Annotated in this window: 102 protein-coding genes and 6 pseudogenes (2 of these 108 cut by a window edge); 32 read left to right on the top strand and 76 right to left on the bottom strand. The window is 60.0% G+C overall.

Translation table 11 applies throughout. The annotated features are described in order from the left end of the window. The 11 genes and pseudogenes from paaK to paaA all read right to left on the bottom strand — a co-directional run. Positions 1-305: the 5' portion of a phenylacetate--CoA ligase PaaK gene (gene paaK, locus D7I37_RS24005; protein WP_129544494.1), read on the bottom strand. It extends 1,003 nt beyond the left edge of the window; only the first 305 of its 1,308 coding nucleotides appear in the window; it begins with the start codon at positions 303-305; its stop codon lies beyond the left edge, outside the window. Positions 306-319: 14 nt separating this feature from the next. After that, positions 320-1,525 (bottom strand): 3-oxoadipyl-CoA thiolase, encoded by a 1,206-nt coding sequence (pcaF, locus tag D7I37_RS24000; protein ID WP_129544493.1) that lies wholly within the window; start codon positions 1,523-1,525, stop codon positions 320-322. Further along, a complete protein-coding gene (paaI, locus tag D7I37_RS23995) occupies positions 1,522-1,962 on the bottom strand; it encodes a hydroxyphenylacetyl-CoA thioesterase PaaI (protein WP_095098183.1) in 441 nt (146 codons plus the stop codon). Before paaI ends, pcaF (D7I37_RS24000) begins: the two co-directional genes overlap by 4 nt. Continuing rightward, positions 1,959-3,494 (bottom strand): 3-hydroxyacyl-CoA dehydrogenase, encoded by a 1,536-nt coding sequence (locus D7I37_RS23990; RefSeq protein ID WP_129544492.1) that lies wholly within the window; start codon positions 3,492-3,494, stop codon positions 1,959-1,961. The genes paaI and D7I37_RS23990 overlap by 4 nt, the downstream gene beginning before the upstream one ends. Positions 3,495-3,496: 2 nt before the next feature. Beyond that, a complete protein-coding gene (gene paaG / locus D7I37_RS23985) occupies positions 3,497-4,288 on the bottom strand; it encodes a 2-(1,2-epoxy-1,2-dihydrophenyl)acetyl-CoA isomerase PaaG (protein WP_061797387.1) in 792 nt (263 codons plus the stop codon). Between the two features lie 3 nt (positions 4,289-4,291). After that, positions 4,292-5,065: a 2,3-dehydroadipyl-CoA hydratase PaaF gene (paaF, locus tag D7I37_RS23980; protein WP_061797385.1), complete on the bottom strand. Its 774-nt coding sequence runs from the start codon at positions 5,063-5,065 to the stop codon at positions 4,292-4,294. A 10-nt stretch (positions 5,066-5,075) separates the two neighbouring features. Next, entirely contained in the window at positions 5,076-6,134 is a 1,059-nt protein-coding gene (gene paaE / locus D7I37_RS23975; RefSeq protein ID WP_061797384.1) for a 1,2-phenylacetyl-CoA epoxidase subunit PaaE, read from the bottom strand. A gap of 13 nt (positions 6,135-6,147) precedes the next feature. Then, on the bottom strand, positions 6,148-6,645 hold the full coding sequence (gene paaD / locus D7I37_RS23970) for a 1,2-phenylacetyl-CoA epoxidase subunit PaaD (RefSeq protein ID WP_061797383.1): 498 nt from the start codon (positions 6,643-6,645) through the stop codon (positions 6,148-6,150). Positions 6,646-6,656: 11 nt separating this feature from the next. After that, a pseudogene (gene paaC / locus D7I37_RS23965) lies at positions 6,657-7,414 on the bottom strand (1,2-phenylacetyl-CoA epoxidase subunit PaaC). An 8-nt stretch (positions 7,415-7,422) separates the two neighbouring features. Continuing rightward, positions 7,423-7,710: a 1,2-phenylacetyl-CoA epoxidase subunit PaaB gene (gene paaB, locus D7I37_RS23960; protein ID WP_061797554.1), complete on the bottom strand. Its 288-nt coding sequence runs from the start codon at positions 7,708-7,710 to the stop codon at positions 7,423-7,425. A gap of 19 nt (positions 7,711-7,729) precedes the next feature. Continuing rightward, entirely contained in the window at positions 7,730-8,668 is a 939-nt protein-coding gene (paaA, locus tag D7I37_RS23955; protein WP_061797553.1) for a 1,2-phenylacetyl-CoA epoxidase subunit PaaA, read from the bottom strand. 318 nt (positions 8,669-8,986) lie between these two features. Here paaA and paaZ point away from each other — a divergent pair, with 318 nt between their 5' ends. Continuing rightward, entirely contained in the window at positions 8,987-11,053 is a 2,067-nt protein-coding gene (gene paaZ, locus D7I37_RS23950) for a phenylacetic acid degradation bifunctional protein PaaZ (RefSeq protein WP_129544489.1), read from the top strand. A 60-nt stretch (positions 11,054-11,113) separates the two neighbouring features. On the opposite strand, the gene D7I37_RS23945 is transcribed toward paaZ, so the two are convergent. Further along, positions 11,114-12,700, bottom strand: coding sequence for a sensor domain-containing diguanylate cyclase (locus D7I37_RS23945; RefSeq protein WP_129544488.1), 1,587 nt, complete (start codon positions 12,698-12,700; stop codon positions 11,114-11,116). A gap of 171 nt (positions 12,701-12,871) precedes the next feature. Between D7I37_RS23945 and D7I37_RS23940 the strand changes: the two genes are divergently transcribed. Further along, positions 12,872-13,066 (top strand): hypothetical protein, encoded by a 195-nt coding sequence (locus D7I37_RS23940; protein ID WP_061797376.1) that lies wholly within the window; start codon positions 12,872-12,874, stop codon positions 13,064-13,066. An 18-nt stretch (positions 13,067-13,084) separates the two neighbouring features. Here D7I37_RS23940 and D7I37_RS23935 read toward each other — a convergent pair whose 3' ends face one another. After that, entirely contained in the window at positions 13,085-13,504 is a 420-nt protein-coding gene (locus D7I37_RS23935) for a VOC family protein (protein WP_129544487.1), read from the bottom strand. 255 nt (positions 13,505-13,759) lie between these two features. Between D7I37_RS23935 and D7I37_RS23930 the strand changes: the two genes are divergently transcribed. From D7I37_RS23930 to D7I37_RS23910, 5 genes are all read left to right on the top strand, one after another. Continuing rightward, positions 13,760-14,533, top strand: a complete 774-nt coding sequence (locus D7I37_RS23930) for an SDR family oxidoreductase (RefSeq protein WP_061797373.1) — start codon at positions 13,760-13,762, stop codon at positions 14,531-14,533. Between the two features lie 53 nt (positions 14,534-14,586). Continuing rightward, positions 14,587-15,489, top strand: coding sequence for a LysR family transcriptional regulator (locus tag D7I37_RS23925; protein ID WP_095098171.1), 903 nt, complete (start codon positions 14,587-14,589; stop codon positions 15,487-15,489). A 362-nt stretch (positions 15,490-15,851) separates the two neighbouring features. Then, entirely contained in the window at positions 15,852-16,073 is a 222-nt protein-coding gene (locus D7I37_RS23920; protein ID WP_306307671.1) for a hypothetical protein, read from the top strand. 12 nt (positions 16,074-16,085) lie between these two features. Continuing rightward, positions 16,086-16,334, top strand: coding sequence for a GlsB/YeaQ/YmgE family stress response membrane protein (locus D7I37_RS23915; protein ID WP_061797371.1), 249 nt, complete (start codon positions 16,086-16,088; stop codon positions 16,332-16,334). Between the two features lie 94 nt (positions 16,335-16,428). Beyond that, complete coding sequence (locus D7I37_RS23910) at positions 16,429-16,818, top strand: YidB family protein (protein WP_061797369.1); 390 nt, start codon at positions 16,429-16,431, stop codon at positions 16,816-16,818. Between the two features lie 2 nt (positions 16,819-16,820). Here D7I37_RS23910 and D7I37_RS23905 read toward each other — a convergent pair whose 3' ends face one another. Beyond that, positions 16,821-17,753, bottom strand: a complete 933-nt coding sequence (locus D7I37_RS23905; protein WP_061797368.1) for a LysR family transcriptional regulator — start codon at positions 17,751-17,753, stop codon at positions 16,821-16,823. A gap of 111 nt (positions 17,754-17,864) precedes the next feature. Here D7I37_RS23905 and D7I37_RS23900 point away from each other — a divergent pair, with 111 nt between their 5' ends. Continuing rightward, a complete protein-coding gene (locus D7I37_RS23900; protein ID WP_095098168.1) occupies positions 17,865-18,917 on the top strand; it encodes an SDR family oxidoreductase in 1,053 nt (350 codons plus the stop codon). A 103-nt stretch (positions 18,918-19,020) separates the two neighbouring features. Then, positions 19,021-20,103 carry an endonuclease/exonuclease/phosphatase family protein gene (locus tag D7I37_RS23895; protein WP_129544486.1) on the top strand — a complete coding sequence of 361 codons (1,083 nt, stop codon included), beginning with the start codon at positions 19,021-19,023 and terminating at the stop codon, positions 20,101-20,103. Positions 20,104-20,138: 35 nt separating this feature from the next. Here D7I37_RS23895 and D7I37_RS23890 read toward each other — a convergent pair whose 3' ends face one another. After that, entirely contained in the window at positions 20,139-21,146 is a 1,008-nt protein-coding gene (locus tag D7I37_RS23890) for an NAD(P)H-quinone oxidoreductase (protein ID WP_129544485.1), read from the bottom strand. Positions 21,147-21,307: 161 nt separating this feature from the next. Beyond that, a complete protein-coding gene (locus tag D7I37_RS23885) occupies positions 21,308-21,517 on the bottom strand; it encodes a hypothetical protein (protein WP_061797363.1) in 210 nt (69 codons plus the stop codon). Positions 21,518-22,405: 888 nt separating this feature from the next. Here D7I37_RS23885 and cspE point away from each other — a divergent pair. Then, positions 22,406-22,618 (top strand): transcription antiterminator/RNA stability regulator CspE, encoded by a 213-nt coding sequence (gene cspE / locus D7I37_RS23880; protein WP_004946278.1) that lies wholly within the window; start codon positions 22,406-22,408, stop codon positions 22,616-22,618. Between the two features lie 352 nt (positions 22,619-22,970). Continuing rightward, on the top strand, positions 22,971-23,171 hold the full coding sequence (dsrB, locus tag D7I37_RS23875) for a protein DsrB (RefSeq protein WP_061797361.1): 201 nt from the start codon (positions 22,971-22,973) through the stop codon (positions 23,169-23,171). 222 nt (positions 23,172-23,393) lie between these two features. Here the strand turns inward: dsrB and rcsA are convergent, their stop codons facing one another. After that, on the bottom strand, positions 23,394-24,023 hold the full coding sequence (gene rcsA / locus D7I37_RS23870; RefSeq protein WP_061797360.1) for a transcriptional regulator RcsA: 630 nt from the start codon (positions 24,021-24,023) through the stop codon (positions 23,394-23,396). Positions 24,024-24,756: 733 nt separating this feature from the next. Between rcsA and D7I37_RS23865 the strand changes: the two genes are divergently transcribed. Next, a complete protein-coding gene (locus D7I37_RS23865) occupies positions 24,757-25,461 on the top strand; it encodes a GNAT family N-acetyltransferase (protein ID WP_129544484.1) in 705 nt (234 codons plus the stop codon). 19 nt (positions 25,462-25,480) lie between these two features. Here the strand turns inward: D7I37_RS23865 and D7I37_RS23860 are convergent, their stop codons facing one another. Further along, positions 25,481-26,896, bottom strand: coding sequence for a pyridoxal-dependent decarboxylase (locus D7I37_RS23860; protein WP_129544810.1), 1,416 nt, complete (start codon positions 26,894-26,896; stop codon positions 25,481-25,483). Positions 26,897-26,998: 102 nt separating this feature from the next. On the opposite strand from D7I37_RS23860, the gene D7I37_RS23855 reads away from it, so the two are divergent. Next, on the top strand, positions 26,999-27,877 hold the full coding sequence (locus D7I37_RS23855; RefSeq protein WP_095100188.1) for a LysR substrate-binding domain-containing protein: 879 nt from the start codon (positions 26,999-27,001) through the stop codon (positions 27,875-27,877). Here D7I37_RS23855 and D7I37_RS23850 read toward each other — a convergent pair. Further along, entirely contained in the window at positions 27,874-29,259 is a 1,386-nt protein-coding gene (locus D7I37_RS23850; RefSeq protein ID WP_129544483.1) for a CoA transferase, read from the bottom strand. The genes D7I37_RS23855 and D7I37_RS23850 overlap by 4 nt on opposite strands. A gap of 511 nt (positions 29,260-29,770) precedes the next feature. Between D7I37_RS23850 and D7I37_RS23845 the strand changes: the two genes are divergently transcribed. Then, entirely contained in the window at positions 29,771-30,469 is a 699-nt protein-coding gene (locus D7I37_RS23845; RefSeq protein ID WP_061797357.1) for an MgtC family protein, read from the top strand. Between the two features lie 153 nt (positions 30,470-30,622). Beyond that, positions 30,623-33,373, top strand: coding sequence for a magnesium-translocating P-type ATPase (mgtA, locus tag D7I37_RS23840; protein ID WP_256369336.1), 2,751 nt, complete (start codon positions 30,623-30,625; stop codon positions 33,371-33,373). 32 nt (positions 33,374-33,405) lie between these two features. Here mgtA and D7I37_RS23835 read toward each other — a convergent pair whose 3' ends face one another. The 4 genes from D7I37_RS23835 to D7I37_RS23820 all read right to left on the bottom strand — a co-directional run bounded on the left by D7I37_RS23835 (position 33,406) and on the right by D7I37_RS23820 (position 35,816). Then, entirely contained in the window at positions 33,406-34,179 is a 774-nt protein-coding gene (locus D7I37_RS23835) for a DUF3307 domain-containing protein (RefSeq protein WP_061797354.1), read from the bottom strand. Positions 34,180-34,181: 2 nt separating this feature from the next. Next, positions 34,182-34,778 (bottom strand): hypothetical protein, encoded by a 597-nt coding sequence (locus D7I37_RS23830; RefSeq protein WP_061797550.1) that lies wholly within the window; start codon positions 34,776-34,778, stop codon positions 34,182-34,184. A 113-nt stretch (positions 34,779-34,891) separates the two neighbouring features. Further along, positions 34,892-35,353, bottom strand: a complete 462-nt coding sequence (locus D7I37_RS23825) for a DMT family transporter (protein WP_061797352.1) — start codon at positions 35,351-35,353, stop codon at positions 34,892-34,894. A 4-nt stretch (positions 35,354-35,357) separates the two neighbouring features. Further along, positions 35,358-35,816 (bottom strand): DMT family transporter, encoded by a 459-nt coding sequence (locus D7I37_RS23820; RefSeq protein WP_061797350.1) that lies wholly within the window; start codon positions 35,814-35,816, stop codon positions 35,358-35,360. A 103-nt stretch (positions 35,817-35,919) separates the two neighbouring features. Between D7I37_RS23820 and D7I37_RS23815 the strand changes: the two genes are divergently transcribed. After that, complete coding sequence (locus D7I37_RS23815) at positions 35,920-36,840, top strand: LysR family transcriptional regulator (RefSeq protein WP_061797349.1); 921 nt, start codon at positions 35,920-35,922, stop codon at positions 36,838-36,840. Positions 36,841-36,906: 66 nt separating this feature from the next. On the opposite strand, the gene D7I37_RS23810 is transcribed toward D7I37_RS23815, so the two are convergent. The 13 genes and pseudogenes from D7I37_RS23810 to D7I37_RS23750 all read right to left on the bottom strand — a co-directional run bounded on the left by D7I37_RS23810 (position 36,907) and on the right by D7I37_RS23750 (position 47,954). Next, positions 36,907-37,086 (bottom strand): hypothetical protein, encoded by a 180-nt coding sequence (locus tag D7I37_RS23810; RefSeq protein WP_061797347.1) that lies wholly within the window; start codon positions 37,084-37,086, stop codon positions 36,907-36,909. A gap of 93 nt (positions 37,087-37,179) precedes the next feature. Next, on the bottom strand, positions 37,180-38,289 hold the full coding sequence (locus D7I37_RS23805) for a YbdK family carboxylate-amine ligase (protein ID WP_129544481.1): 1,110 nt from the start codon (positions 38,287-38,289) through the stop codon (positions 37,180-37,182). A 108-nt stretch (positions 38,290-38,397) separates the two neighbouring features. Next, entirely contained in the window at positions 38,398-39,180 is a 783-nt protein-coding gene (gene benD, locus D7I37_RS23800) for a benzoate diol dehydrogenase BenD (protein WP_129544480.1), read from the bottom strand. An 11-nt stretch (positions 39,181-39,191) separates the two neighbouring features. Continuing rightward, positions 39,192-40,207, bottom strand: a pseudogene (benC, locus tag D7I37_RS23795) (benzoate 1,2-dioxygenase electron transfer component BenC). A gap of 14 nt (positions 40,208-40,221) precedes the next feature. Continuing rightward, positions 40,222-40,719, bottom strand: coding sequence for a benzoate 1,2-dioxygenase small subunit (benB, locus tag D7I37_RS23790; RefSeq protein WP_061797343.1), 498 nt, complete (start codon positions 40,717-40,719; stop codon positions 40,222-40,224). Then, positions 40,716-42,080 (bottom strand): Rieske 2Fe-2S domain-containing protein, encoded by a 1,365-nt coding sequence (locus tag D7I37_RS23785; RefSeq protein ID WP_370671117.1) that lies wholly within the window; start codon positions 42,078-42,080, stop codon positions 40,716-40,718. The genes benB and D7I37_RS23785 overlap by 4 nt, the downstream gene beginning before the upstream one ends. A 110-nt stretch (positions 42,081-42,190) precedes the next feature. Beyond that, positions 42,191-43,120: a catechol 1,2-dioxygenase gene (gene catA, locus D7I37_RS23780; protein WP_061797340.1), complete on the bottom strand. Its 930-nt coding sequence runs from the start codon at positions 43,118-43,120 to the stop codon at positions 42,191-42,193. Positions 43,121-43,198: 78 nt separating this feature from the next. Beyond that, on the bottom strand, positions 43,199-43,489 hold the full coding sequence (catC, locus tag D7I37_RS23775) for a muconolactone Delta-isomerase (RefSeq protein ID WP_061797338.1): 291 nt from the start codon (positions 43,487-43,489) through the stop codon (positions 43,199-43,201). A gap of 19 nt (positions 43,490-43,508) precedes the next feature. Next, positions 43,509-44,623 (bottom strand): annotated as a pseudogene (locus D7I37_RS23770) (muconate cycloisomerase family protein). Positions 44,624-44,626: 3 nt separating this feature from the next. Then, a complete protein-coding gene (gene pcaD, locus D7I37_RS23765; RefSeq protein ID WP_083950363.1) occupies positions 44,627-45,388 on the bottom strand; it encodes a 3-oxoadipate enol-lactonase in 762 nt (253 codons plus the stop codon). A gap of 8 nt (positions 45,389-45,396) precedes the next feature. Further along, positions 45,397-46,599 carry a 3-oxoadipyl-CoA thiolase gene (gene pcaF, locus D7I37_RS23760; protein WP_129544479.1) on the bottom strand — a complete coding sequence of 401 codons (1,203 nt, stop codon included), beginning with the start codon at positions 46,597-46,599 and terminating at the stop codon, positions 45,397-45,399. Beyond that, positions 46,577-47,257 carry a 3-oxoacid CoA-transferase subunit B gene (locus D7I37_RS23755; RefSeq protein WP_061797333.1) on the bottom strand — a complete coding sequence of 227 codons (681 nt, stop codon included), beginning with the start codon at positions 47,255-47,257 and terminating at the stop codon, positions 46,577-46,579. Before D7I37_RS23755 ends, pcaF (D7I37_RS23760) begins: the two co-directional genes overlap by 23 nt. Positions 47,258-47,267: 10 nt before the next feature. Continuing rightward, a complete protein-coding gene (locus tag D7I37_RS23750; protein WP_061797332.1) occupies positions 47,268-47,954 on the bottom strand; it encodes a 3-oxoacid CoA-transferase subunit A in 687 nt (228 codons plus the stop codon). Between the two features lie 241 nt (positions 47,955-48,195). Here D7I37_RS23750 and D7I37_RS23745 point away from each other — a divergent pair, with 241 nt between their 5' ends. After that, on the top strand, positions 48,196-49,029 hold the full coding sequence (locus tag D7I37_RS23745) for an IclR family transcriptional regulator C-terminal domain-containing protein (RefSeq protein WP_061797331.1): 834 nt from the start codon (positions 48,196-48,198) through the stop codon (positions 49,027-49,029). Between the two features lie 100 nt (positions 49,030-49,129). Here D7I37_RS23745 and D7I37_RS23740 read toward each other — a convergent pair whose 3' ends face one another. Beyond that, positions 49,130-51,409 (bottom strand): FdhF/YdeP family oxidoreductase, encoded by a 2,280-nt coding sequence (locus D7I37_RS23740; RefSeq protein ID WP_129544478.1) that lies wholly within the window; start codon positions 51,407-51,409, stop codon positions 49,130-49,132. 917 nt (positions 51,410-52,326) lie between these two features. Here D7I37_RS23740 and D7I37_RS23735 point away from each other — a divergent pair. The 6 genes from D7I37_RS23735 to moaD all read left to right on the top strand — a co-directional run bounded on the left by D7I37_RS23735 (position 52,327) and on the right by moaD (position 58,711). Continuing rightward, positions 52,327-54,639 (top strand): FdhF/YdeP family oxidoreductase, encoded by a 2,313-nt coding sequence (locus D7I37_RS23735; protein ID WP_129544477.1) that lies wholly within the window; start codon positions 52,327-52,329, stop codon positions 54,637-54,639. A gap of 133 nt (positions 54,640-54,772) precedes the next feature. Next, positions 54,773-56,182: a cytochrome ubiquinol oxidase subunit I gene (locus D7I37_RS23730; RefSeq protein WP_095098148.1), complete on the top strand. Its 1,410-nt coding sequence runs from the start codon at positions 54,773-54,775 to the stop codon at positions 56,180-56,182. A 1-nt stretch (position 56,183) separates the two neighbouring features. After that, positions 56,184-57,191, top strand: coding sequence for a cytochrome d ubiquinol oxidase subunit II (gene cydB, locus D7I37_RS23725; protein WP_095098145.1), 1,008 nt, complete (start codon positions 56,184-56,186; stop codon positions 57,189-57,191). A gap of 17 nt (positions 57,192-57,208) precedes the next feature. Then, positions 57,209-57,355 carry a DUF2474 domain-containing protein gene (locus D7I37_RS23720; protein WP_073970403.1) on the top strand — a complete coding sequence of 49 codons (147 nt, stop codon included), beginning with the start codon at positions 57,209-57,211 and terminating at the stop codon, positions 57,353-57,355. A 64-nt stretch (positions 57,356-57,419) separates the two neighbouring features. Beyond that, complete coding sequence (gene moaA / locus D7I37_RS23715) at positions 57,420-58,406, top strand: GTP 3',8-cyclase MoaA (protein WP_061800644.1); 987 nt, start codon at positions 57,420-57,422, stop codon at positions 58,404-58,406. A 59-nt stretch (positions 58,407-58,465) separates the two neighbouring features. Continuing rightward, positions 58,466-58,711 carry a molybdopterin synthase sulfur carrier subunit gene (gene moaD, locus D7I37_RS23710; protein WP_129544476.1) on the top strand — a complete coding sequence of 82 codons (246 nt, stop codon included), beginning with the start codon at positions 58,466-58,468 and terminating at the stop codon, positions 58,709-58,711. A gap of 67 nt (positions 58,712-58,778) precedes the next feature. Here moaD and D7I37_RS23705 read toward each other — a convergent pair whose 3' ends face one another. Together D7I37_RS23705 and fdhD are read right to left on the bottom strand one after the other, a co-directional pair. Next, on the bottom strand, positions 58,779-59,696 hold the full coding sequence (locus tag D7I37_RS23705) for a bestrophin family protein (RefSeq protein ID WP_061800650.1): 918 nt from the start codon (positions 59,694-59,696) through the stop codon (positions 58,779-58,781). 66 nt (positions 59,697-59,762) lie between these two features. Continuing rightward, positions 59,763-60,596 carry a formate dehydrogenase accessory sulfurtransferase FdhD gene (fdhD, locus tag D7I37_RS23700; protein WP_095098142.1) on the bottom strand — a complete coding sequence of 278 codons (834 nt, stop codon included), beginning with the start codon at positions 60,594-60,596 and terminating at the stop codon, positions 59,763-59,765. 475 nt (positions 60,597-61,071) lie between these two features. Here fdhD and D7I37_RS23695 point away from each other — a divergent pair, with 475 nt between their 5' ends. Continuing rightward, positions 61,072-62,046: a Dyp-type peroxidase gene (locus D7I37_RS23695; RefSeq protein WP_197701092.1), complete on the top strand. Its 975-nt coding sequence runs from the start codon at positions 61,072-61,074 to the stop codon at positions 62,044-62,046. A gap of 131 nt (positions 62,047-62,177) precedes the next feature. Here the strand turns inward: D7I37_RS23695 and D7I37_RS23690 are convergent, their stop codons facing one another. The 3 genes from D7I37_RS23690 to D7I37_RS23680 are packed head-to-tail and all read right to left on the bottom strand — an operon-like array spanning position 62,178 to position 64,785. Next, positions 62,178-62,324, bottom strand: a complete 147-nt coding sequence (locus tag D7I37_RS23690; RefSeq protein WP_073970402.1) for a DUF2474 domain-containing protein — start codon at positions 62,322-62,324, stop codon at positions 62,178-62,180. 27 nt (positions 62,325-62,351) lie between these two features. Further along, positions 62,352-63,359 (bottom strand): cytochrome d ubiquinol oxidase subunit II, encoded by a 1,008-nt coding sequence (gene cydB / locus D7I37_RS23685; protein WP_095098140.1) that lies wholly within the window; start codon positions 63,357-63,359, stop codon positions 62,352-62,354. A 1-nt stretch (position 63,360) separates the two neighbouring features. Then, positions 63,361-64,785, bottom strand: a complete 1,425-nt coding sequence (locus D7I37_RS23680) for a cytochrome ubiquinol oxidase subunit I (RefSeq protein ID WP_129544475.1) — start codon at positions 64,783-64,785, stop codon at positions 63,361-63,363. 158 nt (positions 64,786-64,943) lie between these two features. Between D7I37_RS23680 and D7I37_RS23675 the strand changes: the two are divergent. Further along, a pseudogene (locus D7I37_RS23675) lies at positions 64,944-65,204 on the top strand (S24 family peptidase); the annotation flags it as partial. Positions 65,205-65,984: 780 nt separating this feature from the next. Then, positions 65,985-68,197: pseudogene (gene fhuE / locus D7I37_RS23670) on the top strand (ferric-rhodotorulic acid/ferric-coprogen receptor FhuE). Between the two features lie 395 nt (positions 68,198-68,592). Here the strand turns inward: fhuE and D7I37_RS23660 are convergent. After that, on the bottom strand, positions 68,593-69,162 hold the full coding sequence (locus D7I37_RS23660; protein WP_129544474.1) for an NmrA family NAD(P)-binding protein: 570 nt from the start codon (positions 69,160-69,162) through the stop codon (positions 68,593-68,595). Between the two features lie 211 nt (positions 69,163-69,373). Next, positions 69,374-70,282 carry a LysR family transcriptional regulator gene (locus tag D7I37_RS23655; RefSeq protein WP_129544473.1) on the bottom strand — a complete coding sequence of 303 codons (909 nt, stop codon included), beginning with the start codon at positions 70,280-70,282 and terminating at the stop codon, positions 69,374-69,376. A 128-nt stretch (positions 70,283-70,410) separates the two neighbouring features. On the opposite strand from D7I37_RS23655, the gene D7I37_RS23650 reads away from it, so the two are divergent. The 4 genes from D7I37_RS23650 (at position 70,411) to D7I37_RS23630 (ending at position 75,069) form a co-directional block, all read left to right on the top strand. Beyond that, the gene (locus D7I37_RS23650; protein ID WP_129544472.1) at positions 70,411-71,721 is read left to right on the top strand and encodes an MFS transporter; all 1,311 of its coding nucleotides are present in this window, start codon (positions 70,411-70,413) and stop codon (positions 71,719-71,721) included. An 18-nt stretch (positions 71,722-71,739) separates the two neighbouring features. Beyond that, on the top strand, positions 71,740-72,828 hold the full coding sequence (locus D7I37_RS23645; RefSeq protein WP_129544471.1) for a tartrate dehydrogenase: 1,089 nt from the start codon (positions 71,740-71,742) through the stop codon (positions 72,826-72,828). A 2-nt stretch (positions 72,829-72,830) separates the two neighbouring features. After that, the gene (locus D7I37_RS23640) at positions 72,831-74,090 is read left to right on the top strand and encodes a glycerate kinase (protein WP_129544470.1); all 1,260 of its coding nucleotides are present in this window, start codon (positions 72,831-72,833) and stop codon (positions 74,088-74,090) included. 673 nt (positions 74,091-74,763) lie between these two features. Beyond that, positions 74,764-75,069, top strand: a complete 306-nt coding sequence (locus D7I37_RS23630) for a MerR family DNA-binding protein (RefSeq protein WP_129544469.1) — start codon at positions 74,764-74,766, stop codon at positions 75,067-75,069. A gap of 16 nt (positions 75,070-75,085) precedes the next feature. On the opposite strand, the gene D7I37_RS23625 is transcribed toward D7I37_RS23630, so the two are convergent. The 4 genes from D7I37_RS23625 to D7I37_RS23610 all read right to left on the bottom strand — a co-directional run bounded on the left by D7I37_RS23625 (position 75,086) and on the right by D7I37_RS23610 (position 78,941). Next, entirely contained in the window at positions 75,086-75,502 is a 417-nt protein-coding gene (locus D7I37_RS23625; protein ID WP_061794752.1) for an RbsD/FucU domain-containing protein, read from the bottom strand. Between the two features lie 48 nt (positions 75,503-75,550). Beyond that, positions 75,551-76,315: an SDR family NAD(P)-dependent oxidoreductase gene (locus D7I37_RS23620; RefSeq protein ID WP_061794751.1), complete on the bottom strand. Its 765-nt coding sequence runs from the start codon at positions 76,313-76,315 to the stop codon at positions 75,551-75,553. Positions 76,316-76,353: 38 nt separating this feature from the next. Continuing rightward, complete coding sequence (locus D7I37_RS23615; protein WP_371415237.1) at positions 76,354-77,589, bottom strand: MFS transporter; 1,236 nt, start codon at positions 77,587-77,589, stop codon at positions 76,354-76,356. A 305-nt stretch (positions 77,590-77,894) separates the two neighbouring features. Next, the gene (locus tag D7I37_RS23610) at positions 77,895-78,941 is read right to left on the bottom strand and encodes a LacI family DNA-binding transcriptional regulator (RefSeq protein WP_129544467.1); all 1,047 of its coding nucleotides are present in this window, start codon (positions 78,939-78,941) and stop codon (positions 77,895-77,897) included. A gap of 288 nt (positions 78,942-79,229) precedes the next feature. On the opposite strand from D7I37_RS23610, the gene kynA reads away from it, so the two are divergent. Then, entirely contained in the window at positions 79,230-80,072 is an 843-nt protein-coding gene (gene kynA / locus D7I37_RS23605) for a tryptophan 2,3-dioxygenase (RefSeq protein ID WP_095098106.1), read from the top strand. A 43-nt stretch (positions 80,073-80,115) separates the two neighbouring features. Continuing rightward, positions 80,116-80,583, top strand: coding sequence for a DNA gyrase inhibitor SbmC (gene sbmC / locus D7I37_RS23600; RefSeq protein WP_061794747.1), 468 nt, complete (start codon positions 80,116-80,118; stop codon positions 80,581-80,583). 229 nt (positions 80,584-80,812) lie between these two features. Here the strand turns inward: sbmC and D7I37_RS23595 are convergent, their stop codons facing one another. The 28 genes and pseudogenes from D7I37_RS23595 to D7I37_RS23455 all read right to left on the bottom strand — a co-directional run. Beyond that, complete coding sequence (locus tag D7I37_RS23595) at positions 80,813-81,709, bottom strand: PhzF family phenazine biosynthesis protein (protein WP_095098103.1); 897 nt, start codon at positions 81,707-81,709, stop codon at positions 80,813-80,815. Positions 81,710-82,359: 650 nt separating this feature from the next. Beyond that, entirely contained in the window at positions 82,360-82,734 is a 375-nt protein-coding gene (locus tag D7I37_RS23590) for a hypothetical protein (protein ID WP_129544466.1), read from the bottom strand. 75 nt (positions 82,735-82,809) lie between these two features. Beyond that, a complete protein-coding gene (locus D7I37_RS23585) occupies positions 82,810-83,088 on the bottom strand; it encodes a hypothetical protein (RefSeq protein WP_129544465.1) in 279 nt (92 codons plus the stop codon). Then, positions 83,088-83,786 (bottom strand): hypothetical protein, encoded by a 699-nt coding sequence (locus tag D7I37_RS23580; RefSeq protein WP_095098094.1) that lies wholly within the window; start codon positions 83,784-83,786, stop codon positions 83,088-83,090. Before D7I37_RS23580 ends, D7I37_RS23585 begins: the two co-directional genes overlap by 1 nt. A gap of 9 nt (positions 83,787-83,795) precedes the next feature. After that, positions 83,796-88,220: an RHS repeat-associated core domain-containing protein gene (locus tag D7I37_RS23575; RefSeq protein ID WP_242502733.1), complete on the bottom strand. Its 4,425-nt coding sequence runs from the start codon at positions 88,218-88,220 to the stop codon at positions 83,796-83,798. A gap of 2 nt (positions 88,221-88,222) precedes the next feature. Then, positions 88,223-88,663, bottom strand: a complete 441-nt coding sequence (locus D7I37_RS23570; protein ID WP_061794744.1) for a DcrB-related protein — start codon at positions 88,661-88,663, stop codon at positions 88,223-88,225. Between the two features lie 58 nt (positions 88,664-88,721). Beyond that, positions 88,722-90,650, bottom strand: coding sequence for a type VI secretion system Vgr family protein (locus D7I37_RS23565; RefSeq protein ID WP_061794743.1), 1,929 nt, complete (start codon positions 90,648-90,650; stop codon positions 88,722-88,724). Positions 90,651-90,755: 105 nt separating this feature from the next. After that, the gene (locus D7I37_RS23560; RefSeq protein WP_129544464.1) at positions 90,756-92,195 is read right to left on the bottom strand and encodes a protein kinase; all 1,440 of its coding nucleotides are present in this window, start codon (positions 92,193-92,195) and stop codon (positions 90,756-90,758) included. A gap of 49 nt (positions 92,196-92,244) precedes the next feature. Continuing rightward, the gene (gene tssH / locus D7I37_RS23555; protein WP_129544463.1) at positions 92,245-94,911 is read right to left on the bottom strand and encodes a type VI secretion system ATPase TssH; all 2,667 of its coding nucleotides are present in this window, start codon (positions 94,909-94,911) and stop codon (positions 92,245-92,247) included. A gap of 57 nt (positions 94,912-94,968) precedes the next feature. Continuing rightward, the gene (gene tssG / locus D7I37_RS23550; RefSeq protein ID WP_129544462.1) at positions 94,969-96,042 is read right to left on the bottom strand and encodes a type VI secretion system baseplate subunit TssG; all 1,074 of its coding nucleotides are present in this window, start codon (positions 96,040-96,042) and stop codon (positions 94,969-94,971) included. Next, entirely contained in the window at positions 96,039-97,925 is a 1,887-nt protein-coding gene (gene tssF / locus D7I37_RS23545; protein ID WP_129544461.1) for a type VI secretion system baseplate subunit TssF, read from the bottom strand. Before tssF ends, tssG begins: the two co-directional genes overlap by 4 nt. A 4-nt stretch (positions 97,926-97,929) precedes the next feature. Next, positions 97,930-98,505, bottom strand: a complete 576-nt coding sequence (locus D7I37_RS23540; RefSeq protein ID WP_095098079.1) for a type VI secretion system baseplate subunit TssE — start codon at positions 98,503-98,505, stop codon at positions 97,930-97,932. A gap of 2 nt (positions 98,506-98,507) precedes the next feature. Then, positions 98,508-99,329, bottom strand: coding sequence for a type VI secretion system accessory protein TagJ (locus D7I37_RS23535; RefSeq protein WP_269458451.1), 822 nt, complete (start codon positions 99,327-99,329; stop codon positions 98,508-98,510). 16 nt (positions 99,330-99,345) lie between these two features. After that, positions 99,346-100,332 (bottom strand): type VI secretion system-associated protein, encoded by a 987-nt coding sequence (locus D7I37_RS23530; protein ID WP_129544460.1) that lies wholly within the window; start codon positions 100,330-100,332, stop codon positions 99,346-99,348. A 30-nt stretch (positions 100,333-100,362) separates the two neighbouring features. Beyond that, the gene (locus D7I37_RS23525; protein WP_061794735.1) at positions 100,363-101,136 is read right to left on the bottom strand and encodes a PP2C family serine/threonine-protein phosphatase; all 774 of its coding nucleotides are present in this window, start codon (positions 101,134-101,136) and stop codon (positions 100,363-100,365) included. Continuing rightward, entirely contained in the window at positions 101,136-102,899 is a 1,764-nt protein-coding gene (gene tagH / locus D7I37_RS23520) for a type VI secretion system-associated FHA domain protein TagH (protein WP_129544459.1), read from the bottom strand. Before tagH ends, D7I37_RS23525 begins: the two co-directional genes overlap by 1 nt. Before the next feature lie 557 nt (positions 102,900-103,456). Continuing rightward, positions 103,457-103,576, bottom strand: a pseudogene (locus D7I37_RS23510) (type VI secretion protein); the annotation flags it as partial. A 34-nt stretch (positions 103,577-103,610) separates the two neighbouring features. Continuing rightward, positions 103,611-104,420 carry a lysozyme inhibitor LprI family protein gene (locus D7I37_RS23505; protein WP_231922058.1) on the bottom strand — a complete coding sequence of 270 codons (810 nt, stop codon included), beginning with the start codon at positions 104,418-104,420 and terminating at the stop codon, positions 103,611-103,613. A gap of 112 nt (positions 104,421-104,532) precedes the next feature. After that, a complete protein-coding gene (locus D7I37_RS23500; protein ID WP_129544458.1) occupies positions 104,533-104,991 on the bottom strand; it encodes a T6SS amidase immunity protein Tai4 family protein in 459 nt (152 codons plus the stop codon). Positions 104,992-105,040: 49 nt separating this feature from the next. Next, a complete protein-coding gene (locus D7I37_RS23495; RefSeq protein WP_129544457.1) occupies positions 105,041-105,403 on the bottom strand; it encodes a T6SS amidase immunity protein Tai4 family protein in 363 nt (120 codons plus the stop codon). Continuing rightward, positions 105,400-105,885 carry a type VI secretion system amidase effector protein Tae4 gene (locus D7I37_RS23490; protein ID WP_129544456.1) on the bottom strand — a complete coding sequence of 162 codons (486 nt, stop codon included), beginning with the start codon at positions 105,883-105,885 and terminating at the stop codon, positions 105,400-105,402. The genes D7I37_RS23495 and D7I37_RS23490 overlap by 4 nt, the downstream gene beginning before the upstream one ends. Positions 105,886-105,941: 56 nt before the next feature. Then, positions 105,942-106,424 (bottom strand): type VI secretion system tube protein Hcp, encoded by a 483-nt coding sequence (locus D7I37_RS23485; RefSeq protein ID WP_061794732.1) that lies wholly within the window; start codon positions 106,422-106,424, stop codon positions 105,942-105,944. A gap of 291 nt (positions 106,425-106,715) precedes the next feature. Beyond that, entirely contained in the window at positions 106,716-108,221 is a 1,506-nt protein-coding gene (gene tssC, locus D7I37_RS23480) for a type VI secretion system contractile sheath large subunit (protein ID WP_061794776.1), read from the bottom strand. A gap of 3 nt (positions 108,222-108,224) precedes the next feature. Next, the gene (tssB, locus tag D7I37_RS23475; RefSeq protein ID WP_061794731.1) at positions 108,225-108,761 is read right to left on the bottom strand and encodes a type VI secretion system contractile sheath small subunit; all 537 of its coding nucleotides are present in this window, start codon (positions 108,759-108,761) and stop codon (positions 108,225-108,227) included. Positions 108,762-108,886: 125 nt separating this feature from the next. Then, complete coding sequence (gene tssA / locus D7I37_RS23470; RefSeq protein ID WP_061794730.1) at positions 108,887-109,915, bottom strand: type VI secretion system protein TssA; 1,029 nt, start codon at positions 109,913-109,915, stop codon at positions 108,887-108,889. Positions 109,916-109,937: 22 nt separating this feature from the next. After that, on the bottom strand, positions 109,938-110,657 hold the full coding sequence (tagF, locus tag D7I37_RS23465) for a type VI secretion system-associated protein TagF (protein WP_061794775.1): 720 nt from the start codon (positions 110,655-110,657) through the stop codon (positions 109,938-109,940). 18 nt (positions 110,658-110,675) lie between these two features. Beyond that, on the bottom strand, positions 110,676-114,314 hold the full coding sequence (gene tssM / locus D7I37_RS23460; protein WP_129544455.1) for a type VI secretion system membrane subunit TssM: 3,639 nt from the start codon (positions 114,312-114,314) through the stop codon (positions 110,676-110,678). Next, positions 114,314-114,961, bottom strand: partial view of a DotU family type VI secretion system protein gene (locus D7I37_RS23455; RefSeq protein WP_083950325.1) — the 3' portion only. 555 nt of this gene lie beyond the right edge of the window; the window shows 648 of its 1,203 coding nt (coding positions 556-1,203); its start codon lies beyond the right edge, outside the window — the gene reads right to left on this strand; the stop codon is at positions 114,314-114,316. Before D7I37_RS23455 ends, tssM begins: the two co-directional genes overlap by 1 nt.

Raw genomic sequence — 114,961 nt, 5'->3', positions numbered from 1 at the left:
GTCGGCCGGCCGGTGGTGCCCGACGAGGCGTGGATGCGCACCACCTGTTCCATCGGCACCGCGAAGGTGTCGAACGGGTAGTTGTCGCGCAGGTCCTGCTTGGTGGTGTAGGGGAAACGCGCCAGGTCGCTCAACTGCCGCAGATCGTCCGGGTGCACCCCGGCCTGATCGAACTTGCGGCGGTACATCGGCACGTTGTTATAGGCATGGCGCAGCGTCCATTTCAGACGCGCCAGCTGCAGCGCTTCAATCTCGTCGCGCGAGGCGAATTCGACTGCATCGAGTGGCTGTGGATTTATTGTCATAATTAGCCTCGGGGTCAGACACGCTCAATGATCATGGCGATGCCTTGGCCGACGCCGATGCACATGGTGCACAGCGCGTAGCGGCCGGCTCGCCGTTCCAGTTCAAACAGGGCGGCCAGCGCCAGGCGCGCGCCGCTCATGCCCAGCGGATGGCCCAAGGCGATGGCGCCGCCGTTGGGGTTCACCTGCGGGGCGTCGTCCGGCAGGCCGAGCTGGCGCAACACCGCCAGCGCCTGGGCGGCGAACGCTTCATTCAGCTCAATCACGTCCATCTGCGCCAGGCTCAGCCCGGCGATTTCCAATACCTTGCGGGTGGCCGGCAGCGGGCCGATGCCCATCAGCCGCGGCTCGACGCCGCAGGTGGCGGTGGCGACGATGCGCGCGCGCGGCGTCAGCCCCTGACGCGCCGCCATCGCTTCGGAGGCGACGATCAGGGCGGCCGCGCCGTCGTTCAGCCCGGAGGCGTTGCCGGCGGTGACGCTGCCGGGCTGGCGGAACGGGGTTTTCAGCGCCTGCAACTGTTCAAGTTGGGTATCGGCGCGCGGGTGTTCGTCCCGGCTGAACTGCGTGACCGCGCCTTTTTTACCGCTGAGGCCGACCGGCACGATCTCCTGCGCCAGGTATCCCAGATCCTGCGCGCGGGCGGTGCGCCGCTGGCTGCGCAGCGCAAAGGCGTCCTGATCGGCGCGGCTGATGTTGAACTGCGCCGCCACGTTTTCGGCGGTTTCCGGCATCGAGTCGGTGCCGAAGCCGGCCTGCATCCGCGGGTTGACGAAGCGCCAGCCGAGGGTGGTGTCATACAGCTGCGCCTGGCGGCTGAAGGCGCTGTCGGCCTTGCCCATCACCAGCGGCGCGCGAGTCATCGATTCCGCGCCGCCGGCCAGCACCAGCCCGGCTTCACCGGCCTTGATGCTGCGCGCCGCCATCGCCAGCGCATCCAGCCCCGAGCCGCACAGGCGGTTGAGGGTGGTACCGGAAACGCCGGTCGGCAGGCCGGCCAGCAGCAGCGCCATGCGCGCCAGGTTGCGGTTGTCTTCCCCGGCCTGATTGGCGCAGCCGAGGATCACGTCGTCGGTCTGCGCCCAATCCACCTGCGGGTGGCGCTCCAGCAGCGCGCGCAGCGGCAGGGCGGCCAGATCGTCGGCGCGCACGTTGGCCAACGCGCCGCCATAGCGGCCGATCGGGGTGCGCACGCCGTCGCAGATAAACGCCTGACTCATGCTTGCTCTCCTAAGATGCTGTGGCCGAGACGGTGCGCGCGGCCGCGGAACCAGGCGACGGTCTTGCCCAGTTGGTTGACTATCTCGACGTCGTACAGCCCGGTGGTTTTGCCCTGATGGCGCAGCTCGGCGCTGGCGACGAGGCGATCGCCGGCCCGGGCCGGCCGAATGAAGTCGATGCTGCAGCCGGAGGCCACCGCCGCCAACCCCTGGCTGTTGCAGGCGTAGGCGAAGGCGGTGTCCGCCAGGCTGAACAGCTGGCCGCCGTGGCAGGTCTGATGGCCGTTGAGCATCTGCGGCCCGACGGTCATGCTCACCTGGGCGAAACCGGCGTCGACCGCCTCGATGCGCATCCCCATGGCCTGGGCGCAGGTATCCTGCCGGAACATCTGTTCGGCGCAGCGCTGGGCCAGCGCGCGCGGCGTATTGGCGTTCATCGTTCGGCTCCTGAGCTTGGGGCGGTTGAAGGGGCGGCATAGCGGCGCAGCAGCGGCATCGGGCGATAGCGCGCCTCGCCGTAGAACTGCTGCAGGTTTTCCAGCGTGGCCAGGATATGCCGCCAGCCGAGGGCCGCGCTCCAGCCCAGCGGGCCGCGCGGGTAGTTGACGCCGTGCAGCATCGCCAAATCGGTATCGGCGGCGCTGGCGACGCCTTTGTTGACCACGTCGAGCGCTTCGTTGGCCAGCATGGCCAGGGTACGCATCACCAGCAGGCCGGGGTAGTCCGGCAGCAGGATCACCCGCTTGCCGAGCGACTGCAGCAGGCGGATCGCTTTGGCGTTGTGCCTCGCCTCGTTCTGCGCCGCGCAGCTGATGGCGACGGCGGGGGCTGGCGCATAGTTGGCGGACAGATCAAACAGCACCACGGGGGTTCCGGTTTCATCGGCAATCTGGCTGGCAGCTTTACCATTTGTTAACATAAATGTAACTTCATCGAGGGTGGCGAAGGCGCTGGTCTGGCCAGGTTGTTTGACCGCCGCCGCATTTCTCACCAACAGTTCGGCGAAATCGGCCAGCGGCGACCAGTCGCCATGCAGGGTCACGCGCTGCGGCGCTTCGCCCTGTTCCGCCGGCGCATACCGGGCGGCGGGGGCCGGCAGCTCGGCGCCGTAGCGATAAAAACCGCGGCCGCTTTTGCGGCCAAGGTGCCCGGCGGTCACCAGTTCCTGCTGCACCAGTGAAGGGGTAAAGCGCGGGTCCTGGAAGAAGGCCTGGAATACCGATTCGGTAACGGCGTAGTTGATGTCCTGGCCAATCAGATCGGTCAGCTGCAGCGGCCCCATGGCGAAGCCGCCGGCGTCGCGCAGCACCGCGTCCAGCGTGGCGGCGTCCGCCACCCGTTCCTCCAGCGCGCGCAGGGTTTCGGCGTAGAACGGCCGCGCCACGCGGTTGACGATAAAGCCGGGCGTCGAGCGGCACTGCACGCTCTGCTTGCCCCAGCGGTCCGCCAGCGCCCGCAGGGCGTTCAGGGTAGCCGCGCTGGTTTCCAGGCCGCCGACGATCTCCACCAATTTCATCAGCGGCGCCGGGTTGAAGAAGTGCAGCCCGGCCATGCGCTGCGGGTGCTGCAGCGCGCCGGCGATGGCGGTGATCGACAGCGAAGAGGTGTTGCTGGCGAACAGCGCGGCGGGTGAGCACAGGGCCTCCAGATCGCGGAACAGGCTTTGCTTGACCGCCAGGCTCTCCGCTACCGCCTCGATCACCAGGGCGCTGTCGGCCAGTTGGTCGAGTGAATCGGCGCGGCGGATGCGCGCCAGCAGCGCTTCGGTAGCCGCAGAGTCGGCCTTGCCGGCCGCCACCCGTTGGCGCAGCCGTTGAGCCAGCCCGTCGAGCGCGCGCTGGGCGGCGGGGGCGGAGATGTCGAACAATCGCACCGGGTGCCCGGCGGCGGCGGCCACCTGGGCGATGCCGATGCCCATGGTGCCGGCGCCAATCACCGCCACCGGTCCGTTGAGTGTGGGCGTGTTCATGGTCATTTCCCGCTGAAGTTGGGCGCGCGTTTGGCGAAGAAGGCGCTGACGCCTTCACGGTAGTCGTCGCTGCGCCCGCCCAGGCGCTGCAGATCGCGCTCCAGATCGAGCTGCTGGTCGAGGCTGTTGGTGGCTGAGCCGTAGAGCGCCTTTTTAATCAGCCCCAGGCCGTAGGTCGGCTGGGTAGCCAGATGGCGCGCCAGCGTTTGCGTGCGGTCGGCCAGTTCATCCGCCGCCACCACCTGCCAGATCATCCCCCAGTCCAGCGCCTGCTGCGCGCTGATTTTGTCGCCCAGCAGCGCCATGCCCATGGCGCGAGCGTGGCCGGCCAACCGCGGCAGGAACCAGCTGCCGCCGGAATCCGGCACCAGCCCCAGGCGGCAGAACGACTGAATAAAGCTGGCGTTGTCGGCGGCGATGACGATGTCGCAGGCCAGCGCCAGCGCGGCGCCCGCGCCGGCCGCCACGCCGTTGACCGCGCAAACCACCGGTTTGGGCAACGCGGTCAGGCGGCGGATCAGCGGGTTGTAAAAACGCTCCACCGACAGCCCGAGGTCCGGCGCCTGCTGGTCGGCGCTGACGTTGCGATCGTTGAGATCCTGTCCGGCGCAGAAACCGCGGCCGGCGCCGGCGATCAGCAGGCAGCGCACGTTGTCGTCGCGTTCGGCCTGGGTCAGCGCTTCGCTTAGCTGGCGGTGCATCTCGTCGTTGAAGCTGTTGAGCCGATCCGGCCGGTTGAGCGTCAGGGTCAGGACCCCGGATTCGAGATGGCTGAGAATCAATGCGTTTTCCATAAATCAGCGCCCCTGATAGTTTGGCGTGCGTTTTTCGAAGAAGGCGGCGATGCCTTCGCGGCGATCGTCGGTGGCGGCCAGGGTGACGAACTGCTGGCGTTCGATCGCCAACCCCTGGCTGAGGCCGGTCTCGTCGGCCTGTTTCAGCGCCTGTTTGGCGGCGCGCAGCGCCAGCGGCGCCTGGCGGCTGATGCGTTCGGCAAGCTGCTGCGCGCGCTCCAGCGTCAGCGCGTCGAGGCAGACCTCGCTGACCAGCCCGGCCTGCAGCGCGCTGCGGGCGTCGATGGCTTCGCCGGTCAGCACCATCTGGCTGGCGCGCGATTTGCCGACGCAGCGGATCAAGCGCTGGGTGCCGCCGGCGCCCGGCATCAGGCCGAGGGTGATCTCCGGCAGGCCGAAGCGTGCGCTTTCGCCGCAAATAATGATGTCGCAGGCCAGCGCCAGCTCACAGCCGGCGCCGAGCGCATAGCCGTTCACCGCCGCCAGCAGCGGTTTGCTGACTTGCGCCAGCCGCTGCCACAGCCGTGGGCGGTTGTCCGCCAGCGCGGCGGGCAGGTCTTGCCGCTGCAGTTCGCGCAGGTCGGCGCCGGCGGCGAAGCAGCGCGGCGCGCCGGCAATCACCACGGCGCCGACGCCGTCGTCGGCCTCGGCCTGCTCCAGCCGATAAACCAGCTGCTCCAGGCAGGGGGTGCTCAGCGCGTTACGCACTTCAGGGCGATGCAGCGTCAGCGTGACGACGCGTTGCTGCTGGTCGCGCAGGATCCAGGGGGTGTCCATCGGCGGCTCCTTATACGTCAAAGTCCAACACCACGCCGTCGCCGCTCGGCCACGACTGGCAGCTCAATACGTAGCCCGCCGCCAGCTGATCCGGCTCCAGGCTGTAATTGACGCCCATCTCCACCCGGCCGGCCTTCAGCCGGCATTTGCAGGTGGCGCAGACGCCGCCTTTGCAGGCATAGGGCAGATCGGCGCCCTGGCGCAGCGCCGCATCCAGAATGCTGTCGTCTTGCTCTCCGACCTCGATATCCAGCCGGCGCCCGTCGAGCAGAATTTCCACCCGGGTGGCGTTGCGGTTGCCGAGGTTGGCCGGGCGGGCGACGCCGCCGCCGGTATTGAAGCGTTCGCTGTGGATGCGCCCGGCGGGCATGCCGGCCTGTTCCAGCACGGTTTGCGCGTCGTCCATCATCGCTTCCGGCCCGCAGATGAAGGCGTGGTCATAGTCGCGGTAGTCCAGCAGCGCGCCGCCGATCGCCGTCAGCCGATCGCGGTCGATGCGGCCGCTGAGCAGCGGGCTGTCGAGGCTTTCCTGGCTGAACAGGTACAGCGGCTGAAAGCGTTGCGGATAGCGGTTTTTCAGGTCGGACAGCGCCTCTTTGAACATCACCGAGCGGCTGCTGCGGTTGCCGTAGATCAACGTAAAGCCGCTGTGCGGCTCGAGCTGCAGCGTGGCCTTGATGATCGACAGCATCGGCGTGATGCCGGAGCCGGCGGCGATCGCCAGATAGTTGCCGTGGCTTTCCGCCGTGGGCTGATAGCCGAAACGCCCCTGCGGCACCATCACCTCCAGCGCATCGCCCACCTTGAGCATGTGGTTGACGAACGAGGAAAAACGGCCCTGATGAATCGCCTTTACGCCGATCTGCAGCAGCCCTTCCTGCGGCGAGCTGCAGATCGAATAACAGCGGCGCAGCTCCTCACCGTTGACCTGCGCCTTCAGCGTCAGGTGCTGGCCGGGGGTATAGCGGTAGTGGGTTTTCAGCTCTTCGGGCACCCGCAGGGTGATCGCAACCGCGTCCGGCGTTTCGCGCTCGATGGCGGCGACGTTCAGGCGATGAAAGACCGTCATGATGTCAGCGCTCCTATATGCATTTGAAATAGTCGAAGGGTTCTCGGCACTCGCGGCAGCGATACAGCGCTTTGCAGGCGGTGGAACCGAACTCGCTGATTTTCTCGCTGCGGGTGCTGCCGCAGCGCGGGCAGGGCACCGGGCCGTGGGCGTGCGGCCGATCGCAGGTGTGGCCCTGCGGCGGCGCCACGCCGTATTGGCGCAGGCGTTCGCGCGCCGCCGCGTTCATCCAGTCGGTGGTCCAGGCCGGGCTGAGGCGAATATCCACCTGCACCGGACTGAAACCGGCCTCGGTCAGCCGCTGCTCGATGGCGCTGAGCAGAAATTCGGTAGCGGGGCAGCCGGAGTAAGTGGGGGTGAAGATCACTCGCCAACCGTCGCCGTCGCGCTCGACGTCGCGCACCATGCCCAGATCGGTAATCGACAGCACCGGCAGCTCCGGATCGCTGATTTGCTGCAGGCAGTGCCAGATTTGCGGGATTTCCGCGGGCTGCAGCCGGGTAACGTTCATGGCGTCTCCTTTTACCAGCTGCTGCGCGGGTAGGCGCGCTGCAGAAACTGCATTTCCGCCAGCAGCGGGCCGAGATGTTCGCTGTGCCGCCCCTGTTTGCCGCCGCGGCGGAATGCCCGTTCCTCCGGCAGCGAAAGGGTAGCCAGGCGCAGGGTGCCGTCCACCGCCGCCTGCCACGGCGCCTGCAGCAGGCGCGGGTCCACGGCGATGCCCTGTTCCGCCAGCTCCAGCTCGAGGTCGTCGGCGTGGAACAGTTCGGCGGTGAAACGCCACAGGTTATCCAACGCCTGTTGGATCTTCTGGCGGCTGAGATCGCTGCCGTCGCCCAGGCGAATCATCCAGCCGCGGCTGAAGCGCAGGTGGTAATCCGCCTCCTTCAGCGATTTGGCGGCGATGGCGGCAATTTGCGGGTCGCGGCTGCGGCTTAATGCCCGGTGCAGCTGCACGTGGTAGGCATCGAGCAGAAACTGACGCACCAGCGTGTCGTTGAAGCCGCCGTTCGGCTGCTCCGCCAGCAGCAGGTTATGAAACTGGCGCTCGTCGCGCTCGAAGGCGAGACGGTCTTCGCTGTAGTCCGCGCCGGCCAGCTCGGCGGCGTAGCCGAGAAAGTTGCGCGCCTGGCCGAGCAGATCGAGGCCGACGTTGGCCAGCGCCAGGTCGATTTCCAGCTCGGGCGCATGCCCGCACCAGGCGCACAGGCGCTGCGCCAGGATCAGGGGCGTATCCCCTGGCGCAGTAAATAGCTGATTCGCGGATCGTTAAGGGTCATGGCCGCCTCTACATGTTCTTGATGCCGTCGGGGATGGTGTAAAACGTCGGATGACGGTAGATCTTGTCGTCGGACGGATCGAAGAAAGCTTCGCGATCTTCCGGCTGCGAGGCGATCAGATGGCAGGATCGCACCACCCAGATCGAGCAACCCTCGTTGCGGCGCGTATAGGCGTCGCGGGCGTTTTCCAGCGCCATTTGGTCATCGGCGGCATGCAGGCTGCCGACGTGGCGATGCGCCAGCCCTTGTTTGCTGCGAATAAACACTTCGTACAGCGGCCATTCAGCGTGAGTCATCATCGGTTCCTTATCTATGCTATGCGGCGGTTGAGGCGCGTTTCGACGCGTGAGCCAGCGCGCCGTCGCGCACCCAGGCGCCGTCTTCCCAGGCGCGGCGCTTGGCCTGCAGGCGCTCGTGATTGCATGGCCCGCGGCCCTTGATCACCTCGTGCAGCTCACGCCAGTCAATTTCGCCGAAGCGGTAATGGCCGCTGGCCGCGTCCCAGGCCAGGCTGGCGTCCGGTGCGCTCATGCCCAGCGCTTCCAGCTGCGGCACGGTGTTGTCGACGAATTTCTGCCGCAGCTCGTCGTTGCTGTGGCGTTTGATCTTCCAGGCCATGCTCTGGGCGCTGTGCGGCGAGTCGTTATCGCTGGGGCCGAACATCATCAGCACCGGCCACCAGAAGCGGTTGATGGCGTCCTGCAGCATGGCCTTTTGCTCATCGCTGCCGTTGGCCATCGCCATCACCGCCTCGTAGCCCTGGCGCTGGTGGAAGCTTTCCTCTTTGCAAATTTTCACCATCGCCCGCGCATAGGGGCCGTAGGAAGCGCGGCACAGCGCCACCTGATTGACGATGGCCGCGCCGTCGACCAGCCAGCCGATCACCCCGATATCCGCCCAGTTGAGCGTCGGGTAATTGAAGATCGAGGAGTACTTCATCTTGCCGTCGAGCATCTTCTGGTAGATGTCCTGCCGCGAGCAGCCGAGGGTTTCGGCGGCGCTGTACAGGTACAGGCCATGGCCGGCTTCGTCCTGCACCTTGGCCAACAGCACCGCCTTGCGGCGCAGGGTCGGGGCGCGCGTCAGCCAATTGGCCTCCGGCAACATGCCGACCACTTCGGAATGGGCGTGCTGGCCGATCTGGCGGATCAGGTTCTGGCGATAGGCGTCCGGCATCCAATCCTTGGCTTCGATGGCGGTGTCCGCCGCGATTTTGTCGTCGAAATGCTGCTGATGTTGCGCGTCAGTTGTCATGCTTGCCTCTTGGTGATTCGTATTTTTCATATAAACCATAAAAATGTGAATCATATAATCCAACCCTAAGGCTACAAACTGATAACAAAAAGATCAAACGAGATTAATGTGGTTTTGCGATGCCACTCACAGGCTGATATGTTAACTTGTTGTTGTTAATGGGTATTTAAATGGTTTTTTTGCCGAAAATAACCGTTCAGGAGAGCGAAAATTAACCGGTTGTTCGTTTTTTGTTAATTTTAACCCTGGCGTTGACTGGAAAATATGTGATACGTAATTAAGCTGTATGGTGTTGATTTTTGAATTCCGGAGGAGTCGATGCAGCAGTTACACAGTTATCTTTCTGGCGGCTGGGTGTATGGCCAGGGGAAAGCCCGCGAGATCCGACACGCCGTCAGCGGTGAAACGCTGTACCAGGTATGCTCCGACGGGCTGCCGCTGGCTGCCAGCCTGGAGTATGCGCGCCGCTTCGGCGGCCGTGCGCTGGCGCAGATGACCTTTCAGCAGCGCGCGCAAATGATGAAGGCGGTGGCGAAACACCTGCTGGCGCATAAAGAGGCGCTGTACCGGATTTCTTATCAGACCGGCGCCACGCGCAGCGACGGCTGGGTGGATATCGAAGGCGGCATCGCCACGCTGTTCGCCTATGCCGGGCTGGCCGGCCGCGAATTGCCGGACGACACGCTGTGGCCGGAAGACGAAACGATCCCGTTGTCGAAGCAGTCGCAGTTCGCCGCGCGTCACGTACTGACGTCCCGGCCGGGGGTGGCGCTGCACATCAACGCCTTCAACTTCCCCTGCTGGGGCATGCTGGAAAAGCTGGCGCCGACCTGGCTGGCGGGCATGCCGGCGATCGTCAAACCGGCCACCGCCACCGCGCAGCTGACCCAGGCGATGGTCAGGCTGATCGTCGACAGCGGGCTGGTGCCGGAGGGGGCGCTGCAGCTGGTGTGCGGCGGCATCGGCGATATGTTCGACCATTTGGATTATCAGGATGCGGTGACCTTTACCGGCTCGGCGCAAACCGGCCAGCGGCTGCGGGCGCATCCGCGGCTGCTGGAGAAATCGATCGCCTTCACCATGGAGGCCGACTCGCTCAACTGCTGCGTGCTGGCCAAGGACGTGACGCCGGACATGCCGGAATTCGCGCTGTTCATCAAAGAGGTGTGCCGCGAAATGACCGCCAAGGCCGGGCAGAAGTGCACCGCCATTCGGCGCATCATCGTGCCGGCGGCGCAGGTGGCGGCGGTGCGCCAGGCGCTGTTGCAGCGCCTGGCCGGCGTAACGGTAGGCGACCCCCAGCTGGAACAGGTGCGCATGGGGGCGCTGGTGAGCCATGAGCAGCGCGACGACGTGCAGCAGAAGGTCGATTTCCTGCTGCGCAACGGCTGTGAACCGCTGTGCGGCGGGGCGCTGGCTAAGCTGAAGGTGGCAGGCGAAGGGGCGCAAAACGGCGCTTTCTACCCGCCGACCTTGCTGTACTGCGCCGATCCCTTTAGCCATCAGGCGGTGCATGGCACCGAAGCCTTTGGCCCGGTGGCGACCCTGATGCCTTACGCCGATAGCGAACAGGCGATCGCACTGGCGCTGCTGGGACAGGGCAGCCTGGCGGGTTCTTTGGTGACCGCCGATCCGGCGCTGGCCACGCGCTTTATTCGTGCGGCCGCCTGCGCGCACGGCCGCATGCTGATCCTCGACCAGCAGGCGGCGGCGGAGTCTACCGGCCACGGTTCGCCGCTGCCGATGCTGGTGCACGGCGGGCCGGGGCGCGCGGGCGGCGGTGAGGAGCTGGGCGGGCTGCGCGCGGTGAAGCACTACATGCAGCGCACGGCGATCCAGGGCAGCCCGGCGATGCTGGCGGCGATCGGCGGCGAATGGGTGCGCGGCGCACCGGTCAACGAACATCCGGTGCATCCGTTCCGTAAATATTTTGAACAGCTGGCGCTGGGCGACAGCCTGCTGACCGCGCGCCGCACCGTCACCGAGGCGGATATCGTCAACTTCGCCTGCCTGAGCGGCGACCATTTTTACGCCCACATGGACAAGCTCGGCGCAGCGGAGTCGCTGTTCGGCGAGCGGGTGGCGCACGGCTATTTTGTGGTGTCCGCCGCCGCCGGTTTGTTTGTCGATCCCGGCGTGGGGCCGGTGATCGCCAACTACGGCATGGAAAACCTGCGCTTTATCGAACCGGTGAAAATCGGCGATACCATTCAGGTGCGGCTGACCTGCAAAAAGAAAATTCGCAAGCCGCAGAAAACCGCCGAGGATCGCCCGCACGGCGTGGTGGTGTGGGATGTGCAGGTGTTGAATCAGCAGCAGCAGGCGGTGGCGCTGTACAGCATCCTGACGCTGGTGGCGCGGCAGCGGGGCGATTTTGACGCCTGACGGAGGGCATCGGCCAGGATGGTGCGCGCCTTCCCGGCAACGCCGCAACGCGCCGCTATTTCAGGGCGTTTCTCCGGCCGGCGGAAGGGTGCAGTTTTCGCAGGCAATACGGTTTTTCCCCTCTTTTTTCGCCAGGTAAAGCGCGTTGTCGGCCTCGTTGATAAAGCCGATCGGCGTATCGTTATACATGTGCGGCACCTTGGCGCAGATGCCGATGCTGATGGTGACGATGCCGTGCGGGTTGCCCTGATGCGGGATCTTCAGCTCGCGCACCGCGTTGATGACGCGCTCGGCGAAAATCAGCGCGCCCTGGGCGTCGGTGTCCGGCAGAATAATGCCCAGTTCTTCGCCGCCATAGCGCGCCATGATGTCGTTGCTGCGGCGCGCCAGGCCCTTCAGCGTCTGGCCAATCTGCTGCAGGCACTGGTCGCCGGCCACGTGGCCATAGATATCGTTGTACTGTTTGAAATAATCGATATCCAGCATCAGCAGCGCCACGCTGCGGTAGTTGCGCGAAGCGCGCGTCAGCTCGTTTTTCAGCGCGATATCGAACTGGCGGCGGTTGGCCAGGCCGGTCAGGCCGTCCAGCAGCGCCAGTTCTTCGAGCATTTGATTGATGGTGGTCAGCTGATCGCGGGTGCGAACCAGCTCGGCTTCGGTTTGCACGCTGTGCTTGATTTGCCGCAGCAGCACCAGCCCCAGCGCCAACAAAATCACCAGCAGCGAGAGCCCGCCGACGGCGAACAGGCTGGCGTCGTTGCGCCAATCGGCCAGAGCGTCGCGTTTTGACATGCCGGCGGCGATCACCAGCGGATAACGGTTCACCCGCGAGTAACCGTAAATGCGCTCGACTTTGTCATACAGCGAAGTGATGGTGGCGTTGCCGAACTCCGAGTGCGGCAGGATCTCGCGGAACAGCACCCCCTGGGAGATATTCTTGCCGATCGAGGCCGCGACGTAAGGCCGGCGGTAAAGGATGGTGCCGTCCGCCAGCAGCAGGCTCAGCGAGGCGTCGGTGTTGAGCGCAAAGCTGTCGTAAAACTGGCGGAAGTAGTCGACGTACAACGCCGCCAGCACGACGCCGGCGAAGCTGCCGTCCGGGTAGTTGAAGCGGCGTGAAATCGGAATGATCAAATCGCCGGTGGAGCGGCTGCGGATCACCTTGCCGATATACAGCCCTTTGCCATCGGCATCTTGATGGTATTTGAAGTATTCGCGATCGGCGTTGTTGGCGTTGGCGACGAACTTGCCCGACGAGGTGGCCAGCCAGCGGCCGTGCGAGTCGTAAATGAACATGCCGTGCAGCTGCGGCAGATTGCCGACCTGAGCCTGCATCACCCGCTGCAGCCGCAGCAGCTGCGGCTGGCCGAGGCCGTCGGTTTGGATGCGTTCGGTCAGATCGAGCAGGTTGCCGTCGACCTGCATGAAGGTGTCGTCGGCGTGTTGCGCCAGTGAACGGGCCAGGTTGGCGGATTCGTGTTCGGCGCTGCGAAGATCGCGTTGGTGGGCGTTCCAGATTTGCCAGCTGTTAAACAAGATCAGAGTGACGGCCACGATGAGGATAAATACGCCGGCCTGAAATAATAGCGGGGAGCTTTTAGCGGTGCGCGCCTGTTTTGCTTCCTGCGTGGGTTGCTGCTGAGTCATGTCACCCTTGTTATACAATCAATACGACAAATCGAGTTAAGAACAATCTTACATCTTATTCGTTAATCCTGCCGATCACTACCCCTCAAAGAGGTAGATGTTGGCGGCGGGTGGTATAATACGCGCCAAAAATTGCGGGCGAATGTGATGGACGTTGAGGCGAGCGATTAAATGTCGGACTACATTATTATCGGTTTATTGACGCTGGCGGTGTATTACCCGTTCACCCTGGGGGCGCTGGCGCTGATGATGTTCTTTGCCTGGCGGCGGCGCAAATCGCCGTATTGGCGCCTGGCGCTGGGGATATTGGCGCTGCTGTTCGCGTTGTTCGCCAAAGCGGCCTACGACTGGCACCGCTATCGCTAGCGGCGCCGCATTTCATCGTTATTCGACGTTGATCATCCAGTTGATGCCGAACTTGTCGGTCAGCATGCCGAATCCTTTGGCCCAGAAGGTGGGTTGATAGGGCATGGTGACCTGGCCACCCTGCGCCAGCTTTTCAAACAGCGCTCGGCCCTGTTCGGCGTCGGCGGGATTGAGCGACAGGGAGAATCCCTTGTGCGACGCGCTCTCGCCCTCATCCTGCGGGCAGCCGTCGGACGCCATCAGCACGCCGTCGCCAATCAGCAGGCGGGCATGCATGATCGATTCGGGGTTGGCGTCCGGCTGCCCTTCCTGTTTGGCTTCCTCCGGTAAATCCTTATAGCGCATGACCATTTCAATTTTGGCGCCCAACTGCTGTGCATAGAAATTAATCGCCTGCTCACAATTGCCGCTGAAAAATAAATAGGGTTGTACCAGCATGACATTGACCTCGGTTGTGGCCCGTCAGACGGCGTATCGGCCCGCGGGCGGGGAAGATAGTCACGGACGGCGATGATTGCCGCCGGTGACTTATTAGTGTAGCCCCAAAGAGGCGGAATGCCCGTCGGGCGATCACAGAACGGCGGGACGCCGTATTAACCGAAAAATCGGGATAGTCCATCCCATTTTGAGCAGATTATCCGCGCGATAACCTTTCCTATACTCATCGCACCTTCCACTAACGGAGTCATTGCTATGAGTAATCAATCTTTGCAGGGAAAAGTGGTGTTGATCGCCGGCGGCGCAAAAAATCTGGGCGGCCTGGTGGCGCGCGATCTGGCTGCCGGCGGCGCGGCGGCGGTGGTAGTGCACTACAACAGCGACGCCACCCGCGCGGCGGCCGAGGAAACGCTGGCGGCGGTGAAAGCGGCGGGCGCGCAGGCGATTGCGGTGCAGGGCGATCTGACCAGGCCGGCCAACGTGGCGCGGCTGTTCGACGAGGCGGTCAAGGCCTTCGGCAAGGTGGATATCGCCATCAATACCGCCGGCCTGGTGATTAAAAAACCGATCGCCGAGGTGACGGAAGCGGATTACGACACCAGCTTCGACGTCAACGCCAAAGCGGCGTTCTTCTTTATCCAGCAGGCGGGCAAGCACCTGGCGGACAACGGGCGCATCGTGACCATCGTCAGCTCGCTGCTGGCGGCCTATACGCCGTTTTACGCGGTTTACCCGGGCAGCAAGGCGCCGGTGGAGCATTTCACCCGCGCGGCGTCGAAGGAGTTCGGCGAGCGCGGCATCAGCGTGAACGCCATCGGCCCGGGCCCGATGGACACGCCGTTCTTCTACGGCCAGGAAAGCAAGGAAGCGGTGGACTACCACAGCAGCGCCGCCGCGCTGAGCAAGTTCTCGAAAACCGGCCTGACCGACATCGAGGATATTGCGCCGATCGTCAAATTCCTGGTCACCGACGGCTGGTGGATCACCGGCCAGACGCTGTTCGCCAACGGCGGCTATACTACCCGTTAACTTCAACGCCGCTGCGGCTGGTGCCGCAGCCTCTTATTCAGGATGGACTGCCGGTGGATAAAATAGGGAGATTGCGGGTTTTTATCCAGGTTGCCGAGGTCGGCAGTTTCATTCGCGCTTCACAAATTCTGTTGATGCCGAAAACCACCGTCTCGGCGGCGATCCTGCAGCTGGAAAACGAGATGGGCGCCCGGCTGTTTCATCGCACCACGCGGCGGGTTCAATTGACCAGCGACGGCGAACGGCTGCTGGACAAGGCCCGCAGCCTGCTGCAGGAGGTCAACGCGCTGGATGAGCTGTTTTCACCGCGGGACGGGCCGATCGGCGGCCGGCTGACCGTGGACGTGCCCAGCCGCATCGCCCGGCGCATGATTGTGCCGGCGCTGCCTGACTTTCTGCAACGCTACCCTGACATTCAGCTGTTTCTCAGCGCCGGCGATCGTTCCATCGATCTGATTCAGGAGGGCGTGGACTGCGTGGTGCGGGTCGGCAGCCTCAGCGACAGCAGCCTGGTCAGCCAGCCGCTGGGCAGGCTCGGCATGATCAACTGCGCCAGCCCGGACTATCTGCGCCGCCACGGCACGCCACGGCATCCCGAGCAACTGACGGATCACTGGGGCATTGGCTATGCGCAGCCCAACCTGCTGGAGGCCGACAGCTGGCAATGGATGCAGGGCGCGCAGCGCATGGAAAAAATGCTGCGCAGCCGGGTGACGGTCAATAATGCGGAGAACTATATCGGCTGCTGCCTGGCGGGGTTGGGGATGATCCAGATCCCGCGTTTCGACATTCAGCACCACCTGGACGGCGGCGAGCTGATCGAGGTGCTGCCCGATTTCAGGCCGCCGGCGATGGGCATCGCTCTGCTTTACCCGCACCGCCGCCAGCGCTCGGCGCGTTTCAGCGTTTTCGCCGACTGGTTCGGCCAACTGATTGCGCCTTTTTGCGAAAGCTAACCTACGGTTTTGATGGGATTTTTACCCAATACACCGGTATTTTTCGGTGTGATATCAATCGGCTGGCGGCGCTGAAAGATCACCACACAATTAAGCCGCTCGTAAAAGTGACAATCGCTGTGTAACCTTATAAAAATCCTCCGGCGGCTGAATGAACGAGGTTATTTTTCTTTCGACCAAATTCAGACGGACGGAAATGGGTAAACCGCTGATTTTTTACTATAGTCATAGTGTGAAGATGCGCGTTTACCGCAGATCACCCTGTAGTGAGCGGCCGGCAACGGCTAGCCCAGGGAAACATTAGTGTGAAAGTATCGCTCAGGCTGGGCCAGACGCGGAACTCGCTGTGAACTTTTCAGGCTATGTTAACGGAAGGATTTGAAATGTCGGTAAAAAATGACGTTACAGAGGGTGTGGGGCAACTGAGTGACTGCGCCAAAACCGCCGCGTGCGAAGTGCGGGCCGGGTTGAAACAGGCGGCAGGGCATTCATGTGCCTACATTAAGGATAACCCTTGGGCAGGGGTTGGCGCCGGTGCCGTCGCAGGCCTGGTGATAGGATTTCTTTTAGGCAAAAAGTCATAGGGAGAGTAAAAAATGGGCATCATTTCCTGGATCATTTTTGGTTTAATCGCCGGTATTCTGGCTAAGTGGATCATGCCGGGCAAAGACGGCGGCGGTTTTATCGTCACCGTTATCCTGGGCGTTATCGGTGCGGTTGTCGGCGGCTATATCAGTACCTTCTTCGGAATGGGACGCGTCGACGGCTTCAACCTGGGCAGCTTCGTTGTGGCTGTGATCGGTGCCCTGGTGGTGCTTTTTGTCTACAGAAAGATCAAAGGCTAAGCCGTCATTGATCGACAGGGTCGCCGCGGCGGCCCTTTTTCGTGAATTTAACCTGGCCGCGCGGCAGCGTCGCGCGGCCTGAAAGGGGATTACCATGGGTCTGTTTGATAGCGTATTGGGCAACATTCTGGGCGGCGGCGCCAACGGCAAGGGCATCGACTATGTCGCCATCATGCAATGGGTCGAACAACAGGGTGGCCTGCAGGCGATTCTGGACAAGTTCCGCCAGGGGCAATTCGGCGATGTGGTCGGTTCGTGGCTCGGCAACGGCGAAAACCAGCAAATTTCCGGCGATCACGTGCAGCAGGCGCTGGGCAGCGACGCCATCAATCAGCTGGCCGAAAAACTGGGGATCGATCCGGCCCAGGCGTCCAGCACCATTGCGCAGTTCTTGCCAACGGTCGCTGACGCCGCCTCGCCGAACGGCGAAGTGCAGCAGAACAGCAACGAACTGGGCGACATGGTCGGCAAGCTGTTCAAATAACGTCATGCCCCCGGTGACTTGCCGGGGGCATTCATCACCTTAATCCCTTCGATCTCCTCCAGCGCTTCCAGCAGATAATCCACCCAGGCCCGCACCTTGCCGGGGATAAAACGCGCCGCAGGGTAGACGGCGTGCAGCACCATTGGCGGGTAACGGTAATCTTCCAGCACCGGCACCAGCGTGCCGGCCGCCAACTGCGCGCCGATCAGCGGCAACTGCGCGCCGCCGATCCCCAGCCCCGCCTCGATGGCCGCCAGCAGCGAGAAGCCGTTGTTGGCGCGAAATACCGGCCGCAGCGTCACCATTTCAGTCCCCCGCGGGCCGATCAGCGTCAGCGTGTCGCCGTCGCTCAGGCCGCTGTAGCGCACGTGCGCATGCGCCGTCAGCTCAGCCAGCGTTCCCGGCGCGCCATGACGCGCCAGATAGGCCGGCGACGCCACCAGTATGCGCCGCATCTCTCCCAGCCGACGCGCCACCGTGCCGGGCGCGCTCAACTCGCCAAAGCGGATCGCCACGTCGATGCCTTCGCCGATCACGTCGGCCCGCCGGTCATCCAGCAGCAGCTCGATGTTCAGTTCGGGATTGCGCTGTTGAAAGGCGATGGCCAACGGCGCCAGATGGCGCTGGCCGAAGCCGGTGGGCGCATGGATGCGCAGATTGCCCTGCAGCTGCCGGGTTCCCCCTTGCAGCGTTTCTTCCGCCTCGGCCACCGCCGCCAGAATGGATTTGACCTGGCGATAATAGCGGCCGCCGGCGTCGGTCAGGGTGACCGCCCGGGTGCTGCGATACAGCAATTGGGCGCCCAGCTGCTGCTCCAGAGCGGCAATCTGCTGGCTGACGGCCGGCTGCGTCAGGCCCAGTTCGCGGGCGGCGGCCGACAGGCTGCCCAATTCAGCCACCCGCAGGAAGGTACTCATCGCATTCAGCTTGTCCATGGCCATTCCATATATAGATATTTCTTATAAGTATTAGTAGCAAGGCGCCTCTACCGCAAGCTTTGCTAATCAATGACACTGTCGCTATCGACACTGAGCGGGAGAAAAGTCATGAAAAATCGCAACCAGGCATTGGTGGTCGGCGCCAACGGCGTTATCGGCCGCCGGCTGATAGACGAGCTGGAACAGCAGGGATGGACGGTGGTTGGCCTGTCGCGCCGCGGGGGAGAGGACCGGCCGCAGGTGCGTTATCTGGCGGTCGATCTGCTGGACGCCACGGCGACGCGCGCCGCGCTGCAGCCGCTGACGGGGATCACGCACCTGTTCTACGCCGCCTATCAGGACGCGGCGGATTGGGCCGGGCTGGTGGCGCCTAACCTGCTGATGCTGCAAAACGTGGTGGAGGGGCTGGAGCCGGCGGCGCCCGGTTTACGGCACATCAGCCTGATGCAGGGCTACAAGGTGTACGGCGCGCATTTGGGGCCGTTCAAGACGCCGGCGCGGGAGAGCGATGCCGGGCATATGCCGCCGGAGTTCAACGTGGAACAGCAAAACTACCTTGAACGCCGTCAGCGGGGGAAAGAGTGGCGCTGGAGCGCGATCCGCCCCAGCGTGGTGGGCGGTTTCTCGCTCGGCAACCCGATGAACCTGGCGCTGAGCATTGCGGTTTATGCCTCAATCAGCAAGGCGCTGGGGCTGCCGCTGCGTTTTCCCGGCCGGCCGGGGGCTTACCACAGCCTGCTGGAAATGACCGACGCCGGCCTGTTGGCGCGCGCAACGCTGTGGGCGGCCACCGACCCGGCCGCCGCCAATCAGGCGTTCAACATCAATAATGGCGACCTGTTCCGCTGGAGCGAAATGTGGCCGAAAATCGCCGATTATTTCGAGCTGGAAACCGCGCCGCCGTTGCCGATGCCGCTGGAGCAGATGATGGCCGACAAGGCCGGGCTTTGGCAGGCGTTGGCGCAGCGGCATCGGTTGAGCGAGCCGAATTATCAGGCCGTGGCCGGCTGGCGCTTCGCCGACTTCGTCTTTTCCTGGGATTACGATATGTTCGCCGACGGCAGCAAGGCGCGACGTTTTGGTTTTCATCAGTACGTCGAGACCGAGGCGATGTTCTTCGCCTTGTTCGATGAATTCCGCCGCCGCCGGATTATTCCGTAACCTCGGCTGGCGAGGCGGGCGGTTTTTGTGGCAAGCTTTGGCTGCCGCAGGGCATGAGAGGCTGCCACCCCGGCAGCCTGAACCGAACGAGAAGGAAACAACCGTGACAGGGATTACCGTCATACTGACGTTGCTATTGGCTCTGATGACGTTGGCGCCGATTTCTACGCACCCGGCCTGGTGGATCAGGGTATGGGATTTTCCCCGTCTGCAAATATTGGCGCTTGCGCTGTTGACGCTGCTGCTCAATCTGCTGTTTGTTCCGCTGTCATCGCCGTTGAACTGGGGCATGATGGCGGTGGATCTGGCCTGCGCGATTTACCAGGCGGTGTGGATTTTCCCCTATACCCGGCTGGCCAAACCGCAGGTGGTGGATTTTACCGGCTATCGCCAGCGGCCGCGCATCCGCATTCTGGTCTCCAACGTGCTGACGACCAACCGCCGCGCCGACAAGCTGTTGGCATTGGTGGCGGCGGAACGGCCGGATGTGCTGGTGGCGGTGGAAACCGATCGCTGGTGGGAAGATCAACTGGCGGTGCTGGAGCAGGACTATCCTTACACGCTGAAATGTCCGCAGGATAATTTGTACGGCATGCACGTTTACTCGCGCTTTCGGATCGGCGACGCGGAAATCCAGTATCTGGTGGATGAGACGATCCCGTCGATGCATATGATGGTTCATTTGCCGCAGGGGCCGCAGGTGCGGCTGCATTGCGTGCATCCGATGCCGCCCAGCCCAACCGAAAACGATGAGTCGGAAGATCGCGACGCCGAGCTGGTCATGGTGGGGAAAAGCGTGGCCAAATCCGAGTACCCGGTGATCGTGACCGGCGATCTGAACGATGTGGCGTGGTCGACCACCACCCGACTTTTTCTCAAGGTCAGCGGCCTGCTGGATCCGCGACGCGGCCGCGGCATGTTCAGCACCTTCCACGCCGGCTATCCTTTCCTGCGCTGGCCGCTGGATCACGTGTTTCACAGCGATGATTTCGTGCTGGGCAGCCTGCGCCGTTTGACCGACGTCGGCTCCGACCATTTCCCGATCATGGTGGAGCTGGTGTATGCGCCCAGGCAGGGTGAGCAACAGGAAAGCCTGGAAAAACACCGAGAAGACGAGGCGCTGGCGCAGGAAAAACTCGGTGCCACCGATTCCACCCCGGAAGAGGTGCATACGCCGGGAAGCTAAAACGTTCCCCGCGGCCGGCGCCGCGGGGAGCCTCCTCAGTGCGTCAACATAATTTTGCCGATGTGCTCGCTGGACTCCATCAGGGCATGCGCCTCTGCGGCCTGTTCCAGGCGGAATGTTTTGAAAATTTGCGGTTTTAACACCCCGCGCTCCAGCAGCGGCCAGACTTTTTCCAGCAGTTCGGCGGCGATTTGCCCCTTGTCCTCGACGCTGCGCGAACGCAGGGTTGAACCGGTATGGGTCAGCCGCTTGAGCAGCAGCGGCATCAGGTTAAGCTCCTTCACCACGCCGTTCTGGGTGCCAATCTGCACGATACGCCCTTCCATCGCCGCCGCCTGGTAGTTCTTGGCCAGGTAGTCGCCGGCGATCAGATCGACAATCACGTCGGCGCCTTTGCCATCGGTGGCGCTTTTGGTGCGTTCGACGAAATCCTCGCTGCGGTAGTTAATCGCCACATCGGCGCCCAACGCCAGGCTGGCCTGGCGCTTGTCTTCAGAGCCGACGGTGGTGATCACATGGGCGCAAAAGGCCTTCGCCAGCATGGTGGCGACGGTGCCGATGCCGGAGGTGCCGCCGTGGATCAGCACGGTTTCGCTGGCCTTGAGATGGCCGCGCTGGAAGACGTTGACCCAGACGGTAAAGAAGGTTTCCGGAATGGCGGCGGCCTCGACCATGCTGAACCCGACGGGTACCGGCAGCGCATTGCTTTCATGCACTTTGCAGTACTCGGCGTAACCGCCGCCGGCAATCAGGGCGCACACCTTATCGCCGAGGGCATAGCGCTGCACCCCTTCGCCGAGCGCGACCACTTCACCGGCGATCTCCAGGCCGGGAATATCCGAGGCGCCCGGCGGCGGCGCATAGTTTCCGCGACGCTGCAACACGTCTGGGCGGTTTACGCCGGCGGCGGCGACCTTCACCAGTATTTCACCCGCTTGCGGGGTTGGCAGCGGGCGCTCGGTGACGACCAATACCTCGGGTTCGCCCGGCTGGCTGATTTCAATCGCTTTCATGCTGCCGGGCAGTGATGGATGTGCTGACATTGCCTTTTCTCCAGATAGGGGCAGGCGTGATCAAAGGTCCACGCGGACCCACGCCTGCAATAAAGCCTGAGGTTATCTTAGCGAAATGCGGGCGAGGGGTATGTAGAAGATAGAGCGGTTTTACCGGAGGAGGGGGCGCCGCCGCGGAGGGCGGCAGGGTATCAGTCGTTGGGCGGGATGCGAAAACCCTTTAGCGAGACGATAAAGTGTTCTTTTCCTTTGGAAATTTTGGCGCCTTTATCACACCACAGGCTAGCGAGCTGAAAAAAGTCGTCGCTGTCGATGTCATAAGCCAATTCGATTTTTTTTGCCGTTCCGGAGCGGATCAGCTTTTCTGCTTCTTGGTGGTTTGCCGCTTTTATTGTGGTCATTAGCGAAATCCTTGGTGTTGAGCCAATACGGATAATCGCGGACCATCATATGGCCGTATTGTGACAATTTTGTGATGAAAACATGACAATCGGCAAATGTGCGGCCTGAAACCGGCCGCACATTTCAGGCTGAACGTTGCGCTTAACGGTCGTGTGGATACACCAGGGTGCTTTTCTTCTGTGACTTGAAATGCCTGTACAACGCATAGCCTGCAATGCCGGCCAAAGCGGCCAGGAGTGCCAGATATTCTGTCGCCATCAGATTTACCTCCAACAAGAATGGCAAGGAGGCGTATTTGTGACATCCATCACGTACTGAAGCAATAAGACCATTCCGTAACCGCGTAATTTATTGATATCGAAAATAAAAAAAAGCGCCTATAGGGAGGCGCATAAAATTTACAACACAGCTTGTAGCGTTCATCACCAGGAGGAGCGATGAACTTCGGCTATTGTAGGCATCCCCCACAGCGGCAGATATAGGGATAACTCTTAAAGCGGAGCTGCCACCGGTACCGGCCTGGATGCCGAGACCGTTGGCGATTTCGTTGTGCCGTTCGGGCATTTAGGCCGATGCCGTTGGGCAACTTACTGAAATATCGCTGTAAAAATAACCGCCGCGGCTCAAATCCTGTGCATTTGGCGCGCCTTTCCCGCGCGTTGCGACAAAAAGAGTTGCTATTAGGGCCCGGTCATGAGTTAATGATTCCCGGCCTGTGGTACAGACCTATTTATGCACGACATTTTGAGTAAAGTAGTTCAAATTTAAAGCGTTATCCTAGATAGCTCTTCTCTGACGAATTTCCTTTCTAGTGCCTCCATAAGTAACTGATGACCGGCTATAACATGCCCATGGTGGCTTACATTTATTATTTAAGGAAATTAGACATGTCTAACATGATCAAAGGTCAAGTGAAGTGGTTCAACGAGTCTAAAGGTTTTGGTTTCATCACTCCGGCAGACGGCAGCAAAGACGTGTTCGTACACTTCTCTGCAATCCAGGATCAAGGCTTCAAGACCCTGGCAGAAGGCCAGAACGTACAGTTCTCTATCGAGAACGGTGCTAAAGGTCCATCAGCGGCTAACGTTACCGCTATCTAATCGGCTTCCGCTGATTAATAAAAACCCGCCAAGGCGGGTTTTTTTGTGCCTGTCGTTTGACCACGGCCAAAAAAAAGCCCGCAAGTCTGCGGGCAAAAGTTCCTTGTTACTTCTTCATTTGCAGGCACCTCTCTGGGGGGAAGCGCCTGGATACAGACTACCTGTCGGCCGCGCAAGATTCTGCGGACAAAGCGTTAAGAAAGTGAAAAACTCCGCTGGCCGCTGGCCGCTGGCCGCTGGCCGCTGGGCGTTAGGGGCCGGGCTGGTCACGCGAATTTACTGCGACCGCGCGGTGTTTTTCTCACTTCATTTTGTAATACACTGACCTCAATGACGAATGATGGGGAATAGCATGAACGTGAACGATCGGGTAACGGTGAAAACGGACGGCGGGCCGCGACGCGAAGGCGTGATCCTGGCGGTCGAGGAATTCAACGAAGGCATCATGTATCTGGTTTCTCTTGAGGATTATCCTGCCGGCGTCTGGTTCTTTAATGAGATCGACAGCCGTGACGGCACCTTTGTTGAACCGCGTCAGACCTCGGAAAAATAATCCGATCGGCCGGGGATAAATGATTCGGGCTCATTAGTTTACTTATGAAATTTTCCATAATGTAATTGTCCCTGCCGGGTAGGAGTTTTTATTAAAGACGACGGAAAACCCGCGGCGCCGGAGAATATCGTCGCGAGTCTTTTGTTGTCTTAGCCCAAAGTTTATATCGCCACGATTGGCGAACAAATATTTAAGACCCGGGCAGAGCGCCCTGAAGGGGTGTCACCGACTATTGACGAATATTCCACTGGTCAGATTGTCGGTTAAACGGACAACATGGTAAATGATTTGCTTGTTGTGCGTTTTTATTTTGCGCTTGATGTTTCCCTTGTGGGAAGAAACGGTCTTGGCTTTTATCTGCATCTGGTCGGATATCTGGATAGTGCCCTGGCCGGACATCCACATGCGCAGCATGTTTGACTCGGTTTGGCTCAGCGTCACCGGCGTTTGGTCCAGGGAACCCTTTTCCGTTCGCGGCGCTTTTTTCTCAAGATAGTGACTAAGTAGTTGATTCATAGTCTCTGGCTTGATGGATTTTGACGAAATGATGACATTCTTACGAACATATAAATAATCGTCAAAATGTACGTTGGTGATGGCCATGAAGATGAAGAATAACGTATCCGGATGCAGTGAGATCACCCGCTTTATTCGCTCGGTCGCATTCGCTTCATGTATGAAGCAATCTTCGTTAATAAATACCAGACTAGGCTTAAGTTTGCTGCATTTTTCATGCAGTCCGTCAATATCGTCGATGGCGTTAATATGGCGTTTTTTTACGCCGTGCGCCGTAAGATAGTCAGTTAGACCCAATCTGGTATAGCTACATGAATCCATGATAATTGTTGGCATATCGCACCCCCACTTAAATCCGTTTTACCGCGGTAATATGAGAAAAAGCCTGAAGCCTAAAGGCAAAAAATGGATCAATATTTCACTTATAGCGAGTGTTCTATCAATAAACGCGACGCCGCTCAACGATATTTTCATACTAAACTTATTAACCACGTGAATCTATAAGTTTAGCTTAAGTCAGCGTAATGCGCTGGCGTTCGGATGAGCGCCAGACAATCTCAACGCGCGCTTGAGCCCTGTACCTGTCGGTATCTTCCGCGTTGATTCTGTTCATCATGTCACGAAATGAAATTTTAGATTGTTAGGAAAATTCTTAAAAAAAATTCATGTGTTGTTTTTTTAACTTTTTTTCGCCTGTTTTGCGACCACTTTATGCGTGTTTGATCGCGCTGATAAGAAAATTGGTATTGATAATCAATTGGTTGCAGTTGAACTAATTGTATTTGGTAATGATAATCCCTTCTTTTTTTATCACAAAACTAATCAATTTGTTACATTACGGAAACATAAATTGCGCGAACCGTTAAAAAATAGCGCAACATAACAATGGCTTATGACGAATCTTTTTACATTAGAAATCAGTATGAAGAATATTATTACGTGATTAATTGGTTTTTCTGAACTATCTTTGCCTGCTGCGAGGGTATGGAGATGTCGGCAGGTCGGACTTGTATCGGTCAGCATCCGGCCTTAATTTGCTGAGAGTCTGCATAACAATTCAGGAGCAGGGATGAGGCACAATCAATACGGCCAGCCAATTGGCGACGCGTTAGACCACTGGCAGACGGCGGGCGAACCCGGCAATAAAGTGCTGCAAGGGCGTTTTTGCCGTTTGGAACCGTTGCAGGCGGACCGCCGGGCCGATGAGCTTTATCAGGCTTATCAACTGGCGGAAGATGGCCGCGACTGGACCTATCTGTTTTGCGAGCGGCCGGAAACGCCGAGCGAATTTCGCGATTATCTTCAGGCTCAGGCCAGCAATGCCGACAGGAAAACCATGGCGGTTATCGATCAGATCAGCGGTAAAGCGATCGGCAGCTGCGCTTTTTTGCGCATTGACCCGATCAACGGCGCGATCGAGCTGGGGACGATCAACTGGTCGCCGCTGATGAAACGCCGGGCGGTCGGCAGCGAAGCCATCTTCCTGATGTTGCAACACCTGTTCGACGATCTGGGCTACCGCCGCTGCGAATGGAAATGCGACAGCCTTAATCTGCCGTCGCGTCAGGCCGCCGAGCGGTTTGGTTTCAGCTTCGAAGGCACCTTCCGCCAGGCGGTCGTCGTCAAAGGCCGCAATCGCGACACCGACTGGCTGTCGATGATCGACAGCCAGTGGCCGGCGGTGCGCGCGGCGTTCAGCGCCTGGCTGTCGGCGGACAACATCAGCGATGACGGGCAGCAGAAACAGCGGCTGCAGGCGTTCCAGCCAGGTTGACCCGTGCCGCCCCACGCCTTCATTCCTCTTCCGGCAGGCAGTCGCGCATTGACGCCAGCGCCTGTCGAATATCCTCTTCCTCCGTCATCCAATTGACCAGCGCCGCGCGAATGCCCGGTTGACCGTTATAACGGGTTGGCGTACAGCGGACTACCGCTTGCCGATCCAGCCGGGCGAGGAAGCGATCGCGCGCCGCGTCGGCATCGCCTGTGGGTTGGCTCAGGGCAAAGCACACCACGTTGAGGTTGACCGGCGCCAGCAGGCGGAACCCTTCGCTGGCGGACAGTTCCGCCCCCAACAGGCGCGCCAGCCTGACGTTGCGTTCCACGATATCGCGCATGCCGCTGCTGCCGTAGGCTTTTAGCGCCAGCCACAGCGGCAGGGCGCGAAAACGCCGTGAGTTTTCCGGCGTCAGATGCAGATAGTTGTCCGGCCTGAGGCTGGGCGCCTCCAGATAAGCAGAATGGTTTTGAAACACCTGCATCTGCAAATCCAGGTGGCGGGTGAACTGGATGGCGCTGTCATAAGGCACGTTCAGCCATTTATGCGCGTCAACGGTAATGGAATCCGCCTGCTGCCAGCCGGCCAACAGCGGCGCGTAGTGCGGCGAGCAGGCCGCCACGCCGCCGAAGGCCGCGTCGACGTGCAGCCAGAACGGGTAGCGCTCGCGCAGCGCCAGCAGGCGCGGCAGGTCGTCAAAGACCACGGTATTGACCGTGCCGGCGCTGGCCAGCACCAGCGTCGGCATGCCCTCGGTCGCGGCCAGGTGGCGTTCCAGCGCCTGCGTATCTATGGCCTCGCAGCCCGGCTGGCTGGCGATGGTTATCAGCGCGTCACGGCCGATGCCCAGCATGCTGAGCGCCTTCACGCTGCTGGCGTGCGGGTTCGCCGCCAGCACCTGAATGTCGCCCAGCGCGGCGAGCCCCTGCTGCGCGATATCGATGCCGCGCTGGCGGCCCAACCATTGGCGGCCGATGGCCAGGCCGGCGAAGTTGGCCATGGTGGCGCCGCTGACGAAGCTGCCGGTGAACGTCTCAGGCAGGCCAAGCAGCGATTTGAGCTGTTCAACCGCGGCGAGTTCGATCGCCGCCGCCATGGTGTCGTGGCTAAGTTGACTGTTTTGGTCGATAACGCTAACCAGCCAGTCCGCCGCCACCGCCGCCGGGGTGCTGCCGCCGGTGACGAAACCGAAATAACGCGGGCCGGCGCTGGCGGAGACGCCGGCCTCATAGCGCCGCCAGAAATCCGCCAGCGCGGCCAGCGCGCCCGCGCCGTCCTCCACCAGCCGATCGTCGCCCGGCTGCAGCTGTTGCTGTTCCGGCGGCGGGCACACCGGCCGCCGTTTCAGCCCGCCCAGGAAATCCGCCGCGATTTGACGCGTGTGTTCGAGTATCTGTGGAAACTGCTCAAGATCTTGCTGCAAACGTGGGTGCATCATGACTCCATAAGAAAAAGGGGGAATGCGTTCAACATAGACCATTTGCTTTGGCGTCGAAATCGATGAAAAATGTTCTTTTTGGATGTCATGGCTAACCAGATGGTCAATGAACGCATTCCTTTGCATATTCTGCCTACCTTCGTGATTGCCGCGCAGTTGGAAAACCTGCGGGCGACGGCCCAGCGGGTGCATCTGACCCACGGTGCAGTCAGCCAGCAAATTCAGCAGCTCGAACAGGCTATCGGTTGCCCGCTGTTTGAGCGCCGTGGCCGCGGGCTGCGGTTGAATGCGGCCGGGCGTGAACTGCTGGCGGTGGCGGAGCCGGCGTTGTTGGCGCTGCAGCGCGGCGTCGGCCGCGTCAGGCGCATTGCGGCAAGCCGCGCGCTGCGCATCAGCGTGCTGCCCTCTTTTGCGCATTACTGGCTGCTGCCGCGTTTACCGGCCTTTCGCGACGCCTGCGCCGACATTGCGCTGGACATCGACGCCTCGCTGGCGGTGCAGGATCTGTCGCTGAAGGGGTTTGACGCGGCGATCCGCATCGGCAACGGGCGCTGGGCGGGGCTGCATGCGCAGCGCATCGCCTCCGGGGAAGCGATGCCGGTGGCATCGCCGGCGCTGGCGCAGCGGTGGCGGACGGCGTTCGAACAAGGCTCGCCGCTTACGCCGCTGCTGGAACACGACGTTACGCCGTGGCGCACTTGGTTTCAGGCGCAGCGGCAGCCGGAGTCTGGCCGGCAGTTAGCGCTGTTCAACGATGCCGGACTATTGATCCGCGCGGCGGAGCAGGGGTTCGGCGTTGCGCTGGTGAAAACGCTGCTGACGCGCGACGCCATCGCCGAAGGGAGGCTGGCGGCGATGGCCGGCCCGCGGCGGCTGAGCGAGGACGATTTTTATCTGGTTTGGCCGCAGGCCGCCGGGCTGACGCCGGTGGTCGCAGAACTGCTGGGCTGGCTGCAGCAGCAGCTGCCGGGCGCTTAGCGCCGCAGCCATGCCGGCTGAGCGCTGCCTAACGCGGTGGCCGGCAGCGCCCACTGCAATGCGGTGCCGGTCAGGCTCAAGGGGGCGTTCAGACGTTGTGCCGGGCCCCAGTGCGTCAACTCGCACGCCGGGTTTTCATCGGCGGCGGTTACCGGCGCCAATGGCCGCTGCAGGTGGTGCTGCGGATAAGGATGCGCCAGCAGCAGCTGAGCGGTGCGTGCCAGCGACAAGCGCGCGCAGTAGCCGGTGCCGCGGGTCAGGCGCTGTTTCATGCCCTGCAGCACCGCCGCCGCCATCAGATAGCCGGTGGCGTGGTCCAGCGCCTGTACCGGCAGCGGCACCGGCAGGCTGGCGCCTTGTCGGCGCATGCCGGTCGCCGCCAACCCGCAGCTCATCTGCACCAGGCTGTCGAAGCCGCGGCGCGCGCGCCATGGGCCGCTCCAGCCATAGGCGTTGAGGCAGACGTCGATCAGTCCCGGCGCCAGCGCCCGCCTTTCTTCGGGGCCATAACCCAGCTTCTCCAGTGCGCCGGCGCGATAGCCGTGAACGATAACGTCGGCGCTTTTCAGCAATTGCTCAAAGGTATGGCGATCGTGCGCATTGGTCAGGCTGAGTCGCGCGCAGCGCTTGCCCACTATCACTTCATGTTCGACGCCGGGCTCATCCCAGCCGTAGGGATCGATGCGCAACACGTCGGCGCCCAGCCCGGCGAGAAAGCGGGTGGCGACCGGGCCGGCGATAATGCGCGTCAGGTCCAGCACCCGCACGCCTTGCAGCGGCCGGGCCGTGGGAAGCGGCCAGCCAGGGCGCGGCGCCTCGGGCTGCAGCGAGGCGTGGATCAGCGGCTCGAGCGCCACGCTTTTGCCCTGAACATGCGTTTGCCATTCTTCCGCCGTGCGCATCTCCGCCGCGCAACCGCCGGCTTCAATCACCGCCTGCTCCAGCTCGGTTTTCTTCCAGCTCAGTACCTTTTCGGCCAGCGTTCCCTTATCCCGCACCGGCCCCAGCAGCCGTTCCACCGCCTGGCGATGATGCGGCGCATTGGTATGCAGCCGTATCCAGCCGTCGGCGGTGGCGTAGTCGCCGGCCAGCGCATCCCAGGCGCCGGGCAGGGTCCAGCCCAGCGGGCGTAAGGTCCAGCCGAACCACAGCGAGGCCAGCCGTCGATCGACCCACACCTGCGGCGCGGAGCCGCCGTCCCGGTTAAGCAGCTCGGCGCAGGCCAACCCGGCGGCGGCCCAGGCGGCGGTCGCCAGCTCGGTGACCGGAAACGCCGAGGTCAGCGCGCCGTCGCCGCCGACGGTAAGTTGATCGGCCGGAGTGGCGCGGTGCCCCAGGCTTTGCCAGATCGCGTCAAGCAGGGTATGGGTGAGGGGATTCATAACGGCTCCTTGGTGAGTCGGCGGGACATGTGCCTAGCGTAGTCCACCGCCGCCGGAGTTGCTAAGCGCAATGGCGCGCGATAATGGCCAGAGGCGGAAAATGAGGGTTATTTCCGGTTTAATTTACGTTTAATAAATTGACCTTTACATCATAACCTCGCGTCATTATACTCAGCCAAAATTTCAAAGGAGAAACCCAATTGGACAGTTGTAGTTGCAGTGAAATAAACAAGGCAAGCTGACCAATCCTCTTTTGATTTGTCGCTTGCCGAACACGGCGGGCGGCACTCCTCTCTGATTATTCCGAGCTGTGCATACCCGAATATAACTGCGTTACCTGATGCCGGTTGGCTTCAGGCTAATTGAGTTGGACGTCATTATGGTATTTTGCAGCCACAGCCTTTTCCCTCCAGGCACCGATACGCTGATTTGCTGATTTATTTTCAGCGCGATTTCGCGTGTGCTAAACAGCACATGATTTTATCTCCTGCGGTTAATTAAGGGGAAAGTCATGGCTATGACTCCTTTTGTTTTAAATTTATTACTGGCGATGTGCCTGGGGGCGGTTATTGGCGCCGAGCGCCAATGGCGCCAGCGTATGGCCGGCCTGCGCACCAATGCGCTGGTGGCGACCGGCGCGGCGGTATTCATTCTTAGCTCAATGTCCACCGATCCTTCCAGCGCCGGGCGGGTCGCCGCGCAGATTGTCTCCGGCATCGGCTTTCTCGGCGCCGGGGTGATCATGCGCGAAGGCCTGAATATTCGCGGTCTCAACACCGCCGCCACGCTGTGGTGTTCTGCGGGTATCGGCGTGCTGTGCGGCCTGGGGCAACACTGGGATGCGGTTATCGCCACGCTGGTTATCCTGTGCGCCAATATCCTGCTGCGCGAGGCGGCGCAGCGCATTAACCTGCAGCCGCAGCAGCAGGCGACCGATCTGGAATTATGCTACCGCATTCAGGTGACCTGCGGCGAACAGGATGAAATATTGGTGCGCACCCTGATATTACAGGCGTTGAACGGCGTGGCGCTGCGGCTGCAATCATTGCGCAGCGCTGATATTTCCAGCCCAGGTCAGCTGGAGGTTTGCGCGGAAATAACCGCGACCCCGGCCGCGCAAAAAGAAATTGAAGGCATTGTCTGCCGCGTCAGCCTGGAAAAAAGCGTGAGCGCCGTACGTTGGCGCGTTGCGTCCGAATTGCCGGTCTGATTAATTATATCAACTTAACTGACTTTAAATACATAAGGTATTAAGGAGGCGTTATGGACGACGACCCCAGCGGGCGATTATTGCAGCGTGGCTGTCTGCTCTCGCAATTCAATCACGCTAATTAAATAAATTCCCTTTCGCGCATATTCACCCATTAATCGGGCGGGCTATCCCTGTGCGCGGAATAAAAAAGAGAATAGCGTTATGACTCAGATTAACGAAAAAGCACGCCGCCGCGATAAGCAGGCTGCGACTTACGCCATCGCGGAAGAGGCGAAAAATAACATCGCCCAGACGCTGGCAAATTTAAAATGCAACCGCAACGGCCTGACCCAGGACGACGCCGATGAACGGTTGGAGCAGTTCGGCGCCAATCAGGTGGCCCACGACAAGGCGCCGCCTGCGCTGATCCAGCTTATCAAGGCGTTTAACAACCCGTTTATCTTCGTGCTGATGGCGTTGGCTGCGATCAGTTTCTTTACCGACTACTGGCTGCCGGCCCAGCGCGGTGAAGAAACTGAACTTACCGGCGTCATCATCATCCTGATCATGGTGTCGCTCAGCGGGCTGCTGCGCTTTTGGCAGGAGTATCGCACCAACAAGGCGGCGGAAGCGCTGAAAACGATGGTGCGCACCACCGCCACGGTGCTGCGGCGCAGCAGCTACAGCGCGCATCCGCTGACGCTGGAAGTGCCGATCCGCGAACTGGTGCCGGGGGACATCATTCAGCTCTCCGCCGGCGACATGGTGCCGGCCGACGTGCGCCTGATCGCCTCGCGCGATCTGTTCATCAGCCAGGCGATTTTGACCGGCGAGGCCATCCCCATCGAGAAATACGATGCGATGGGCTGCGTGGCCCCGAAGTCGAGCGAGGCCGAAGTCCCCAGCGAAAACGCGCTGCTTGAGCTGTCCAACATCTGTCTGATGGGCACCAACGTCGCCAGCGGCACAGCCACGGCGGTGGTGGTGGCCACCGGCGGGCGCACCTATTTCGGTTCGCTGGCCAAATCGATCGTCGGCTCCCGTGCGCAGACCGCGTTCGATCGCGGGGTGAACAGCGTCAGCTGGCTGCTGATCCGCTTCATGTTGGTGATGGTGCCGGTGGTGCTGTTGATCAACGGCTTCACCAAGGGCGACTGGAGCGAGGCGGCGCTGTTCGCGCTGGCGGTGGCGGTGGGCCTGACGCCGGAAATGCTGCCGATGATCGTCAGCTCCAACCTGGCGAAGGGCGCCATCGCCATGTCGCGCCGCAAGGTGGTGGTGAAGCGGCTGAACGCCATCCAAAACTTCGGCGCCATGGATGTGCTCTGCACGGATAAGACCGGCACCCTGACGCAGGATCGCATCATTCTCGAGCATCATATCAACGTCAGCGGCGCCAAGGATAACGAGGTGCTGCACCTGGCCTGGCTGAACAGCTTCCATCAAAGCGGCATGAAAAACCTGATGGATCAGGCGGTGATCCGTTTTGGCCGCGGCAAGCCGGGCATCGAGGCGCTGGGGCGTTTCAGCAAGGTGGATGAGCTGCCGTTCGACTTCGTGCGCCGCCGTTTGTCGATCGTGGTGGCGGATGAGAGCGGGCAGCGCCAGCTGATCTGCAAAGGCGCGGTGGAGGAGATGCTGGACATCGCCACCCACGTGCGCGAAGGGCAGCAGACGCTGGCGCTGGATGAGGCGCGTCGCGCTGCGCTGCAGGCGTTGGCGCGCGAGTACAACGAAGACGGCTTCCGCGTGCTGGTGCTGGCCACCCGCGAGCTGGGCGAGCAGCCGCAGACGGCCCCGCTGAGCGTGGCCGACGAGCGCGACATGGTGATCCAGGGGCTGCTGACCTTCCTCGATCCGCCGAAAGAGAGCGCTCAGCAGGCGATCGCCGCGCTGCAGGAAAACGGCGTCACGGTGAAGGTGCTGACCGGCGACAACCCGGTCATCACCTGCAAAATCTGCCGTGACGTCGGGCTGGAGCCGGGCGAACCGCTCTCCGGCCTGCAGATTGAGCGGATGGACGATGAGACGCTGGGGCGCGAGGTGGAGCAGCGTACGGTCTTCACCAAGCTGACGCCGCTGCAGAAATCGCGGGTGCTGAAAATGCTGCAGGCCAATGGCCACACCGTGGGCTTCCTCGGCGACGGCATCAACGATGCGCCGGCGCTGCGCGACGCCGACGTCGGCATTTCGGTGGATACCGGCACCGATATCGCCAAGGAGTCGGCGGATATCATCCTGCTGGAAAAAAACCTGATGGTGTTGGAAGAGGGGGTGATCAAGGGGCGCGAAACCTTCGGCAATATCATCAAGTATCTGAACATGACCGCCAGTTCCAACTTCGGCAACGTGTTCTCGGTGCTGGTGGCCAGCGCGTTCATTCCGTTCTTGCCGATGCTGGCGATCCACCTGCTGATCCAAAACCTGATGTACGATATCTCCCAGCTGTCGCTGCCGTGGGACAAGATGGACAAAGAGTTCCTGCGCAAGCCGCGCAAGTGGGATTCAAAGAACATCGGCCGTTTTATGCTGTGGATCGGCCCCACCTCGTCGATTTTCGACATCACCACCTATGCGCTGATGTGGTTTGTCTTCGCCGCCAACAGCGTGGAGCATCAGGCGCTGTTCCAGTCCGGCTGGTTTATCGAGGGCTTGCTGTCGCAAACGCTGGTGGTACACATGCTGCGCACCCAGAAGATCCCGTTCATTCAAAGCACCGCCGCGTTGCCGGTACTGCTCACCACCGCGCTGGTGATGGTGCTGGGCATCTACATTCCATTCTCGCCGCTCGGCGCCCTGGTGGGGTTGCAGCCGCTGCCGTGGGAATACTTCCCGTGGCTGGCCGGTACGCTGATCAGCTACTGCGTGGTGGCGCAAATGATGAAGCGTTTCTATATCCGCCGCTTCGGCGAGTGGTTGTAATCGTCGTCACCGCCGGGCGCCATGCCCGGCGGTCATAACAGCTTTTTGACCGCCAGACCGAGCATGATGGTCAGCGTAAAGGAAAACAGCGTGCCGAGCAGCACATACTCGGTGCGCATTTTGTCATCGCTCTGCCGTAAATCGCCAAATCGGAAAATTGACTTGGCGGCCAGCAGGAAACCGATCGCCGGTATCTGGCCAATCAGCACGAAGGTCAGGATCAGCGTTCTTTCCAGATAGCCAATCTGTTTGCCCGCCCGCAGCAGCGAATCGTTATCGGCCTTGGCCGAAGGCGGCATTTGCGGCGTCCAGCGCGCCAGCAATTGCCCAATCAAAATGCCCATCGGCAGGTAAATCAGGCTGTAGGCCACCAGCACCAGGCCGGTTTGCAGGCTGCCCAACTGCAGCCACAGCGCGGCGAGCAGGCTGCCGGCATGCGGGGTAAGGTACAGCCACAGCCAGGCAATGACCGCCAGATGCAGCCCTTGATCGAGCAGGAAGCTGCGGGCCTGGCTAAGACGGGTCATCAGCGTGACCTTCAGCAGGTCAATCAGGTAATGGCTGGCGGCGATCGTCAGCAGGCTGACCAGCACGTCGGCGGATGAAAGCCCGCCGTGCAGCAGGCCGAAGCCGGCCACGACCCAGGCGGCCAGCACCCCATGCAGCAGGGCGTGCAGCAGCAGAAAACGCGAACGGGCGCGGTAGCGGGTTTTATCGGCCACCCAACTGAGAGGCTGCAGCGGGAAATCCGCCAGCAGATGCACGATCAGCAGCCAGGTCAGCAGGGGCGCATAGGTGAGATCCATAGTCAGGTGATCCTGTTAATCGCATGAATGAACCGCATGATTTCCTCGTAGGCCGCGCGCTTCAGCGCGGCGGAGATGGTGGAGGCGGCTTTCTGCAGCTTCTCCGCCACTTCCGCGCTGCTGCCGGCGAACATGCGCGCCTGGACGATGCGCGCCTCGGTCTGCGAAAGACGGCTGATGACATGATCTAACATCGGCAGCAGATCGCTGACAATGGCGTTTGTCCGATCGTTGTCGGTTTTCAGAGCCAGCCTGCAATTTTTCGCCATGGCGTCCAGCGCGCCGCCGGAATTGACGAAGGCGCTGCCGTAGCCGGCGGCGTCCGTTTGCCGGCTGCCGAGCCCGACGGCGATCCGCGCGTCCCGGTCGGCGGCGTCCATCGCTTTCAGCGCAATGCGAATGTACACCGCCAGCAGCAGGCCCGATTCTGGCCCGGCCTGCGCCTGAAAGGCATCGCCGCGAAAAATCTCAAAGCCCTGCAGCCGATTGGCCTGTTGCAGCTGTTCGAGCAGGCTGCGTAGCCCGTTGATGTAATTTGGCGGATCGAGGCGGCGGGAATTGACCAGATCGCCGCTGATTACGCTGATATGCGTCTGCATGCGTTTGCCTGTATTGCCGGAAAGGATAATGATAATTTCGTACATAAAGGCGAATTTGTCAATAATTCGCCTCTAAATGCGAATTATGGCGATATCCGCCCTGCAGCGCGAAATCAGCGGTGCGGGCGGACTGATTTCCACAACAGCGCGCCGACGGAACGCTTCATCCGGGCCAGATAGACGCCGAGCAGGATCAGGGCGACGCCGAACAGGGGAGCCATGGCGGGGGGGCCGCCGTTCAGGCTATCGATCGCCACGCCGGCCAGCATTTGGCCGCTGATGATCAACAGCGCGGCGCGCATGGCGCCCAGCCGGGGCAGCACGTAGCTGTTCAGCGCCACGAACAGCGCGCCGATCGCGCCGCCCAGGTAGGCGCCCCAGGGCGCCTGGCCGGTTTGATCGAGGCTGAAGCCGCCGCTGGCCGCCAGCAGCAGGCTGAGGAACAGAAAGCCGACGATGTGGTTGCACAGCGAGGCGGAGAAAGCGCCGCGATCCAGCGCCAGACGGCCGTTGACCGCCCGGCTGATGCTGATGCAAACGCCGTTGAACAGGGCGAGAAGGATCAGGAATGACATAGGGTTATCTCAGAAAGATCAGAATGGCGCAGCCGGAAAGGATCAGCAGCGTAGCGAGCACGTCGTTGGCGTTCAGGCGACGTTTGGCGACGCCGAACCAGCCGCGGCTGTCGGACAACATGCCGAACAGCACTTGCCCGGTCAGCATCAGCGCCAGGCTGCCGGCAAGCGCCAGCGGGCTGTTGACGGTGATGGCGGCCAGCACCACGGTCAGCGCGCCGGGGATGCCGCCGAGGTAGGCCCAACGCGGCGGCGCAGCGGTTGAAGAGGGCCGCTGAGCGCCGAAACGGCGACGCAGCAGCAACAGCAGCAGCCAGGCGGTAAGGGCGCCGATGCCGTGGGCGGTCCAGGAAGCGAACAGCGGGGTGTAATGGCTCGCCAGCACGCTGTTTACGCCGATCATCAGGGCCAGCAGGGCGCCGGCGCTCAGCGCCAGCAGCGGATCGGAAAGACGTTCGCGCATGTTTCATACTCCGTGTGTTGAATGGCGCACAGGGTATATTGTTTTTATCGGTGCCATAATCCATTAGAATGGAAACTCATTGTTGAGTAAAAGTTGACGATAAATGAACGATAACTTCGCGGCGATCCCGGTGTTTGTGGCGGTGGTGGAGTGCGGCAGTTTTTCCGCCGCCGGGGTGCGCCTCGGCATCACCAAATCGGCGGTCAGCAAGCGCATCACCCAGCTGGAGAGCGCACTGGGCGCGCGGCTGCTGCACCGCACCACCCGCAGCCTGAGCCTGACCGAGGCGGGAGAGCAGTACTTCGCCTACGCCCGCAGCGCCTGCGCGGTGGCGCAGGAGGGTGAAGATGCGCTGACGCGTCTGCAGGGACGCCCGCGCGGCATGCTGCGGCTCAGCGTGCCTATGGTGTTCGGCCGGCTGCACGTTGCCCCGCTGATCCCGCGGTTTCTGGCGGCCTGTCCGGACGTGGAAATCAATATGATGATGGATGACAAGCTGGTCGATCTGATCGAGGGCGGTTATGACCTGGCGATCCGTATCGGCAGTCTGGCCGATTCCAGCCTGGTCGCCCGGCGCATGGCGCCCTGCCGCAGCGTGCTGTGTGCGGCGCCCGCCTATCTGGAGCGCTGCGGTCGGCCGGCGACGCCTGCACAGTTAAGCGAGCATAACTGCCTGTTTTACAGTTATTTCCGCGCGGGCAGCGAATGGCAATTTCAGGGGCCGGACGGGGCGGTGCGTTTCCAGCCGCGGGGCAATTATCAGGTCAACAATAGCGAAGCGCTGCGCGATGCGCTGCTCGCCGGGCTGGGCATCTGTCAGATGCCGACCTTCATCGTCGGGGAGGATTTGGCGCAGGGGCGGTTGGTGGAACTGTTGCCGGCGTATCGGCTGCCGGCGCATGCGATCTATGCGGTGTACCCGGAGCGCAGACATGTCCCGGCCAAGGTGTTGGCGTTTATCGATTTTTTGCTGTCGCAGTTTGGCGGCGAAGAGCCCTATTGGGACGTGCGGCGGGCCTGCTAGCCCAAGCGCCTCCGGCCGGGAATACGCGCGCCCTGCGGCTCGCCACCGGCGGAGAATGGCGGGGGATCAGAAACTTTTCACCAGCACATCGCGCGGCAGCTCGGTGCCGTGTTTCAGCAGTTGGTCGAAGGATCTTTCGCTGTTTTTCAGCTGCTGCAGAAATTCCTGCGGCGACAGATCGTGTTTTTTGCCGCTCATGTAAGCCAGCGCCAGCTCTTTTGCCTGATAGCGTGAGAAGTTGTACATAGTGTCCTCGCAACGGGGTTTTCAATGCCACGATTGTAACGAAAGAGCACATAATGAACAGTGGCTTTGGCGTATGGAATCGATAGCTGAAACTTAACTCGCCGCTTGCAGCAGTTCGTCGCACAGCCGTTTAATCACCTGTCGCTGCTGCAGGCCGTTGTCAAACAGGTGGCGGATCCGGTCCGAATCGTTCACCCCCAGCCGGACATGGCGCTCAATATTATCCAGCAGGCTCAGCTCTTCCCGGGCGCGGGCCTCCGCGCGCAGCGCATCGAGCGTGGTCAGCATATGCGCGGTCAGGCTGAGGCGGCGCAGGGTGGCGGGTTCGACATAGTCGGCGGCAAAACCGCGACGGTAGGCGTTGATTTTGTTGTAGTTGGTAAAGGCGTAATATTCCGGCGCCATCGGCCTGCGGTGCTTCAGCAAAAAACCGGCCAGCAGGCGACAATAGCCCACCAGCAGCGCGGCGTGCGAGAGATGCAGCGGCGTATCGCAGATGCGGATTTCCACCGTGCCCAGCTCCGGTTTTGGCCGGGCGTCCCAGTAAATGTCCTTGATGCTGTCGATGACCCCGGCGGCGCTCAACCTTTCATAGTAGCGGTTGAACTCGTCCCAGCTGTAGATCTGTTCCAGGCAACCGTAGTTGGGGAAGGAATTTTGCGCGCTGAAGCGCGAGCTGGCGAACAGCGTGTCGACCCCCTGATAGAACGGTGAAGAAGCGCTGAGGGCGATCAGGTGCGGGAAATAGGGCGTTAGCGCGTGGCACAGGTACATCGCTTCGTCGCCGTCGTTGACGCCGATATGAATATGCTGGCCGAACACGCAGGCCAGCTTGGACAAATAGCCGAAGCGGCTGGCCAGCAGGCGGTAGCGTTGAGCGTCGGTGATGGCTTGTTTGCGCCAGTCGTTGTTCAAGTGGCGGCCGCCGCCGCAGACGTCGCAGCCGACGCGCTGCGCGCTGCGACGAATGGCGAAGCACAGTTCGCGCAGCTCGTCGTGCAGTTCGCCGATGTCGTGATGCACCGAGCTGTTCAGCTCGACCATCGACTTGGTAAGCTCGTGTTTGATGCGCTTTTTATCGCCGAGATCCGCCACCACCAAATCGGCTTTGTCCGCGAGATCCAGGCTATCACCGTCGACCAGCTGCAGTTCTATTTCGGTGCCGATGGAGAGCCGTTGCGAGCGTTTGAATGCGAGCGACATGGCGTTTCCCTCCAAAAGAACAGCGGTCAGGTAAGTATAATCGCCCATCGAACCTTTGCCGTTGAGCCGGCGTTCATATTTGATGCTTGGTATGCCGCCCCGGCGGGGTCACCCCAGATCGCCGCCCGCTACCGGCAGCACCGTGCCGTTAATGTAGCTGGCCTGGTCGCTGGCGAGGAACAAGATGGCGTCGGCCTGTTCGCCGACGCTGCCGTAGCGGTGCATCAGGCTGCTGTCCAGGGTTTGGCTGACCACCTGTCGATACCAGACCTCCTCCTGTGGCGTTGGCGCCTGGCTGTTGCGCGGCGTCAGGCGCGGCGGCGCTTCGGTGCCGCCCGGCGCGGTGGCGTTGATGCGGATGCCGGCGCCGGCGTACTCGAACGCCAGCGATTGGGTGAGGGCGTTGACGCCGCCCTTGGCCGCCGAATAGGGCACGCGGTTGACGCCGCGGGTGGCGACGGAAGAGACGTTGACGATCACCCCGTACCCCTGCGCCAGCATATGCGGCAGCGCCGCGCGGCAGCCCCACAGCGTCGGGAACAGCGAGCGCCGAATTTCCGCTTCGATCTGCTGCGCGTCGTACTCGGCGAATGGCCGGGCCCAGATGGTGCCGCCGACGTTGTTCACCAAAATATCCAGCCGGCCGAAGTGCCGTTGCACCCGGTTGAGCGCGTCGCGGGTCGCCTCCCAGTTTTCCAGGTCGGCCTGCAGCGCGATGGCCTCAACGCCGCGTTCTGTTAGCGCCGCCGCCACCTCGGCGAGGTAGGGCGCGCGGTCGATCAGCGCCAATCTGGCGCCTTCCTGCGCCGCGCGTTCGGCGACGGCTTTGCCGATGCCCTGAGCGGCGCCGGTGATCGCCATCACCTTGCCGCCGAAACGGGGTTTATCCATGATGGGCTCCTTTAGCTGGCCTGGCTGGGGGCGAACTTTTCATAGTGGAAGCTGGCGGGGGTAAAGGCGCGGCGTTGGAAATCGCCGAGCACCGCTTCCACCATCGGCGGCGGCCCGCACAGATACACGTCCAGATCGCCGTCGTTGAGCAGGCTTTCGTCGAGGTGCTGCGTGACGTAGCCCTTGTGCGGCGACTGCGACGCCTCGCTGGCCACGCAGGTCAGGTAGCTGAAATTCGGCAGGCGCCGGCGATAGCTTTCCAGCTGTTCCAGCTTGACCAGATCATGATCATGGGTGACGCCGTAAATCAGATGCACCGGCTGCGGGCTGGCGTCGGCGGCCAGCTGCTCCAGCATGGAAAGGAACGGCGCCAGCCCGGTGCCGCCGGCCAGAAACAGCATCGGCCGCACCGGCGTGCGCAGGTAGAAGCTGCCCTGCGGGCCGCGCAGGCGGATCGCGTCGCCGGGCCGGGCCCGATCGGTCAGATAGCCGCTCATCATGCCGCCGGGCACGTTGCGCAGCAGAAAAGAGATTTGCCGGCCGCCGGGCAGCGAGCTGAAGGAATAGGCGCGGCTGGCTTCGCTGCCGGGCACCGCGATATTGACGTACTGGCCGGGCAGGAAAGCGATGCCGCGTTCGTCGTCCAGCGTCAGGCAGAACTCGATGGCGCTGTCCGACAGCGCGGTGGCCGACGTGACGGTGGCGGCAAATTCCTCGCTGCCGGTTTTGCACAGCGTCGAGGCGATGGGCACCTCGATGACGCAGTCCGAAGAGGGCACCATCTGGCAGGTCAACACCAGCCGCTGCGCCGCTTCCTGCTCGGACAGCGCCTCGTCCAGATAATCATCGCCCAGCCGATACTCCCCTGTTCGCAGCGGCATTTGCAGGTGCCGCACACGCCGTCCGAGCAGTCCATCGGCAGGTTGATCCTCTGCCGATAGGCGGCGTCGAGCACCTTTTCATTCGGGTTACACTGAATAAAGCGGCTGACGCCGTCTTCAAAATTAAGGGCAACGGTAAAAGACATGCTCACCTCACGATTCAAAGATGATAAATATCAATAACATGATGGATATAGTCATTATCCAGACGAATTTTCTTGCGCTTAATCCGCAGCGTATCGCCGGCGCGTTCCAGCAGCAGGCGGGTCGAGCCGAAGTAGGTATCCGTATGGTTGTAGCGGTGGTAGAAGGTGGCCCAGTGATAGTTCACCTCGGCCTGGCCCTCCGCGGCCGACAGGATTTCCACGTTGCTGACCAGGTGGACGGTGCGCGGTTCCGGCATGCTGCTGGCGGCCGAGCGTTCGGTCTTGATGCGGTAAACGCGGTCCTCCAGGCCTTCGCGGTTGGCGTAATAAATCAACGAAATTTCGCTGTGGGGATCCGTGGTCTGCCGGTCGTCGTCGGCCCAGGCAGGCATCCAGTATTCGACCTGCGGGTGATAGCAGGCGAGCCATTCATCCCATTGCCGGTCATCCAGCAGGCGCGCTTCGCGATACAGGAATTGTTCCACTTGCTGTTGCAGGTTGAGCGTGCTCATTGCGCCACCTCATCGTTGGGTTGTTGAAGCGCCAGCTTGCGCAGCAGAAGGGTTTGCCAGTGATGATGCTGGCTGAGATACAAGGCTTCGTCTTCCGGGCGCGGGCCGGTCATTTCAGGCAGGATCCCCAGCGCCCTGGCGTTGTCGTCCGCCTGACCTTCGAGCCAGCGGGTGGCGCCGCGGCTGAGATCGCTCCAGGGCATATTGCCGGCGTTGAAGCCCAGCTGGCAGGCGCGAAACTCTTCCAGATCGTCCGGCGTACCCATGCCGCTGACGTTGAAGAAATCCTCATACTGGCGGATGCGCAAGGCGCGCTCGGCGGCGCTTTCGCCCTTCGGCGCAAAGCAGAACACCGTCACTTCGGTTTTATTGACGGAAAGGGGGCGAACGACGCGCAGCTGGCTGGAAAGCTGATCCATGATGTACAGGTTAGGGTAGAGGCACAGGTTGCGGGTCTGGTTAACCATCAGATCGGCGCGCTGCGGGCCGAAGGCGTCGTTCAGGCGGCTGAAGTGGCGGTAAATAGGGCGGGACTCCGGATTCAGCACGCGGGTCCACAGCAGCAGGTGGCCATTCTTGAAGCCGTAGGCGCCGCCGTCGTTTTTTGAAGACCAGCAGTTGGCGTCCATGGTTTGGGTGCCGGTTGCGGCATCGCGGTGCGCCATGGTGGAGACATAGTTCCAGTGCACCACGCTGACGTGATAACCGTCCGCACCGTTTTCTATCTGCAGTTTCCAGTTGCCGTCGAAGGTATAGGAGGATGAACCGCGCAGCACTTCCAGCCCGTCCTCGGCCTGATCGACGATCAGATCGAGGATATGCCGCGTCTCGCCCAGATAGTCCGTCAGCGGCAGCACCTCGTCGCTCAGGCTGCCGAACAGAAAACCGCGGTAGGATGCAAAGCGCGGCAGCGGTTTGAGATCGTGCGAACCGGCCTGTTTGAAGCACGGCGGATAAGCGCCGGTCTTTTCGTCCTTGGCCTTCAGCAGGTTGCCGGCGTTGTTGAAGGTCCAGCCGTGGAACGGGCAGGTAAAGGTACTTTTATTGCCGGACTTGCGGCTGGCCAGCATCGCGCCGCGGTGCGAACAGCTGTTGATCATGGCGTGCAGCGCCATGTCTTTATCGCGGGTGATAATGACCGGCTGGCGGCCGAGGGTGAGGGTATAATAATCGCCGGGTGCGGCGATTTGGCTTTCATGGGCCAAATAAACCCAGTTACCTTCGAAAATCGCTTTCATTTCCAGTTCAAACAGCGCTTCGTCGGTAAAAATACCGCGATTACATTGATAAACGCCATTCTCTTTATCAATGATTAAAGCATTATTTATTTTCTTTTTTAATTCGGCGGACGCATTGTTCACTAATGAGTTCATGGTAATGACCTCGTATAAAGATACAGGGTTAATGAGCGGGTAATGCGTATTTAATTACCCGTTGCTGATATCGTTATTGGTGCTTCCATTGCGGGTAATTAGTCCTGCAGCGCCCGGGCGCGTTTAATTCTATTTTGCTCTTCGCTATCGGCGGCGGGGTACAGGCTGAAATCGAAAGTGACTTCGGTATGCGCACCGGGCAGATCGCGCCGGGCCGCAATGGCCGCATCTGTCACTTTTACCGGGTCGGCAATCAGTTCGGCGCGGGTGGCGAAGGCGAAGTCGTCCCACAGATAGCGGTCGCCGTTGAGGTTGATTTGGGTGGTCAGGTGCTTGTGGCCCGGCGCCGAGACGAAGAAGTGGATATGCGCCGGGCGATTGCCGTGGCGGCCCAGCCGGTTGAGCAACGCCTGGGTCGGTCCGTCCGGCGGGCAGCCGTAGCCGGAAGGCACGATGCTGCGCACCGCGTAGCGGCCGGCGGCGTCGGTCTTCACCCGGCGGCGCAGGTTGAAGTCGCTTTGCGATTTGTCGAAGAAGGAATAGTTGCCCAGCGTGTTGGCGTGCCAGATATCCACCACCGCACCCGCCAGCGGTCGCCCGTCGGCGCCGCTGACCTGGCCGTGCAGCCACATCACTTCGCCGGCGTCGGCGCCGTCGTCCATGCGGGCAAAGCCTTCGCTCAGCGGCGCGTTGGCGACGTACAGCGGGCCTTCGATGGTGCGCGGCGTACCGCCCGCCAGCCCCCGTTGCCGTTCCAGCTCATCGTCGCGCAGGTCGAGATAGTGCTCCAGCCCCAGCCCGGCGGCCAGCAGCGCCGCCTCCTGTCGGCCGCCCAGCGTATGCAGGTAATTCACCGCCTGCCAGAACTCTTCGGCGCTGATGTCATACCGGTCAATCAGCCGGCAAATATCGCCCAACAGCTGATGCATGATTTTTTTGAAGCGCGGGTCACCGCCTTCGTCGGTAAAGCCGCTGCTGATTTCCAGCAGCTTAATCACGTCTGGATGTTGATTGAAGGAAATAGACATTGCGAATTCCTCATTGCTTATTATGTAGGGAAGAGAGCAGGAATTAACGGCTAACCTTGGGGGTTATTATCCTATTTTTTATTTGTCATCGTCGCGAATCGATGACGGATGCCGACATAAGGCGTCGACGCGAATTTCCATATAAGGGTAAAGCGGCAGCGCGAATAATATATCGTGCAGCTCGGCGTTGCTGTCGACGTCAAAAATGCTGACGTTGGCATAGCTGCCCGCCACGCGCCAGATATGCCGCCATTTCCCGCGGGACTGCAATTCCTGCGAATAGGCTTTTTCACGCAGTTTAATGGCGTCCGCCGTCTCTTTGGGCATGTCGGGCGGCAGTTTCACCGTCATTTCGACTTTAAATAACATGGCGTTGTTCCTCGGGGGGTTATTTGCGCCGGTAAAAGCGCAGTTTGTCTTCATCGATGTCGATCCCCAGGCCCGGGCCGGAAGGCAGGCTGACCTGACCGTCGGCGAAGCGCAGCGGCGCGGTAACCACATCGTCTTTGAGCAGCAGCGGGCCAAACATCTCGCTGCCCCAGTCCAGCTTCAGCGTCGACCAGGCGTGCAGCGAGGCGACGGTGCCCAGCGTGCCTTCCAGCATGGTGCCGCCGTACAGCGCCACGCCGGCGGCCTGCGCCACCTGCGCCAGCTTCAGCGCCTGCGCCGGCCCCCCGCCTTGGCTATCTTCAGCGCATAGGCGCCGGTAAACCCGCCCGCCGCCAGCGCATAGCCGTCATGGGCGTCGGCCACCGCCTCGTCGGCGAGGATCGGCAGGGTAAAACGCCGGCTGAGCCGAGTCAGCGCGGCGCGATCCCACAGCGCCACCGGTTGCTCGACCAGATCGATGCCGATGTCCTGCAGCGCCGCCATGCCGCGCACCGCGGTGCCGGCGTCCCAGGCCTGATTGACGTCGACGCGGATGCTGACATCCGGCCCCAGCGCCCGTTTAATCGCCGCGGTATGGCGCAGATCTTCCGCCAGCGGGCGGGCGCCGATCTTCAGCTTGAAGGCGCGGTGTCGCCCCTCCGCCAGCAGCGTCTGCCCCTCGGCGATGTCTTTTTGCGTATCGCCGCTGGCCAGGGTCCACAGCACCGGCAGGCTGTCGCTCAGCGCGCCGCCGAGCAGGGTGCTGACCGGCAGGCCGAGGCGCTTGCCCTGCGCATCGAGAAAGGCGGTCTCCAGCGCCGATTTGGCGAAGCTGTTGCCTTTGACGTGGGCGTTCATCGTCGCCACCAGCGGCGCCAGGCCGTTAAACCCTTTGCCGCTCAGCAGCGGCGCCAGGTAGCAGTCGATGGCCGACTTGATGCCTTCCGGGCTTTCGGGGCCGTAGCTCAATCCGCCGATGGTGGTGGCTTCGCCCCAGCCGACCAGGCCGTCGGCGCAGGTCAGGCGCACCAGCGTCAGCGTCTGGCAGCCCATGGTGGCCATCGACAGCTTGTGCGGGCGGATGGTCGGGATATCCACCAGCCAGCTGTCGATACGTTCAATGCACAGTTCCATGCGTCATTCCTTTTCGGTGAGGAACCCGACAACGCTGCGGTTGAAGAGCTCCGGACAGGCGATATTGGAGATATGTGAAGCCGGCAGCCGTTGCAGTTCGGCGTGCGGCGCGTTGGCCACCAGAAACTCGGCGTCCGCCACCGTGGTGACCGGATCCCATTCACCGGCGATCACCCGCATCGGCCGCGACATCGCGGCCGTTTCGGCGCGCAGATCGGCCTGCGCCAGCGCGTCGCAGCAGGCGGCGTATCCCTGCGGATTGCCGGCCGCCAGCGCGGCCACCAGCGGCGCGACCTGCTCGGGGTGCCGCTGCACGAATGCCTCGCTGAACCAGCGCGCGGGGGAAGCGGCGGCGATCGGCGCCAGCCCGCGCTCACGCACCTGTTGCGCGCGCTGCTGCCAGCCTTCGGCGCTGCCGATGCGCGCGGCGGTATTGGCCACCACCAGCCGGCCGATCCGCTGCGGGTGATAGCGGTTGAGCCACAGCCCGGTCAGACCGCCCATCGAGATGCCGCAAAAATGGGCGACCGGCGCATCCAGATGGTCGAGCAGGGCGATCACGTCGTTGCCCAGGGTGTCGAGGCGCAGCGGCGCCGTTGGCAGCGGGGTGGCGCCGTGGCCGCGCGGGTTGTAGCGCAGCACGCGAAAGCGTTCGCTCAGCGCCGGCAGCTGCGGCCGCCACATCTCGAAGGCGGTGCCCAGCGAATTGGACAGCACCAGCAGCGGAGCGTCGGCCGGGCCGTCAAGGCGATATTCGATGTCCATGATTGACCTCATACCCGTTCGATAATCAGCGCGATGCCCTGGCCGACGCCGATGCACATGGTGCACAGCCCGTAGCGTCCGCGGGTGTTCTGCAGTTGGTAAGCGGCGTTCATCACCAGCCGGCCGCCGGAGGCGCCCAGCGGATGGCCGAGGGCGATGGCGCCGCCGTTCGGGTTAACCTGCGGCGCGTCGTCGTTCAGCCCCAGTTCGCGGGTTACCGCCAGCGCCTGCGCGGCGAAGGCTTCGTTCAGCTCGATCACGTCCATCTGGTCGAGGGTCAGGCCGGCGATGCCCAAGACCTTGCGCACCGCTTCCGCCGGCGCAAAGCCCATGATCGAGGGGTCTATGCCGGTAACGGCGCTGGCGACGATGCGCGCCATCGGCTGCAGGCCGTGCCGGGCGACGCCGCGTTCACCGGCCAGCAGCAGCGCGCAGGCGCCGTCGTTTAACCCCGAGGCGTTGCCGGCGGTGACGCTGCCCTGCGGGTTGACCACCGGTTTCAGCTTTTCCAGCGCCGTCAAGGTGGTGGCGCGCGGATGTTCATCCTGACTGAACCTCTGCGGGTCGCCTTTCTTCTGCGGCACGCTTACCGCGATCAGTTGGCTGGCGAAAAAACCGCTCTCCCGGGCCGCGGCGGTGCGCTGCTGGCTGCGCAGGGCGAAGGCGTCCTGATCCGCTCGGCTGATGCCGAATTTCAACGCCACGTTTTCGGCGGTCTGCGGCATTGACTCTACGCCGTACAGCGCCTGCATCTGCGGGTTGATAAACCGCCAGCCCATGGTGGTGTCTTCAATCTTCATCGCGCGGCTGAAGGCGCTTTCCGCCTTGCCCATCACGAACGGCGCGCGCGACATGCTCTCTACGCCGCCGGCGATCATCAGCTCGCTTTCGCCGGTTTTGATGGCGCGCGCCGCGGCCGCCACCGCATCCAGGCTGGAGCCGCACAGGCGGTTGAGGGTGCAGCCGGGCACCTGCACCGGCAGGCCGGCCAGCAGCAGCGCCATGCGCGCCACGTTGCGATTGTCCTCCCCGGCCTGGTTGGCGCAGCCGAACAGCACGTCGTCCACCACGCGCCAGTCGAGCTGCGGGTGGCGCGCCAGCAGCGCCTTCAGCGGCAGGGCGGCCAAATCGTCGGCGCGGATGCCGGCCAGGCTGCCGTTGAGGCGGCCGAAGGGCGTGCGGACGGCGTCACACAGATAGGCTGGATTCATGCGGTTGTTCTCCGTGCTGTAGGGCAAAGGTCAGGTCGACCGGGGTGACATCCTGCAGTTGCTGCGGGGTCAGCCCGCCGAAAATTTCCCGCACCACCAGGCCCTGCGGGGTGACGTCCATCACCGCCAGATCGCTGTAGATGCGGTCGATGCAGCCGATGCCGGTCAGCGGATAGCTGCATTGACGGACGATTTTGCATTCGCCTTTTTTGGTCAGGTGTTCGGTCATCACAAACGCCTGCCGCGCGCCGATCGCCAAATCCATCGCGCCGCCGACCGCCGGGATCGCCCCCGGCGCGCCGGTGCTCCAGTTGGCCAGATCGCCGCGTTCGGAAACCTGATAGGCGCCGAGCACGCAGATATCCAGGTGGCCGCCGCGCATCATGGCGAAGGAGTCGCCGTGATGGAAAAAGCAGCCGCCTTTCAGCAGCGTCACCGGCTGTTTGCCGGCGTTGATCAGCTGCGGATCCTCTTCGCCCGGCGCCGGCGCCGGCCCCATGCCGAGGATGCCGTTTTCGCTGTGCAGAAAGATTTCTTTATCCGCCGGCAGGTAGTTGGCGATCTGGGTCGGGATGCCGATACCCAGATTGACGTAGGCGCCTTCAGGGATATCGCGCGCAATGCGCTCGGCCAGCTGTTGATGGGTCAGTTTGCTCATGATGCGCTCCTTAAGCCGACAGCTGCGCCGGGCGCTCGGGTGAGGTCACCAGGCGTTGCACGAAAATGCCCGGCGTGATGATGTTTTCCGGATCCAGCTCGCCCAGCGGCACCATGCGATTGACTTCGACGATGGTGCAGCCGGCGGCCATCGCCATAATCGGCCCGAAATTGCGCCCGGTCTTGTCATACAGCAGGTTGCCCCAGCGGTCGGCTTTTTCGGCCTTGATCAGCGCGAAGTCGGCCTTCAGCGGCAGCTCGAACACATACTGGCGGCCGTCGATCTCGCGGGTTTCCTTACCTTCCGCCAGCTGGGTGCCGTAGCCGGTCGGGGTATAAAAACCGCCGAGGCCGGCGCCGGCGGCCTGGATGCGCGCCGCCAGGTTGCCCTGCGGAATCAGCTCCAGCTCCAGTTCGCCGCGGCGGTACAGCTCGTCGAATACCCAGGAGTCGGTCTGGCGCGGGAAAGAACACACCACCTTGCGTACGCAGCCGGCCTGCAGCAGCGCCGCCAGGCCGGTATCGCCGTTGCCGGCGTTGTTGCTGATCAGCGTCAACTCGCGCGGCCGGTGCCGGATCAGGGCGTCCAGCAGCGCATAGGGCTGCCCGGCCGGGCCAAAACCGCCGACCATGATGGCTGCGCCGTCCGGGATATCGGCGACGGCGGCGTCTGCGGACGCCACGCTTTTATCGATCATTTGCTCTCCTCGTACGCTGTGAATGAGTCAGCGCCAAACTTACGGGTCTGAAATTAACTTAGGGGATGAAAAATTCAGCAGCAAGTGCGAATATCAGATCATTGTGCGATTATCGAAACGTTATGGCTTTGGCGCTGCGTTTTGTGATGCAGGTAGCTAAATCGACATCGCATGCGCCACGGCACTCTGTCCGCTCGTATTGAGCGTATAAATTGGATGTGTGTTTATATGGGAGGCCTAAATGAGTGAAGTTCCTGAATTGGGTACCGAAGAGCTGCGCCGGCTGCAGGAGATCGGAGAATTAAGCAACGATCGCTACAAGGGCGATCCCAACTTTATGGCTTCGCTGGCCCGCGGGCTGGAGGTGCTGCAGGCGTTCAAACCGCAGTATTCGCAGATGTCGGTCTCCGAGATCAGCCAGCTGACCGGCATCCCGCGCGCGGCGGTGCGGCGCTGCCTGTATACCCTGCGGGCGCTGGGCTTTGTGCATTGCCCCGATGGCCGCCACTATCGCCTGCTGCCGCGGGTATTGACCATCGGCCACGCCTATCTTTCCTCCTCCGAACTGGCCAAGGCGGCGCAGAACTCGCTGGAGTATCTCAGCAGGCTGCTCAACGAATCCTGCTCGGTGGCGACGCTGGACGGCGACAATATTCTGTATATCGCCCGCGCCTCGGTGAAGCGCATCATGACCATCGATCTGGGGCGCGGCAGCCGTCTGCCGGCCTACGCCACGTCGATGGGGCTGGTGCTGCTGAGCGCGCTGGATGAGGAACAGCTGGAGGATTATCTGTCGCGGGTGACGTTCGAGCCGCTGACCGAGTTCACCGTCACCAGCGCGGAACAGCTGCGCGAGCAGCTGGCCAGGGTGCGCAGACAGGGGTACGCCATCAACGACCAGCAGTTGGAGATCGGCCTGCGCTCGATCGCGGTGCCGATGCACTCGCGCAAGGGCGGGGTGGTGGCGGCGATGAACGTGGGCGTCAACGCCTCGCAGATGTCGGCGGCGGCGCTGCGCGAACGGGTGCTGCCGCAGCTGCAGCGCGCGGCGATGGAGCTGGCGCTGCTGCTGTGATGCTTATTGCATGCCGCGCCCCCCGGCGCGGGGATGCACGAAACAAGACGGGGGCCGAAACGATCCCGGCCCCCGGTTTTATACGGCTCGCGGCCGGGTATCAGCCCGCTGCCGCCAGCGTGACGCGCACCGGCACCGATTTATACGACGGGGTGCCGCTTTCCGTGTCGATATAATCCAGCGGCACCAGCACGTTGGCCTCCGGATAATAAGCGCCGACCGAGCCCGGTGCGATGTTGTAGGCGATCACCGTGATGTTCGGCAAACGCAGCGTGCTGCCGGCGACCACCGTTTCAATATCCACCAGGTCGCCGTGCTCCAGCCCGCGCGCGTCGAGATCGGCATCGCACATGAACAGCACGTCGCGTCGGCCGAATACGCCGCGGTAGCGGTCGTCCATGGCGTAGATGGTGGTGTTGTACTGGTCGTGGCTGCGCAGGGTGATCAGGCGCAGTACGTCTTCTCCCTGCACCTGCGCGTCCTCGTGCACGCCGCTGAACACCGAGAACATGGCCTTGCCGGTCGGCGTCGGCCATTGGCGTTCGGTCGGCGGCAGCGGCATGCGGAAACCGCCCGGCTTGGCGATGCGCGCATTGTAATCGTCAAAGCCCGGGACGGTTTTCTCGATCAGGTCGCGAATGATGCTGTAGTCCGCCACCAGTTCCAGCCACGGCACCTGGCTGCCCGGCAGGGTCGCCTTGGCCATGCCGGCCACGATGGCGGGCTCGGAACGCAAAAACGCGGAGGCGGGTTTCAGCTTGCCGGATGAGGCGTGCACCATCGACATCGAGTCCTCGACCGTGATCGACTGGCGGCCGCTGGCCTGAATATCGAGCTCGGTACGGCCCAGGCAAGGCAGGATAAAGGTCTCTTTGGCCACCAGCAGATGGGTGCGATTAAGCTTGGTGCCGAGATGGACGCTCAGATCCAGCTTTTGCATGGCGGGGAAGCACTGTTCCGGATCCGGCAGCGCCACGGCGAAGTTGCCGCCCAGGCAGATCAACGCCTTGGCGCTGCCCTCCACCATGGCCTGCATCGCCTTGACCGCGTCATGGCCGTGCTCTTTCGGCGCGGTGAAGCCAAACACCTCCTCCAGTTTCGCCAGGAAATCAGCCGAGGGCTTCTCGGTGATGCCGACGGTGCGGTTACCCTGCACGTTGGAATGGCCGCGCAGCGGACAAATGCCGGCGCCCGGCTTGCCGATGTTGCCGCCCATCAGCAGCAGATCGGCGATCAGGCGCACGTTGGCGGTGCCCTTGTTATGCTGGGTGATGCCCATACCGTAGGTGACGATGGTGGCCTTGGATTTGGCGTAGGCTACCGCCACCTGTTCCAGTTCGGCGCGCGTCAGCCCGCTTTCCTTTTCTATCGCCTCCCATGGGGTCGCGGCCAAATCAGCGGCCAGCGACGCAAAGCCCTGGGTGTGCGCGGCGATAAACGCGTGGTCCACCACGTCGCCTTGTTTGGCGTCCATGACCAGCAGCGCTTTCATAATGCCCTTCAGCGCCGCAGCGTCGCCGCCGGCTTTGACCTGGAAGTAGGTCGAGGCGATGTTGGTCGAGCTGTAGGTGGCCATTTCTATGACGCTTTGCGGGTCGGCGAAGCGCTCCAGGGCCCGCTCGCGCAGCGGGTTAAGCACGATGATCGGCACGTTTTTGCGCGCCAGTTCGTGCAGGGTGCCCATCATGCGCGGGTGGTTGGTGCCCGGGTTGTGGCCGATGGAGATGATCAGCTCCGCATGATCGAAGTCTTCCAGCGAGACGGTGCCTTTGCCGATGCCGATCGACTGCGGCAGCCCCACGCTGGTGGGTTCGTGGCACATGTTGGAACAGTCTGGGAAGTTATTGGTGCCGTATTCGCGGGCAAACAGCTGGAACAGATAGGCCGCTTCGTTGGAGGCGCGCCCCGAGGTGTAGAACTCGACCTGGTCCGGCGACGACATGCCGCGCAGCACTTCGCCGATGCGGGCGAAGGCGTCGTCCCATTCGACCGGGCGCAGGGTATCGCTGTCGCGATCGTAGGCCAGAGGATGGGTCAGGCGGCCGTAGCCTTCCAGCTCAAAATCGGTTTTTTGCAGCAGCGAGGTCAGGGTGTTTTGCGCTAAAAACTCCGGCGTCACGCGTTTGCTGGTGGCTTCCCAGGTCACCGCTTTGGCGCCGTTTTCGCAAAACTGGAAGGTGGAATGATGCTCTTTGTCCGGCCAGGCGCAGCCCGGGCAGTCAAAACCGTCGGGCTGGTTGGTGCGCAACAGGGTGACCGGCGCCTCCAGCGTTTCCATTTGCGTGCGCACGGCGATGGCCGTCGCCTTCAGGGCTCCCCAGCCGCCCGCCGGCCCATCATAGGGGCGTATGCCGGGAACTGCGCGTCTTTTCTTTTTCATATGAACTCCTTACTGCCTGTTTTGTGCGATAGGTGAATGCAACTTATTGAGGCCTGCAATGGCTTTGGCGCGCCATCGCTCCTCCTGCCCATTAGCATTAGGCGCAGTGGGCGCGGTTTGAGACGGCTTTTCTTCATCAACGGCTGCTGGTTTTGCGCTGGCCATTTTGCATGACGGTGACATGTTCCGAGGCCGGACGGGCATGGCAAATATCACAGATAGGCATAATGAATTAACTCCAGTCAGGTTTAAGGAATACAACTTCAACCAAACCTATTTAAGCGTCATCGAGATTTTTCAATTGAATCAGCTCGATTAACCCAAATAGGGTAAACACGACCACGGATATCCATCCCTGATCAATTGCAAGTTAATAAATGCTGGCTTGGCGCAAAAATGAAATGCCCATGTTTTTATGAAAAATGTAACCCGTTGGGAAAATAGTTAAAAATAATCTAAGGCCCCGCCGCTTGGTTTTTTTTTTCAGGCGCGCAACGGTGCTGGGATAAATCCGAATTCACCTCCGCGCACCGCGTTGGGCTGCGCAAGGGCCGGCTTGCGGCGGGGTGGCGTTGGTTTTCATGCGTCCGGCTCCGGTTGTTGAGAGTGAATATCATTCGCTAAAGAGACATATTAAAAGCAACTATAGGCTGCCTGAAGGTTGTCGGCCTATATACAGAGCTACAGGGTTTACTTTGTCTTGTCAATATAGCCACATTTCGAATAAATAACATAACAGAGATTAACAAAGTGCGCGATAGATTGTATCTATTGCGCTATCAGATTAACCAATTTGACGAGATGTTAGCGGTTGGTAAAATAGTCTCACATCGCAGAAAAATGCCTCCCATAAGTTCGCTTGTATTTAATAGGCGACGCTCAGGCATATTTCAAAAAAATAAGATATCGAGACAATTATGAAATTCAAATCAAAAATAAAGCCGTACTCAGCGGCCGCGGGCGGTTGGGGCTCTCTTGAAGCCACCACACGATTTGTTTTTGATAGCAAGCAGGTGCTGAAGAACATGGTCAACCTGATGCGCATGAACAAGGCGAAGGGCTTCGACTGCCCGGGCTGCGCATGGGGCGACGACAACAAGAGCACCTTCAGCTTTTGCGAGAACGGCGCCAAGGCGGTGACCTGGGAAGCGACGCGTCGGCACGTCGACCGCGACTTCTTCGCCGCCCACAGCGTCAGCCGGCTTTACCTGGAAAGCGACTATTTCCTGGAATATCAGGGGCGGGTGGTTGAGCCGATGCGCTATAACCGCGAAACCGACCATTATGAGCCGATCGGCTGGGACGATGCCTTCGCGTTAATCGGCAAGCATATTAAAAACATGACCGGCCCCAACCAGCTGGAGTTATATACCTCCGGCCGCGCGAGCAATGAAGCCTCGTGGCTGTATCAGTTGTTCGGCCGCGTGCTGGGCACCAATAATTTCCCCGACTGCTCCAATATGTGTCACGAAGCCAGCGGCTACGGCATGCAGCAAAGCCTGGGCGTCGGCAAGGGCACCATTCACCTCGACGATTTTGACCACGCGGACGCCATCTTCGTGTTCGGGCAAAATCCGGGCACCAACCACCCGCGCATGCTGCACAGCCTGCGGCATGCCGCCGAGCACGGCGCGCGCATCGTGACGTTCAATACCCTGCGCGAACGCGGGTTGGAGCGCTTCGCCGATCCGCAAAAAACGCTGGAAGTGGTGACGCCGCTGGCGGGCACCATCAGCCATCGCTACTACCAGCCGAACCTCGGCGGCGGCATGGCGGTGGTGCGCGGCATGGTCAAGGCGCTGCTGGAAACCCACAATGCGCGCCTGGCGGCGGGCAAGGGCGGCATTTTCGACAGCGAGTTTATCGAGGCTCATACCCAGGGCGTCGCCGACTATCTGGCCGAGGTCGACGCCACCTCCTGGGCGTTTATCGAAAGCCAGTCCGGCCTGAGCGAGGCGCAGATCAGAGAGGCCGCGCAGATTTACCAGCAGGCCGACAACGTGATTTGCACCTGGGCGATGGGCATTACCCAGCACAAGCATTCGCTGGTGACGGTGCGTGAAATCGTCAACCTGCAGCTGCTGTTCGGGCAGTTGGGCAAGCCGGGCGCCGGCCTGTGCCCGGTGCGCGGGCACAGCAACGTGCAGGGCAACCGCACCATGGGCATCGACGAGCAACCTTCGCAGGCGTTTCTCGACAGCCTGGGCAACCACTTCGACTTCGCGCCGCCGCGCGCCCACGGGCACAACACGGTGGAAGCGCTCGGCGCCATGCTGCGCGACGAAGTGAGGGTGCTGATCGCGCTCGGCGGCAACCTGGCCGCCGCCGCGCCGGACAGCCACCGCACCGAAGAAGCGCTGAGACAGTGCGACCTGACCGTGCACATCAGCACCAAGCTGAACCGCAGCCACCTGGTTACCGGCAAGCGGGACGCGCTGATCCTGCCGGCGCTGGGGCGCACCGAGCAGGATATCCAGGCCGGCGGCCCGCAGTTCGTCACGGTGGAAGACTCTTTCAGCATGGTTCACGCCTCTGAAGGCATCGGCAAGCCGCTGTTTGACACCCAGCGTTCGGAAACGGCGATCGTGGCGGGCATCGCCGATGCGGCGGTGGGCAATACCCCGACCATCGACTGGCTGGCGTTGGCGGGGGACTACAACCAGATCCGCGATCATATCGCCGCCACCATTCCCGGCTTCACCGATTTCAACCGCAAGTGCGAACACCCGGGCGGTTTTTATCTCGGCAATGCGGCCGCGGAGCTGCGCTTCGCCACCCCGAGCGGCAAAGCGCAATTCAGCCACGCGCCGCTGCCTGAATCGTTATTCCCGCAGCTGAAGGGGGAAACGGTGCCGTTCGTGCTGCAGACCCTGCGTTCTCATGACCAGTACAACACCACCATCTATGGGCTGGATGATCGCTATCGCGGCGTCTATGGCCAGCGGGAAGTGCTGTTCATGAACCCGGAGGACATCGCCGCGGCGGGATACCGGCCGGGCGATCTGGTGGATATCGCCACGCTGTGGAATGACGGCGTCAAGCGCGAGGTATTCGGGTTCAAGCTGGTGGCCTATGACATCCCGCGCGGCAACCTGGCCGCCTATTACCCGGAAACCAATCCGCTGGTGCCGATGAACAGCATTGGCGACGGCACCGGGACACCGACTTCCAAATCCGTACCGGTCAAGATTTCCCGGGCGGCAACAAGACAAACGCTGAGAATTGCCTAGGTAATGAGGGCGTTTTATCGGACCGCTATTTGCACTGCAAATTAGCCGGCCTTTTTCAAATGGAAAATACCTCATCACCGAAAATAACCTTTCCGGCGATGAGTTTATCTGGCCTGTTGCACAGGGGTGAACAATGTTGGGATTAGATGCCTTTCACTTGGCGAGGATACAGTTTGCCTTTACTGTTTCCTTCCATATTATTTTTCCGGCCATCACCATCGGTCTCGCCAGTTTTCTGGCGGTGCTGGAGGGGCTGTGGCTCAAAACGCGCAATGATACCTACCGCGAGCTCTATCATTTTTGGTCGAAGGTGTTCGCGGTCAACTTCGGCATGGGAGTGGTGTCGGGGCTGGTGATGGCCTATCAGTTCGGCACCAACTGGAGCGGGTTCTCGCAGTTTGCCGGCAGCATCACCGGGCCGCTGCTGACCTATGAGGTCCTCACCGCCTTCTTCCTCGAGGCCGGCTTCCTGGGCGTGATGCTGTTTGGCTGGCACCGGGTCGGGCGCGGGCTGCACTTCTTCGCCACCTGCATGGTGGCGCTCGGGACGATCATCTCCACCTTCTGGATCCTGTCCTCCAACAGCTGGATGCATACCCCGCAGGGCTTCGCCATCGAGAACGGCATCGTCGTGCCGGTGGACTGGCTGAAAATCGTCTTCAACCCGTCCTTCCCGTACCGCTTGATGCACATGACCACCGCGGCCTTCCTGTCGAGCGCCTTCTTCGTCGGCGCCTCCGCGGCCTGGCACCTGCTGAAGGGCAACGATACGCCGGCGATCCGCAAGATGTTCTCCATGGCGCTGTGGATGGCGCTGATCGTCGCGCCTGTTCAGGCGGTGCTCGGCGATGCCCATGGTTTGAACACCCTGAAATATCAGCCGGCCAAAATCGCCGCCATCGAAGGGCACTGGGAAAACCAACCCGGCGAGCCGACGCCGCTGGTGCTGTTCGGCATGCCGGACATGGACGGCGAAGTTACCCGCTACAAGCTGGAAATCCCGTATCTGGGCAGCCTGATCCTGACGCACAGCCTCGACAAGCAGGTGCCGGCGCTGAAAAGCTTCCCGAAAGAAGACCGCCCCAACTCCAGCATCATCTTCTGGTCGTTCCGCGTGATGGCCGGGCTGGGCATGCTGATGATACTGCTCGGCGTGGTCAGCGCCTGGCTGCGCTGGAAAGGCCGGCTGTATCAGTCGCGGCCGTTCCTGTGGTTCGCGCTGCTGATGGGGCCGTCGGGGCTGATCGCGCTGCTGGCGGGCTGGTTCACCACCGAGATCGGCCGGCAACCCTGGGTGGTGTATGGCCTGCAGCGAACGCGCGATGCGGTTTCGGCGCACGGCGAGATGCACATGAGCATCAGCCTGCTGGCCTTCATCCTGGTGTATTCCTCGGTGTTCGGCGTGGGCTACATCTACATGATGCGTTTAATCAAAAAAGGCCCGGTGGCCGGCGATCTGCATGAGCCGGTTGCCGAAGGCACCCCTGCGCGTCCGCTGTCAGCGGTTCAGGAATCGTTGAATAAACCGGAAGGAAAACACTGATATGGGCATCGACCTTTCAATTATTTGGTTCACCATCATCGTGTTCGCCACGCTGATGTATATCGTGATGGACGGTTTCGACCTCGGCATCGGCATCCTGTTCCCGTTCAATAAGGACGCTACCGAACGCGACATGATGGTCAACACCGTAGCGCCGGTATGGGACGGCAACGAAACCTGGCTGGTGCTGGGCGGCGCGGCGCTGTACGGCGCCTTCCCGCTGGCCTATGCGGTCATTGTCGACGCGCTGTCGATTCCGTTGACCCTGATGCTGATCGGCTTGATTTTTCGCGGCGTCGCCTTCGAGTTTCGCTTTAAGGCCACGCCGGAACACCGGCCGTTCTGGGACAAGGCGTTTATCGGCGGTTCGATCGTCGCCGCCTTCAGCCAGGGCGTTTCGGTCGGCACGGTGCTGAACGGCTTCGAAGTGACCGGCCGCGCCTACAGCGGCTCTACGCTGAGCTGGCTGGCGCCGTTCCCGCTGTTCTGCGGCGTGGGTCTGGTGGTGGCCTACGCGCTGCTGGGCTGCACCTGGCTTATCATGAAAACCGAGGGCGGGCTGCACCGCAAGATGTCCGATCTGGCGATCCCGCTGACGCTGGCGCTGCTGGCGATTATCGCCATCGTCAGCATCTGGACGCCGTTGTCGCATCACGACATCGCGCAGCGCTGGTTCACCGCGCCGAACATCTTCTGGTTCCTGCCGGTGCCGCTGCTGGTGCTGGCCTGCTCCTGGGGGATCGTGCGGGCGGCCTATAACCACGCCAGCTACGGCCCGTTCCTGCTCACGCTGGCGCTGGTGTTCCTCGGCTTCAGCGGCCTGGGCATCAGCATCTGGCCGAACATCATTCCGCCGTCCATCTCCATTTGGCAGGCGGCCTCACCGCCGCAAAGCCAGGGCTTTATGCTGGTCGGCGGCCTGCTGATCATCCCGGTGATCCTGGCCTACACCTGCTGGAGCTACTACGTGTTCCGCGGAAAAATCAAACCTGACGAAGGCTACCACTGATATTGGAGACTCGCGTGATGAAATCTGAAGCCGAGAACCGGCCCGCCCTCTGGCGGCGCATGATGTGGATGATCGCCATCTGGGCGGCGAGCGTACTGGCGCTCGGGGTCGTTGCCTCAGTATTTAAATTGCTGATGGCCGCGGCCGGCATGAAGTCGCATTAACACCGCAGCAAGCCGGGCCGACAAACGACGGCCCGGCGCCTTTTCATTATGGAAGGAGGAGCAAATGACGCAATTTACCGATCCCTGGGAGCGTAAATTTTATTATTTGCGCCTTTCCATCACCGACGTATGCAATTTCCGCTGCAGCTACTGCCTGCCCGACGGCTATCGTCCGACCACGGGCAACAACAAAAGCTTTTTGACGCTGGACGAGATCCGCCGCGTCACCCGCGCCTTTGCGGCGGCCGGCACCGAAAAGGTGCGGCTGACCGGCGGCGAACCCTCGCTGCGCCGGGATTTTATCGACATTATCGCGGCGGTGCGCGAGAACGCCGCGATCAAAAATATCGCCATGACCACCAACGGCTACCGACTGGCGCGTGACGTGGCGCGCTGGCGCGAAGCCGGCCTGACCTCGCTGAACGTCAGCATCGACAGCCTGGACGCCAACCAGTTTCACGCCATCACCGGGCAGGATAAATTCCACCAGGTGATGGCGGGCATCGACGCCGCCTTCAGCGCCGGCTTTGACAAGGTCAAGGTCAATACGGTGCTGATGCGCGATATCAACCATCACAGCCTGCGCACCTTTCTCGACTGGATCAGGCATCGCCCGATTCAACTGCGTTTCATCGAGCTGATGGAAACCGGGGAAGGGCATGCGTTGTTCAAACGGCATCATATTTCCGGCGAGGTGATCCGCGATCAACTGATCGCCGCCGGCTGGCAGCGGCAGGAGCGGGAACGCAGCGCCGGGCCGGCGCAGGTGTTCGCCCACCCCGATTACCAGGGGGAGATTGGCCTGATCATGCCGTACGAGAAAAACTTCTGCGCCAGCTGCAACCGGCTGCGCGTCTCGGCGCTGGGCAAGCTGCACCTGTGCCTGTTCGGCGACGGCGGCGTGCCGCTGCGCGATTTGCTGCAGTCCGACGATCGGCAAACCGAGCTGCAGGAACGCATTGCGCACAGCCTGCTGCAGAAAAAACAGACCCATTTCCTGCATCAGGGCGATACCGGTATTACGCAAAACCTGTCGTTTATCGGCGGTTAACCGCCAGATGCACCCTTTCGATGATTTTTCGCCGCTGATGCGGAGTAAGGAGCGCCATCATGCTTGATATTTTATTCTTCGCGCAGGTGCGTGAACTGGTCGGCTGCAGCCGTTTGCGGCTTGGCGCCGAGTACGCCACGGTCGAGGCGCTGCGGTTGGCGTTGTTGAACCGCGGCAGCCGCTGGCAGCTGGCGCTGGAGTCCGAGCGCCTGCTGGCGGCGGTCAATCAAACGCTGGTGCCGATGGACCATGCGCTGCAGGCCGGCGACGAGGTGGCGTTTTATCCGCCGGTGACCGGCGGCTGAAACGCGCAATCTGTTGTGCAGGCAGGATAAAAAAGGCCCCGGCGCGTTGCGTTCGGGGCCTGAATATTTAGATCAGATTGAAGTGTTCGTCGGGTTTCAGCGGCGGCGGCAGCGGGCTCTGGTCGTTCATTTCCAGCAGGCTGCGTTCAATGGTGTTGCAGATGGCGTTCAGCGGCAGGTCGTTGGCCGAGGTGCCGAAGGGATCTTCCAGCTCTTCCGCCAGCGAGTCCCAGGATAAAAAGGTGTAGGAAATGAACACCGAGACGAACGGCGTCATGTAGTGCAGATCGGAAACCAGCGCGAAGGGCAGCAGTGAACAGAACAGATACACCGTGCGTTGCAAAATCAGGGTATAGGCGAACGGCACCGGCGTGTTCGACAGCCGTTCGCAGCCGCCCTGCACGTGTGAAAGTTCGCTCAGATTGGTGTCGATCATCTGAAAGTTGATGTCGCTCAGTAAACCCTGTTGCCGCAGTTTGCCGAACTCCTGGCCCAGCAACAGCAGGATCCTGTTGGTCGGCATCGGGCTGGAGGTTACCCTGGTCAGCTCTTGCAAGGACAGGTTGTGGTACAGATCCGCCGTGGCGTCGGTATTGCGCAGCTGATGCTTCAGGCTCCAGCTAAAAGCGATCAGCAAGTGGGCGATTTTTTGATGCACCGCCTTATCGTCCGGCAGCAGGCTCTTAATCTGGCGCAGCAGGGTGCGAACGGTAATTAACAGCGATCCCCATAAATTTCTCGCTTCGACGAAACGGCTATATCCGGCGCTATTACGGAAGCCGAGAAATATGGCGATGGCGATCCCCAGCAGGCTGAAAGGGGCGATGGTTAAATGAATGCCGAGCTGTTCATACCATTGGAAGCTGATAATCGCCACAATAGACATGAGAATATTTAATGATAAACGAAAGGTGATCTTTGACAGGACCGAACCGTGCCAGGCAAACAGGCGGAAAAACCAATTTTGGTTTGGGCGAATAATCATGGCGTTAATACTTCCCGGTGTTTTTCTTTGATATTAGTTTAGTACGGATTGGTTGCGGAACGGCACTTATTGCTCCGCAATCAGACGCTGCGGATGGGTGTAAACGGTGGCGCGGCCCGGTTTGCTGAAGCCCACCAGCGTCAGGTTGCAGCTTTCGGCCACCGCGACCGCCAGGCTGGTGGCGGCGGAAACGGCGAACAAGATCTCGATGCCGCACATGGCGGTTTTTTGCACCATCTCATAGCTGGCGCGGCTGGAAACCAGCACCGCGCCCCGTTGCCAACCTTGCTGGCTGCGGTAACCCAGCAGTTTGTCGAGCGCCACGTGCCGGCCGACGTCTTCGCAGCCGCCGCTCAGATTGCCGTCGGGCTGCAGCCAGGCCGCCGCGTGGGTGCAGCCGGTCAGTTGGCCCACCGTCTGGACGTTTTTCAGCTGTGACAAACCCCGATCAAGCATTGATAAATCAAAATGTTGGGTGAATGGCAGCGGGGCGATTGGCCGGGTGACCTCCTGCAATTGCTCCACGCCGCAGACGCCACAACCGGTGCGGCCGGCCAGGCTGCGGCGCTTCTCTTTCAGCTGCATAAACCGCCGGCTGGAGAGTTCCACATGCACCTCAATGCCGTTGCAGGCGGGCTGCTGGCGGATATCGTAGACGTCGTCGGGGGAGTCGATGATCCCTTCGGATAATGAAAAGCCGATGGCGAACGCCGCCAGATCTTTCGGGGTGGCCATCATCACCACATGCGAAATGCCGTTATACACCAGCGCTACCGGCACTTCTTCGGCCAGCCAGTCTTGCTGGGTCTGCGCGAGCTCGTTGCGTTGCCAAACCGGGTGTTGCGACAGGCATTGCTGTTCGACATCGCCTGGCTCATTGAGGAGCAAATGCTTATTCATGATTTTCTCGTCAGCGTCGCGGATTAAAGAGCGACGCGAATATTTTCAGGTGAGCAATGATGGGGTTTATTATACATGAGCGTCATTGAAATGGCGCATCGAATAAATGGAAAAGTCTTCTTTTCATTCGGCAAAGAATAAGATTTTTTATTTAACTCATCCCGGCGTGAAACTCTGTTGCAAAGTATTTCAACAATTCGACCGTTGCGGGCGGCAATAACCCGACAATCGTTTATTTCCTTTTAAAATGCAGGGCCTTTCACCGGCGGGGACGCGCCGATGACGAGTGCGGCAGCGGGCGCAAACGGGTGCTATATCCACACTATTTATATAAAATGACAGGCGTCCGCTATGGGGCTTTCGATAAATCGGGTAGCCTGTCAGCAGTCGACGGGGATCGTTCAGCACCATCCCCCAGTTCTCCGTAGTCAGGGAGGATGCCGTGGCAAAAAACTCACTCATACAGGAGACACCCGTGAGCTCAGCATCATCTTCACCGCTCTCAATGGCGCAACGCGCGCTCGAGACAGAACCGCAATACATTGATGCACCGATGACACCCGCCGCCGCTTTTCTGGTCCTGGAGGTCAAAGACGATAGCGCATCGCTCGAGACCGTTCGTTCCGTCATCGCCAGTACCGAAGACCTGATTAAAAACGTCCAGATACGATCCATCGATGTGGGCTTCAACTGTAACGTCGGCATTGCGCATCGGGTCTGGCAGAGCCTGACCGGGAAGCCGGCGCCCAAAGAGCTGAGGCCGTTCCAGGAAGTGAAAGGCGCCCAGCATACGGCGGTGGCTACCGCCGGCGATCTGCTGTTCCATATCCGCGCCGGCGCGACGGATCTGATCATCGAGTTCGAGAAAATCCTGCTGGAAGCCTTCGGTGACTCTGTCACCGTCGTCGACGAAGTGGCTGGATTCCGTTACTTCGATGGACGCGACCTGCTCGAGTTCGTCGACGGCACCGCGAACCCGATCGGTCTTTCATTGCCTGAGGCGACGATCGTGGGCGATGAGGATCCTGACTACGCCGGCGGCAGCTATGTGGTGATCCAAAAATACCTGCATAACCTGGCTGCCTGGCGCGCGCAAAAGGTGGAAACTCAGGAGGCGATTATCGGGCGCACCAAGTATGACAACGTCGAGTTGCCGGATGCGACGGAAGGGCAAAAATCACATAAGACGCTGTGCACCATCGAGGACGAGCAGGGGGAGCATGATATTCTGCGTAACAATATGCCCTTCGCGTCACCGGGCCGTGGTGAATACGGCACCTATTTTATCGGTTATTCCCGCCACCTGTGGGTGATCGAGAAGATGCTGGAGCGGATGTTTATCGGCAACCCACCGCCGCTGCATGACCGGATCCTGGATTTTTCCACGGCGGTCGCCGGCGTGACCTTCTTTGTGCCCGCCCGTAAATTCCTGAGCGATCTGGCTGACTGATTGAGCCTCGGCGGAATTGAATCCCGCATGTAGCGCGGCGAGGAGTCGCTGCGGCTCGCTTGAGAAGCAGGCGCCCAGCAAAATGGGCGCCTTGGGGAGAGAGACAGGCCATGCCAGTGGCCCGTTTGCCGTTAGTGAGTTTTCATGCCGGCCGCGTACATCAGCAGCTTGAATATCGAGGCCACCGCGGCCAGGGCGAGTACGCTCGCTCCCCAGATGGCCAGCATCCACATCAGGCGCCGCCAGAAGGCAGGCCGGTTTTCCGCTACGGACTTCATGATTTCAGCCTCCGTTTCGTTAAGCTGTCAGTGGTAACCCGCATCCGGTTTGATTTTGCCGCGGAACACGTAGTAGCTCCAGCAGGTGTACATCAGGATGACGGGAATAATCAGCAGCGCCCCGACCAGCATAAAGCCCTGGCTCTGCGGCGGTGAAGCCGCCTGCCAAATGGAGATGGACGGCGGGATGATGTTCGGCCAGATGCTGATGCCCAGGCCGCTGAAGCCAAGGAACATCAGGCCCAGCGTGAGCATGAACGGGCCGTAGCTGGCGTGGTTATAGGCCGCCCGCACGATCCCCCAGGAGAAAACCACGACCAGCAGCGGCACCGGCAGGAACCAGACGATGTTCGGGAAGGTAAACCAGCGCTGCGCAATGTCCGGATGCGCGAGCGGCGTCCAGATGCTGATAATGACCACCGCGGCCAGCAGCGCCAGCGTCAGCGGGATGGCCAGGTTCGACATTTTACGGTGCAGTTCGCCCTCGGTTTTCATGATAAGCCAGGTGCTGCCCAGCAGCGCGTAGGCCACCACCAGGCCCACGCCGCAGAACAGCGGGAACGGCGCCAGCCAGCTCAGCGCCGGGCCGCTGTAGGCGCGGCCGGTCACTTCGAAACCGTTCAGCACCGATCCTACCGCGACCCCCTGGCTGAAGGTCGCCACGATAGAGCCGACAATGAACGCCTTGTCCCAGAACGGCCGGTGTTCCGGCGTGGCCTTAAAGCGAAACTCGAAGGCGACGCCGCGGAAAATCAACCCCACCAGCATGATGGTCAACGGAATCGACAGCGCGTCGACAATGACCGCATAGGCCAGCGGGAAGGCGCCGTACAGCGCAGCGCCGCCCAGCACCAGCCAGGTTTCGTTGCCGTCCCATACCGGCGCTACGGTATTCACCATCATGTCCCGCTGAACGGGGTCCTGGTTAAACGGGAACAGGATGCCGATCCCAAGATCAAAACCGTCCATCACAATGTACATCAGCGTTGAGAAAACGATGATGGTGAACCAGATGACTGACAGATCGATACCCATGTTATTCTCTCCCTTCCGGTTTGTTCAGCGGCTCCTGAACCGCCGACAGTGGACGTGCAGGTGTTTGCGACAGGCCCGGGCCGCCCTCGGGGATCGGATGAGCATCTTCGCTGACGGGGCCTTTTTTAATCAATCGCATCAAATAGACATACCCCACGCCAAATACCGAGGTGTAAACCACAATGAAGAGAAGCAGGCTGAACGTCATGTGCATTTCGCCGTGCGGCGAGACCGCGTCCCGCGTGCGCATCACGCCATACACCACCCAGGGTTGCCGGCCGATCTCGGTGGTGAACCAGCCCGCCAGCAGCGCGATCAGCCCCGACGGCCCCATCAGCAGCGCGAACCACAGGAACGGCCGCGACTGATACAGCCGGCCTTTCCAGCGCAGCCAGGCGCTGACCACGCCGAGCAGTATCATCAGCATGCCCAACCCGGCCATCACGCGGAACGACCAGAAGATGATGCTGGAGTTGGGGCGGTCTTCTTTCGGGAAGCTTTTCAGCGCCGGCACCTGCTTGTCGAGGCTGTGCGTCAGTATGATGCTGCCCAGATAGGGAACTTCCAGCTTGTAGCGGGTGACCTCGTCGTCCATGTCCGGCATGCCGAACAGCACCAGCGGCGTCGCCTCGCCGGGTTGGTTTTCCCAGTGCCCTTCGATGGCGGCGATTTTGGCCGGCTGATGCTCCAGCGTATTCAAACCATGGGCATCGCCGAGCACCGCCTGGACAGGCGCGACGATCAGCGCCATCCACAGCGCCATGGAGAGCATCTTGCGGATCGCCGGCGTATCGTTGCCCTTCAGCAGGTGCCAGGCCGCGGAGGCGCCGACGAAGAAGGCGCTCGACAGGAAGGCCGCGGTGGTCATGTGCATCAAGCGGTACGGGAAGGACGGGTTGAAGACGATTTTCAGCCAGTCCACCGGCACGACGATGCCGTTCTCGATGGCGAAGCCCTGCGGGGTATGCATCCAGCTGTTGGAGGACAGGATCCAGAAGGTCGATATCAAGGTGCCCAGCGCCACCATGCAGGTGGCGAAGAAGTGCAGCCCGCGCCCGACCCGGTGCCAGCCAAACAGCATCACGCCCAGGAAGCCGGCCTCGAGGAAGAAGGCGGTGAGGACCTCATAGGTCAGCAGCGGCCCGGTGATGCTGCCGGCAAACTGCGAGAATCCGCTCCAGTTGGTGCCGAACTGATAGGCCATCACCAGCCCCGACACCACCCCCATGCCGAAGTTAACGGCAAATATTTTTGACCAGAAATGATAAAGCTCACGGTAGGTGTCATCGTGAGTTTTAAGCCACAGCCCCTCCAGCACCGCCAGAAAACTGGCGAGACCGATAGTAATTGCAGGAAAAATAATGTGAAAGGACACCGTAAAGGCAAATTGTATCCTCGCCAGCTCGAAAGCATCTAATCCGAACATTGTTAACACCCCTCAGTATTACCAAATTGCCAATCCGATGTTCCAGATGGTCATGAACGAAACAGGATCCATGGGACAGTTTTGAACCTGGGAATAATGTTCACACTGGCATACTAAGGTTAGCTCAGTTTCGCGGCGGGATAGTTTTCATCTGCATTGTGCGCGCCAGCGGCGATTCGATGATCGACGGCAATATTCAGGATGGCGATCTGCTGATCGTCGACAGCGCGCTGACGCCGGAGCATGGCAATATCGTTATCGCCGCCGTAGACGGCGAGTTCACCGTCAAGAGGCTGCAGCGCCACCCGGATTTGCGGCTGTTGCCGATGGATCCGGCCTACGCGCCGATGGTTTTCGGCGACGAAACGCAGCTGGAAATCTTCGGCGTGGTGACGTTTATCGTCTACGCCGCGACATAGCGCCGGCCTCCCGGCTTTCATTTTAATCATGAAATTAACCGGGAGGTTTTCGCGCGCCTGGCGGTGAGTGCGGTTAATACCCTAAAGCGCCAAGATAAACGTTCTCGGCTAAAGGTTACTGGCTAGGATATATCAATGGAATATCTTGGAATAATCCTGTTTACAAATAACTTTTTGAAAATAAAAACGAAAGAGATAATAGTGAGCTCCACGCAAAGGACAGCAAATTGGAATGAAAATGGATTTTTCAGGGATAATTATCGCATTGCTCTTGTTCGCTTTTTCCATATTTTCACTGGTAAGACACGCTAAACTCCAATCAAAACGCACCCTGCCGAAACCCCGCAAGCGGGTGAAACGTATCCTAAACAAGCCAGATAAACGCTCATGGTGCCTTGTCGTCTTCAATGATGAGTCCAAAAGAACGCCGGACCTTAACATGCTCGATCGTCAGGGAAGTTAAGGTTAAGCGGCCGGGCCAGCCTTCAAAGGCGATGCGATCGGCCTGTGCCCCCGTTTTCTCCTCCCCCGCACCGTCTGCCGCGCAGGGCATCGCCCTGAGGCCGGTAATACTCTTTTACACTAACGATTAAAATGCTTATAGTTCTCATTCGTATTAATGATCGCTTCGGCGGGCATTAACGCGTCAGCAGGGAAGGTTATCAACGTCGGAGTGATGCCTGGGGCGGTAACTCATTATTGGGACAGGGAAAACCGGCTGAGTGCGCCGTATCTTCATTCAGCCAATCAAACATAATAAAAATGCCTGAGGGTAAAGTCATGTTTCTGGCTCCATGCCATAGCAAAGGGGATCGCGCCGGCGGTTCGGCATCCCGTAAAATCCATGTTTCATCACTCACCGGCGTTGCCGCATTCGTCGCGGTGGCGCTGCAGGCGCCTTATGCTAGCGCCGCAGAGGCCGGGGCAAAAGAAGATACCCTGCTGGTCGAAGCCTCGGCCGAGAGCGCCGGCGAGACGGGGGAAAACGACTACAGCGTGCCGATAACCCGGGCGGGCACCAAAATGGCCCTGACCGCGCGCGACATACCGCAGTCCGTCAGCATTATCAGCAAACAGCGCATGCAGGATCAGCAGTTGCAGACGCTGGGGGATGCGCTGAAAAACACCACCGGCGTCACCGAAAAGGTGGCGGACCTTGACCGCAGCACCTTTTATTCGCGCGGTTTCTTGATCGACAACTATATGGTTGACGGTATTCCCACCCAGTTTGAAGAGCGCTGGAATTTGGGCGATTCGTCGGCCGATACCGCGATCTACGAACGCATTGAAGTGGTGCGCGGCGCGACCGGCCTGATGACCGGCGCCGGCAATCCTTCCGCTGCGGTGAACATGGTGCGCAAGCATGCCGACAGCCGCGAGTTTGTCGGCAACGTTTCCGCCAGCTATGGCAGTTGGAATAAGCAGCGCTATGTGGCGGACCTTTCCGCACCGCTGAGCGAGTCCGGCAGGGTGCGCGGCCGCGTGGTCGCCGGGTATCAGGGCAACGACAGCTATGTCGATCGCTACAGCGCCGACAAGACATTTTTCTATGGGGTGGTGGATGCCGATCTGACCGACTCCACGACGCTCTCCGTCGGTTACGACTATCAGAAAACCAACGCCAACAGCCCCACCTGGGAGGGATGCCGCGGTGGTACAGCGACGGCAGCAAAACGCATTACGATCGTGAATTCAACACTGCGCCCGACTGGGCCTACAACGATAAGCAATCGCGAAAGCTGTTCGCCACGTTGAAGCAACGTTTTGATAATGGCTGGCAGTTCACGCTGAACGGCGCCGATACGGAAACCCGTCTCGACAGCAAAATGCTGTATATCGACGGCTACTTCGATAAAAACACCGGCATCGGCGTCAGCCCTTACGCGAATTATCCGGTGGTCGGCGGCACGGGCTACAACACCGGAACGCGCAAGGTGCACGCCGTCGATGCGTTCGCCAGCGGGCCGTACGCGCTGTTCGGGCGCCAGCACCAGCTGATGGCCGGCGTCAGCTACAGCAGGCAGAACAATCGCTATTTCAACGCCTTCGCCAATCTCTCGCCGTCAGACGTGGGCAACTTCAATCACTGGGGCGGGGATTTTCCCGAGACCGACTGGAATGCGTTGAGCCTGGCGCAGGAGGATACCATTCACCAGAAGTCGGCTTATACCGCGACCCGCATTTCGCTGGCGGATCCGCTGCATCTGATCGTCGGCGCGCGTTATACCCAGTGGAGCACCAGCACCCTGAGCCAAAATATGGAGAAGAACAATGTCACGCCTTACGCCGGGCTGGTGTACGACATCGACGATACCTGGTCAGCCTACGCCAGCTACACTTCGGTGTTCAAACCGCAAACTTACCGCGACAGCGGCGGCAATTACCTGTCGCCGATTACCGGGAAGAACTATGAGGCGGGGCTAAAAGCCGACTGGCTGAACAGTCGGTTGACCGGCTCAGTGGCGATATTCCGCATCGAGCAGGACAACGTGGCGCAAAGCACCGGCGCGGTGATCCCCGGCACCCTGGAAACGGCTTACTACGGCGCGCAAGGCACGGTCAGCAAAGGCATCGAGTTCGAAGTGAACGGCGCAGTGACCGATAACCTGCAAATGACCTTCGGCGCCACCCGCTATGTGGCGGAAGACAGCGAAGGAAACGCGGTCAACCCGGCGTTGCCGCGCACGACGGTCAAGCTGTTCACGGCCTATAACCCGCCGACGCTGAGAGCGTTGACGCTGGGCGGCGGCATCAACTGGCAGACCCACGTGTGGCAGGACGTCAGCGGCCCGGAAGGGAACGGCACCCTGCGGGCCGAGCAGGGCAGCTATGCGCTGGTCAACCTGTTTGGGCGTTATCAGGTCACCCCGCAGCTGTCGGTGCAGGCGAACCTGAACAACCTGTTCGATAAAACTTACGACACCTCGGTTGACCGCTATGTGGTCTACGGCGCGCCGCGCAATTTCGCCGTCACCGCCAACTACCGTTTCTAAGCTAGTGCCTATGGCCCCGTGAGGGGCCATTCCTCCCCCTCTGGCCCAACTAAATTTCAACCGGCACAGTCTTTCCTTTGGCACACCCTTATCGAGTCAGGGGAATCACTAAGCGCTCTTACTTGGGAAGCGTATGGTCGACGTTTGTATGACTATTATGCTTTTCTGGAAGCCAATAATTTGGCCTGGAACGATGAAATTCCAGCTCATGGCCTCAGCGTTCTTTCTAGATATAGCGATTGGTCAATCGGCGAACTTGCGCTTGATCCTCGCACTGTGAACAACCGTCTGGCCCTAATCGTGAGGTTCTATCGTTGTGTAAGTATCCCTGTAAATGATCGGCTTTCATGGGCCACCTGCAACCGGACGGCTGCAGGTGGTTTCTTTGTGCGCCTTTATGCCCGGAAGGCATCAGCGTGGTCCAGGATGAAATCTTTCAGGGGACGCGGCTCGGCACCGGTGACATTTTTATAATCCTCCGTGACTATGTCGCCCCAGTTACGGCTGTATTCGATAAAGTAGTCACGAAGAACATTCAGCGTGTACGTATCTAATCCTTTGCTTTTTAACTCGGCAAGCGCAAGTTCAGTCATCACCGGCTGATAACGGATTTCACGGTTCAGTACTGAACTGAGATCGGCAGCCACGTCGTGCATGCTGACCGTTTCCGGCCCTGTAATGGTGTAAATTTTTCCTTCGAGGTCGGAAGTTGTCAGAAGTTGCGCGACAAAATGACCGATATCCCGGGTATCGATGATCCCCATACGATCTTCACCCAAAGCAAAGTAAAGTTTGCCCTTAGCCTTCACGCCGTCTGCAGCCATCATCAGATTCTGCATGAAAAAATGCGGCCGGATGATGGTCCAGGCCAGTCCTGATGCCATCAGTTCGCTGTCAGAAAGAGCATGGTGGCGGCCGTTAATGGTCGGTGCGTCGTGCCCGGCTCCAAATGCTGAAAGCCGCATCACATGCTTAACGCCTGCCTGATATCTTCTGTTCTTAACTGGCACAGTGCCGATGCATGGGCGCAGGACAAGATGGCGCTGGTTCTCTCATGACATAATCAGAACATCAGCAATCGTGAAGCCTACCGGTCCTTTTTTACGCTTAAAGGTCATCCCTGCAGTTAGTAAACAGAATTTAGGCAGTGCGATTTTCAGGAGGTAAGCCCTGCCATTACAGGTCTTTCGTTAATATCTCAATATTCTGCGCAAGGATGTTAAGCACTGCATTAACATACACATCCCTGCTGCCCTGATGCCACATCACGCACAGCGGCAGCCCTTCAATATTCTCGACCGGGGCCAGTGGCAGATACCTTACGCCGTCCGCGTTCATGTTGCGGTAAGAGGAGGGAACGAGCGCCACGCCCAGCCCTGCTGCAACAAAGCTCAGAATGGTCTGTTTTTCCTCGGCATACTGCGCAATAACCGGATGCCTGTCCGCCGCTCTGAACAAGTTCATCGTCAGGTCATGGCTGTGAGGACGGGTGCGTCTTTCCGGCACGATGACGGGCTCATTGCAAAAATCTTCGAAGCTCACCCGGCCGTAATTCACCAGCCGGTGATGCGCGGGCACCGCCAGCACACAGGTTTCATGGGCAATAAAGCGGGTGGTCAGGGTAACGTCTGTCTGTTCTGGGGGCCGAACAAACACCAGATCCAGCCAGCCGGAGGTCAGCCGTGGGATCAGGCTGTGCGATTTATCTTCGCTGATATGGATATCCGCATCAGGGAACGCACTGACAAACAGGTTGAGCAGTTTCGGCAGTAATCCCCTCGCCGCACTGTCAATGGCGCCGATCCGCAGCATTTTTTTCTGCGGCGCGATATTTTTATGAAACCTCAATCGTAACGCATCGAAATCCGCAACAACGGCTTTGGCTTCACTCAGAAACTCAGCGCCTTCCCGGGTCAGGGACACATTACGGGTCGAACGATTCAGCAGGAGCAGACCCAAATCCTCTTCCAGCAGCCGGATAAATCGGCTGAGTGACGCGGGCATCATTTCAAGCTTCCGGGCAGCCCTGCCAAAGTGAAGTTCATCACCTACTACCACGAAGCATCTGAGCTGATTTATATCCATTTATTATCCGGATTCAGATTGTACAAATTATTTATATAACTCGTTGCTGATGATAACGCCAGTCAAAACAGCATACTGAGTTCACAACAAAATGATAACAACCCTACCTGACTGTGGAGCATCCTGATATGCACAACGATCTCGAAAAAAAGGTGATGCGCAAAATAACGCTGCGGATCATTCCTTTTATCATGCTGCTGTATTTTATCGCGTTTCTCGACCGGGTTAATATCGGCTTTGCCGCCCTGACCATGAATCAGGACCTGGGATTTTCGCCAATGGTGTTCGGGCTGGGTGCCGGGATATTCTTTCTTGGTTACTTTCTGTTTGAAGTCCCGTCTAACTTAATTCTGCATAAAGTCGGTGCCCGTATCTGGATCGCCCGCGTCATGATCACCTGGGGACTGGTTTCGGGGTGTATGGCGTTTGTACAGGGCACGACCAGTTTCTATGTTCTGCGCTTTCTGCTTGGTGTAGCCGAGGCCGGTTTCTTCCCCGGCATCATTCTTTATCTCAGCTACTGGTTCCCGTCCGTAAAACGTGCGCAGGTCACCGCCATTTTTATGGCGGCGGCACCGCTCTCTACTGCGCTTGGATCACCCATTTCTGCCGCGCTGCTGGAGATGCACGGGCTGATGGGGTTCGCTGGCTGGCAATGGATGTTCGTGCTGGAGGCGATCCCGGCCTTACTGCTGGGCATCGTTGTCCTGTTCTGGCTCACCGACCGTCCGGCCAAAGCGAAATGGCTGACCGAAGAAGAGCGTACGTGGCTGCAAAATACCATGCAGGCTGAAGAGCAGGCTCGAGCAGGGGGGCAAAGCCACAGCAGCACATGGCGTGGCCTGGCGGATAAGCGGGTTCTGGCACTGGCGCTGGTCTACTTCGGCACGTCAGCCGGCCTTTACACCCTGGGTATCTGGGCACCACAGATTATTCACGGCTTCGGCGCCTCATCGTTAGAAATCGGCTTCCTCAATGCTTTCCCTGCGGTGATCGGCGTTGTTGCCATGATCCTCTGGGCCCGCCACTCCGATCGGACCCGCGAGCGCAGCTGGCACGTTATTGCGGCCTGTCTGCTCGCGGCAGCCGGGCTGATTTATGCCGGAAGCGTCAGCACCCTTTTCTCAGTGATTATCGCGCTGACACTGGTCACCGTCGGGATCAGCGCATCCAAGCCTCCGCTGTGGAGCATGCCGACTCTGTTTCTGAGCGGGCCGGCGGCGGCGGCGGGCATCGCTGCCATCAACTCGATTGGCAACCTCGGCGGTTTTGTCGGTCCGATGATGATTGGCATCATCCGCCAGCAAACCGGCAGCTATACCTGGGGACTCTATTTCGTGGCCGGATTGCTGAGCGTTTCAGCCCTGACGGTGCTGATTCTGGCGGGAAAAGCGAAAAAGCCACAAACCGCAGAATTTCATCAACCTCATATCCATTAATCGACACGGAGAAACACCATGCGTAACTACTCTATTGCCGCTATTCCTGCTGACGGTATCGGTCCTGAAGTCATCTCGGCCGGCATTGAAGTTCTGAAAGCGCTGTCACATCGCGATCCGCAGCTGAAATTTGATATCCAGACCTTCGACTGGGGTTCCGACTACTACAAGCGTTATGGCGTCATGATGCCGGAAGAAGGGTTGCAGACACTGAAAAAATTCGATGCTATCTATTTTGGCGCGGTCGGCGCACCGGATGTGCCTGATCATATTACCCTCTGGGGGCTGCGACTGCCGATTTGCCAAGGATTTGATCAGTACGCGAATGTGCGGCCGACAAAAATTCTTCCTGGCGTCACGTCGCCGCTGCGTAACCGGGGACCAGGCGATCTTGACTGGGTCATCGTGCGCGAAAACTCCGAAGGCGAATACTCCGGGAATGGTGGCCGCACCCATAAAGGTCTGCCGGAAGAGGTCGGCACCGAAGTGGCGATTTTCACCCGTGTCGGGGTCACGCGCATCATGCGTTATGCTTTTAAACTGGCTCAGTCACGTCCGCGTAAATTGCTGACGGTGGTGACCAAATCCAATGCGCAGCGTCACGGCATGGTGATGTGGGATGAAATTGCGGCTGAGGTGGCGCAGGAATTCCCGGATGTGCAGTGGGACAAAATGCTGGTTGATGCCATGACGCACCGCATGACACTGCATCCGCAGAGCCTTGACACGATCGTCGCCACCAATTTACACGCCGACATTTTATCCGACCTGGCGGGCGCGCTGGCGGGCAGCCTTGGCGTGGCTCCGACGGCAAACATCGATCCTGAGGGGCGCTTTCCTTCGATGTTCGAGCCGATTCACGGCTCAGCCTTTGATATCACCGGTAAGGGTATCGCTAACCCGATCGCCACCTTCTGGACGGCGGTACAGATGCTGGAGCATCTGGGCGAACATGAATCTGCCGCGCTGATCATGGAAGGCATCGAACGTGTCTGCTCCCTCGGCATCCTGACGCCTGATGTGGGCGGCACGGCAACAACGGCCGACGTCACGCGCGCCGTGGTGCAGTTCATCGAATCCCGTTCAACCGTTGCCGAGAGTGCATAACGATGAGAAACGATCAGGCCGCAGCGATACTGGGGGATATCTTTAAGCAGGCGGTTGACAGTGCCCGTCCCGGGCCTGTGGTTACGGCCGCGCTGCCGCAGAAGCCCGCCGGCCGCTGTGTGGTGGTCGGGGCGGGCAAGGCTTCGGCCGCCATGGCTGCGGCTGTCGATGCCGCATGGCCAGACGTGGATGTTAGTGGCGTAGTGGTGACGCGCTATGGTCATGCAGTGCCCGCCGGGCGTATCCGTATTCTGGAAGCGTCTCATCCGGTTTCAGATGCGATGAGTGCAATGGCAGCAATGCTGATTCTTGAGGCACTGCGCGGCCTGACACCCGACGATCTGGTGCTGGCGCTGATATCAGGCGGTGGCTCTGCCGTGATGGCATTACCCGCGCCGGGTATCACGCTGGCCGATAAACAGTCTGTTACCCGCGCACTGTTGCACAGCGGAGCCAGCATCAGGGAAATGAATCTGGTGAGGCGTCATCTGTCGGCAGTAAAAGGCGGCAGGCTGGCTGCAATAGCGCAGCCTGCACGGGTGGTTTCACTGATTATCAGCGATGTCCCGGGGGATAATCCGGCGGATGTGGCATCCGGTCCAACGGTGGCTGACGGCAGCACGCCAGAAGAGGCGCTGAAGGTGCTTGAACGCTACGGCATTCCGGTTTCCGCCGCGGTTTGCCATGTGCTGAGCCAGCCGCCTGTGTTGTCAGCCATGCTGCCCGCCGGTGAGGTCAGGATGATTGCCACGCCAGCAATGGCATTGCAGGCCGCGGCCAGCGCGGCGCGCCATCACGGTCTTAACCCGCTGGTGCTCGGTGACGCCATAGAAGGTGAGAGCCGGGAAGCGGCAACCGTCATGGCCGGTATCGCCAAATCCGTGAAGCAGCACGGTCTGCCGCTCAAGGGGCCAGCTGTGTTGTTGTCGGGGGGTGAAACAACGGTCACGGTAAGCGATGGACAGGCGGGTAAAGGCGGGCGTAACACTGAGTTTTTACTTGGATTAGCCTGTGCACTGAGGGGCGAAAGCGGAATCTGGGCCATCGCGGGCGACAGTGATGGTATTGATGGCACGGAGGATGCGGCAGGAGCAATGATTTATCCTGATTCGCTGGCGCGCGGAAAAATCCGCGGACTTGATGCACTTAGCTACCTGAATGCGCACGACAGCTACAGCTATTTTCACGCGATTGATGATTTGCTGATAACAGGTCCGACGCTAACAAATGTTAATGATATCAGGATAATACTTGTAGACTAACTTTCCGCTCTCTCTTTAACGGAGAGAGCGGGAGGCAATACATTATTCATTTTGTAAATCGGTCTGCCCAGGGCATCAGTCAGTGATCCTGACGTGATAGCGGAAGATTTGTGACTGCATAACGGCTTCAGGGTAAACGTATTTTCTTTTTTCAGTCTGTCAGATAACAACAGTGGCTCTCAGCGTTAACTTCGGGCGAACAGCTACATGGGTTGCATAAATTAAATACTAAGATAGCGAGGCTGTCCTGGCATTCAAAAGATACAAAAACTGGCTAAAAAAACGCCTGAAACTGAACATTTCCAGCCAAAAAGACAGGCTTAGGTGGAAATTTGACAGGCTATGTAAGCTGTATGATTAATCAGGAACGTATAATCGGGTTTTCCGTTCATACACAAGGCATAGCATGAGATTATTCAGCGACAGTTTTAAAGATGGTGATGTGATCCCCTGTAAGAACAGCTTTGCTGTATACGATCCTGAAAATCATATCCGTTTATCTGACAACTTAAACTCTCATCTCGCATGGGAAAATAGTAGTAACTATAGGGGGTGCTAGCTAGCTCACTGAATTCTAAACTGTTTCCATCCTAACTAATGTTGTGTGGAGTGAGCAACGCCCGCTTCTGGTACAGATTCGCCTCTTCACTACTCACCCGACGTAGCGGGGGTTCTGAAAATTATCGACAACGCCCAGCGGGCGGGATTTTCCCTTGAACAGATCCGCCAGTTTCTGCCGCATGCGCAAGAAAACTGGGACCACGAGGGGTTAATGCAATCGCTACAAACCCGCGTAGCCGAGATCGAGCGATTGCAGAATCAACTGCAGGAGAGCAAAGAGGGGCTGATGACGATGATCGCCGACATTGCAAATCGACCCGAGGGCATCTCCTGCGGGGACAATATGCAGCGGTTGATAGGCCTGTTGCGGGATCCGCAGCTGTTATCGCCTTCAACCAAACCCGCCCCCGCGGCGTGAAGCGTCGGCCCGCACATCAGGCCACCGGCGCCACCGTCAGCAGCAGATTGGCGAAGCGGCGCCGTTCGCCGGAGGCGATCACCAGCAGCGTCCGATCCGATTTGACCGCCGCATAAAAATCCTCGCGCGCCAGGTGCTCGATGGCGCAGCTTGCAGGCAGCAATCGCCGATACTCGGCTTCGGCGCCGTTGATAAAGTCCGGCGGGCAGGCCATTAGCGCGGCGCTTTCCACGTTGATGCAGGTCAGGATTTTTTCCAGGATCAGCGGGGCCGCGAGCGTGCCGGGCGACAGGTTCAAATAAACCCGGGTCGCGTCTTTGGGCGCGTTGGTCACGCAGGCGTAGTTGCCGTCGGCGATTAACAGCTGGGATTTGTGCCCGCATTGCGCCAACGCGCAGAGCAGCTGCGGATGGATGAGGTCTGATTTAATCATGATGGCTCTCTCTGAGCAGGCAGCCGCAGCGGGCCGCCTGCGGGTGAGTTACATGCGGAAAATGCCGCCGTTGATATCGATGGTGGCGCCGGAGACGAAGCCGTCATATTCCGCGGCCAGGAAGGCGATCGCCCGCGCTACATCGTCCGGCGTGCCGGCCCGGCCCAACGGAATGGCGCGAATGGTTTCCTCCGCCGACTGTTGGGTGGTGTGGCGGTTATGGAAACGCGTGCCGAGGATAAGCCCGGGGGCGACAGCGTTGACTCGAATGCCATGCTCACCCAGCTCCGCCGCCAGCGAACGCGTCCAGGTCAGCACCGCGCCTTTGGTGGCGGAATAAACCAGCGAGCCGGAATGGCCGCCGGAGCGGCCGGCCAGCGAGGCCAGATTGACGATGCTGGCGCCGTCCTGCGCCGCCTTCAGGAAGGGCAGCGCGCTCTGCGTAACGTTCAGCATGGTGGTCAGATTCACGTCGAGCACGGTTTGCCAGAACGCGCGGTCGATCTCCCCCAGCCACTTGCGCCCCACGATACCGCCGACGTTATTGATCAGAATATCGATGCCGCCGAGAAACTCGGCGCCGGCCAAAACGCAGCGCGCGGTCTCGTCGGCCGAGGTTAAATCGGCGTAGCTGTAGGCCGCCTTTTGCCCGCGCGCCTGGGCCAGCGCCACTAACGCTCTGGGGCCTGACTCATCGCTATGGTAGTGAAAATAAATATCGCAGCCGGCCTGAATCAGCCGCTCGGCCGTTGCCCGGCCAATGCCCTGTTCCGCCCCGGTAATGAAGACTTTTTTGCCTGCGAGGTCGCCCATGGTTTATTTCTCCGTTGTTAACGTGGTCTGAAAAAGAGTTAAGAGTTGATGACGCCTTCACGCTGTTTGGCGCAGTAAAAAATGCAGGTCAGGCCGGTGGCCAGCAGGCATAAAGACAGGAAAACCAGCCCCGGGGTGCTGCTGTGGGTCAGATCGTTCAGCAGCCCCACCGCATAGGGGGCGACAAAGCCACCGATATTGCCGATGCAGCTCACCACCGCCAGCCCGGCGGCGGCGGCGGCCCCGGTCGAAATGTTGGCGGGCATGGATAAAAATGACGGCACGGAGGTGTAAATGCCGATGGCGGCGATGCACAGGAAAGACAGCGAAACCCACAGGTTGTATTTAAAGAAGATCACTGCGCCCACCAGGCCGATGGCGGCGACCACCATGCTGATGCCGGCGAATACGCCGATTTTCCTGGTTTTGCTGGCCCACAGGCTCCACGGATAAACCAGCAGCGCGGCCAGGCCATAAGGAATGAGCGCCAGCAGGCTGACGTTGAAAATGTTGTCGCCGGAAATCGAGGTGAGGATGGAAGGCAACCACATGCCGAAGCCATAAATGCCGCACACCATGCCGAAGTTGAGCGCGGCATAGAGCAGGTATTTTTTGTTTTTAATGCCGTTGAAAAAGTCGGCCAGGGTGATTTTGGCGCCGGATTTGGAGCGGCTGGCGTTGTTCATCAGCCAGGCCTTTTCTTCGACATCGAGATAGCCGACGTCCTTGGGCGAGTTTTTGATGACAAACGGGATCAGCAGGCCGATGATCACCGGCGGGAGACCCTCGATGATAAACAGCAGCTGCCAGGGCTCCAGGCCGAACCAGCCGTGATCGATAGCGAGGATAAAGCCGGAGATCGGCGAACCGACGGCATTGGACAGCGGCTGGACGATAATGAACATGCCGAGGATTTTGGTGCGATACTTTTCCGGAAAGAAAACCGTGAAATAATAGACCACGGATGGGAAAAAACCGGCTTCACATACGCCCAGCATAAACCGGCAAATATACAGCTCCATCGGCGTGCGGACAAAACCGAGCAGGGTGGCGAAAACGCCCCAGGAAATGAGGATCCTGGCGAACCAGATGCGTGGCCCGAATTTTATGGTTCCTGCATTGCTGGGTATTTCAAACATGAAATAACCGATAAAAAATATGCCGGAGGCGAACCCGAAGGCCGACGCGGTTAGCCCCAGGCTGCTTTCCAGCGCCATCGCGGCATAGGCCATGTTGTTCCGGTCAAGAAAGGCCAGGAAATACAATATGATCATCAAAGGGACAATATGCAGCGTAAGTTTCCTTATGGCGCTGCGCTCAATTTCCTGCTGCGTTCTTTTTTGCATGTTCGTTTTTCCCATGAGGGGCTCGGAATAATAGAATCTCTGGCTCATCGGAATGAGCTGAGCAATTAATTAAGCGTCTAGTAGAGATGTGTCTGATGTATTAATTACCGCCGTGCAAAAAAACATTGGCGTGCATATTTATTTCCTCTGGTTTTGGCTAATACCACTCCGGACAATGAAAGCCCGCTCATCGTCGAAACGCATTCGTTTTATATCGCGCCGTTTAATTGGCGCTAGCTTGTTTCGCTTCTGACCGACTGCCGGCTGATAAAGGACGGCGGAAAGAGAAATTCGCCTGGCGGCAGCGCATGGTTATTGATGCGGCTGATCAGGCGCTCGACCATCAGCTGCGCCATTTCCGCCAGCGGCGGCATTACCGAGGTCAGGCCGGGGTCGGCCAGGCCGGACAATGAAATATTGTCGATGCCGACGAGGGAAACCTCTGCGGGCACCCGCACGCCGGCGGCGCGCAACCCCGCCATCAACCCGATGCCCAGCGCGTCGTTAATCGCCACGATGCCGTCCGGTCGCGGCTGCAGGGCGAGTATTTTCGCCGCCAGGGTCAACCCCAGTTCGAACATTTCGCTGTCGCCATATTCGCTGCGGGCTGTGCCTTCGATAACCCGCCGGCGCACCGGCAAGCGGTGATGGCGCAGCGCCGCCAGAAACCCCTCTATCTTGTGGTTGCGGCTCATGGTCAGGGTCGCTTCGGTCGCAAAAACGACGTTTTGGCAGCCGCGTTCAATCAGATGCTGCGCGGCCAGGCGGCCCGCTTCCGCGTTGTCCATCGATACGCTGTCGAATATCCGGGTCTCTTCGGCCATGCTGTCCGAGAAGCGGTTATCGTAGCTGACGACCCTCATTCCCCGCTCGGCGGCCCGCACAAAGTGGGTTTTGCGAATATCGCTCGCCGCCACGATAATGCCGCGCACGCCGTGCGCGAACATATCTTCGATAAACGCCGACTCTTCGTCTTCTCGCCGGTAAGAGTTGCCGAGCAGCACCCGATAACGATAGGCCCGGGCGGACAAATCGACGGCATGAGCCAGCGCCGAAAAGCTGGGGTTGACGATCGACGGTACCAGCAGGCCAATGATTTTCGCCCGATCGTTATCGCGCGGCGCCGGGGGCCTGAGCGGCCGATAATCCAGCGCGTCCATCGCCCGCTCGATCCGCATCCGGGTTTCTTCGCCCATTTGGCCGGTGCGGTTATTCAGAACGTTTGAGACGCTGCTGATGGATACGCCGGCCAGCCGGGCGACATCGCGAATATTGGCCATCTTGTCGATATCCTTGCTTCTTGCCGGCTGCCGATATTCAGCAATCTATAAGGGAACCAGGGCGCAGGCAAGCTGCAACGGGCGGCGAGCCGCGGCCGGATATCGCTTTTGTGAAAATAGTCATGCGCCGGCGGATATGTTTACTAAACAGCGGGGGCGGTGGGTATGACCGAGATCTGCGAGGCAACTCTCGTTTATAGTCCTTCGGGGGGGCGGGTTCTGTACTATTGTTTTCTCTTTGCAGCACGCGCCAGGCCGTTCCGGCGCTGGGCACCGCGGAGATAACAGATGAACAAACGGGAATTAGAAAGCGCGATTGTCACCGATTTTTCCAAACGCATGAGCTACGGCGACTACCTGTGCCTGGACCAACTGCTGGACTGTCAACATCCTCTCTCCAACCCGCAGCATCACGATGAGATGCTGTTTGTGGTGCAGCACCAAACCTCCGAACTGTGGATGAAGCTGATGCTGCACGAGCTGCAGGCGGCGCGGCTGCTGGTGCAGCAGGACAAGCTCAGCCACTGCTTCAAGATCCTCGCCAGGGTCAAACAGATCCAGCGGCTGCTGTTTGAACAATGGGCGGTGCTGGAAACGCTGACGCCGTCGGAGTATGTTGAATTCCGCGACGTGCTCGGCAACTCTTCGGGGTTCCAGTCGCATCAGTACCGTTCCATCGAATTTCTGCTGGGCAACAAGAATGCCGCCATGCTGGCGGTGTTCAGCAACGATGCGGAAAAACACGCGGCGCTGAAGGCGATCCTGGAAGCGCCCAGCCTGTACGATGAATATTTGTTGTACCTGGCGCGCCACGGCCTGCCGATCCCGCAGGAGTGCATCGAGCGCGACTGGACACAGCCTTATCAGCGCAACCCGAACCTGCTGCCGGCGTTCAAGGCGATTTACGACAACCCGCAGAGGTATTGGGAAGCCTATGAAATGGCGGAGAAGCTGGTGGATATTGAAGAGAGTTTTCACCTGTGGCGTTTCCGCCATATGAAGACGGTTGAGCGGATTATCGGCTTTAAAACGGGCACCGGCGGCTCCAGCGGCGTCAGCTTCCTGAAAAAGGCGTTGGAACTGACCTTTTTCCCTGAGTTGCTGGACGTGCGTACCGAAATCGGCGCTTAGCGGCCGGCCGGGCGCGGAACCTTAAACAGTGAGGGGAAGGGCGATGAGCATCAGGATTATCGATAAGGCGGCGGAGAAAGTGGTGGGGGTGCGGGTGGTGGGGCCTTATCCGCAGACCATCCCGCAGGGCTGCCAACGGCTGATGGCCTGGCAGCGGCGGCAGGGGGTGCCGCTCGGCAACCGGCTGGTGCTGTATTGGGACGATCCGGCCGAGGTGGCGCCAGAGCGGCTGCGCGCCGACGTGGCGTTTACCGTGGCGGACGATTTCATCCTGCCGGCGGGCAGCGAAGGCTTCAGCGTGCAGAGTTTGCCCGCCGGGCAATACGCGGTCTACAACGTGCGCGTCAGCGATGGGGACTTCGAACGGGTATGGGGGGATTTCTACCAGAAAGCGCTGCCGGCCAGCGGCTACCAGCCGGTAGAAGGCGTGAGCTACGAGCACTATCTCAACGACTGCGAGGCCGACGGTTATTATGACCTGGATATCTACCAGACGGTGCAGAAGTGGTGAGGCGGGGGATCGCGAGGCGGGAACGCGTCGCCAGGGGCTCGGTTGGAGCCTTGTTGATGGACCGATGACGTTGATGGACCGATGACGTTCATTTCTCCCGGCTAATCCGACTCGTCGAATAGCCCAAGGAGTTTTATATGATATCTGACGGGTTGGCTTTCACCTGCGGCGACCACCAGGACAATGACGCGGGATTTATCTGCGGACTCAACGCGTTGAAAGTACACATCTAAATGTTCAACCAGCCATCAATCAGCGTGCAACTCTTTCCGCCAATCCATGGCTCACCCTGAATAAAACGAACGTTGATCCGGCCTTCTCGATGTAGTTGAGTACCTTGCCGGACCTGATACCCCTGTGCCGTCAGGCCACCGTCGGGGAAGTTATTGGCCTTCAACCAACGGGCCAGGCACGCATTGGCGCTGCCCGTCACGGGATCTTCAACCAGGTTATCCCACTCAACCAGAAACGCGCGCATTTCGTAATCTGCAGGATCACCCGCTGAATAGGGACCATAAATCACTACGCCATCAACGTGACAAGCAATTTGCAGCTGTTTAATCACGGCTTGAACCGGTGTCACTCTCAGGCAGGATTGAGCGTCGGGCATACGTACCATAAGCCAGCGGATGCCCATGTCGGCAATCACCGGCATCGAATCTGTTGCAATAACCGCAGGTTGGAAAGCGGCCGTTAGCAATTCCTTTTCCTCAACGGCCATCGCGCGGAACGTCACCGCCGGTGCGGCAAACGCCAGGGTTCCTTCAGGTAAGATATTGACCGCAACCAGACCAACCCCACATTCTTGCATCACAACCCCCGGCCGTTTGGTCACCAACCCAGCCTCCAATAATGCATGGGCCGTACCCAATGTCGGATGCCCGGCAAAGGGCAACTCTTTCTCGGGGGTAAAAATGCGTACCCGATAATCTGCATCCGGATGAGTCGCTTTGAAAACAAAGGTCGTTTCCGAAAGGTTGGTCCAGCGCGCTAATGAAAGCATCTGCATTTCATTTAACCCTTCCGCCGCCAGGATCACCGCCAGGGGATTCCCCTGCAATGGCGAGGTGGCAAATACATCTACCTGTTTGTAGGCGCGTGGGGTTACCCTATCTCTACTGAGCATTTTCTATAATCCGCTATATACCAGGGTTGATTATGGTTTTATTTAATTATTTATATCAAGCTTTAACTGTTTTTGTTTTTTTATTGCCGGGTTGATTTCTGTATTTATATTTTGAACAGGACTCATAGAGTTTTCTCCTAGGCCCGTCAAGTTTTTCACTCTCTTCTCTTAGAGGGGAGTCATTCTTGCCAAATACAACATCATTCAGTGTTTCCATACCGCCAAATAACCCTTTAACATTGTCTATAAATCAATCTGGATATGTATCAGCTTCTGAGTAAACATTTTACAGGCATTTGGCTAGACTAATCTCATTGTTGTTCGGTAATGATTCGATGATTGATTTTAAGTGTTTTCACCTTCATTAATCATAATAGCGGCCACTTACCTATAACTTTAACTCCAGGGATACCACAAGCCTGAGGGATGACGATTTATTGATAAAATCCCATATGATATTGTTAACTCATTTATCTCCCATCTTCATGAGATCGGTTTCTGACGCTTGGGTAGTTTGCTGGATTTCTAATCCTTATATGAGTTAAGTCCGGATTTTTGATATATTTAATGATCCACTCAATAACATAAAGTTTCTGTAGAGGGACTTCTGTTATTTAATTGTATTGCTTTGTCACTATCAGGGGCTTATTTTAATTTAAGATCAATCCAAGTAATTTTACTTTGTATCTTGCTGGTTGAGTCTCACCAGCAGCAGTGACTATTGTGACTTTTTTATTGCCTTTTTCCGTGGTCGTTTCTTGTGTGTATATATCTAAATTGTCATGTTTATATGATGGTATTGGATCGAATTTGTACTCAATGATATCTATCCCGGCTATTTCTTTCGCGATTTTTTTTCTAATGTTCTCATCTGATTTCCATATGGGTATTGCAAGTGCGTTTTTATAAATAACTTTTTCATCAGTATTTGGAATGAGTATTTCCTCTTTGAAAATACGGAATTTATCTTCATTCCCATCAAAAATCTGTCTTTTAGTCTTGATGTTAATATATTTCTCATTCATATGTTCATCAATTTATCAATCGCTCGATTTTCACTATGCAAAGTCACCTCTCAATCTAGAATGTCGAGTTATTTATTATATTTCTTTATAGGCATGTTCCGCTTCTATAACTAAGCTGCCAAGCTCAAGATCAAAAGGCCATTGATCCGCGACTATATTGGCTATCCCTAAGGCTCTTTCATTTTTAGAAGGAACTTTATCTGAAGCTATTTTCTGGAGAGTGATCTCGAATACTTTTATGAACCTAGATATTTGTTCGGGTGAACTCACCGCTAAAACCGTCGAATTATGTGTGGCAAGAACTTCCTTGAGTTCATGAATGGATTTTTTTATCTTTTCTTCTGCTCTACACATTATTCAATGTCTATATCATAAAATGTATATTTAATATTTTTTATAAATTCTATTATGTGTAATAGTCTGTCATCTATTTTTTGGTGAGTTAAACAATCATTTTCTAATTTATTGATAATGGATAGGCAGTGTTCGTCTTTCACATCCATTGCGTCATAAAATTCCTGGTTGCATAAGTCAAACATTCTTGAAAAGAATGAGTTTGATATTTTTTGATCTAATGACTCAATGCTGCCTGGGATGTGGGTTGTTGCATTGATTAATATAAATCCTTGGTATGAAAAATCATCACTCAATAAAAAGTAAAGGCCATCTGAAATAAGTGTTTTATAAGCGGCCCGAGACATGTCAGATGTAACGATCAAACTGTTACTATCTGCTGAAAAGAAAGCTGTATCTTGAATGGTCACGTTAGATAAAAACTTATCAATGCAATCTGCAAGTTTTATATCATGCAATGAATTAGCGTTAATTAAATCTCCCTCATGTAAAACATTAAAAAAAGAGGGTACACTCAACAATATAAAAGATAGTTCCTTGGTTTTCTTGTCGATCAAGAACCAATCTAATGAATCCATCTCGCTAAAATTGCTGCTTCCCAATAACTTGCTTATATCATTTTCTAAATTATATATGTCGTTATACTTATTTTTCATCGAAATATTAAAATGTGCAACATCCCAAATAATTGATTTCATCTGTTAACCTCAGAATACTATAGCCGTTGCAGGTGGTAGGAATCCACCGCCTGGTTTCGAGATTTGTCCATTTAGAATCATGCTATCTGTTATTGGTAAGCCAGGATCGCTATCTAGCCCACCATGAATAGCCGCACCGCTAGCACCTCTTGGACCTGAAGGACCGTAAGATGTAATCGCTTGCCCTTTATATGCCCCTGACTTACTTCCGGCTAGAATGACAATATCTCCATCTTTTGCGAAAATAATATTATTATTACCTCCAGTGGAAACGTAAACCCCATCAGGGCTTTTAATTATTTCCTGCATTCTTTGCTCTGAAAGCCTACCGTGATATCCCTTGGGTGATATTTTACCCGGCGCTATCTTAGGGATTTTCCCATCAATTGCACGTTCTCGAATTTTATTCGCTAACTTAGCATGAGGGCATCCAGCCAACCCCAGCGGATCCACCCAGCCCAGCGGGTTCGGCGCATACTGATACAGGTTAATCCCGCCCGCCAGCCCGATCGGGTCGTGCTGGGTAAACCTGCCGATGTCCGGATCGTAATAGCGGAACAGATTGTAGTGCAATCCCGTTTCGCGATCCAGGTATTGGCCCTGCAGGCGCAGGTTTTGGGAGTAATCCAGATCTTGCTGATTTTCCTCATACTTTGTGCGGCCCCAGGCGCTGCTGTGGCCTTGCCAGCGCAGGGTGCCGGCGCTGTCGGTCAGGCTTTCCGGCTCGCCGTTCGGGGCGGTATGGAAGTAAAACACCTGCGCCTGGTGCCGGCCGTCGATACGCGCCAGCGGCTCGTAGCTGCCCTGATCGGCATACACGTAAGTGAGCGGCATGCCGTTGCGGATCTCCTGCAGCAGCCGGAAGCCTTCCCACAGGAAGGTGGTGGTCTGGCGCTTGCCGGCCGGCTGGCGCAGGTCCGGGCTTTGCAGCCACACCTGCTTTTGCGTACGCCGCCCGAGCGGATCATAACGGAACCGAACGTGCTGCTGTGGCTCGCTGCGGTGCAGGCTGTAGCGCACTACCTCGCTAAGGCGATGTTCGGCGTCGTAACGGTACTGCCAGCGGTAGTGGCCCTTGCGCTTTTCCACCGTGCGGCCGAAGGTATCGTAGCGATAGTCGATGCCCTGGTAGTGCATCACCCGGTTGTGCCGCTGGCGGAATTGCCCTTCGTCCAGCAGGTTGGAGGCCGGATCGTAACGGTAGCGTTCGGTGTCCGGCAGCGTACCGTCCTGGCTCAGCAGCCGGCCCGCTGCGTCATACTGGTAACGCTGATAGGCGAACGGGTTGGCGTTTTGTTCCTCGCGCGTCAGGTTGTTCTGATAGTCGTAGAACCACTGGCGTGAACTGCTGGCGGGCGCCGGCGACCTGCGGTTGTCATTGAAGATTTCTCGACGATCCTGGCGGCCGAGCCGATCGTAATGCACCCGGCTGGTCAGCCGCCCCTGGGTGCGGCTCAGCTCGCGGTGCAGGTTGTCGCGTTCGAACTCGCTGATGGTGACGTCATTCAGCGCCAGCTGCAGCAGGTGGCCGCTGCCGTAGTACAACGCGCGCAGCGTGCGGCCATCGGGCAGGGTTATCTGCGTGCGGTTGCCCATCGGGTCGTAATCATAGTGCAGCGCGCCATTGGCGCCTTGTTCGCCGAGCACGCGGCCCAGCGCGTCATAGCGGAAGCTGACCTCGCTTTCCGCCTCCGATTGATAATCGCGCCATACGTCGCCGCGATGGAAGGCGGCGTGCAGCAGTTGGCCAACCGGGTTGTAGCGATAGCGGGTTTCCCCGTCCGGCGTTTGTTTGCTCAGCAGTTGTCCGGCGGCGTCGTGGCTGAAGTAGTGCGAAAAAGCGGCGGGGGTATTGGCGGCGAAGCTGCGTTCAATCACCCGGCGGCACTCGTCGTAGCGGTAACGGGTGCTGATGCCGTCCAGCCCGACCTCTTCCTGCAGCAGGTTGCCCGCCATCCAGTGGAAAGCGTAACTTTCGGCGTTCTCATTGCGCAGGGCGGTCAAGCGACCGCGCGCATCGTAGCTGCGCAACACCTCGCCATCGAGCGGGTTGCGGGTGGCCAGCAGGCGGCCCTGGGGGTCGTAGCGGTAGTGGGTCAGGCGGCCATCGGCGCCCTGATAATGCGCCAGCTGGCCCTGTGCGTTCCAGCTCAGGGTTTCCTGCCAGCCTTCGGCGCGCTGCAGCCGGGTCAGGCGACCCGCTGCGTCGTAATGGTAGCGGGCGCTTTCGCCGGAGGGGTCGGTCACTTCGCTTAGCCAGCCTTGCGCAGTGTATTTGTAGGCGGTTTGCTTGCCGGAGCAGTCGCGGGCGCGGATCAACCGGCCATGTTCATCATAGGCGAAATGGCTGACGCCACCGTTGGCGTCGACCGCCTGCACCACCTGGCCGCAGTCGTCGCGCAGGTAACGTTGGGTATGCCCGAGGGCGTCTATCTCCGAAACCAGCGCGTGGCGTTCATCGTAGTAGAAATGCTGCGTGGCGCCATTCGGCTCCTTGACGCTGACCGGCAGCGCGCGCTGCGGCAGCCAGTCGGTCAGGCGAATATTGCCGATCGGATCTTCTTCCTCAACCAGGTTGCCGGCTTCGTCGTAGCGGAATTGCCAGCCGTGGCCGAGCGGATCGCGGGTGGCGATCAGCATGTCTTCGTCATTCCACTGGTAATGCCAGACTTCGCCGCGCTCGTCGGTGTACTCGACGATCAACTGCTGAGCGTTCCAGCGGTGGCGGTGCTGCAGGCCGTCGTATTCGGTCACCGTGGTCAGCCCGGCGGCCAGATCGTAATCGATGACGCAGCCGCCGCCGGCCGCATCGCGGTGTTCCACCACTCGCCAGTCGTCGAACATCGCCCAGCGATATTCGAAGCAGGAGCCGCCGGCCTGCTGATGGCGGGTCAGCAAGTGTCGGTCGTTATAATGGAACTCGCGCGTCGCCAGGCCACCGGCGTCGATCACCTGATGCAGGTCGCCGCCGTCGTCGTAACGGTAACGCACTCGCGGTTCATCGTTATGCCGTAGTGCGGTGACGCGCTCGGCAAAGCGCGGGTCGGCATATTCCAATTGCAGCGTCATGGCGCCGATGCTGTCGTCGATGCGGCTCAGGCGCTGCTGCTCGTCGTAGCTCAACAGCAGCGCATTGTCGTATTCGTCGCTCAGCGACACCAACCGCAGCCGGGAAGGCGCCTGGGGCAGCGGTACGAACAGCCGCCATACGCTGCCGTCGGTATCGGCGACGATCAGCTGGCCCTCTTCACCGCTGCGGAACATCAGCCCCTCGCCGGCGCTGAAGCTCGGCTTGTTCACCTCGGGCAGCGGGAAGCGCAGCTCACGGCCGGTTTCGTCATGCAGGCAGCACTCGACGCCGCCGTTGCCGTCGTCGGCCAAATCGACCCATACTTCAAATGGCGTGCGCCAGCCGTGGCCAAACAGCCCCTGATAGCGGTTGCGGCTGTTGTAATTGCGCTGCCAGGCCAGCGGGAAACGCGCCGGCAGCAGCAGGTCCAAATCTTCTTCGCCGTTCAGCACCTTGGCGCCGGTGGCGGCATGCACCGGATTAAAGGCGGCGTGGATCGCTTCGCCAAGCGCATTGACGCCCGCCGCCGCCAGGCCGCCGCCGATCATGCAGGGCAGGTTCTTGGCCAGCTTGGCCGGGTTGCCGAGCAACAGCGGCAGCACGGTCAGCGCCAGTCCGATGCCCGGCAGCTTGCCGCTCTTGATTTCGCGCACCGCTACAGCGTCACCGCCGATCCGCACGTTGTTCGAGACGTCGGTCGACACCTTGGCTTCGCAGGTGGAGCGGTCGTTGCTGCGCACCGCGGGCTGGCCGTTAATAAATACCTTGCCGGATCCTTCCGCCAGGTATTGCGGCAGAGGGTGTTTGTCACAGGTGATTTTATCTTCTTCCAGCGGTTGGCTGGGCTGGCTGGGGCCGGCGACGCTCGGTTGCCACAGCTGCGAGATGATGTTGCCGCCGGCGGCCAGCAGTTCGGCACCGTAGTCCCAAAAGCTTTGCGGCGGCTGCGGCGCGGGCAGGGCCTTTATTTCATCGGCGGTGAGCAGCCGGCCGGCGGCGCGCGCCGCCGGTTTGGCGTTGGTGAAAACATTGGGGGAACCGGTGAGGATCATGCCGGAAACGGCGGGGGGGAATAGCCAGTTGGCCACGGCGTCGCAGCCGTTGCCGATATGTTCGCCGACGCCGGTCAGGCTGGAAGCGAAGCCGACGATCAGGCCGGCGCCCACGCAGCCGGAAGCCGCCGTTGCCGCCGCGCCAAGCACCGCCACGCCCGCCAACGCCGGGGCTGCGGCCGCTGCGGCGGCCGAGACCGCCGCGGTCGCCACCGCATATACCGCCACTTCGGCTACCGCGCTGGCGATATCCGCCAACGGGCTGGTATGGATCAGTTCATCATCCTTTCGTGCTGCCCAGATCTCGCTCATGGTTATCGGTCATCCTGTCCGGCCAACGCCAGCGAAGCTTTCACCTGCCGCCATTGGTTGTCGTCCTCAGGGGTGAAGGGCTTCATTGAGGCGTAGGTGACGATCAACAACGTCTGGCTGTCATCCGGCTGCGCCGCCAGCTGGTGCTGGTGATGATGGTGCCCGGCGCGAATAAAATCGCTGCTGACCTCGATCGCCTTGATGCGGTTGTCCCGCCCGGCGCGGATGCGCTGGCGCGCTGACTGCCGCAACTCGCTGATTTGCGGCAGCAGCGCCTGCCATTGTTTGTCGAATTCCTCTTCCAACGAGCCGTCCTGCGGTATCACCCCACGGGTGATCACCAGCGAAGCGCCGGTCTGCGGATTTTTAAGGATGTTGACGGTGCAGTCCTGCCAAGGGCCGGCGGGCAGAGCGAAATGACCTTCCTGGAAAAGATAATTCATCGATGTTCTCTGGGGAAATGGGGCGCCGAAAATACGCGGCGGTCCGCCGCGTCAATAGTCAGGATTTGGGGAACATCTGATCGACGGCGCCCTGGATGGCCGCTTTGTGTCCCGATCCCGGTGCCGCGGTGCGTGCGGCGCCGCCCGGCTGGTTGAGATCCAGCTGACCGCCGGTATTGATTTCCCCGTCTTCTTTCACCGTGATGTTAAAGCTGGTGCCGGTGATGTTGATTTGGCCGTTGGCCAATAACTCAATTACGCTTTCGCCGCACTCCAGCCGCAGCGATTCGCCGGAGCCGAGGGTGAAGGCGTCCACCACGTTGTCGGCGCGCGTTTTGCCGGTCAGCGCCGAGGCGTCGCCTTTCACGCCGGTGGCCTGGTTGAGCACTACCCGCTTCATCTGATTGCCGCCCACCAGGTGCGTATGGTTCTTATCGATGGTGTGGCTCTCATCGTTCTTCACCTGGGTGTCCATATTGCGTTCCGCCTGGATCCACACCTGCTCGGCGCCGGCTTTGTCCTCGAAGCGCAGGGCGTTGGCGTTGTCCGCGGTGCCGTCCTTGGTGCGGCTCATAAAGCCCATCTGGGTGGCGGCGGCCGGCAGCGCCCACGGCGGCATGCTGGCGTCGTTATACACCCGGCCGGTGATGATGGGGCGGTCCGGATCGCCGTTGATAAAGTCCACCACCACTTCGTCGTTGACGCGCGGGATCTGCACCCCGCCGTAGCCCTGGCCGGCCCAGGCGCTGGAGACGCGCACCCAGCAAGAGCTGCCGTCGTCCTTCGGCCCGAAACGGTCCCAGTGGAATTTCACCTTGATGCGGCCGTATTTGTCGGTCCAGATCGATTCGCCGGCCGGGCCGACCACCCGGGCGGTTTGCGGGCCGTGGGTCTTCGGCCACGGGGCTTGCTGCGCCGGGTGCCAGGGAATATCCGCCGGCAGCACGGTGAAGTCGATGCGGTGTTCGCTGCCCTGGCCGTCGCCGCTGGCGTAGCGGTTCTCCTTCAGCCGGTATCTGGCCTGCAGCGTCAGGTATTCGCGATTGTCGTCGGCATGCGGCGCGTTATACAGCGTGAAGGTGCTGCCGGGGGCGATGCCCAGCGCGGTGGCGGTGCCTTTAATCTGCTGATGCTCGGCCTGCCAGGCTTCCTGGCGGATGCGGGCGTAGAATTCACCCTGCTGATGCTCGGTGTAACGGCCCGGCCAGTCGTAAACGTCTATCTGGCCCGGCGTCGGCGAAACCGGGTTCTGGCGCGCCTGGAACAGCCAGGCGTTAGGCTTGCGGAAGTCGTAGTCGTCGAGGCTGTAAATCCCCGGGGTAACGTGGTCGGAAAGGGTCCACTGGCTGATGCCTTCCTCGCTGGTGCTGCCGCCGGACGGGGTCAGATGATAAGGGATCATCTCGTAGCCGGGGTAGGGCTGATGATGGTGGGGAGCGTCGCCCAACACCAGAGTGTGCTTGCCCATCTCATGTTTGAAATAGTAATAGATACCCTCCAGCTCCATCAGCCGGCTGATGAAGTTGAAGCTGCTCTCGTTGTACTGCACGCAGTAGCCCCACAGGCGATAGTCGCCGGTCAGCTGATCTTCGATCTGCACATTGTGCTCGCTCAGCAGGGTCTTGACGATCTGCGGCACCGTCTGTTCCTGGAAGATGCGGAAGTTGCGGTCCTTGGTCATCGGCCACAGGTCCGGCTGCACGTGCAGCTTGTACACCGCGTAGCGGGTGCCGCCGATCTCTTCGCTGCTGACGGCGATCGCGGTTACCTTGCCGTTCAGGTAACGGGGGGCGCTGAGAAAGCCCTGGGTCGGGATCTCCAGCGTCAGCGGCTGGCCGAGCAGCGCCTTGCGGTCCAGGCGCGCATCCTTGCTCAGCAGCTCGATATCGAAGTCAAACAGAGCGGAAAGGGCCTCGGTCCCATCCAGCGAGTGAAACAGCAATTGTTCTTGGCCCAGCGGCGTGTGCGCGATAATGCGGTCCAGCATGAGAACGTCCTCTGTGAATGACGCCGCGCCCATGGGGTGGGGCATTTACGCGTCAGTCTCATGAAATAAGGTAAGGGCCCGCCGCGGCGGGCCGGGAAGTCGGAATTAACCGGCGACGGCCGGGCTGACCAGCCAGGTGCCGGCGTTGTCGATGTTGAGCTGTTGGCGGCGCAGCTGGTCGTTGTGGCGGATTTCCAGCCGGTAGCTGCCCGGCGCCAGGTTGAGGCTGGCGAAGCCGTTGTCGCCCGGCGTCACCTGCTGCGGCTTGCCGTCGAGGCTGACCTGCTCGCCGGGCTGCAGTTTGAAATACACCAGCGCCACCGGCTGCGGCGGCGCAACGGCCTTGGCCGGCTCGGCCGCCGTCGTTTGCGGCGCGCTTTGCTGCGGCGTCAGGGTTTTATCGGCCGGCGAAGCATCGGCGGTGTTGGCGCTGGCCGGCGTCTGGCCGTCGTCACCGCCGCTCAGCCAGGCGGTCGCGCCGATCACCAGCAGCGCGGCGACGCCCGCGCCGATCATCGTCGGGCGGGTGAGCTTCATGCTGCGTGCGGTTACGGTGCCGGCCGCCGCTGCGCCGGCCGCCGGATTGGCGGCCACCAGCAGGTTTTCCGGCGCGGCGGCCGGGGTGCTGATGATTTCGTTCTCGTCGGCGATCGGCAGGTGCAGCAGCTCGGCCATTTCGTCGATGGTCTGCGGCCGGTCTTCCGGCTTCAGCGCCAGCGCATGGTCGATAGTGCGCAACAGCTCCGGCGAATATCCGGCGGGGCGGCGCTCGCTCAGCGGCCGATAGCTGTCTTCGATGCTGCGCACCACGCTGACCGGCGGCGGGGTGCCGACGATCAGCGTATGCAGCACGGCGCCCAGCGCGTAGATGTCGGTCCAGGGGCCCTGTTCGCCGTCGCTGTTTTCGGTGTACTGCTCAATCGGCGCGAAGCCCGGTTTCAGCATGATTTCCGTTTCGTCGGACAGGTTGCCGATCTCTTTGCGCGCCGAACCGAAGTCCAGCAGCACCGGCAGCTGATTCTCCTGGATCTGAATGTTATCCAGCGAGATGTCGCGGTGCAGGTAACCTTCCTGATGGATGGTGTTGATGGCGCTGAACAGCGGCGGCAGCAGCCGGCGGATCCAGGCCTCGTCGATTTTTTCCGGCTGCTGGGCATGCAGGTTTTTCAGCGTGGTGCCGCTGTAGAACTGGGTGCCCATATAGGCGGTGCCGTTCTCTTCCCAGAAGCGCAGCACGTGCAGCAGCCCCGGGTGCGAGAAGCGCGCCAGCAGCCGGGCCTCCTGAATAAAGCTGGTCAGCCCGGCCTGGAAGGTTTTGCTGAAGCGTTCGCCGCGCAGCCCGATGCTGAGATCGTCGTTGCGCTTGGCCAGCGAGGTCGGCATGTACTCCTTGATGGCGATGGTGCGTTCCAGCTGATGATCGTAGGCGCGGTAGACGATGCCGAAACCGCCTTCGCCGATAGCTTCCTCGATCTCGAACTCATTGAACCGATAGCCGTTCGGCAGGCTGTTTGAATTCGGTTTTTTTACCCCGGTTCCCGACATAATGATGACTCTCTGTGTTCAAGTGGCCGCCATACCGGCGGCCGCGGCGTTAAGCCTGAAATTGACAAATAAATTCGTTCTGCTGCAGCGCGATATGCAGCCGGCGATAGCGCTGATCGTTGGCGCTGCCGGTCAGCAGGGTGTGGCTGATCTGCGGCAGCAGCGTGTTGGTCAGGATGGCGTCGACCATGCGGCCGCCGGACTCCACTTCGGTGCAGCGGCTGACGATCTGGTCGATCACCGCATCGTCGAAGGTGCAGACAATGTCGTGGTTCTCCGCCAGGCGACGCTGCACGCGGCCCAGCTGCAGGCGCACGATGTTGCCCAGCGTCGCGTCGGTCAGCGGGTAATAAGGCACCACCAGCAGGCGGCCGAGCAGCGCCGCCGGGAATACCGACAGCAGCGGCTCGCGCAGGGCGCCGCTCAGCGCTTCCGGCTCCGGCATCAGGTCCGGATCGCTGCACAGCCCGGCGATCAGATCGGTGCCGACGTTGGAGGTCAGGATAATGATGGTGTTGCGGAAGTCGATATGGCGGCCTTCGCCATCCTCCATCCAGCCCTTGTCGAACACCTGGAAGAAGATCTCGTGCACGTCCGGATGCGCCTTTTCGATCTCGTCCAGCAGCACCACGCTGTAGGGCCGGCGGCGCACCGCTTCGGTCAATACGCCGCCCTCGCCGTAGCCGACGTAGCCGGGAGGCGCGCCTTTCAGCGTCGAGACGGTATGCGATTCCTGGAACTCGCTCATGTTGATGGTAATGACGTTCTGCTCGCCGCCGTACAGCGTTTCCGCCAGCGCCAGCGCGGTTTCGGTTTTACCCACGCCGGAAGGCCCGGCCAGCAGGAACACCCCGACCGGCTTGTTCGGGTCGTCCAGCCGCGCGCGCGAGGTGCGCACCCGGCGGGCGATCAGATCCAGCGCATGCCGCTGGCCGATGACCCGCTGATTCAGCGTATCCGACAGCTGCAGCACCGCCTCAATTTCGTTTTTCACCATGCGGCCCAGCGGGATGCCGGTCCAGTCGGAGACCACCGCCGCCACGATATTGGCGTCGACCGCGGCGAAGATCAGCGGCGCCTCGCCCTGCAGTTCACTCAATTGCCGCTGCAGTTCGCCCAGCTGGCCGCGCAGCTCATCGGCGGAAGGCGCGGGCTGTGATTGTGATGCGGTTTCGTCGTCGGCCGGCTCGGCTTCCTGGCGGTGCAGCTGAGCGCGCAGATCGATAATCTGCCGGATCAGCGTCAGCTCTTCCTGCCAGCGGGCGGTGAGCTGTTCCAGCTCTTGCTGCAGCGTGGCCAGCTGGGCTTCGATATCCTGCGGGCGCTGCGGATTGCCGATGCCGACCTTGGTTTCGCGGCGGGCGATTTCCAGCTCGATTTGCAAGGCGTCGATGCGGTGGCGGCAGTCTTCCACCTGCGCAGGCTCCGCATGCTGGCTGACCGCCACGCGCGCGCAGGCGGTGTCCAGCAGCGCCACCGCTTTGTCCGGCAGCTGGCGCGCCGGAATATAGCGATGCGACAGGCGCACCGCGGCGTCGACCGCTTCGTCCAGCAGCAGAATGCGGTGGTGCTGTTCCAGCGGGCTGACGGTGCTGCGCAGCATCAGCAGCGCCTTGTCCTCGCTCGGCTCATGCACCTGCACCACCTGGAAGCGGCGGGTCAGCGCCGGATCTTTTTCGATGTACTTCTTGTATTCCGACCAGGTGGTGGCGCCGACGGTGCGCAGCTGGCCGCGCGCCAGCGCCGGCTTCAGCAGGTTGGCGGCGTCGCCGGTGCCCTGAGCGCCGCCGGCGCCGATCAGCGTATGGATTTCGTCGATGAACAAGATGATCGGCGTCGGGCTGGACTGAACCTCGTCGATCACCGCCTGCAGGCGTTTTTCAAACTCGCCCTTGACCCCGGCGCCGGCCTGCAGCATGCCGATATCCAGCAGATGCAGCTGCACGTCGCGCAGCTGCGGCGGCACGTCGCCGGCCACGATGCGCAGCGCCAGGCCTTCCACCACCGCGGTTTTGCCAACGCCGGCCTCACCGGTCAACAGCGGGTTGTTCTGGCGGCGGCGCATCAGAATATCGACGATCTGGCGGATTTCTTCGTCACGCCCGGCCACCGGGTCAATCTCGCCGTTGCGCGCCCTGGCCGTCAGATCCTGTGCAAACTGCGCCAGCACGCTGCCGCCGGCGCGCGGTGCGCCCGGCTCGCCTTCGGCGCCGCTTTCCGCCGCCGCGTCCTGGTTATTTTCCGCCGAGTTGGCGGTGACGGCGGCGAATTGCTCCAACAGCAGATCGGCGTTGATGCGGTCGAACTGCGCCGAGATGGCTTTCAGCAGATGGCGCAGGCTGTAGGTTTTCAGGATGCCAATCAGCAGATGGCCGCCGCGAATGCGCGACGCGCCGAACTTCAGCGAGCCGTATACCCAGGCGCGCTCCACCGCGCTGTCGATGTGTTCCGACAGGTCGGAAATCGCGCTGGCGCCGCGCGGCAGGCGGTCGAGCGCCTCGACGATATCGCGCGCCAGCTGCGCTTCGTCCAGCGCGAAGTGGCGGATCACCTGCTGCAAATCGCCGTCCGGCGACTGCATCAGCTGGTGCAGCCAGTGCGCCAGCTCGACGTAAGGGTTACCGCGCAGCTTGCAAAACGCCGTCGCACTTTCCAGAGAGGTGAATAACAGGCTATCCAGTTTGCCAAATAATACCGAGCGGCTGATTTCAGACATGGTTTTCCTCAGGTCTCAGAGTGGCGGAGCGCCGTGCGGCTCCGGCCAGAACAAGGGTCAGAACGGGTTTTCCAGCGGTTCGGGGCTGAAGGTCAAATCGTCGAGATCGCGTTGCCGGCGGGGGTCGGTCATCCAACTGCTCAACCCCAGGCGTTGGGCGCCGCCGAGCTGGGTGCCGCTCAGCTGATCCCGCGCCAGAACCAGCCGCACTTCCCAGACAAATTCGATGCCCAGATATTGGCGCACCCAGTCACGCAGCTGCAGGCACAGGTCGGCGCCGGGCAGAAAACGCGTATAGTTTTCCAGCGACATCGGCCCCAGCTCGATGCGGAACTTGTGCTGTATGTCGCGCACCGCGATGCCGAGGAACGAAGACTCGCCGAGCTGTGGCGCGCCGCGGCCCGCCTTGAGGCGCGCCTGCTCGCGTTTTTCCACCCGCAGCCAGTGCGGCACGTTCTCCACGATGCGCACCGGTACGTTGAAATACTGCTGTAAAATCTTGCACAGCCCTTCCGGATCGCGGCTGTGGCGAATCAGGTGACCGGCCATAAAATGCTTGGCGTGGGCGTTGATGCTGTCGCGCTGCCGCTGCGCCGGCTGGCCGATGCCGATCAGGCTCGACAGGTAGTCGTCGAAGCGCCGGTTGTCCGGGCGATCCAGCGATACCGTCGGCTGCGCGTCGGCCCAGGCGCGGTAAAACAGTAGCGTCAGCCGGTGGTGAAACAGGTTGGCGAAGGCCAGCAGGGTGGTGTCCTGATGGTGATAAACCCGTTCGCGCACGTATTCGGTCAGGTGCAGCGGCAGCGGCCCGTTGGGGCCGAACAGGCCGAAGCTGAAAATCGAGACGTCGTGCAGCGGGCTTTGCGGGCGCGGGCTGACCTGCGCCAGCGTCGACGGCGCGAACGACAGCGAAGGCTCTTGCCCCAGCCGCAGCATTTCGTGGCGCGGCAGCGGGGCGCGGCCCAGCAGGTAGCGCTGCCCGCCCTGGGCGTCGATGCGTCGCAGCAGCTGAAACAGATCCTGCTTGTAGGGCGCCTGGCTCAGCCGCAGCCAGAAATCCGCCGGCAGGCGGTGCAGCGCGCTAATCTTCGGCGCCGCCGCCAGCTCGGGTTCGGTGAGGTTTGCGCTCATATCAGCGTCCTTTTGCCCATGCGCGCCTGCCAGTGGGCGATTTCACCGCGCTGCTGGCTGGAAAGCGTCATTTCGGTAAAGGTGTTCATCGCCACCAGCCGGGTGAACAGCCGCTCCAGCACGCTGCCGAGCAGGTAAGGGCTGCTGCCGGAAAACGCCTGCTCGTCGACGGTCAGATCGACGGCGATGCCGCGCGCAAACACGATCGGGCCCGGTTCCGGCACCCGGCGATAAACCGGCCGCAGATTGCAGTGGCGCACGCCCTGGATTTGCTTGGCCACCGCCGGTTCGCTCAGGTTGCCGTACAGCCCCAGCAGCTGGCGCAGGCTGGCGGCGCCCTGTTCCGGATCGCCGTCCATCATGCTGAGATAGTTGAGCTGCAGCTGGCTGATCAGCCGCCAGGTGATCATGCCTTCGGCCAGCGCCGGGCGGGGCGGCGTGGGGCCCTTTTTCAGCGTCACCTGTTTGATGGGGATCGAGTCCGGCATCACGAAGTTGCCCTGATCCTGCTGCAGCAGCATCAGCGGCAGGTCGCGGCTGGTGCACAGCACGTCGGCGGTCAGGTATTTCAGATCGCTGTGCCACGGCGATTGCCGTTCGTCCACCAGCGAAACGAACACCTCCGAACCGACGTAGCCGGTGCGGGTACCGTAGCGGCGGGCGTGTTCGGACAGCGTGCGCTGCTCGCGGCGCAGCGAAAAATAGGCGCCGTAGTTGCCGTCGTCGGCGCTCAGGGTGCTGTAAAACGGCCGGAACTCTTGCTCGTAGCGTTTCTCGCTGGCGCTGCCGCCCAACCGCTGCACCGAGAACACCTCATAATCCAGCGGGCGGATGTTGTCGACCACCAGGTGATATTCGTGGTTTTTTTCGCTGACCGTGATGCGTTCGGCGACCTTGGGGAACAGGTTGATCACCGGCGTGCAGTGCAGCGCCAGATGGGCGACGTCGATCACCCGTTCCAGCGCCGCATCCTGACGATCCAGCAGCACCACGATCTCGAACTGGCGCAGCGCCTTTTTCCCTTCGCGCACGCTTTGCAGCAGCGGCTTCATGCCGCTGACGCTGAAAAACTGGAAGCGCGCCGGGAAGGCGAAGTATTCCTGCAGCAGGCGGTAGCCTTCGAAATTGCGCAGGTCGTTGGGCAGCAGCGCCTGCTCGGCGGCGAAGCCTTCCTGCCGCAGCCCGTCCAGCGCCAGCGCCCGCCGCTGCGGCTGGGTTTCCACCGTTTGGCAAATCAGCCCGACGCTGTGCTGCATCAGCAGCTCCAGCAGCTGTTGCGCCTGCAGGTCCGGGCCGGCCAGGTAGAACATCAGCTGGTCCAGCTGCAGGTTGTTGAGCGTCACGCTCTCATAGCATTCCAGCCGGATGCGCAGCGCGCTGACGCAGCCGCTGTTTTGCAGCCCCAGGGCGGCCAGCGGGATATCCGCGGGGATGCCGCCCAGCTCGACGCTTTTCAGCCGCACCGGCTGCAGGGTAACGTCGTGCGCGGTGGTGTAGCTGCAGGTGATGCCGCTCTTTTTCAGCGTTTGGCTGTCCATCATGGTGCCGCGCGGCACCACGAAGCCGCTGCTGATGTCGCCTTTGCTGCTGTCGGGCTGCAGCTCGGCAATCGCCATCGACGGGGTCGGCGACAGGTAATTGGGATAGATGATTTCCAGCAGCCGCTGGGAAAAACGCGGAAACTCCGCGTCCATTTTCAGCTGCACGCGCGAGGTGAGGAAGGCGAAGCCCTCCATCAGCCGCTCGATATAGGGATCCGCCACGTCGATGCCGCGCATGCCGAGGCGGCCCGCCACCTTCGGATACTGCTCGGCGAACTCGGCGCCCATCTCGCGCAAATAGGCCAGCTCGCGGTTGTAATACTCTAAAAGTTTACTGTCCATCGCCTTACCCTATGTCTTTCAGATCGAAGTGGCCGTTTTCCAGGTCCACGTCGGTACGGAACAGAAACTCCAGCGGATAGGGCACGCACCACAGGCGGCCCTTGATCTCGATCGACAACACGTTGTGCAGCTCCAGCGAGCCGGTATCCGAAACGCAGCGCACCTGCAGCCCTTCGGGCAGGATGCGCGGTTCGAAATTGAGAATGGATTCGGTCAGCGCGCGCTGAATGTCCAGCCACTCGATGTCCGACATGCGTTTGCCGGCCAGCGAGGCGATGCCGTAGTTCAGCGTCGAGCGCCGCACCTGCGGGAAATCGCCCAGGTCGAGATTGGATTCGCTGTTGACGCAGTTGAACAGCCATTGCAGATCGCGCAATACCCGGCGGCGCAGCTCGCTGTGCGACACCAGATTGCGCACCTGGGCTTCCTGCTTTTTCTGCGGCTCGTCGTCGGTCAGCATGTCGAGCAGCACCGGCTGCATCTTGTCGCGCGACGTCAGGCGCTCGCTGTCCTGGCGGAAGCGGTAGCCCTGGCGGTGCAGATCGCCGCCGTCATGATGGGTGAGTCGCTTGTTGCTCATCGTCAGGCGTCCGCGCCAAAGCTCAGATGGCGCAGGCTGTGCAACGGAAATTCTTCGCTCTCGCTCAGCCAGGTTTTCAGCCCCTGGCCGGCGTAGTGCGGGCCGTCGCCCAGCGGCAGCCATTCGGTGCGCTTGCCGAGCAGCAGGGCGTCGTCGCTGTCTGCGGCCAGCGGGTAGCGGGCGGGCAGCTGGCATACCTGTTCGCGGCCGTCATGCAGGCGCACCAGCGCATGGCTCCACACCAGATCGATGGCGCTTTGCGGCGCCTGGAATTGAATTTCGGCGATATCGGCGAACGGCAGCCAGTAATAGACGCCGTTCAGCGCCAGCTCGCACACCGGGCCAAGGCGGCCGTCGCCGTCGGTCAGCCATTCGAAGGCCACCGGCTGCTCCTGTTCGCCCTGAGCCAGCGTCAGCCGCCCGGCGCTGGCCGGTGCGGCGTCCAACGCGCTGTCGCGCAGCGCCTGCGCCTGTTCGGCCTCTCCTCGCGCGTCGTGGTCCAGCGCCTGGATCATCTGCTGCAGCCAGGGCTGATTCTGCTGCAGCAGCGCCGGCGCGGCCTCGCCGGCGAATACCGCCTGGCGCTGCAGCTCCGCGCTGACCGACTGCATCAGCAGCAGGGTGGTGGGCTGAGCGATCGGCTTCAGCGCCTGCCACGACTTCAGCTGCGCATTGGCGCGCTGCCAGTTGCCGCTCAGGCACAGCAGCTGCACCAGCGCGGCGCGCAGGTCGGCATCCGCCGGGCGCGCCTTGATTTCACTTTCCACGGCGCCGATGGCCGCGCTGACCGAACCGCCTTGCAGCATGCTTGCTAATGATTTCACAGGGCCTTCCTTATAATCAGTGAGTGGCGTCGTTAACCGACAGGTAGCTGCCGCTGGCGGGATCAACGCGATCGTCGGCCAGTTTTTCCACCAGCTTGAAAGTCAGCGGCGTGGCCGGAGCGCTCAGCAACGGTTGCCATGCGCTTTGCGCCTGCTTGACGCGCTGGGTGACCTTGGCGGGATCGGCGGCGTCGGTGCGCGGCATTTCCACGATCACCACGCCGTCAAACGACCAGGCGTGCAGCTGCGGTTCGAACGGCAGCAGCAGGAAGCTGCCCGGCGCCTGCGGGTTGGCGCCCAGCACCAGCCGTTGGGCATTGGCGCTGACCACGCTCAGCGGACGATCGCCGACGTTGACCTTCGCCAGCGGGTAACCCTGATGGAACGACAGCCTCGGCGACGCGGTTTGGCCATTTTGCTGCAAACCGATCTCGCCGCTGCCGCTCAGCCAACCGTCGTCGCCGCAGCGCAGCGCGGCGCCGCTCGGGATAAACAGCGCGCTGCCGTTGGCTTCGCCGTTCCAATAGGTGCGGAAATGGCACCCCTGCGGCAGATCGAAACGCTGGGCCGGCGCGCTGGCCGCCGGCGGTGAAGTGACGGCCACGGCGGCGGGGATCGCGGGCTGCGGCGGTGCGGCAGGTTCGTCGGCCGCCGGCTTAGGCACCGGTTTCCAGCCGCGCGCCTTGCTGGCCTCGCCGGAGGCCAGTTTTTCACCGCGTTTGTCGGTGAGGATCCACGGCAGCTGGCTGGCCTTGGCGCACTGTTTTTCCAGCAGGTTGCCGACGCGCGGCAGGAAGTCATTCAGCACTGCGGCGTCCTTGCTCTGCGCGGAGACGATGCGCAGCGGAATGGTTTTGCCGCACCAGCTTGCCGGCTGGCTGTTTTTGACGTTATCGATAAACACTTCCAGCTTTTGGCTGGGGGAATAAACCAGGCGATAATTCGCCGCCTGCGCGGCCGGTATCGCCATCAGGGCGACAAGCCCTGGCATCCAGTATTTCATAGGTAACCTTGCTGTAAATTTGCGCTCGACTCAGTCGCGGGACAGAAACCGCTCCGCATCCGCCAGCGAATGCAGCAGGGTGGTTTCCTGCGGTGAGCCAATCCAGACGGCGATAGCGCTGTAGTTATCGCTGTTATTGTTTTTCTTCCATGCCTGCTGCATCAGGGCGATCCACTCGCTGGGCGAGTTGACCATATGCAGCGATTGTTCGAGCTCGGACTGGCTGAAGCTGTGCCAGAAACCGTCGGTGCACAACAGGAACACGTCGCCGTCTTCCAGCTGCAGCACGTCGCTGTAGGTAGCGTCGCGCTCTTCGTTCAGGCCCAGCGCGAAGTACAGCAGGTTGCTGTTGATGCCGCTGGTCTGATAGCCGGCGTCCTGCATTTGTTGGATCAGGCTGTGATCGGTGGTGACGGCGTAGAGGTAGCCGCGGCGGAACAGGTACAAACGGCTGTCGCCGGCGTGCGCCCAATAGGCCAGCTGGTAATCGCGATCGATAAACAGGCTGACCAGCGTGGTGCCCATTTTGCTGTATTCGTCTGATTGCCGCTGCTGCTGGTGGATTGCCGCATTGGCGCGCGAAATATGCTGGCGAATGCTTTGCGCGTTCATGTGCTTTTCGCCGTCGAAGTTCTGCAGGATGGTGTCGCGCGCCAGCCTGGCGGCGATGTCGCCGCCGGGGAAGCCGGCAATGCCGTCGCACACCACGAAACAGGCCGCGCGGTTGCCGACCACTTCGCCGGTCTGATCCTGATTAGAGTCGCGGCCGCCCTGATTGGAGGTAGAGGCTATAGTGATATTCATTACGCGTCCGGTTTGGTCTGTGAGTCTTTATATTGATTCACTTCAACGTCATAGGCGTGCAGGAAGGCTTCGCCGAACAGAGTGTGGAAATCGTCTTCTATCTCTCCGGAAGTCTGCTGATAGTTTTTCACGAAGTAATCCCACAGCGCCGCCTTGCGATTGGCGGGCAGCGACAGACGCGGCGCGGCGCCTTCCTTGCGGGCCTCTTCTTCGAGACGGTCCGGGTTGAACGACTGCAGCATGGCGGCGATGATGGCGCGGATGCCGGCGATCATGCCCAACTGGTGCGCCTGCAGGTCGATCAGCGCATCGCGCACCGCCTGCTCCGGCGGCATAAAGCCAGGCATCTGGCTGCCGAACATCTGCATCAGCACCGTTTTGCCCGAGGGCAACAGCTTGAACGGGTTGTTGGCCTCGTCGAGGATCATGGTCATTTCCGCCTTCACGCCGCGCTTGAGGATTGAGCGCGAAGACAGCAGGGCGACGGTTCCCTGCGAGAACAGGCTGAGCAGCCGGCCGAACTGACGGATCTGCTGTTCATCGAAATGCGGCTGCGGCTGCAGATCATCCAGGCCGATGCCCTGCAGCAGCGCCGTCAGCAACGGCCCCTCCAACCGATCGCCGTTCGGTGCGGCGCCGTTTTGCGGGCGGGCGGACTGATAGGCGACGGGATCGATGCCCAGGCGATTGCCCTGGCGCGGGCGCGGCGGCTGTGCCGGCGGCTCTTGGCGCTGGAATTGCGGCTCCGGCTCCGGCATCGGCGCGGCGGGTGTGGCACGCGGAGGCTGCGGCGCTGCCGGTTCGGCGGCCGCCTGCGGCTGCGGCTGAGGCTGAGACGGCTGTGGCTGCAGCGGGGGTTGAGGCGGCGTGGAAGAGCCCGGCTGCGCCAGCGGCACGGCCCCGCCCATCAGCAGGCCCAAAGGATCGTTGCCGTTCAACGCATCGGGTGCGGCGGGGGCGGAAGAGTCGCCAAACAGCGCCAGCGGATCCAGTTCTTGCTCGCGTTTATCCGCCGCGGCGGGCGACGCTTTCATCGGTTCGGGCTGGCGGGTCGCCGCCGGGCGCTGTTCGGCCAACAGCGCGCTGGGGGTGGTGTCGGCCAGAATATGGTCGCGGTTGAACGTGGTGTCGGTATTGAACAGCGCCGCCGGATCGGTTTCTTGCTGCTGCAGCTGGCGTAAATCGACGTTGCCCGCCAGCTGCGCCAGCGGATCCGCTGGATTCAATTCAGGCTGCGGGGTTTCCAGCAGCGGATGGTTATCATGATTAACGGCCGGCGCCGGCGCGGCGGCGGTCGGCGTGTTAGGGGTAAACTCCTCCACCAGGCTGTCCCAGATCTCATTGGGAATGGGCCCGGCGGATTTTTCTTTGGCGGCGGGAGCCGGCGTTGGCGCAGGCGTGGCCTCGGTGACTCGTGCCGCCGGTTGGGCCGGCGGCGCGGCGTGCTGTTGCAGCGCGCTGACCTGAATTTGATAGTCGTCGATACCCAGAATGTCGCCGTCCTGCAGCTCGACCTGGCGGCCGCGCTCCAGCGGGATATCGTTAAGCAGCACGCGGGTCACGTTGCCGCGGTTGGTCACCCGGCATTCGCCGTCAGCGGAAATATGCACGATTGCCTGCAGGCGCGAGATGGCGCGCTCTTCGTCCGGCAATACCAGGTTGTTGTCTACGCTGCGGCCGATGGTGCCGCCCGGCGGCAGGAAATCGCAGCTGCTCTGTGGCGGAACCTGGCCATTTTTGTTTTTTACAATAGAAAATCGCATAAGGCATTCCTGCTGATAAGATCTTATGACCCAGACAGTTGAGCTCGGTAACTGGATGAATTCGACTTGATTTATTTCTAAGGGAGGTTTTTAAATGTGAGTGACCCAATTTTTTGGCAAACACATTTTATTCTCGCGAACCTAAATATATGAATGTGAGGCTGTATATGTCAGGTGATGTTTTTGCCATCGCGATCATTTTTTTTACTCTTTTCCTTGTAATATAAATTAGTTGGCAGTTGAGATAAATATATTATTGCAAATATAATACTGGCGTACCATACATTATCATAATCTTGGAATTTTATATTGATAATTGGATCTAATATCTCCGAGCCATAGTTAAATACCAAACCTTGAATGATGCTTGAAAATATGTTCACTATGGTGGCCATCACAAAAAGGAAGTATGATTTTTTATTGTTGGCTTTTTGCTTTAGGCGATACAATCCGACAAATACTATGATTGACAGGAAAAAGTATAAAAAAAACAAATGAGTAAGAGTAGGTGGAAAGCGTGACGTCATCACTCACTGTTTTGTTTCCTCGTCGACCCGTGCGGCGGCGGCATCGTTTTTTATTTCTTTTGCTGAGTACCCGTCGGCGATACAAACGCTAAGCGCGTAGTTTTTGAGGTTCTCTTCCGGGGAATATTTTACGTTGGCGACCGCTTTCATACTCAATACCGCCAATATTAATAGAGTTGCAATTTTACTCGTATGCGGAAAGATCATTGATTCTCTCTTGCATCATATTGGTCAGGCAATCCTTGTTATCCCTGCATTTATCCCTTTGCAGTAACCAGGTTTTTTGCGTACTGCTTAAAGAGGTCATCAGCTTTTTATCTCCTACGTCGGTAGCCTGTTTTTTTGCCAACAGCCAAGCTTGAGAGACACTTTTGTCATAGGCGGATAAATTGAAGTCTGAGCAGATTGTTTTTTCAACAATGCTTTTAGCTTTAGTACAGTCAAAAGACGCGACGGGCTTAGGGTTCTCTGGTAATCGTTCTAACTGCAATAGTGAACCATCGTACCATTTAACCAGCGCTTTTTGCGGATTGAGTTCGGCAAACCAGGAGCCTGCGCTATTTTCTGATGGGCCGAACGAGCCGGAATTGCACGTGAGCTTGAAAAGAGAAATTTCTGCTTGCCCGCTTTCATTCAGTTCATAGTTTTTAACAGTGACATTTGGCCCCATAGATTTAGCTATGAGTTGGTTTAATGTATTCTTCTCAATGCTCAAGGTTGGCGTTGTGCAGACGTCTTTTTCCGGTAAATTGCTTTCAATTGATTGACTGGATATATTGATGATCCTGCCAAGCAATCGAGGGTCGTTAAATTGATAATTGAGTGTGCGAGTTGCCTCATTGTCGATATTGACTTGAGTTACTTGCCACAGGCCATCAATAGCCAATGGTTTGACGTTTTTTTCTGCCGCATAAGCGGTGGAAGATAATAATAAGCTGCTGAGCAAAAATGCACATAATTTCATTAGGGCGAATTCCTTAGCGATAATTTCCATTTAAATAGAGCTCGACTTTATAATTTCTTCTGTTTATCAGCCCTTCATCACTTTTCCGCTTTAAGTAATTGCTCTTTGCTGTTGTGATGGTTTTGCCTGGAATTTTTTCTGGCTATTTCTCATAGGTTTTTCTATTTACTCTATCCGGATTGTCTTTCACCCAATTATCATTAGGGCGCTGTACATAGTCTTTCGCAAGTTTGTCAAGATCTTCACTATGGTACATATCCATGCACTTCATTAAGTCTAAGCGGATTTTACCATCTTTTGCATTGTAATTCTGTTGTAAGTACCGTTTTGTCAGCGCGATGATAGGGGATTCTTCATCACGAATTGTATAGTATGACCAGGCATCGATTCCATTCGATGAGGCAATTGCATCTTTGCTGGCCTCTGGTGATGTCTTATAAGCGACGGAAATGCAGTAGGTTAGAGCAATATCCTTGTAGTTTTGCAAATAGCTTCTGTATGCAGTTTGCGGTGGCCATCCGGCAATCGGTGCTTCATGACTTTTCTGTGCTAAAGCACAATTGCTAAATATAAAGAATAAAAAGCTGAGTGACTTTTTCATCTCAACACTCTTAAAATTCCCATATGATTCATGCAAAGGTAATCGTTGACTATTTCTTAGAGTAACGTTCAAAGATGGCTTTAGCTTCATTGGCGTTCTGCAGTGAAAGGCACTCTAAAGTATGATAACTACCTTTAACTGAGCCCTGCGTATCTTTTTTTGCGTATTGCTCAGCCAGTTTTTCGCCTTGTTCAAATGCGTCAATCGGCAATTTACTGAACTCTAAATAGGCTGCCGCTGAACGGAATGCATCTTGTTTGGTTTTTTCTGAGTCAGTGGACTTCCCAATACAGCGGCTGACTAGCCAATTCTCATAAATTTGGTCCTGGGATAATTTTTCTATTTTTATTTCTTCAGCCAACAGCATCGGAGAAATGAGAATAACAGTAATAAAAATATGGGCAATTTTCATTTTAATATCCAAAGTGAGGCGATTTCTGGAACAAATGATCCATTTTCAGGATCACCCATAAAATGACAAGAGTCAGAACAGATATCACCATTCCATAATGTGACATGTCCTCTGGCATTTCGCCAACCATTTCCTTGTATGACCATTATGCCCTTTTTACCTGAAAATTTGGCTGGAGTTGGAGCTTTTATCGTGATGTCGGGCTTGCCGAAATTCTTTTCTAAAAAGAGAATCATGTCATTCACGCGATAAAGATACCATTTTTTATCCTTGCCAGATACTGTGGCATAACCAGAGTTAGAGGGGATTGGTACGCCTGTGTAATTAAGTACGTAACTCATTCTTATAGGGCAGGCATTTTCAAAAATACCACTTTCAATATTACTTTCCACCTTTCCGCCAATCAATGCACCCACTTTTCTTACATTGATATTGACTTCGGAAAAACGAATCCATGCAGGCCCAAATAGAGGTTTTTTCATCCTGACTTTCCATTATGTCCATATTATGAACCCCGGCCGAAGCCGGGGCATACAAATTAAGCTTCGCGGTTTTCCTTGATATTCCAACCTGCGCTGCTTTCTGCGCCTTTACCGCCTTTATCGCTCTGCTCCCAGTATTGCTGCTTGACTTTAGCCGCCTGGAAGGAGTAGGTAACGCCTACGGTGTCTTCGCCGCCGGCACCGGTGTACTGCACCGCGGTGACCAGCACGTCGTCCAGAGTAATTTTGACGTACTCAACCTGAGTACCGCCGGCCTTGCAGACCGACAGCTCAATCTTGGTCAGGTGTTTGCCGCTGGAACAGTGTTTCAGCAGTGCAGGAGTTGACTTGTCGACCAGCGCATTCACATGCAGGTCGTTAAAGCACACCTTGCCGGCGCCGCCGCCGCCGCCTACACCCATGTTGCCCGGTTGAGAAGCGCCCCAGGAGAAAGAAGTAATGTCGGTCCAGCCCTTGTGATTCGAATCTTTAGATTCGCCGCTGGCACCTTCAACTTTCAGGAACATATCAATAGCCATAGTTTCTTCACTCTTTATTAAGGGTTAACAGTAGTATTAACGTTGCGTTGAAAAATTCAGGTAATAGCAGCAGGAATTGCAATGTGGTAATGCATTACCATTTTATATCCTTGTGCCATGCACCTTATGAAATACCGAAAGCTATCGGTATTAATTACCGGGCTCTTATTTCATTGAATAAGAAACCCAATTCGATGGTTGTGGCCGCTAATCCAACGCCCAAAACCAAACTTCTTGCGATTAAGACGGATGCCGGTCAGGCCGCCCGATCGCGGCCTGACTTTCAGCACATCAGGACGCGTCGTTCTGCTTCAGCGAAGGCAGCTTCGACACCAGGCGCAGGGAAACGGTCAGGCCTTCCAGCTGGTAGTGCGGGCGCAGGAAGAACTTGGCGCTGTAGTAGCCCGGGTTGTCTTCGATCTCTTCGACCTGCACTTCCGCCGCGGCCAGCGGTTTGCGCGACTTGGTTTCCTGCGAGGAGTTGGCCGGATCGCCATCCACGTAGTTCATGATCCAGTCGTTCAGCCAGCGCTCCATGTCGTCGCGTTCGCGGAAGGAGCCGATCTTGTCGCGCACGATGCACTTCAGATAGTGCGCGAAGCGGCAGCAGGCGAACAGGTACGGCAGGCGAGCGGAAAGCTGGGCGTTGGCGGAGGCGTCGGCATCGTAGTATTCCGCCGGCTTCTGCAGCGACTGGGCGCCGATAAAGGCGGCAAAGTCGGAGTTTTTGCGGTGGATCAACGGCATAAAGCCGTTTTTGGCCAGCTCGGCTTCGCGGCGGTCGCTGATGGCGATCTCGGTTGGGCACTTCATGTCCACGCCGCCGTCGTCGCTTGGGAAGGTGTGACACGGCAGGTTTTCCACCGCACCGCCGGATTCCACCCCGCGGATCGCGGTGCACCAGCCGAACTCTTTGAACGAGCGGTTGATGTTGGCGGCCATGGCGTAGGCGGCGTTGGTCCAGGTGTAGTTGCCGTGGGTCGCGCCGTCGGTTTCTTCCTCGAAGTCAAACTCGTCCACCGGGTTGGTGCGGATGCCGTACGGCAGGCGCGCCAGGAAGCGCGGCATCACCAGGCCCAGATAGCGCGCGTCTTCCGATTCGCGCAGGCTGCGCCAGGCGGCGTATTCGGTGTTCTGGAAGATCTTGGTCAGATCGCGCGGGTTGGACAGCTCCTGCCAGGACTCCATCTGCATCACGCTCGGCGCGGTGCCGGCGATGAATGGGCAGTGGGAAGCGGCGCCGATTTTAGCCATCTCACCCAGCAGCTCTACGTCCTGCGGGCTGTGATCGAAGTAATAGTCGCCCACCAGGCAGCCGAAGGGTTCGCCGCCGAACTGGCCGTATTCTTCTTCGTACACCTTCTTGAAGATAGGGCTCTGATCCCAGCCCACGCCCTTGTGACGTTTCAGCGTGCGGCCCAGCTCCTTCTTGGAAATGCTCATAAAGCGGATCTTCAGCATTTCGTCGGTTTCGGAGTTGTTGACCAGGTAGTGCAGGCCATGCCAGGCGCCTTCCAGCTTCTGGAACTCGTCGTGGTGGATGATCTGGTTAATCTGCTGCGACAGCTTCTCGTCGATTTCGGCAATCAGCGCCTGGATGGTGCGGTAGGCGTCGGAGGAAACGGTAACGGTGTTTTCCAGCGCTTGCTGCGCCAGGGTTTTTACCGCGTTTTCGACCGCTTCCTTGGCCTGATCGGTTTTTGGACGAAACTCTTTGTTCAGCAGCGCGCTGAATTCATCGCTGGAGAAGGTCTCGGTGGTCTGCAACGCTTTTTGTTGCTGAGGCGAGTTGCTCATCAATTAATCCTCACGCTCGTTGTTGTCGTCCTTTGCCGCCGGCTTAGGCGCATCGGTCAGGGATTGCAGCAGCGTCGGGTTTTGCAGGATCTTGGAGATCAGCTCTTCGGCGCCGTTTTTACCGTCCATATAAGACAGCAGGTTGGAAAGCTGCGTGCGCGCGTCCAGCAGGTTGTCCAGCGCGTCGACCTTGCGGGCGATGGCGGCGGGGGAAAAGTCTTCCATGCTCTCGAACGTCAGGTCGATATTCAGCTTGCCTTCACCGGTCAGGGTGTTGTCGACCTGATAGGCGACGCGCGGCTTCAGCGATTTCATGCGCTCGTCGAAGTTATCGATGTCGATCTCCATGAATTTACGCTCGTCGACGCTTGGCAGCGGATCAACCGCTTTCCCCACCAGGTCCGCCATCACGCCCATCACGAACGGCAGCTGGATTTTGCGCTCTGCGCCATAAATTTCGACATCGTATTCAATCTGTACGCGCGGCGCGCGGTTGCGGGCGATGAATTTCTGCCCGCTGCGGGATTTCGAGTTTGGCATGATTTACTCCATCTTGTGGCGATTGGGAACGCGCCTCATCCGGCTTGGAGAGTCAGGTTCAAATGCTGGCCTGCGCAGGTGAGCAGACGTTATGGGTGTCGTAAAGAGAACCGAAGGGTAGGCGGCTAGCTGTTCTCCTCGTTGTCGGGGCGACCGAGAATGGTCTCCAGTTGGTTGAGACCATCGGGCGCCAAATCGCGGACGATTTGCATAAAGTCCAGCGCGATCAGCCGCTGTACCCGATCGATCATCAGCGGTGCCGGGTGGCTTGGCTCATGAAGACGAAAATAGTTCTTTACCTTGTCCAGCATCAGCTGGGCGTCGTCGCGCGATTGGATCTGCGCGCTGCGCCAGTTGAGCGCCGCGGCGGCCTGGGGAGCCGCCGCGCTCGTCGGCGGGAGGCCGGCCTGCTCGGGCTGTTCCGCACCGGCGTCGGGAGCCGGCGCGTCGCTGTGGCAATACTGCGCGATCAGGGTGAATACTTTGGTCAGGCCGTTCATCTCCGGCAGCGCGCTCTCGCCCAGGTGGCGGCTGACCACCGCGCGGATGGCGTTCAGCGTTTCGTCGATGCGCGTGACCAGCAGCCCTTCGGAACGATCCGCCTGCGACAGCTCATCCTGCAGGCGCGCCCGGCCGCCGGGAAAGTTGGCGCACTCCAGCTTGCTGCCGTCGAGCAGCGCGCCGGCGTCGCGCAGCGATATTTCACCGGCGGCGCCTTTCAACAGCGGCGCGGCGCGCACGCTGGCGGCCAGCGCGGCCTTGTCGCCCAGGTCGGCCAGCACGTTGATGCGAAACAGCGGATCCGCTTCGCCGTCGAACTCGAGCAGCGGCAGCAGCGTATCCCAGTAGCGCTCCAGCGCCTGGTGGATCAGCGCCAGGCCGTCGGCATAGCCTTGCAGACCGCGCAGCTGCGTCCAGGCCCGGGTGAGATACAGCATGACCCGCAGATCCTTGGTGCGCGCCAGCAGGGCGGTGGCGAGGCGTTCCACCTGCATCCAGTCCGGCGCCTCCGCCGGGATGATGGTGCTGCCGAACTGCTGTTCGGTCTTGCCGGTGGCGGCCTGCTCCATCGCCAGAAAGTCGGCGTCATATTCCAGGTTGTCGCCGCAGGGATTCTCCGCGTCAACCGGGGCCAGCAGGGTGTCGATAGCCATAAAATTTCCTTAACAGACCGGGTTAATCAAACATTTGCGGGTACTGGCCGCTGCGGCCGGTGCGCGTCCAGCCATTGGGTTCGAACAACAGCGCAAACAGCTGCACCGTCAGGTTGCCGCTGTGCACGTGGGTATAGAGCGGATGCCCGTCGGCCTGATTGGTCCACCAGAAACTGGCGTACTGCGCCGGATCGAAGCAGTCGGCGGCCTGTTGCCAGCCGAGGCCCGGCACGTCCGGATGCTGGAAGCCGATGATCGACAAGATCTCGGAGTCGGCCTCCGCCGGCGGGCTGGGCAACGCCGGAATTTGCAACAGCGAGCGGTCGATCTGATCGGCGGAAAACCCGTTGCGCACGCCGTTCAGCAGCCGATAGCCGAGCTGGTTGTACCATTCCGCCGCCATGTTGAGCTGTTGCGGGCGCCAGTCGTCCTGGCTGAACAGGCGCAGGGCGCAGATCGGGTAGAGGCGTCCCACCCGATCGCGGGCCGGCAGCAGGCAGCCCATCTGCACATACTGGCTGCCGAGCGTGGCGGGAATGACGAAGTTCCACACCGGCGCATTGCTGAAAGGGTGCCCATGCGGCCCCGGCTGGTCGCGCTGCAGATTGACCAGCCCGTTATGAAACCAGTGGGCCCAGTTATTGACCACCAGGTCGGGCAGGCGGCGCTGCAAAAAATCGCCGGCGGAAGGGATCTTGCCATACCAGCCAATGCTCGCGGTCGGGCTCAGGTCGTTGCTCATCATCTTGTCCTTTCGGGGCTACGGGCAGGAGAATGCCGGCAGCTGGAATGGATTGCGGATACTGTTGGGCGTGAACTCCAGCGTAACGTGGTGGCCATCCAGATTAAACGTCGCCTGGCGGCCAAGGCTGCTGCTGCCGGCGGAGGACTGCGCCATATCCACCATGCGGTTCAGCGCCCAGGGGCCGCTGGTCACCAGGCTGGCGGTGGTGCCGTTGGCCAGCGCCAGCTGCAGATGCACCTGGTTGGTGTTGCGGGTGCCCGGCCAGCTCACCACCAGCGGAACCTGCGGGCCGTGGCTGTATTTGAACAGCTGCCCGTCGATATCCAGCGTCAGGTTGAGGATGTCGTTATCCATCCGCACCGGCCGCACGGTGACGCGGTAAGAGGGCGTCGCGGTGCCGTTGGCGAAGAAGGCGTCGCGAATGCGCTGCGCCTGCTGGAACGAGCGCAGGATCCCTTCGCCGCCCGGCAGCGTTTTGCCGTCTACGCCGGGGGTGAAGCGCCAGTTGGCGCGAGTGGTGTCAACCTTGCCCTGCAAATTGTCGCGGAAGAAGCTGTCCATCAACCCGCTGTTAGGCGCGAACATGCGCGCCAGATCGTCCGGCGTCACTTCCTGACGCGCCCGGGCGACCAGCGGATAACGCCCGGCTATCGCCTGGCGGCAAAAGCTGCCGACTTCGAAGCTGATGCGTTTCTTGACGTTCTCCATCTCCTTGCGCTGGGTATCGCTGCTGGCGCCGATCGCCAGCGACAGCAGCATCTGTTTGAACGGCACCGGCAGGCGGCCGGATTCGGCCTGCAGACGCGGGATAATGTCGCTCGGCGGCGCCGACATGCCGCTGTTGGCGGCGCCCTGAACCGCCGTCAGATAGCTGTATAGCTCATCGACCTGCTTCAGCACGCCGTCGAACGGGATCGCCTTGTTGCCTTCGCCCTGGCTCTGCGCCAGCTCGAGCAGCGGCGCGAAGTGCGCCATCACCAGCTGTTCCGGCTGGGCGGAAACGTCGCCGTCGGCGTTGGCCGGGCGGTTGGTGAACAGCGCCTCCAGCGTGCGGTTGGCGTTTTGGTTCAGCCGATCTCCGGTTTTATCCAGCAGCGATCGGCTGTCGGCATCGCTTTTTTCGTCGCGCAGGGTGACATTCTTGCTGACGTTGACCAGCAGGTTGCGCATCGGCGACGGGTTGCCGGACAACAGGCGCGCGCTGCTGATGCGCTGGGTCAGGTTGCCGATATTGGCCAGCTGGATATCGCCCAGCAGCTCATCCCAGGCGCTGATGAAATCCTGCATGTACAGCTGGCGGATGGTCTTGATCAGATCGGCGCTTTTCAGCTCCGGCGTTTTGCTGTTCAGCACCCAGACGTCTTCTTTGCGCAGGGTGTCGGTCACCGGGTCGATATTGTCGTTGAAGGCTTTCCAGTAGCCCTGCGAGGTAAACAGGCCCGGCACGCCGTCGGTCACCGGCTTGCCGCTTTTGCGCGAAAAGGCCAGTTCGGTTTGCGGGCCGGCCAGGTCGACCAGGCTGACCGGCTTGATGTCGGTCTGTTTCAACAGCAGGCGCTTCAGACGGCCATAAACCCGTTGCGACAGGGGGGCGCGGTTCAACGCGGCCTGCGCCTGTTCCACCAGGGGTTCGTCTTTGGCGTACGGCGAAGCCTGGATCTGGGCGTCGAGCAGCTGGCTCAGGTGCCATTCAATCTGCTGCAGCTGTTTCTGCGTACTGCCCTGCGGCAGGTTGCGCTGCAGGTTGAGCATCACCCAGGCGCGCAGGAATTTGCCGTCGTACTGCTTTGGCAGATACAGCATTTGATAGGCCTTCAGCGCCTCGTAGCTGAAATCCGCATCGCTGCGGTTGTCGTTGCGCAGCGTGGTGGCGATTTGCTGCGCCACCTGCGGCAACAGCAGTTCCTTCAGCGCCTTCTGATACAGCGCGTTGCTGGCGTCGCTGACCTGATCGCCGCGGTACAGACCCATGCGGTAGGTGAACGGCGGATCGTCCAGCGAGAAGTTCTGGCTGTCCGGCAGGTGCAGCACGCTGTTGAGGAACGGCAGCAGCGAGAACATATCGCCATTGCCCAACTGGGTGAGGTTCTGGCCCTGGCGCTCCACCCCCGGCACCTTGGCGCCCACCTCCGCCAGATAGCTCTTGTTGTTGCCGTAACTGGTGAACCAGAAAATCGCCAGGATTGTCAGGAGCAGCGCCAGCGCGATGTAGCCCGCCCAATGCAGGGCGCGGTTGCGGTATTCCCACCAGCGGTTGCTGCCCGCCAGGCCGGACTCCTGGAAGATCACCGTTTCCAGCGTGTCTTTCAGGAAGAAACTTTGCCCCTTGGTCGCCGGGATCGGCGCCTGCTGGTTGACGCTGTCCCAGGCCGAGTTGGCCTGCTGCGGATCGCCGGCGCTCGGCAGTTGCAGATAGCGGTTCAGCTCGCCCATCACCCGGTCGAACGGCAGGCCCTCCTGGGTGCCGCTGGTGAAGTAAATGCCGCGCGGCGTGAAGCGGGTTTCGAAGCTGGAGGTGGCGAACACCTGTTCCAGATACTGGCCCAGCAGCGGGCGCAGGGCGGCGAATTCCTGCGGGAACAGGTAGCTTTCGGCGCGTTGTCGGGCGTCGTGCTCAACCAGCAGGGTATCCGGCAGCGCCGCGTCCAGCCGCTGTTGCAGCAGGGCGTACTGTTGTTCAAAGGTGGCGTTCAGGTTGAAATCCGACTGGCGCGACTGCTCATAAGGGAAAGTGAATCCCCAAATCTGGTCGCGCTGCGCTTTGTCGAAGCCGCTGAAATAGGCCATAAAGCCGTTGAGCAGGTCGGTTTTGGTCACCAGCACGTACACCGGGAAATGAATGCCCAGCTGTTCGTGCAGCTCAATCAGGCGCTTGCGCAGTGCGCTGGCCTGCGCCGCGCGGGCTTCGGCGCTGTCGCTCAGCAAATCGGCGACGCTGATGGTTACCATCACGCCGTTGATCGGCTGGCGGGTGCGGTATTTTTTCAGCAGGCTGACGAAGCTTTTCCATTCGTCGGCGTCTTCTTCACGCTGGCTTTCCTGTGTGGTGTAGCGGCCGGCGGTATCCAGCAGCACCGCGTCGTTGGTGAACCACCAGTCGCAGTTGCGGGTGCCGCCGACGCCGCGCAGGGCTGATTTGCCGAAGCGATCGGCCAGCGGGAAATGCAGCCCCGAGTTGACCAGCGCGGTAGTCTTGCCGGCGCCCGGCGCGCCGATGATCACATACCACGGCAGCTGGTACAGATACTGGCTGCTGAAGCGCGTCATCCAGCGGTGCTTGCTGTCGCCCTGGCCCGGCGCAAAGCGCGCCTTCTTCAGCAGCTGCGCCGCTTCGTCGAAGCGCTGGGCCAGCTGCTCATCCTGTTTGGGCAGCGCTTTGCCGCTCTCCGCCGGTGGTTCCTCGGCGGCGCGCAGGTTGCTCAACAGGCGGCGATTGAACCAGGCGCTGTAGATCCGGGGAATGATGCGGCACAGGAACCAAATCAGATAAATTACGCCGATGGCTATCTGGCGGTTGAGTGCCGGTTCCAGCGGCCGATAGTCGCCGATAGCCACCAGCGGGCCGATCATCCAGATGATGAACGCCAGAGCGGTGATGCCGGCAAAGCCCCACAACAGGCGGCTGGTGATGATGGAGAATAACGTACTGAGCATTACTTTCCGTTTCCTTGCGGCAAGCCGTTGATTTCCGCCTGGGTGTTTTCCGGCGCGACCAACAGCGTAATTTCTACCCGGCGGTTCAGCGCACGGTTCACTTTGTTATCGTTCGGCGCCACCGGGTCGCTTTCGCCGCGGCCCTCCGCCTTCACGCGTTGCGGGTTATCGAGGTGTTTTTGCAGCCGGGCGCTGACCGCTTCGGCGCGCGCCAGGGACAGCTCCCAGTTGGAGGCGAAACGCGCGCTGCGGATCGGCAGGTTGTCGCTGTAGCCGGTGACCAAAATCTTGCCGCTGACGCCGTTCATCGCGGCGGCCACGCGGTCGATAACCGGAATATAGTTGGCGCGCACGGTGGTGGCGGCGGAATCGAACAGCCCGTCGCCTTTCAGGATCACCACGCTCTGCTGCGCTTCGTCACGCACCACCACCAGGCCTTCGGCGATTTCCTTGCGCAGGAAACTTTTCAGGCTCAGCGTCGGCGGCGCGGCCGGCGCCGGATTGCCGATCGCCACCTGCGGCAGGTTGGTCTGGTAAATCGAAGCCAGCACCGGGCTGGTGGCGTCGCCCAACCGCCAGTTGAGAGCGATGAACAGCAGCGACGCCAGGAAACCGGTCAGGGCCACGCAGGCCCACAACGGCACCAA

This window comes from Serratia sp. 1D1416, from assembly GCF_003641105.1.
Taxonomy (GTDB): domain Bacteria; phylum Pseudomonadota; class Gammaproteobacteria; order Enterobacterales; family Enterobacteriaceae; genus Serratia; species Serratia ficaria.
This window is presented reverse-complemented; position numbering and strand designations above follow the sequence as displayed.

Coding starts and splice junctions, on each gene's coding strand:
- pcaF (WP_129544493.1), bottom strand. CDS start 1,525: ATGAGTCAGGCGTTTATCTGCGACGGCGTGCGCACCCCGATCGGCCGC.
- paaI (WP_095098183.1), bottom strand. CDS start 1,962: ATGAACGCCAATACGCCGCGCGCGCTGGCCCAGCGCTGCGCCGAACAG.
- D7I37_RS23990 (WP_129544492.1), bottom strand. CDS start 3,494: ATGAACACGCCCACACTCAACGGACCGGTGGCGGTGATTGGCGCCGGC.
- paaG (WP_061797387.1), bottom strand. CDS start 4,288: ATGGAAAACGCATTGATTCTCAGCCATCTCGAATCCGGGGTCCTGACC.
- paaF (WP_061797385.1), bottom strand. CDS start 5,065: ATGGACACCCCCTGGATCCTGCGCGACCAGCAGCAACGCGTCGTCACG.
- paaE (WP_061797384.1), bottom strand. CDS start 6,134: ATGACGGTCTTTCATCGCCTGAACGTCGCCGCCATCGAGCGCGAAACG.
- paaD (WP_061797383.1), bottom strand. CDS start 6,645: ATGAACGTTACCCGGCTGCAGCCCGCGGAAATCCCGCAAATCTGGCAC.
- paaB (WP_061797554.1), bottom strand. CDS start 7,710: ATGACTCACGCTGAATGGCCGCTGTACGAAGTGTTTATTCGCAGCAAA.
- paaA (WP_061797553.1), bottom strand. CDS start 8,668: ATGACAACTGACGCGCAACATCAGCAGCATTTCGACGACAAAATCGCG.
- paaZ (WP_129544489.1), top strand. CDS start 8,987: ATGCAGCAGTTACACAGTTATCTTTCTGGCGGCTGGGTGTATGGCCAG.
- D7I37_RS23945 (WP_129544488.1), bottom strand. CDS start 12,700: ATGACTCAGCAGCAACCCACGCAGGAAGCAAAACAGGCGCGCACCGCT.
- D7I37_RS23940 (WP_061797376.1), top strand. CDS start 12,872: ATGTCGGACTACATTATTATCGGTTTATTGACGCTGGCGGTGTATTAC.
- D7I37_RS23935 (WP_129544487.1), bottom strand. CDS start 13,504: ATGCTGGTACAACCCTATTTATTTTTCAGCGGCAATTGTGAGCAGGCG.
- D7I37_RS23930 (WP_061797373.1), top strand. CDS start 13,760: ATGAGTAATCAATCTTTGCAGGGAAAAGTGGTGTTGATCGCCGGCGGC.
- D7I37_RS23920 (WP_306307671.1), top strand. CDS start 15,852: ATGTTAACGGAAGGATTTGAAATGTCGGTAAAAAATGACGTTACAGAG.
- D7I37_RS23915 (WP_061797371.1), top strand. CDS start 16,086: ATGGGCATCATTTCCTGGATCATTTTTGGTTTAATCGCCGGTATTCTG.
- D7I37_RS23910 (WP_061797369.1), top strand. CDS start 16,429: ATGGGTCTGTTTGATAGCGTATTGGGCAACATTCTGGGCGGCGGCGCC.
- D7I37_RS23905 (WP_061797368.1), bottom strand. CDS start 17,753: ATGGACAAGCTGAATGCGATGAGTACCTTCCTGCGGGTGGCTGAATTG.
- D7I37_RS23900 (WP_095098168.1), top strand. CDS start 17,865: ATGAAAAATCGCAACCAGGCATTGGTGGTCGGCGCCAACGGCGTTATC.
- D7I37_RS23890 (WP_129544485.1), bottom strand. CDS start 21,146: ATGTCAGCACATCCATCACTGCCCGGCAGCATGAAAGCGATTGAAATC.
- D7I37_RS23885 (WP_061797363.1), bottom strand. CDS start 21,517: ATGACCACAATAAAAGCGGCAAACCACCAAGAAGCAGAAAAGCTGATC.
- cspE (WP_004946278.1), top strand. CDS start 22,406: ATGTCTAACATGATCAAAGGTCAAGTGAAGTGGTTCAACGAGTCTAAA.
- dsrB (WP_061797361.1), top strand. CDS start 22,971: ATGAACGTGAACGATCGGGTAACGGTGAAAACGGACGGCGGGCCGCGA.
- rcsA (WP_061797360.1), bottom strand. CDS start 24,023: ATGCCAACAATTATCATGGATTCATGTAGCTATACCAGATTGGGTCTA.
- D7I37_RS23865 (WP_129544484.1), top strand. CDS start 24,757: ATGAGGCACAATCAATACGGCCAGCCAATTGGCGACGCGTTAGACCAC.
- D7I37_RS23860 (WP_129544810.1), bottom strand. CDS start 26,896: ATGCACCCACGTTTGCAGCAAGATCTTGAGCAGTTTCCACAGATACTC.
- D7I37_RS23855 (WP_095100188.1), top strand. CDS start 26,999: ATGGTCAATGAACGCATTCCTTTGCATATTCTGCCTACCTTCGTGATT.
- D7I37_RS23850 (WP_129544483.1), bottom strand. CDS start 29,259: ATGAATCCCCTCACCCATACCCTGCTTGACGCGATCTGGCAAAGCCTG.
- D7I37_RS23845 (WP_061797357.1), top strand. CDS start 29,771: ATGGCTATGACTCCTTTTGTTTTAAATTTATTACTGGCGATGTGCCTG.
- D7I37_RS23835 (WP_061797354.1), bottom strand. CDS start 34,179: ATGGATCTCACCTATGCGCCCCTGCTGACCTGGCTGCTGATCGTGCAT.
- D7I37_RS23830 (WP_061797550.1), bottom strand. CDS start 34,778: ATGCAGACGCATATCAGCGTAATCAGCGGCGATCTGGTCAATTCCCGC.
- D7I37_RS23825 (WP_061797352.1), bottom strand. CDS start 35,353: ATGTCATTCCTGATCCTTCTCGCCCTGTTCAACGGCGTTTGCATCAGC.
- D7I37_RS23820 (WP_061797350.1), bottom strand. CDS start 35,816: ATGCGCGAACGTCTTTCCGATCCGCTGCTGGCGCTGAGCGCCGGCGCC.
- D7I37_RS23815 (WP_061797349.1), top strand. CDS start 35,920: ATGAACGATAACTTCGCGGCGATCCCGGTGTTTGTGGCGGTGGTGGAG.
- D7I37_RS23810 (WP_061797347.1), bottom strand. CDS start 37,086: ATGTACAACTTCTCACGCTATCAGGCAAAAGAGCTGGCGCTGGCTTAC.
- D7I37_RS23805 (WP_129544481.1), bottom strand. CDS start 38,289: ATGTCGCTCGCATTCAAACGCTCGCAACGGCTCTCCATCGGCACCGAA.
- benD (WP_129544480.1), bottom strand. CDS start 39,180: ATGGATAAACCCCGTTTCGGCGGCAAGGTGATGGCGATCACCGGCGCC.
- benB (WP_061797343.1), bottom strand. CDS start 40,719: ATGAGCACGCTCAACCTGCAACAGCAAGTGGAACAATTCCTGTATCGC.
- catA (WP_061797340.1), bottom strand. CDS start 43,120: ATGTCTATTTCCTTCAATCAACATCCAGACGTGATTAAGCTGCTGGAA.
- catC (WP_061797338.1), bottom strand. CDS start 43,489: ATGTTATTTAAAGTCGAAATGACGGTGAAACTGCCGCCCGACATGCCC.
- pcaD (WP_083950363.1), bottom strand. CDS start 45,388: ATGGACATCGAATATCGCCTTGACGGCCCGGCCGACGCTCCGCTGCTG.
- pcaF (WP_129544479.1), bottom strand. CDS start 46,599: ATGAATCCAGCCTATCTGTGTGACGCCGTCCGCACGCCCTTCGGCCGC.
- D7I37_RS23755 (WP_061797333.1), bottom strand. CDS start 47,257: ATGAGCAAACTGACCCATCAACAGCTGGCCGAGCGCATTGCGCGCGAT.
- D7I37_RS23750 (WP_061797332.1), bottom strand. CDS start 47,954: ATGATCGATAAAAGCGTGGCGTCCGCAGACGCCGCCGTCGCCGATATC.
- D7I37_RS23745 (WP_061797331.1), top strand. CDS start 48,196: ATGAGTGAAGTTCCTGAATTGGGTACCGAAGAGCTGCGCCGGCTGCAG.
- D7I37_RS23740 (WP_129544478.1), bottom strand. CDS start 51,409: ATGAAAAAGAAAAGACGCGCAGTTCCCGGCATACGCCCCTATGATGGG.
- D7I37_RS23735 (WP_129544477.1), top strand. CDS start 52,327: ATGAAATTCAAATCAAAAATAAAGCCGTACTCAGCGGCCGCGGGCGGT.
- D7I37_RS23730 (WP_095098148.1), top strand. CDS start 54,773: ATGTTGGGATTAGATGCCTTTCACTTGGCGAGGATACAGTTTGCCTTT.
- cydB (WP_095098145.1), top strand. CDS start 56,184: ATGGGCATCGACCTTTCAATTATTTGGTTCACCATCATCGTGTTCGCC.
- D7I37_RS23720 (WP_073970403.1), top strand. CDS start 57,209: ATGAAATCTGAAGCCGAGAACCGGCCCGCCCTCTGGCGGCGCATGATG.
- moaA (WP_061800644.1), top strand. CDS start 57,420: ATGACGCAATTTACCGATCCCTGGGAGCGTAAATTTTATTATTTGCGC.
- moaD (WP_129544476.1), top strand. CDS start 58,466: ATGCTTGATATTTTATTCTTCGCGCAGGTGCGTGAACTGGTCGGCTGC.
- D7I37_RS23705 (WP_061800650.1), bottom strand. CDS start 59,696: ATGATTATTCGCCCAAACCAAAATTGGTTTTTCCGCCTGTTTGCCTGG.
- fdhD (WP_095098142.1), bottom strand. CDS start 60,596: ATGAATAAGCATTTGCTCCTCAATGAGCCAGGCGATGTCGAACAGCAA.
- D7I37_RS23690 (WP_073970402.1), bottom strand. CDS start 62,324: ATGAAGTCCGTAGCGGAAAACCGGCCTGCCTTCTGGCGGCGCCTGATG.
- cydB (WP_095098140.1), bottom strand. CDS start 63,359: ATGGGTATCGATCTGTCAGTCATCTGGTTCACCATCATCGTTTTCTCA.
- D7I37_RS23680 (WP_129544475.1), bottom strand. CDS start 64,785: ATGTTCGGATTAGATGCTTTCGAGCTGGCGAGGATACAATTTGCCTTT.
- D7I37_RS23660 (WP_129544474.1), bottom strand. CDS start 69,162: ATGCGGCTTTCAGCATTTGGAGCCGGGCACGACGCACCGACCATTAAC.
- D7I37_RS23655 (WP_129544473.1), bottom strand. CDS start 70,282: ATGGATATAAATCAGCTCAGATGCTTCGTGGTAGTAGGTGATGAACTT.
- D7I37_RS23650 (WP_129544472.1), top strand. CDS start 70,411: ATGCACAACGATCTCGAAAAAAAGGTGATGCGCAAAATAACGCTGCGG.
- D7I37_RS23645 (WP_129544471.1), top strand. CDS start 71,740: ATGCGTAACTACTCTATTGCCGCTATTCCTGCTGACGGTATCGGTCCT.
- D7I37_RS23640 (WP_129544470.1), top strand. CDS start 72,831: ATGAGAAACGATCAGGCCGCAGCGATACTGGGGGATATCTTTAAGCAG.
- D7I37_RS23625 (WP_061794752.1), bottom strand. CDS start 75,502: ATGATTAAATCAGACCTCATCCATCCGCAGCTGCTCTGCGCGTTGGCG.
- D7I37_RS23620 (WP_061794751.1), bottom strand. CDS start 76,315: ATGGGCGACCTCGCAGGCAAAAAAGTCTTCATTACCGGGGCGGAACAG.
- D7I37_RS23615 (WP_371415237.1), bottom strand. CDS start 77,589: ATGATCATATTGTATTTCCTGGCCTTTCTTGACCGGAACAACATGGCC.
- D7I37_RS23610 (WP_129544467.1), bottom strand. CDS start 78,941: ATGGCCAATATTCGCGATGTCGCCCGGCTGGCCGGCGTATCCATCAGC.
- kynA (WP_095098106.1), top strand. CDS start 79,230: ATGAACAAACGGGAATTAGAAAGCGCGATTGTCACCGATTTTTCCAAA.
- sbmC (WP_061794747.1), top strand. CDS start 80,116: ATGAGCATCAGGATTATCGATAAGGCGGCGGAGAAAGTGGTGGGGGTG.
- D7I37_RS23595 (WP_095098103.1), bottom strand. CDS start 81,709: ATGCTCAGTAGAGATAGGGTAACCCCACGCGCCTACAAACAGGTAGAT.
- D7I37_RS23590 (WP_129544466.1), bottom strand. CDS start 82,734: ATGAATGAGAAATATATTAACATCAAGACTAAAAGACAGATTTTTGAT.
- D7I37_RS23585 (WP_129544465.1), bottom strand. CDS start 83,088: ATGTGTAGAGCAGAAGAAAAGATAAAAAAATCCATTCATGAACTCAAG.
- D7I37_RS23580 (WP_095098094.1), bottom strand. CDS start 83,786: ATGAAATCAATTATTTGGGATGTTGCACATTTTAATATTTCGATGAAA.
- D7I37_RS23575 (WP_242502733.1), bottom strand. CDS start 88,220: ATGAGCGAGATCTGGGCAGCACGAAAGGATGATGAACTGATCCATACC.
- D7I37_RS23570 (WP_061794744.1), bottom strand. CDS start 88,663: ATGAATTATCTTTTCCAGGAAGGTCATTTCGCTCTGCCCGCCGGCCCT.
- D7I37_RS23565 (WP_061794743.1), bottom strand. CDS start 90,650: ATGCTGGACCGCATTATCGCGCACACGCCGCTGGGCCAAGAACAATTG.
- D7I37_RS23560 (WP_129544464.1), bottom strand. CDS start 92,195: ATGTCGGGAACCGGGGTAAAAAAACCGAATTCAAACAGCCTGCCGAAC.
- tssH (WP_129544463.1), bottom strand. CDS start 94,911: ATGTCTGAAATCAGCCGCTCGGTATTATTTGGCAAACTGGATAGCCTG.
- tssG (WP_129544462.1), bottom strand. CDS start 96,042: ATGAGCGCAAACCTCACCGAACCCGAGCTGGCGGCGGCGCCGAAGATT.
- tssF (WP_129544461.1), bottom strand. CDS start 97,925: ATGGACAGTAAACTTTTAGAGTATTACAACCGCGAGCTGGCCTATTTG.
- D7I37_RS23540 (WP_095098079.1), bottom strand. CDS start 98,505: ATGAGCAACAAGCGACTCACCCATCATGACGGCGGCGATCTGCACCGC.
- D7I37_RS23530 (WP_129544460.1), bottom strand. CDS start 100,332: ATGAAATACTGGATGCCAGGGCTTGTCGCCCTGATGGCGATACCGGCC.
- D7I37_RS23525 (WP_061794735.1), bottom strand. CDS start 101,136: ATGAATATCACTATAGCCTCTACCTCCAATCAGGGCGGCCGCGACTCT.
- tagH (WP_129544459.1), bottom strand. CDS start 102,899: ATGCGATTTTCTATTGTAAAAAACAAAAATGGCCAGGTTCCGCCACAG.
- D7I37_RS23505 (WP_231922058.1), bottom strand. CDS start 104,420: ATGGAAATTATCGCTAAGGAATTCGCCCTAATGAAATTATGTGCATTT.
- D7I37_RS23500 (WP_129544458.1), bottom strand. CDS start 104,991: ATGAAAAAGTCACTCAGCTTTTTATTCTTTATATTTAGCAATTGTGCT.
- D7I37_RS23495 (WP_129544457.1), bottom strand. CDS start 105,403: ATGAAAATTGCCCATATTTTTATTACTGTTATTCTCATTTCTCCGATG.
- D7I37_RS23490 (WP_129544456.1), bottom strand. CDS start 105,885: ATGAAAAAACCTCTATTTGGGCCTGCATGGATTCGTTTTTCCGAAGTC.
- D7I37_RS23485 (WP_061794732.1), bottom strand. CDS start 106,424: ATGGCTATTGATATGTTCCTGAAAGTTGAAGGTGCCAGCGGCGAATCT.
- tssC (WP_061794776.1), bottom strand. CDS start 108,221: ATGAGCAACTCGCCTCAGCAACAAAAAGCGTTGCAGACCACCGAGACC.
- tssB (WP_061794731.1), bottom strand. CDS start 108,761: ATGCCAAACTCGAAATCCCGCAGCGGGCAGAAATTCATCGCCCGCAAC.
- tssA (WP_061794730.1), bottom strand. CDS start 109,915: ATGGCTATCGACACCCTGCTGGCCCCGGTTGACGCGGAGAATCCCTGC.
- tagF (WP_061794775.1), bottom strand. CDS start 110,657: ATGAGCAACGACCTGAGCCCGACCGCGAGCATTGGCTGGTATGGCAAG.
- tssM (WP_129544455.1), bottom strand. CDS start 114,314: ATGCTCAGTACGTTATTCTCCATCATCACCAGCCGCCTGTTGTGGGGC.